Origin of the sequence: Acinetobacter sp. Root1280, assembly GCF_001425285.1 — a bacterium.
In the GTDB taxonomy this organism is placed as follows: domain Bacteria; phylum Pseudomonadota; class Gammaproteobacteria; order Pseudomonadales; family Moraxellaceae; genus Acinetobacter; species Acinetobacter guillouiae.
In genome coordinates this window covers 173,014-288,356 of record NZ_LMED01000025.1, presented here as the reverse complement: position 1 = coordinate 288,356, position 115,343 = coordinate 173,014, and the positions used below count along the sequence as shown (strand labels likewise).

Here is a 115,343-nt window from a genome sequence, read left to right as displayed (position 1 = left end):
GTCAGCGAGTAGTTAACTGTGATAAATCACAGAACTTAATAAGCTATCTGCTTACTAAGTTCTGTAATCACTTAGTCTTTAATTAGTGGTGGAGACTAACGGAGTCGAACCGTTGACCTCCTGCGTGCAAAGCAGGCGCTCTACCAACTAAGCTAAGTCCCCAGCTTAAGATCTTAATATATCTGCTCTTCTGTGTTCAGTAGACTTGGTGGGTCTGACAAGACTTGAACTTGTGACCCCACGCTTATCAAGCGTGTGCTCTAACCAACTGAGCTACAGACCCTCAGATACATCAATGAAGAACAACTTGTTGTGGATTCTTACCAATCGTCAATCTTTCGTTAAGGAGGTGATCCAGCCGCAGGTTCCCCTACGGCTACCTTGTTACGACTTCACCCCAGTCATCGGCCACACCGTGGTAAGCGTCCTCCTTACGGTTAGACTACCTACTTCTGGTGCAACAAACTCCCATGGTGTGACGGGCGGTGTGTACAAGGCCCGGGAACGTATTCACCGCGGCATTCTGATCCGCGATTACTAGCGATTCCGACTTCATGGAGTCGAGTTGCAGACTCCAATCCGGACTACGATCGGCTTTTTGAGATTAGCATCCTATCGCTAGGTAGCAACCCTTTGTACCGACCATTGTAGCACGTGTGTAGCCCTGGTCGTAAGGGCCATGATGACTTGACGTCGTCCCCGCCTTCCTCCAGTTTGTCACTGGCAGTATCCTTAAAGTTCCCACCCGAAGTGCTGGCAAATAAGGAAAAGGGTTGCGCTCGTTGCGGGACTTAACCCAACATCTCACGACACGAGCTGACGACAGCCATGCAGCACCTGTATGTAAGTTCCCGAAGGCACCAATCCATCTCTGGAAAGTTCTTACTATGTCAAGACCAGGTAAGGTTCTTCGCGTTGCATCGAATTAAACCACATGCTCCACCGCTTGTGCGGGCCCCCGTCAATTCATTTGAGTTTTAGTCTTGCGACCGTACTCCCCAGGCGGTCTACTTATCGCGTTAGCTGCGCCACTAAAGCCTCAAAGGCCCCAACGGCTAGTAGACATCGTTTACGGCATGGACTACCAGGGTATCTAATCCTGTTTGCTCCCCATGCTTTCGTACCTCAGCGTCAGTATTAGGCCAGATGGCTGCCTTCGCCATCGGTATTCCTCCAGATCTCTACGCATTTCACCGCTACACCTGGAATTCTACCATCCTCTCCCATACTCTAGCTTCCCAGTATCGAATGCAATTCCCAAGTTAAGCTCGGGGATTTCACATCCGACTTAAAAAGCCGCCTACGCACGCTTTACGCCCAGTAAATCCGATTAACGCTCGCACCCTCTGTATTACCGCGGCTGCTGGCACAGAGTTAGCCGGTGCTTATTCTGCGAGTAACGTCCACTCACTGTAGGTATTAACTACAGGAGCCTCCTCCTCGCTTAAAGTGCTTTACAACCATAAGGCCTTCTTCACACACGCGGCATGGCTGGATCAGGGTTCCCCCCATTGTCCAATATTCCCCACTGCTGCCTCCCGTAGGAGTCTGGGCCGTGTCTCAGTCCCAGTGTGGCGGATCATCCTCTCAGACCCGCTACAGATCGTCGCCTTGGTAGGCCTTTACCCCACCAACTAGCTAATCCGACTTAGGCTCATCTATTAACGCAAGGTCACAAGTGATCCCCTGCTTTCCCCCGTAGGGCGTATGCGGTATTAGCATCCCTTTCGAGATGTTGTCCCCCATTAATAGGCAGATTCCTAAGTATTACTCACCCGTCCGCCGCTAGGTCARTYACCGAAGYAAYCTCCCCCGCTCGACTTGCATGTGTTAAGCCTGCCGCCAGCGTTCAATCTGAGCCATGATCAAACTCTTCAGTTAAAAATCATTAGTGACTTAAGGTCACAATTCTGGCTCATCAATGTACTGACAAATTCTCTCAAATAAACTTCGAGTAATTTAAACCAATCAATCAATGATAATATTTCGATTCTGATTTATCAGAAGTTTTATTTAACACCACCGCCGATGGATGTGCATTCTACAGCATTCCCAATCCAACACAACCCCTTTTTTTAATTATTTTTCATTTTATCTATCACTTGCTTATTTATTCTTCTAAATTGACCTTATTTCTGTTTTTTGGTCTATTTTTTAAGCATGATCAGCACAGGACTGCTCGATTTATTTGATAATTTATTGTCTTTATCTATTTCCTGCCATTTTAAAGGGCGACAATCTATATATTCACAGTAACCACCCTCACCTTGATAATATTCATCATTGAGATGTAGTTGATAAACAAAACTTCCAACATAACCTGCTGCTAAACCAAATTTATAATCACCACGGCTTTGTGCTTGAATATCAATTTTGGTATTTTCATCTTGATATTGCCATTCAAACTCGCGTGGTAAATACATCTCCTGATGATTTACTGTTGTGACTTTAGGGAACACCCGATGAATATTGAAACAGACCTGTCGATCAAGCATTTTTGTTTCATTGTTTTGAATATCTCGAATATAGATACGTGAATGTAAAATATTATTCATCTGATCACGACTATGCATAAAAATAATCTGTAGATCATCATTCACTTGAATCAATTGATATGTATACAGCGCATAAGGCAGATAAGGGAAATTCACTGTTTTCATATATTCAAAAACAGCATTTTGTTCAATTTCGTAATTTTGATCCTTGTATTGAATAGTCCCTTTACAATGTGCAACCAAAGACCAGTGCTGTGCAAATCCAAATTTCAAATGAATAAAATGAGAAATTAAAGGCATTGTTGTAATGCTTAAATTCACACTCAATTCGTCATCTTGTCTTTGAATAATAAAATCAGGAATTTTTCCAAACACTTTTTCTTTTTGACCAAATGTATAGATCACATTGCTATTTTCATCAAGGTGAAATTGACATTCATGCTGAATTGAATATGAGTTTAATTGTCCCACCATATGGGGGCTGGAGCTGACCAGTAAGGTTGCTGTATCTAAAGCAGTTGTTGAGATTTCATTGTTATTGCAAAAAACAGGACTATTGGGCTGTCCAATCAAACTAAAAAAATTGAGGTAATGCAACGGCGCGGGTAAATTGGCAAGCACTAATTTTTGATGAATAATTTTATATCTGTCTTGTGGGGGATGACAGCAAAGTTCTATAGGCTTTTGAGCTTGATTCAGCTGTTTAGACTGATCTAAGAAATCTTGAAACAACCGCATATCAAGCCCCCTTACCTTTTTATCTTTTTACATTTTATTCAACAGTATTCTTTCTCGCTAAGAATGTTGTCACAAAACCAGAAATCGCATAGATAATCGAAATGACTAAAATCCCTACAGGAATATTATAAGTGATTGCTGCAAGGATAAAAACTGCTATAGGCAATACAAAGAATGGAACACGTTTACGGTCTACCGTTTTAAAAGAATAATATTTGATATTTGAAATCATCAACAAACCCACTGCAATGATAACAAATGCATTGGTCGCTTGAATCGCAACATCTTTTAAATCAAAAATATAGGTAAAATCTTGTCCAACCCATACCCATGCAATAATAATAATCGCTGCCAATGGGCTTGCCACACCGATGAAATAACGCTTATCAACCACACCAATTTGTACATTAAAGCGGGCTAAACGAAATGCAGCACACGCGGTATAAACAAAACAAGCAGCCAAGCCAATCCGCCCTAGATCATGCAAACTCCAGCTATACATCAAAATTGCTGGCGCAACACCAAATGCCAAGAGATCAGACAGTGAATCGAATTGTTCACCAAAAGCACTTTGTGCACCAATTGCACGAGCAACACGACCATCTAAACCATCAAATAGTGCTGCAAGGAAAATCGCATAAACGGCTTGAGTGAAGTCACCATTCATACTGGCAATGATCGAGTAAAAGCCAGATAACAATGCAGATGTTGTAATCAGGTTAGGCCACAAATAGATTCCGCGACGTTTGACCTTCTGCCCTTCATGGGTATGCTCTTCTTCTTCCACTTCAAAAGTAATGCCATCAAATCCATGGTCTTGATTAGAAGAGTTTGGGCTTTCTGGTTTATTTATATTTGTCATTTTTTGAATCCTATCTATGGCTCTTATGGAGCTGTTGATATCTCACTTAAATATTTTATCACATTCATTTTTAAGTGAAATTGATGTGAATTACTCAATGTATTTCGTCTTAATTTGTAATTCACACCATCGTTCATGTTTCTGTTGATATCCAATCGAATGGATTATTCACCCACTAACCAGCGAACAGCAGCATGTCCACCATTTTCACTCATACGTAAATGTGGGAACAACCATTGTAATGCCTCATCAGCATCGTTAGAGAATTTCCAAGGTGGGTTAATCACCAACAAACCACAACCATTCAAGCCGACTGGTGTGTCATCTGGCCAAACACAAACTTCACAAACCAACTGACGGCGAATCCCTGTTTTCATCATTTTCTTTTCAAAACGATCAATCATGGCACGGTCTTTAATTGGATACCAAATGGCAAATACACCTGTTGGCCATTTTTTATGTGCGGTGGCAATCAACTCGACCAATTGCGGAAAGTCTTTACGTTCTAATTCATAAGGTGGATCGATCATCACCAAACCACGTTTTTCTTTTGGTGGAATAACCCCCAAAAGACCTTCATAAGCATCACGCTCATGTAAACCCGCACGTTTATCGCGAATATTAAAATACAATTGTTGAAACACATCACGCTGCATTTCAAAAATAGTCGCTTTATCAATATCACGCATGCCTTCAAGTGCAAACCACGGTGAACCTGGATAAGCGCCTTTACCTGAACCTGCACGCATATCTTCAACAACTTTAAGATATTGTTTTACACCTTCAGGCGCATTACGTTTAATCGACTCATCAAGCTTAACCAGACGATGAATACCGGTTAAGAATTCACCTGATTTTTGTGCTTCAGAAGTAGATAAATCATATTTACCTGCACCACCATGTGTATCTATATAGCGATATGGTTTGTCTTTAGTATTTAGACGTGTCAAAAGTTGCAGCAATAACACATGTTTCATGACATCGGCAAAGTTGCCTGCATGGAAATGGTGACGGTAATTCATGTTTCGATTAATTCCTGAGTTCAATAATCATTTTAACACGAAAAAATATTTCTTCACTGTCCATCGTTTGTTCTAATATAACAACATATCTTTATTGCACTATTTTTTGGTAATTTATGGAAGCGCTGCTACCCCCAAAGTCATGGAATGTTGATCAAATTCTTGATGATTTAGATCAACATGGATTTACCATTATTGATCATGCTTACTCCGCTGAATACGGACTTCAACTGGTTGCAGAATGTACTTCAAATTTAAATCGCTTTCGTGAAGCAGCAATTCAAAATGGTGTGATCAGCAATATTCGCAGCGACCATATCTTGTGGATCAATGAAGAGCTCACGATCGCACAACAACATATTGATGCACTCAAACAGCTCTCGCAAATTTTAAACTACTCATTTTATTTAGGCATTCAGGATGTAGAAGCACATTTTGCCTGCTATAACGCAGGTGAATTCTATGCACTTCATCGCGATAATCCACAAGGTAAAAATGGTCGTATGATTTCTACGGTGTATTATCTACACCAAGAATGGCAGGATGACTGGGGCGGAAAATTACACTTACAGGATAAAAATAATGTTTGGCATGTTATAGAACCCCAGCCTAATCGTATTGCCATGTTCCAAAGTGATTTATTACATGAAGTGCTAGAAGCCAAACATCAGCGACTATCAATTACCGCATGGCTAAGAAGCGACAATACTGTGTTGTAATATACTCAGTTTTCAAATTTGCAACGCTGTATCTCTATAGGCCAAGCTTTAAATTATTGAAATAGACCTCATAATACTCTTCATAAATTCAGAGGATTCAGCACATGTTTGATAATACAAAACAAATCATCTCGCGTATTGGGGAAACAGATCAATTGTATTTGTCAGGCAATACACCTGAACTTGCACTTGAACGTGGGGACTTACGCTTACAACTGGTCACTCAAAGTCATTCAAAGCAGGAACAAATTCATTTCTTGCAAGAAGCCATTGTTTTACTTGAAACTGCACGATTTGAATATGAAGAAATGCCAATGTCAGTCTATATTCAGCTTTCTTTGCATTTGGCCAAAGCTTATATGATTTACTTTGAATTGACCAAAGAATCACGTTATGCCTTGATTATGCAGCAGATTTTAAAACCATTGGCACAACATCATCATGCTGATATTTACTTTATGTTGGCTTATGCATCTGTGAGTAAAAATGAATTTGCATTGACTCGTCACTGGCTGAGTAAATATATCAAGACAACTGATTTTGATTTAACCTTACTGCAACAACACACTGCCTTTAGACCTGTTCGCAATGAAGCTTGGTTTAGTCAAATGATTCAGTCTAAATTACATTGATCAGCGCTATGCCCATTCAAAATAACTCAATTTGTTATTCGTTTTGATCAAAGCTAATTTGATCAATACTAAATAGAAAAGATGGCCATAACGGCCATCTTTTTTGTTGCTCTGGGGGAAACTAAATCATTAGGCTGTTAGCTTATACGCATCTAGATGTAATTGTTGGTTTAACTCATCAATCCAAATTGCCCAATCATCATCTTGTACCAAATGACTGATTAATAAGTCACGTTGAGATTTATTCCAAAACGGCGCTTCATGTAATGAAAGATTTGCTGGCAATTGATGAGTGCGTACATATAGCTCAATTGCTGCGGGACTATTTGCCAAACCAAGTTGAGAAAATAGTAATTCTAAGGATGGTGTGTTCGTCCTGAGCATATTGCCTCCTTATATAAATTTATTTGTCATCTTTTATTCAATTAACTTATAAGAAAATAATTTTAAAAGATAGTCTAGATTTTAATTTTCTTGTTTCAATTTGTGATTAAAAAACAAACAAATGTTGGCTTAATATAAATTATCTATTCTCAAGATGTTTGATTTGAAGCATAAAAAAAGCACTCTAAATAGAGTGCTTTTTCAAAATTAATCTTTAACAGATTAAATTTTAATTATTTAAGCATATCAGCAATAGCTGCGCGCTCTTCTTCAAGTTCTTGAAGAGTTTTGTCCATACGTTCACGGCTGAATGCATCAATTTCTAAGCCTTCAACACGAGTGTATTCGCCATTTTCACAAATTACAGGAACACCGTACATCACACCTTCAGGAATTCCATAAGAACCGTCAGAAGGAATACCCATTGTTACCCATTCGCCATTGGTGCCAAGCGCCCAATCACGCATATGATCGATCGCAGCATTTGCAGCAGAAGCAGCAGAAGAAAGACCACGCGCTTCAATGATTGCAGCACCACGTTTACCAACAGTTGGAAGGAATACGTTTGCGTTCCAATCAGCATCGTTGATTTTGTCTTTTAAGCTTACGCCATTTGCAGTTGCAAAACGGTAGTCCGCATACATTGTTGGAGAGTGGTTACCCCAAACTGTAAGGTTTTTGATATCCGCTACAGCAACACCCGCTTTTTGAGCAATTTGAGTCAACGCACGGTTGTGGTCAAGACGTAACATTGCTGTAAAGTTCTTCGCTGGAAGATCTGGAGCAGATTTCATTGCGATATAAGCATTTGTATTTGCAGGGTTACCTACAACAAGTACTTTAACGTCACGGCTCGCAACTTCGTTAAGTGCTTGGCCTTGACCAATGAAGATTTCACCGTTCACTTTCAACAAGTCAGCACGTTCCATACCAGGACCGCGTGGACGTGAACCAACCAATAACGCGTAGTCAGCATCTTTAAATGCAACTTTTGGATCATCAGTACCGATCATGCCAGCCAATAATGGGAAAGCACAGTCATCTAATTCCATCATTACGCCTTTAAGCGCAGCTTGAGCTTTCTCAAATGGAACTTCTAACAATTGCAAAATAACGGGTTGGTCTTTACCAAGCATTTCACCGCTAGCGATACGGAATAATAAGCTGTAACCGATTTGACCAGCTGCGCCAGTAACGGCAACGCGAACAGGTTGCTTCATGTAATTATCTCCAATGAGGATCGTTAATGTGATTAAACGGTTAAATCCGTTTTAATCGAATTATCATAAACGGCAAAGATTGTACTCCAATCCTTTAACAGTTGCATGTAAAAGAGAATGCTTTTCAACAAAAGTATGATAGGAAATATAAATAAAATTCCTCAGAAGAACTAATAAGTCCCTTTGATCGAGAATGTATTTGGGCAGTTTGAAACAATGTGATTTGAACATTGTTTATACTGACCATTGACCCGATAACACACTTGAACCTCGGTTAACACTGGGTTTGACGATGAACTTTGACAAGTAAAACGGATACTGTCGTTATTCATTCCCGGGTTTAATCTAACAAATTGAGTTTTTAACGCATTATGTTGCACATTTTTGTTTTCAGAGCTGGTTAAATCTGCAGGAATTTTCAAACGATCTGCTAAATTAATCACAGTTCTAAAATATTGACTCGCGTTCATTGGAACACAGCCACCCACGCTACGCCACAACTGAATACGTGCATTTTCCTCAGGCATTACCCGTGCAACCACCTTAGCTTGTAAAGGGGTCAAACTTGCAGATGTATTGGTGGTGCAATTCCGCTCTGTCGTTTCAGGCAACAGACCTGTGATTGTCAATGAATAACCTTCGAGACATTTGCGTTGCTTTTGTTTTGAAGAATCAAGTGCACAGACAGCAGGTGTCAACTGGACTTGCATGACATAGCCTTGTAATTGCGGTGCAGCATGTAACTGCACATTGAGCCCAAACAATCCCGCAAAGCATAAGCTCCATGCTAAGCAAGATTGTTTCAATTTACGCAAAATTTTGAAAATCATTGATTTACCAACAAAGTTTCATCCAAGTCCAAATAGTTTTATTGTGAAACACGGGTTGGAATAACAGGCATACGACTTTCAATCGCTTGAGGCCCTTGTCCCAACAAGATTCCATAATGTGCTGCATTGGTCATCACATTTTTTACATAGTCACGTGTTTCATTCAGAGGAATAGATTCTGTATATTGATCTGCTGAAAGATTTTGATAATCTGGCTGCCAACGTTTCGCGCGATTTGGCCCAGCATTATACCCTGCGGTTGCCAAGACAGGATTACTGCTTAATTGACCATGAATCATCGACAGATAGAAAGTACCATAGCGAATATTGGTATTGGCATCACTGAGCGCAGCAGGATTATAAGTTTCACCCATTTGTTTTGCCACCAACTTTGCAGTGCCTGGCATGATTTGCATCAAACCACCTGCACCAACATGTGAGCGAGCAGCAGTTACAAAACGGCTTTCTTGGCGCATTAAACCATAGGCCCAAGCAGGATCAATACCCGCATTACGGCTATGACTCACCACCAACGACTGATGAGGTGTTGCATAACGATAAACATAGTTATGTTTTTTCTCAGTACGTTCTGCCGCATAAATTGCACGATCATACCAGCCCATATCAGTTGCACGTTTTGCCGCAGCAAGCAGCAACCCATCATCATGTTTTAAGTATGCCTGACGTACCGCCCAGTTCCATTCCCTATTGGTATAAGTTGCAGGCGCATTAATATTTCGTAAAGTAAATGCACGACGGAAATGAATATCGCTATTTAAGCGTTGTTGGTCATCAGTTGAAGGCTGTTCTCTGGCAGGGCTATCATTATACTTTTGCCCCAAATGATCTTTGGCAAGCAGATTATGATAATCATCACCCGACATTGCCAATCGTTGATAGATATCTTTAGCGGTTCTTTTAGATTGTGCATCATTGCGTTGTTCTGAAGCACGCGCCAACCAATATTGCCAACGGTCTTCTTGCTTTTGTGTCACGCTCATACTGTCTATTGCACGAATCACACTTTCCCAAGCCCCAAATCGAATGGCTTGTCGTGCATAAACTTCTGCTTCTTCTGCACTGAAAGGCACACCATAGCTTGCATCAAAATTTTGCAGTACTTCACGATTAAAATTATTTTTCATAACGGTCGTTCCGCCGATATAACCGACAGTACGATAAATATATTTTTGCACATCCGCTGGTACACCCTGAACCAACTTTGGTACTGACTGCAAAGCGCTGGTTAAATCTGTATCTGCTGCACGACCCAGTGCATAAACCAAATAAGCATAATCTTCTACATTGTTTTTGGGTGCAGACCATAAATAATTTAATGGATTGGCTTGGATTTGGTTCAATTGGGTTAACGATAAATTAACGCCAATCGTTTGTGCGGTAGCGATGGCTAGACCAGACTGCCCGGCTCTCAGTTGTGCATATAATCGTTGTTGGCGATCTTGTGCGGTCATGAGTGGGCTACTAAGCATCATGCGGCCTAAACCATTGCATGATTCAGGTTGAGAGTTGGTTGCCAACCAAACATCTTTAAATTCAGCATAGACCAAAACGTCACCAGTTTTCGCACGAACTTGAGCAACAGCACAACGTTCTGCTTGATCTGGATTAGAGACATATTGCAATACAGGTTGCGCGCTGGCGTAATCTGCTTGTTTAACCTTCTCTTCGACATAATCCGCAGCCAACTTTTCCGCCATCGCCGATTGAGGATAACGTTGCGCAAAGCTAATAATATTTGCAGCAGGTTGAAAGGCGAGATTTGAATTCAATGACCAATACTCAGGATAATAGCCCAAAGCATCATTTTGCATTGAAGAACGATATTGTTCTAAAGCACTTGGATTATTTGCATTGCGTAAAGCATCATTAAACTGCTCTTCAGCAGCATGAGCCACTTGCAGGCTTGTACATGCAACTGTTCCTAAAAGGTAAAGTTTTAATTTATTTTGCTTAAGTTGCTGCTTTAACACCGTTTTTCTCTCAACCTGCATGATGTGCCTTTAACATACTGATGCACTTATTTGTGCCTAGTTTAATTATTCTAATCCATTTCTACTGTTGTGTTATGTAACCTTATGATTCATCATTAATATTGTTCTCTATTTTTTCTTCATAATTTTCATTTTCAATGCCCTACAATCCAATAAATGGCAATAGCCGCTAAATATTTTCCTGAGTTCACTCTAAATGCTATAAAATGGCGCGCCTTTTATGAGTCTGTTAAAATAGCAGGCTTAGTACACATTCAAAATTCCCTTTATTCATAGGAAAGACGCCTCCATGACGGTTCAAACCTTCATTCCCAATGGTGCCAAAGCTGCCTCAGAAAACACTGTAACCCAGCCACAGCACACCCCAGCCGACGGTGCAGTAAAAAAACTGTATATCGAAACGCAAGGGTGTCAGATGAATGAGTATGACAGTCATCGTATGGCAGATCTTTTAGGCGACTCACACGGTTATATTTTAACCAAAGATCCAAGTGACGCAGATATCCTGTTAATGAATACCTGCTCAATTCGAGAAAAAGCCCAAGAAAAAGTATTTTCTGAGTTGGGTCGCTGGCGCAAATTAAAAGAAAAAAATCCTGATCTCGTCATCGGTGTTGGTGGATGTGTTGCTTCTCAAGAAGGCGACAACATTCAAAAACGTGCACCATATGTCGATATGGTTTTTGGCCCTCAAACCTTGCACCGTTTACCGCAAATGCTGGATCAGCATGTTGAGCAAATCGAAAAACCGAAAAAAGACAAAATTAAACTCGTAGATATTTCATTCCCTGACATTGAAAAATTCGACTTTTTACCTGAACCGCGTGTTGAAGGTTACAAAGCGTTTGTTTCAATCATGGAAGGTTGTTCAAAGTACTGTTCTTTCTGTGTGGTTCCCTATACTCGTGGTGAAGAAGTTTCTCGTCCTTTGGATGATGTCTTGGCAGAAATTGCCGGTTTGGCTGAAAAAGGCGTTCGTGAAATTAGCCTTTTAGGACAAAATGTAAACGGTTACCGTGGTGAAACTTTTGAAGGTGAAATTTGTACCTTTGCAGATTTATTACGTTTGGTTGCAGAAATTCCAGGAATCGGTCGTTTACGTTATACGACTTCACATCCGCTCGAATTTAATGAAGATTTGATTCAATGCTACCGTGACCTACCACAAATGGTTTCACATCTGCATTTACCTGTACAAAGCGGCTCAAATGATGTGTTACAAGCGATGAAGCGTAACCACACCATTGATGTCTATATCGAAAAAATTGCCAAACTGCGTAAAGCTCGTCCAGATATGCATTTATCTTCAGATTTCATCATCGGCTTCCCTGGTGAAACTGATGCACATTTTGAAGAAACCTATCAGTTTATCCAAGATTTAGACTTTGATCATTCTTATAGTTTTGTTTATTCAAAACGTCCTGGCACACCAGCGTCTGAATTACCTGATGACACTTCTGATGCAGTCAAGAAAGAACGTTTAGCCAAAGTTCAACACTGGATTAAGCAATCAAGTATTCGTAAAACCGATGCGATGTTAGGGACCATTCAACGTGTACTGGTTGAAAATGTTTCTAATAAAGATCCAAATTTATTGGTCGGTACAGCTGACAATACACGTTTAGTAACATTTGTAGGTGACGCCTCTTGGGTCGGACGCTTTGCAGAGATTGAGGTTACAGAGATTAAGACCCTAAATTTAGTTTATGGAGAACTCTTGAATCTTGAGCCTGACGTGGCGTAATGTAAGGGTATAGACTTTACTTTAAAAAAGGATATCTCTTGACTGCAGCGATTCGACGTACAGTAGCTTTTCCAGGTATTTCAGTTGAACGTTTAAAAAGCATGTTAGGTGCTTATAACGGTCATCTGAAACAAATCGAACAACGTTTAAATGTCAACATTTCTCATCGCAACGATAACTTCTATATCGATGGTGATTTAGAAGCAGTTGAAAGAGCTGAAGGTTTATTGCAGCGTTTGCATGCAGAAGCTGAACTCTCTCAGCAAATCAGTGCTGATACGATTCATTTGATGATTCAAGGCAGCCAAACTGACCGTGAGTTACAAGACGACCTTTCAGACAATGAGCATACCGGTTTAGATGATGTCTGGTTGCAAACGCGTAAAGGTCGAATCAACCCTCGTGGTGCCAATCAAAAACGTTATGTACAACGTATTCTACAAAGCGATATTTCTTTCGGAATCGGCCCTGCAGGTACAGGTAAAACCTATCTTGCAGTCGCTGCTGCGGTAGATATGTTAGAACGTAATGAAATTCAACGTATCCTTTTGGTTCGCCCTGCTGTTGAAGCTGGAGAAAAACTTGGTTTCTTGCCGGGTGATTTAAGCCAAAAGATCGACCCATATCTACGCCCGCTTTATGATGCGTTGTATGAAATGCTTGGTTTTGAAAAAGTTGCAAAACTGATTGAGCGCCAAGTGATTGAAGTTGCACCGCTTGCTTATATGCGTGGTCGTACATTAAATCATTCCTTTGTGATTCTCGATGAAGCACAAAACACCACCCCTGAACAGATGAAGATGTTTTTGACCCGTTTAGGTTTTGGTTCTCGTGCAGTGATCACTGGGGATATTACACAGGTCGATTTACCACGCGGGCAACAGTCTGGTCTTGCTCACGCATTGCGTATTATCGAAAAGATCAAAGAAATTCACATCACTCGCTTCCATTCCCGTGATGTCGTTCGTCACCAGCTGGTACAAAAAATTGTAGAGGCTTATGAAGGATGGGACAGTGAACAATACCGTTTAAGTGCTGAAGCACGTGCAGAACGTAAAGCACGTCAAGAAGCCTTAATTTCTGAAAATGATTCTGCCGCAGATGCTCAACATGAGGAACATACTGCTGCAAATCAGGAAAATGTTTAAGGACTGTTTTTGAAACTTAGCTTATCGTTACAACAAGCGTTTGAAGCACCAGAATTGGTGCTCAAACGTGTCTATGTAAAAAAAGTCATTGAAACAACACTACGTCATATTGATGTAGACCAAGATTGTGAAATCGGAATTGCGTGTGTTGATGAAGATGAAAGTCACAAATTAAATTTTGAATATCGTGAAAAAGACAAACCCACCAATGTATTGTCTTTTCCAAGTGAAATTCCTGAAGAAGTTTTATCCATGCTCGATGCATTACCCATCGGTGATTTAGTCATTTGCATCCCCGTGGTTTTACAAGAGTCGATTGAACAACAAAAGACACCGATTGAGCATTTCACTCATATGCTGGTTCATGGCACCTTACATTTAATGGGTTATGACCATGAAACTTCTGATGATGATGCTGAAGAAATGGAAGCACTCGAAATTGAAATCTTGAAAAAACTAGGCTTTGAAAACCCTTATACTGTTAAAGAAAGTTGATTTTATAATCAACCCCAAATCCCTCTGCTCTAGAGGGATTTTTTGTTTCATTCAAATGAGATGCCTTTCAAAAACAGATCTCATTCGAAAATCTAAGTATTTGAATACATCATCACGGTGTATTATCGGAAACTCTCCCAAATCCCTACTTGCCCTTCTTTGACGCGTGGAATATTGCCTAATTTAATCCAAGGCATATTATCACCATGAAAATCACTCCCCACAGAGACTTTTAAACCATATTCAGCAATCATTCGATCAACCATTTGTCGTGTTGAAGCGGGTTCCATTGCGGGTGGAAGCTCAACAGCATCACCACCATATTGTGCAAAGATTTCAATTAAATAACGGGTATTTGTTGCTGATAGATCATAACGTGTTGGGTGTGCCAATACTGCAAAACCTTGACTTTCATGAATCACCTGAATGGTTTCTGCCAAACCTAAACCATCAAATTTTACATAGGCTTTTTTACCTTCCTTAATGTATTTATCAAATGCCTGCTGTGCGCGCTGAACAAAACCCTTTTCTACAAGCGTCTTGGCAATATGCGTCCGAGTAATCCGATCAGGTTCACCATCCACCTTTGCCACAACTTCTGCATAAATATCCTGATGAATCAAAGGAATTAGCAGATCACAGATTTGCTTGGCTCGCTCAGCACGAATTTTCTTCTGTTGCGTTAAAAGCTGTTGTAATGGTTCAGGATTTTGCATATTGAGCGCAACAATATGCACACCATAACTTTTTTTAGTCTCAGGTCTGGACCATTGACTAGAGATTTCTACACCTGAAATGATTTGAATTGGTTGATTTTTTGCAAATTGTTCAGCTTGTATTAAGCCATCCATGCTATCGTGGTCAGTCAATGCAAGTGTATGTATGCTTTTCTCGATGGCAGCTTGAACCAATAACTCTGGCGTCAGAGTCCCATCAGAAATATTACTGTGAGTATGTAAATCTATGCCTTGCATCTTTTATACTATCCCATCAACCTGAACAGACTAGATACTTTAACATGAAAGCACTTTTAGACTTTGTGCCCCTCATTATTTTTTACTATTTACTTAAAACGGTTGATCCTAAAGATAGTCATCACCCGCTATTACAATTAATAGATTATACGGGTGGAACAAATAACAATGACATATTAGTTGCAACTACTGGTTTAGTTCTATCTATGATCATTATTTATGGTGGGTTGTTTATCCATCAAAAATTTAAACTTGAAAAACAACAGTGGATTATCTTATTAATAACAATCGTGATGGGAGGCATTACGCTTGCATTAAGAGATGCAACTTATATTAAATTAAAAGCAATTCTTATTAATTTTGTATTTGCGACAATTTTGATCGGTTCACCATATTTTGCCAAAGATAAAAAGCCTCTCATTCAACGTTTATTAGATCCAATATTAGATCTAACACCAAATGGATGGCTAAAACTCAATTTTGCTTGGGCAGGCTTATTTATCACAACAGCTTTATTACATATTTTCTTTGCATTTATTTTTATGGATGGAAAATATTGGGGGGAATTTACAGTATTTGGTGACATGATACTGATGATTTCCTTTATGATAGCCCAATTTGTTATATTACGAAAACACCTTAGATCCACTGACGAATAAAGTGTTTTAGAAAATCGAGAAATATCATGCCATTATTTGTAATTACGTGTACAGATCAAGCAGGTACAGTAGAAAAACGTCTTGCTGTACGCCCACAACATTTAGCTCGACTCGAGAAGTTAGATGCTGAAGGCCGTGTCATCGTGGCTGGGGCGATGCCGATTGATCGTGAAAATCCACAAGCAGGTTTTTATGGCAGTACTTTAATTCTCGATTTTGACAGCCGTGAAGCTTTGGATGAATGGTTAAAAGATGAACCTTTCTTAAAAGAAGGGATTTACAGTCATATTGATGTTAAACCATTCAATAAAGCATTGCCTAAGGGATAACATAATGCGCGTTGTCGTCCAAAGCTTACTTAGCCTGACTTTAAGTTCTTTTGTACTTTTATCACCTGTTGTATCGGCTGAGCCTACTCAATCTTCAGCGACTCAAGCAACGACGGCAGCGCCTACTCAGGCGACCCAACCTGTTGCACCGCCAAAACCGAGTATTATTCCTGCTGTAGCAGGTGCAAATTCCAGCACCCAAACACAGGCGCAAGCACAAGAAAATAAACCTTTAACGGCTGAACAAATTAGCAAAGAAAAAGCGTCTCAAGATGCCAAAGCTAAAGCTTTGGTTAAAGACCAAGCAACACGTTTACAGCAACTTGAAAAGGCCAATTTAGAAGCCCTTTCACAGAACCAAGAATTACAACTCAAAAATGACAATCTGGGTGTACAAGTTCAAGTTCTACAAAGTGAACAAAGTGCGCAAATGTTCTTATATGGTGCTGCGACCATTGCTGTTGGTGTTTTACTTGGCTTTTTAATCGCAAGTTATATCTATACCAAACGTCGTCGTCAGTGGTAAGCCCACTGCTTTGACTTTGCACTTAGAAAGTTTCACGCTATAACCTGATACTGCGAAATGTCAGGTTTTTTCATTTTAATTATCAAAAGGTAATCTGCTTTGTCAAATGCCATTCAAACTGCCGATTTAGACTGGCAATGTATTGATGGAATTGAAGTTCCAATTTCCAAACAATTTGGTGATGTCTATTTTTCTAAAGACAACGGGTTACTTGAAACCCGACACGTATTTTTGAATGGTAATGATCTTTCAACACGACTTGCAGATTTAGATGATTTTGAATATTTCTGTGTTGGTGAAACTGGCTTTGGTACAGGATTAAATATTTTGGCATTGTGGCAACTTTGGCACAATGTTCGTCCAGATAATCACAGCCACCTACATGTGATCAGTGTAGAGAAGTTCCCCTTGTCTAAACAGGATTTAACCCGTGCGTTGAAGGTCTGGACTGAACTTCAACAATTTTCTGATCAGTTGATTCAACACTATCCATTACCCATCGCTGGTTGTCACCGTTTAAGCTTTCCAGAAGCCCGTTTTTCAATTGATCTGTGGTTAGGTGATGCACATGATGTATTTCCAGCAATGGTAAAAGCCCAACAAGTTAATGCATGGTTTTTAGATGGATTTGCACCCTCTTGTAATCCAGATATGTGGGAAGATAAAGTTTTAAACAATATTGTCAGACTGTCAGATTTTGGAACAACTTTTGCCTCATTCAGCGTGGCAGGCGTGCTTAAACGGGGTCTAAAACAACATGGAATCACTATTTCACGTCCGCGTGGTTTTGGTCATAAACGTGAAATGCTAAAAGCCATTTGGAATCCATCTGAGCAAACAGCCGAAGAAAATCAATCTCAGTCAATGGACCTTACAGCGCAAAACATTCAAAAAAAAATACGGAAAAATCAAAATAATTTCAATCAACGCCACATTGCCATCATTGGTGCTGGAATTGCAGGTTTAAGCTGCGCATGGGGATTTGCCCAAAGAGGACATCAAGTTACGATTTACGACCAATCAGCGCCTTTAGCAGGTGCTTCTGGTAATCCTCTGGCCTTATTAAATCCGAAACTATGCCCTATCGAGCAAAGTTCGGAACATTTAATGACCTTGGCTTGGCAACATGCCTTACAGCACTATCCAAAATTTCAGGCTTTTCGTGCTATTGCGGTTCAACAATTAGCACAAAAAAATGCTGAACATTTACTGGATTTACCAGCGCAATATCCTCAAGATTTACTCAAAACTCAAACAGCAGATGATTTAGAGCTACAAACCACGCTAGAGAGCTTACAGCTCACTCAAGCGGGTTCAATTTATCCCCAGCAACTCAAAGACCAAATTCTTGAACATCCGCTGATTCAATTTAAACATGCTCACATTCATAGTATTGTTCAATCGAATCATCATCAATTAACACTACAAGATAGCCAGCACACAGATCTTGGTGATTTTAATCATGTGATTGTATGTTGTGCCAAAGAAAGCCATGCTTTTTTTAAGCAGTTCCCGATACTCAAACCGATCCGTGGACAAGTTAGTTGGCTCAACAATGTTAAACACCGATTAGATCCACAATACGCCTACAGTTATGGTGGCTACTGCATGCAGCTTGATGAACAACATTTGATTTTAGGTGCTTCTTTTTATCCCAATCGTGATGACACTGAAGTTTTGCTTGAAGACCATGTGCATAACTATGAACTTATCCACAGTGTGTTTCCACAATACGCAGAATCACTCTGCAAAGTAGATGAATGGCACGGGCGTGCTTCTGTACGAGCCCAAAGTCTGGACTATTTTCCATTACTGGGAAAAGTTGAAGCTGAGAAAGAGATTTATACATTTTCTGGGCTTGGCTCTAAAGGTTTTTTATTTGCGCCCTTGTGTAGTGAAATCTTGGTGGCTTTGGTCCTTAATCAAGCTTGCCCGATTCCCCAAAATTTATTGCAAAAATTAAGTCCAAACCGCTTTCAAAAGAAAGTAAAAGCCAAAAAACCTTATTTTAAACCGATTCAATCATGATTCTTTTTTATTGATTATCGTAATAAAAAAGCGCCTTTCGGCGCTTTTTTATGAACCCTGTTCTAATGGGAGACCTGCATCACGTGCTGCACGTGTTCCCCCCATAAGTACAACGTAATCACGAGAATCATCTAAACTCTCTAATTTTTCAGCAGCTCGAGGCGCTTTACTTCCACCACCACATAAAATGTAAATGGACTGATCCGAATTCACTTGAGTCAAGCTCTCAGCACTTAAACCATCTATAGGCTGATTTACAGCCCCTTTTACATGGCCTTCGGCAAAGGCTTTTGCATCACGAACATCCCAGATAACTGCATTTTCTGGGAACTCAAATGTTGTAATTTCTAATTTACGGATCATTGTGCACTCCTTTGATGTAAACAACACTTGGCAAATGAAGAAAACATCCCTAGCATCTCAGATATTCTTTCCATTTGTAAAGGTCTAAACTATGCCATCTTTCGATATTGTTTCAGAATTAGAGATTTTTGAAGTAAATCATGCTGTTCAAAACACACAAAAAGAAATTGCAACACGCTTTGACTTCCGTGGTCAGGACGTTTCAATCGAAATTAATGAAAAAGCCAAAGAAATTAAAATTTCAACTGAAAGTGATTTCCAGTGTGAACAAGTCTATAGCATGCTTGAAAATCATTTCTTTAAACGTAAAATCGATATTCAAGCCCTTGATCCACAAAAAATGACGGCTTCAGGTAAAAATATTGTGCAAGTGATCAAGCTTAAAGATGGACTTGACTCAGATACCGCAAAAAAAATTAATAAAGCCATTAAAGAAAGTGGCGTCAAAGTGCAATCTTCTATCCAAGGTGACAAGATACGTGTAACTGATAAAAAGCGCGATACATTACAGCAAGTTATGGCATTTTTAAAAGAACAACAATTCGGTGTACCTTTACAATTTAATAACTTCAAAGACTAAGGTCTTTAGCAACACTATAGGTTAAGACATGACTCAGACCAACCGTTTATCTAAACTTGTGAAAGCGACTTCTAAATTCCCTAAAGGCATTCGTAGTACGCTCTGGAGTAAGGCGTTTGGTCGAGTTGTGCCTATGGTGGGCACAGCCAATATTAAGTACCTAGAAGTCAGCCATTCAAAAGTTGTGGTGGAAATTAAAAACCACCGTGCCATGCAAAACCATATTGGACAATTACACGCTGTTGCAATGGCGTTGATTGCTGAAACAGCAACAGGCTTTGTCACAGGTATGAATGTTCCTGATAGTTCAATTGTCTTGATCAAAAGCATGCATATTGAATATAAACGACCATCTAAAGGTGATATGACAGCAACAGCGACATTGAGCAAAGAACAAATTTTAGAAATGCAAAGCTCTGAAAAAGGTGAAACGCTGGTTCCAGTCACCATTATGGATGAGTCTGGAAAAGAGCCTGTAGAATGCCAAATGGTGTGGGCTTGGGTGTCAAAAGAACGCCTAAAAAAGAAATAAATACAAATCTGCAAATGTAAATAAAACTTACTGCTCAGTAAGTATAAAATTTACCAAAGTACAAATAATGAGTGACGATTATTCACTATATTCATGCTTATTTACTCATCAAGATGGTGTTATTTCCACCACCATCTTGAACTATTGAGATTTGAACTATAGAGAATAACCATGCGATCAGCTACGCCAAGAAAAATTATTGTACTCAGCCTCATTCTAAGCCCTATTTTGTTTCTCACTGCATGTGCCCAAAATCCAAATCACGTTGCTACTACTGCAACGGGCAACACATTAGCAGCGAATTCAACCACCCAACAAGCGCAACAAAATAAAGCCATTGTGACTGATTTTTATGAAGGTGTATTTCAAAAGCATCAAGTTAAAGCATATGCAGATCGTTATATTGGTGACCAATATATTCAGCACAACCCGCGTGTTCCAGATGGTAAAGCGCCCTTTGTAAATCACTTTACCCAGTATTTCCAAAAAAATCCTGAAGCAAAAAGTGTAATCAAACGTGCTGTCGCAGAAGGAAATTTAGTATTTTTACACGTTCATTCAGCTCAAAATCCACAAGATCGTGGTGTTGCAATTGTCGATATCTTTAGAGTCGAAAATGGAAAAATTATTGAACACTGGGATGTACAGCAAGCTGTTCCAGAATCAAGCGCCAACAGCAATACCATGTTTTAACACAGTATTTAAATCAAACGATCTAAGCACCTATTCCATAAAAAATCCCAAACAATGTTGGGATTTTTTATCTTGAGCATTTAAGCACTTTGTGACGCTAAATACTTCTGCTTTACATCTTCAGGAATTTGGCGTTTATTTCCCGCAACATCTACAGCAACAAAAGTAAATACACCTGCAGTCACACGTTTGGCAGCACGAGAACTGTCATGACTATCCCAAACTTCGATCTGCATTTGAATCGATGTATTACCGACCTTTAAAAGCTTGGTATAACAACTGATCACATCCCCCACTTTTACGGGAACAAGAAAAGTCATCTGATTAATCGAAATCGTTGCACAACGCCCTTTACTAAAGCGTTCTGCATGAATTGCACCAGCCAAATCCATTTGTGAAACAATCCAACCACCAAAAACATCACCACTCCAGTTTGTATCTGCTGGCATTGCGATGGTTTGTAAAGACAGTGTACCTTCAGGTTTTACATGAGAATCTGACACAATAACTCCGAGCCCGTGAATTACTTATGGGCATTCAATTGTTGATCTAACCATTCTTGTAATTGGTTAGCACGTAACGCACCACTTATTCTAGCAACTTCCGTGGTTTTATTCATTAAAACCAAGGTTGGGATACTGCGAATATTAAATGCACTACTTAACCGTGGATTCGCTTCAGTATCAATTTTAGCAAAAACCACATGGGGGTTATTTTTTGCAACTTCAGCAAAATGCGGTGCCATCATTTTGCATGGGCCACACCACTCTGCCCATAAATCAATCATAATTGGCAAATCACTATGACTGACAAAGTTACTGAAATTTTGTTCATTTAACTCAATAGGAGCAAGTGCAATCAAATTTTGATGACATTGACCACAAGTGGGTTGAGCATTTAGTTTATCTTCGGGAACTCGGTTTTTTGCGCCACATGATGGGCATACAATAATCATCTAGCTCACTCCAATATGTTGATGTAAAAACTCTAATTGGGTCAAAATTGATTTTTCCAACCATTTCCCATGATAAATATCAAAATGTGCCATATCCCATTCATGATATTGCACAAAAGGTGCAATATTTGTTGCCGTTTCTCGGCTAGATTCAATGGGGATAAAACTGTCTTTTTTAGCCGCAATAAATAGCACAGGAATATTAATACTTCTGACAGTCTGAATTGGTCTAAAACGGATTAAATTAAAAAATACCCGTGCCGGAACTTCACCACTCCAAAAGTAGTCTGGATTTACAATCGACATATAGCCGTTATAACTATCTTTGGTCGGAATAAAACATAAATCAAAGGGATGTACCACAGGTAAGGTTCGTGGAAGCATACCAACTTTTGCCCCCATATAATCTTGACTGGATATTTTTAATGCCTTGGGTAACTGTTGAATTGGAAACAATTTTGCAGTTTCTGCCCCATCCACATAAGGCACTTGCACCATAATAGCTTGGACACTCTTTAGCTCACTTGCAAGACTAAGTACATAGCCTCCACTCAAAGAGGTCCCCCAAAGCGCTATTTTTTTTGGATTAATTTTCTTTTGTGTTGCGACATAACTGACCACGGTTTTCCAATCATCCAACTGATTCTGCAATGAAATCAGTTCACGAGGAAAGCCTGTACTTCCTCCCCAAAAACGATAATCAAACAGCACAACCGCATAGCCTGCCTGTGCAATTTTTTGCGCATAGTTCACCAACTTAAATTGTCTTAAACATGCAAATCCATGAGCCATAATAATAACAGCAGGTTTTTTTAGATTTTTAGGTCGATAAAAATCTGCCGCTATGACTTCTTGTCCAATGGGGATATATAGTGGTTCAACTGTATATGCGTACATACACACTCCATTGCGTTATCTTTTATAGATATTTCTTTTATAAATCTTTTATCGTTCAAACTCAGTTCTGAGCTTAATGCTATTATATATAGCATATTGGATTTTAAATCATATAGGAGTGACGAAATGAGTGAAAATGTTGGTTTTGCTGGTCAAATTGGTCCAGAACATATTGCTCAAGTGGCAGAAAAAGGCTTTAAGTCTATAATGAATAATCGTCCTGATATGGAAGGCGGAACAGAACAGCCTACAAGTGCTCAAATTGAAGAAGCTGCACGTGCTGCAGGTTTGGACTATGTATTTCTACCTGTCGTTGCTGGTCAAATCACAGAAGTTGATGTCAGAAGCTTTGCCAACCGCTTTAACGAGCTTCCAAAACCAGTACTCATGTTTTGTCGTACAGGTAATCGTTCAAATAACCTCTATCAAATTGCAAAACAAATGGATTTATTAGATGACGAATAAATTCTCATGAATATAGAAGGCATTCTATTGAATGTCTTTTGGTTCACCTTAAATGGAAAAGCTTAAGTTTTTACAGCAATTCGAATAGATTGCACTTTTAAAATTTTGCAACAATTTAAACAGATCTGTTTAGTGAATCAAACAGGTATTGTACCTATGCTTAAATGGTTATATGACAAACTAAGCAAGTTCACGATATGATCTTTAGCATCGTTTCGTCTTTTCCATAATTTAAAAATAAAGGGATCTTCACATGCAACAGGCTCTATTTGGTGGTGGCTGCTTTTGGTGTACCGAAGCCGTATTTTTACAGCTCAAAGGTGTCAATCACGTAGTCAGTGGTTATGCTGGCGGGCATACTCCCAATCCAACTTATGAAGCAATTTGTAATGGGGATACCAATCATGCTGAAGTGATTTTGATTGAATTTGATGAACAGCAAATCAATTATCAACAATTACTCACGGTTTTTTTTGCAATTCATGATCCAACTACATTAAACCGCCAAGGCAATGATATTGGAACACAATATCGTTCGGTGATTTATTACTTCAATGAACAGCAAAAACTTGAATCTGAACAATTTATTGAGCAGCTTAAAGCAGATGGTTTAAATATTGTGACTGAACTCAGTCCAGCACCCACCTTCCATCCTGCCGAAGAATATCATCAAAACTTCTTTGCCCGTAATCCTGCGCAAGGTTATTGTAATTTTGCCATTCCGCCAAAATTACTCAAACTCCATAGCCAATTTCAAGATCTTTTAAAAGACTAAGATCACTGAAAATACTTCACTTTATACAACAAAAGTGAACTAACCCAATAGCCAAAATATCAACATAAAAAAACCTCCATAAAAGGAGGTTTTAAAATATTTGTAATTATTTAAATTAATTATCACTCATAAAGGCAAGATCATTTAATCCTGCTTCACTTGCACGAGACATCACTTGTGCAACGGTATCATAGCGAGATTCTTTATCCGCTCTCAACTGTACAGCTGGTTTTACTGGCTTTTGACCTTCTTCATCAAATCGTTTAGCCAATTCATCTAAAGTAATGACTTTATCATTCCAAGCCACATCGCCATTCTGATTGATACTGATGGTAATTGCTTCAGGTGGAGGCGCGATTACTTCAGCAGTAGTCTTTGGTAAAGTTAATGGTATCGATGGGTTAGCAACGGTGGCTGTCACCAAGAAGATGATCATCAATACCAACATAATATCGATCAGCGGAATGAGATTCATCTCATTCATGCCAGAATCGTTGTCTTCTCCCAATTGAAAAGCCATTAAGCTTGACCTCCAACTAAACCTTTACTGGTAGATTCAGATTCAACTTTTTGCGTTGAAGAATCTTGTTGTAACATCGTATCAATTAACAAACCATGTGCTTGATCTTGCAACTCATTTGACAATGTACGGTTAAAACGTACGCAAATGTTATATGCCAATACCGCTGGAATCGCTACAGCAAGACCTAGACCAGTCATGATCAGTGCCTCACCAACTGGCGTTGCAACTTGAGCTAAACCTGCTTGACCACTTTTACCTACAGCAACAAGTGCGTGGAAGATTCCCCATACCGTACCAAATAAACCAACAAATGGTGCAAGTGAAGCAATCGTTCCTAAAACTGAAACACCTTTTTCAGCATTGGCCTTTTCTGCTGAGATTTGACGTAGTAACGCTTGTTCTGCAACTGCTTTACGTTGGTCAAAGCTTAATGGCGCAAGCTTGGCTTTTAATGCTTTTAAAGCCTGAGCAAGGTGATCCTGAGCAACCTGCTTGAGTTGACGCGTGCCTAGAATACGCAAAATGAACACAGTCCACGTTGCAATAGACATTGCCAATAACACGAAATACAGTGTCTTACTGACCGCATCAGCATGTTGCCAATAAACTGAAAAGTTCATATGCACATTTCCTAATTCTTAAAAAAATTATTTACTTTTTAGAGACCGACAATGCAAAATCTTGCCTAATTTTAAATGGTACACCCGCACCATTTTCTCTATAAGCTTTAAATTTTGCAGATTGAGTCTGCTTAACAACATAACTATCTAAACTTGAATTACCACTAGATTGAAGAATACGAACATTGGTAATATTTCCGCCCGCATCCGCAGTAATTTCTAGATTCACAACTTTTGTTCCATCTTCTGGAGACATCAGTTTAAGTAATTGCTCTTTTGCGATACGTGGACTACGACTCCAAGACACCTGACCTTCATTTACATTACGCGGCGTGTTTCTTTGCTCTTGATCACGACGTTGACGATCGCGCTCATCTTGCTCACGTTTTTGACGATCACGTTCATCTTGTTCACGTTTCTGCTGTTCCGCACGCTTCTGATCATCTTGACGTTTTTGCTCATCTTGACGTGCCTTATCCTGCTTCTGTTGCTCTTCTAAACGCTTTTGTTCTTCAAGCTTTCTTGCCCGATCATCATTTTCTACAGGTTTTTTCTGCTCAATGATTTTTGGCTTAACCACAGGTTTAGGCTCAACTTTCTTCTCTATAGGTTTCGGTTGAACTTTAGGTTTGATGGGTTCAGATGGAGGTGGCGGCGGCGGTGGAACATCTTCTTTTAACTTTAAAAATTTGATTTTTAAAGGTTCTTTCTTTATTTGAGGCAGTTCAAATGGTTTCATATGACTTACCCCCCACAACACACCTACGTGCCCGACAACAACTGCTAACACTGCAGCAAGGACTTTTTTCTTCATCGGTGGTGGCGTTTGAAGTGGTGCAATGGAAGACTGACTCATAAGAATCTAAATACCTAAAATTGAGCAAACTACAAAAAATTATTCAGTTTGTAGATTAAGCTCATCGGATAGAACAATTAAAGTGCAACAATGATAAATGAGAAGTGTTTTCATTTGCAACTGGTTTTTCAATGTTTTTAATCGATTTTACAAATTAAAAATAAAAAAAGGATGCATAAAGCATCCTTTTTTACGACTCATATTAAATGAATATTCACATGTTATTGAAAAACAACAGTCTTATTACCATCGACAATAATACGGTCTTCTAGATGCCATTTGACCGCTCTAGCAAGTACGTTACGTTCAACATCTTGGCCTAATTCACGCAGTTGATCCACAGTAAAATCGTGGTTTACTCGTTCTACATCTTGCTCAATGATTGGGCCTTGATCCAGATCAGCCGTCACATAATGCGCTGTTGCCCCAATCAATTTAACGCCTTTTTCATAAGCCTGTTTATATGGATTTGCCCCCACAAAAGCAGGTAAAAATGAGTGATGAATATTGATCACTTTCATTTCCCACTTTTGTACAAACTCTTCATCGAGAATTTGCATATAACGCGCGAGAACCAATAAATCATTCCCTTGCATTAACTCATCGATCTTTGTATAGGCTTCACGTTTATTTTCTTTGTTGACAGGAACCACATAGAAAGGGATACCAAAGTTTTCTACTGATTCGCGTAAGTCTTCATGGTTTGAAACCACTTGGGTAATTTCACAAGGTAAGCCACCACGCGAATGACGCCACAACAACTCAAGCAAAGCATGGTCAACTTTAGACACCAAGATACCGACTTTTTTAATGTCGCTCACCAAAGCCAAACGCCAATGCATACTATAACGTTCAGCCACATTGGTTGCGAAAGTTTGAATGAGACTCTCACGACGGGATTGCAAATGATCAAGTTCAAACTCAACACGCATAAAATAACGCCCGCCCTGAGCTTCAGTTGCGTATTGATCAAGCGCAGTAATGTTCGCGCCCTGATGATACAAAAAGCTCGATACAGCTTGCACGATTCCTGGCTTGTCTTCACAAGTAATCAGTAGACGTGCTGTGTTGGCAGTAGTCATGTTCATGTTGATGGATATCACTTATAAGTTAATTTAAAAAACAGCCGAATATTTTAACGCTTTTTCATCAGCTTTCAATCTTGATTCAGCATCAATCGCGTTTTACCGCAGATAAACTGGCAAATAATTCCGAAGAACCGAAGCTTTCTAGCAAACGTTCATAGGTTTCACGACTTTCACCACGTAAATAAGGACCTTCTAAAAACACCATCTGGCGCAATGCTTGCCAAATCCATTTTTCATCTAAATGGTTGGAATCACTTAAATGCCCAGACATATATAGGAAGTTGGTCCAGTTGGTCAGGACAATCCAAATATTGATGATGAGTGCTTCAATTTCAGAAGGTGTCATCTGCATCAGCCCTGCTTCAACAAAGGCATGATAAATTTTTTGCCCTTGTTGCATCACCTTGCCAGCAAAGCGAGGATAAATTTTTCTAAAGTCGTCATTATTTTCAATTAAATGATAAACATCACGATGTAGAAAGCGATATTCCCATAGCTGACTGCTTAAAACTTGGAAATAACGGATTTTATCATTCGCATTGACTCCACGGTCATCGGGTAATGACAGCATATCTAAAGTTTCTTTTTGGTATTGTTCCATCAATTCTTTGATGATTTCTTGTTTGTTTCGAAAATGATAATACAAATTTCCAGGACTGATCCCAAGCTCTGCTGCAATATGATTCGTTGTAACTGCACGTTCGCCGCGCTCATTAAAAAGTTGCAGACTAATCTGCAAAATTCGGTCTTTCGTTTTCAAAGTTTTGGAGCTCGACATCCTATTACCATTTTTAACCGTTAGCACAAGCTAACATAAAGTGACTTGACTATTTAGAGTATTTACTCTAAAAATTATATTATATTAACCTATTCGTAAATGGTGTTTGTCATGAACAGTCATACAAAAACAAATTCAATGACTTCTTACTCACCTGAAGTTCAACGTATGCATGACATTCTTGAACAACAGAAAGTCGCTTATCAACGCTACCCTGTTCCTACAGCAAAGGAACGTATTGAACGTTTAGCTCGCTTAAAGAAAGTTCTGGTAAAATACCAAGATCAATTTGCAGAAGCAATCAATCAAGACTACGGCAATCGTTCAATCAGCGAAACTAAAATTGGTGAACTACTCACATGTTTAGAACAAATTAAATATTATAGCAAGCATTTAACAGCATGGATGAAACCATCTAAGCGCCATGTGTCTATCTTACACCAACCAGCCAAAGCTTGGGTGCAATATCAGCCTTTAGGTGTGATTGGAATTATTGCACCATGGAACTATCCATTATTGCTTTCTGTTGGCCCACTGATTTGTGCACTGGCTGCTGGAAATCACGCAATACTCAAAATTTCAAGTTCATCTTCTAATTTTGGCTTCGTACTTGAAAATGCACTCTCAGAAGCATTTCCACAAGAATTGGTTGCCGTGGTCAATGGCGGTGGTCAAATTTCCGATGCATTTTCACATTTAGCATTCGATAAAATCATTTTTACTGGCTCTACCAATGTCGGTAAAACCGTGATGTCCGCTGCTGCCGAAAATCTAGTGCCTGTTATTCTTGAGCTTGGTGGTAAATCACCTGTAATCGTACACCCTTCAAGCGATCTCAATCTGGTCGCTGAACGTATTGCTTTTGGTAAATTGTGGAACTCTGGTCAAACCTGTGTAGCACCAGACTATATGTTCCTACCTAGAGGAAAAACTGCCGAGTTTATTGAAAGCTTTAAACAAGCTGCAACAACAATGTACCCGACGATTCGTGATAATCAAGATTACACCAGCATCATCAACGATAAGCAATACAACCGTGTTCAAGGTTATTTAGAGGATGCACGTCAACAAGGCGCTGAGTTGATTGAAATCAATCCTCAAAATGAAGAATTAGCGAGTGTACGTAAAATTGCCCCAACATTCTTAACAGGTGTTCTACCGACAATGGACATTATGAAGAATGAAATCTTTGGTCCAGTGCTTCCAATTATGGAATATGATCAAATTGACGATGTAATTGACTTTATTAATGGCAGACCGCGTCCACTTGCTTTATACTATTTCGACTTTGACAATGCCCGCGCAGAATACGTTTCTCAACGTACCCATTCTGGGCATTTCGGTCAAAATGCCGTAGTTACCCATGTTGCACAAGACGATTTACCATTTGGTGGCGTTGGTGCATCTGGCATGGGCAAATATCATGGCCCAGAAGGTTTCTTTGGTTTATCACATGAGCGTTCAGTAATGTCTATTCCTAAGCTATTTAGCTTAAAATTCATATTAGCGCCTTATGACAAAGCCCTAAATAAGATTTTAGAGAAAACTTTCTTACGCTAACTGATCAAGGCATGATCTATCAAATTAGATCATGTTGCGTTTTGACGAATTCCGCTTGTCTTTTAAGCGGAATTTTGGTATAAAACGCCCCTTGAATGAATTCAATCCGTTTTATTTTGACTGGCCATACAGATTTGCTGTTGGCTAAATCAATGGAGTTACACCATGTCTAAGGTTTGCCAAGTTACCGGCAAGCGTCCAGTCGTTGGTAACAACGTCTCACACGCCAACAACAAAACTAAACGCCGGTTCGAGCCGAACCTGCATCACCACCGTTTCTGGTTAGAAAGCGAAAAACGTTTTGTACGTCTTCGTCTAACCACTAAAGGTATGCGTATTATCGACAAATTGGGCATTGAAAAGGTTGTTGCTGACCTTCGTGCTCAAGGTCAAAAGATCTAAGGAGTCTGAACCATGCGTGATAAAATTCGCTTAGTTTCTACTGCTGGTACAGGTTATTTCTATACCACTACTAAGAACAAACGTACTATGCCGGAAAAAATGGAAATCAAAAAATTTGATCCAAAAATCCGTCAACACGTAATCTTCAAAGAAGCTAAAATTAAATAATTTTAGTTTTCTTAAAAAATACGATCCATTTGGGTCGTTTTTTTTGCCTTTTTTTTCTTCGACTTGTTAAACTCTTTAGCGAATTTGGCACTGATTGTGCATTTTATATGGCTTTATACAAAGTCATTACCTTAAGAAATGATTTTTTGAATGATTTCTCCTGAAGATTTAAGGAGTATTTAGTGCCTCATGATGTAGATCTGATTATTTTACTTGCAGTTGGTTTTGGTATAGCCCTGATCTTTGGCTATATCGCTGCACGATTACGCCTGCCACCTTTGATTGGTTATTTAATTGCGGGAATTATCATCAGCCCCAATACCCCAGGTGTTGTTGCAGACATCGCGCTGGCCAATCAGCTTGCTGAATTAGGCGTCATGTTCTTGATGTTCGGTGTCGGAATGCATTTTTCCCTCAACGATTTAATGCAAGTCCGAAAAATTGCCCTCCCTGGTGCAATTTTACAAATCGCGGTTGCGACCTTACTGGGTATGGCAGTTTCCATCTTTTGGGGCTGGAGCTTTGGTTCTGCACTGGTCTTTGGCTTAAGTTTATCCTGTGCAAGTACGGTGGTTTTACTCAAAGCATTAGGTGATAAAGGGCTACTTAACTCGGTGAATGGTAAGATTGCCGTTGGCTGGTTGCTGGTCGAAGATCTGGTCATGGTTTTAGTCTTGGTTCTACTGCCTGCAACAGCTGTACTTTTAGGCGGACATCCTATTGCAGGACATGAATCTGATCAAAACATTTGGTTAACACTCGGCATCACCCTATTAAAAGTAACTGGTTTTATCGCCTTTATGCTCATCATTGGCAAACGCCTTGTGCCAATGATTATGCAATATGTGGCACGTTTAGGCTCTAGAGAGCTTTTTACTTTAACCGTAGTCGCAGCAGCAGTTTCAATCGCTTATGGCTCATACGCAATCTTCGGCGTTTCTATGGCACTTGGAGCGTTCTTTGCCGGAATGGTGGTTAAAGAATCAGATTTTAGTCATCGTGCAGAAGAAGAAACCTTACCTTTACGCGAAATTTTCTCGATTTTGTTCTTCGTTTCTGTCGGGATGTTATTTGATCCACGTATTATTGTGGAACAGCCTCTGCATATTTTAGCAGTCATTGCCATTATTATGATTGGTAAGACGCTGGCAGCGATGGCATTGGTGTTATTTTTCCGTTATCCCATCAATACAGCATTAACAGTGGGCGCCAGCTTGGCACAAATTGGAGAGTTCTCCTTTATTCTGGCAACCTTAGGCTTGTCACTGGGATTACTTAGCCCTGAAGCGCAAAACTTAATCTTAGCGGGTGCTTTATTTTCTATTACTCTCAATTCGTTTCTATTTTCTGCGATCGAACCTGTACAAAACTGGATCCGTGAGCGTTCGCATTTGGCGCGCTTACTTGAGCGTAGCGGTGACCCATTGGCAATGCTTCCAGATGAAGTTGATCAAGCGTATTTACGTGATCAAGTGGTGATTGTTGGTCATGGTGAAGTCGGACGTCGTATTACCAAAACGTTGATGGATGATGGCATCAAAGTGGTCATCGCTGAAGAGAACCGCGAAATTGTAGAGAATTTGCGTGAAAAAGGCATCGCTGCGGTTTCTGGCCGAGCAACAGAACCCAGTGTTTTGATTCAAGCCCATATCCAACATGCACGACTATTGGTGATTTCACCGATGGATATTGTAGATATTCATAAAATTGTCGATACTGCTAAGCTGCTTAATCCTGAGATTCAAGTGTTAGTTTGTGCTGAAAATAAAGAAGAGGCTGAAGTGATCCGTAAAGATAATGTTGGTGAAGTCTATTATGCAAAAGAAGAAATGGCGAAAAACATGAGTAATCATATTTTAAACCAGATCCAAATTGCTCATCATCATGAACCAACACATTGAATTAGGATAATCTTTAAAACGTAGATCTTTAAAACGCAGCTAAAACCACACGACTGTTCTTTGTGGACCTTGGAAAGTCGTGGTGCTTCCATTATGTAATGGTATCGATAACCATGTTGGATGGGGGGATCGCCACCCCATCTAAGCAGAGATTTAAAACTTCTAGAATTTGATGCCATTTGCGTATATCAGGTTATTTGCATACAAAGAAAAACGCACTCGAAAGTGCGTTTATTGTATTTATTCTAGAATAAATGAAATCACTAGCTCATAAATTTTGGTTGTTCATCAACAACTTCAGCGTGCCATTCATCTGCCTGTTTTTCAAGTAACGCAAATAATGCAGCTTGAATCATCTGTTGTGCAATCGCTGGCGTTTGATCACCCAGTAGTGCCTTCACTTCTTCATTAAATTGAATAGTGACCAAGGGCTCTTTTTCAGAACCTGCATTACGCAGTGCCAGCTCCCCACTTTCGAGCTGTACCAACTCCAAAATAGCTTCCTGATTTCCAAATAACTCTTTTAACTGTTCGATAGACATAAATCCTCCATGCTCAACATGGGGCAAGGTGCTGAATGCACTTTGCATCTTGTAGATATTTTATATAGTCATTTAAAACAAAATTTCAAGTATATCTGATCAAAAAGATCAGAATTCAACCATTTCATTACGAAAACCATCAATAAGTTGCGATAAATCTCGGTGCCACTCTCTTAAAATCTTTGTATCAGGCAACCAAGCTTGTGGTGTTTGCGTCACTTTGATAATTAAGTTTGATGATGTTTCATCCTCTGGTTCTGGCGCACTTGGTTCAGGTGCATATTGACAAAGTCGATACGCTCTTTTGAGTTCAGCAATAAATCCTTCTTTGGCTAATTTTTGCATCACTAAAACTTCTGGTGAGACTTGTCCTTTAGCCGCCATATTTTCTTCGATTGACTTTAAGGTTGGGGAAAAATCATTTAAACGGTAATAACGTACCAACTCTTGCAGAAATGCTAAAACCGCGCCATGTAAATGAAATACTGCTGCTTCACGATGTGCTTGAGCTTGTTGAACATTTTCAGTTTGTTCTCCCTGCATACATGCAAGACGAGCAAAATAAAGTTTTTGATTGGTACGGTCTGCATGAAAGCGAGCTACACGTGACATGGAAGTTCCCTAAGATTTTGGCATTCTTTACAGTCTTAGCTTAATCTTTATTGAACAAAAATCACAATGAATTTTATCCATGTTGTATGTCAATAAAATAGATAGCGCTCGTTTTTGCAAGAATATCAATTTAAGTTTTTATTTTTATCATGGTTTGACGAGATTATTTAAATACTAAAATAAAAAAAAGGAGCAATAAATGCTCCTTAGACTATCTGCCAATTATGCTTCTGGCTTATCTTCCGCTGCTTTTACACGAATTCCATGACCATGTAAGCGCAAGGTATTTAAACCTTTAATCGCTTTAACTGCTTCTCTACCATGTGGCATTTCAACAAAAGCAAAACCTTTCGATTTACCTGTTGCCGCATCAAGTACTAGAGTACAAGTATCTACTGTACCGTATTGCTTAAATAACTCTAACAATTCAGCTTCAGTTACAGTACGTTCTAAATTACGAACTAAAATTTTCATCTCACAACCTTAAAATATAAACGAGGCAAAAAACATCAAAAAGCACTCGCCTACCTACTTTTTGAATGAAAAACGATTGCTATAGTTTAATCTAGATCTATACCAAAATCTAAATTAATCGCCCGACGCTCGATTAAGGCACTTTTTACAGTTTGCTCTCGCTGTCTATAGTGAGTTTCTGTGCTACATAAATTTCGAGTTAAATCATTGAGAAAATAACTTTCAATCTTACGCCCTTGTTCATCTGTTTGCGTATGTGCCCAAAAACTTAAATTTTGTTTGGTTAGAATAAGTTCATTTTGTGCGCGTGTTAAAGCCACATAAAGTACACGGCGCTCTTCTTCAACTTCATCGAAATTGCCTTGTGCACGTGCATTTGGGTATTGCCCCGCAGAGACATTTGCCACATAGCAAACCTTTTGTTCTGTCCCTTTAGCAGAATGGATGGTAATTAAAGTCACCACATCATCTTGCGACTGACGCTCAATTTCACTGATTGAAACAGGGTCAAGTACATATTCTTCTAAGAACTCGCTCAGTTGGGTATGTTTAGACGCCAGTTGCTTGACCAGATCAAAATCACCCACTCGTTTATGCCAATCTTTTTTGGCATAGTTTTCTTCAAGTTGGTTGAGAATAGCCTCTACACCGAGTTTTACACAGGCTTCAACTTCGGTTTTTAATACACTCATTTGCTTCATGATCAGCAATGTATTGTCAGGAATGCGCCCAAACTTCTCTAATTTTTCTGTAATTTTCTCAATATCTGCATCCAGTAAGAGCTGTTGCGCCAGCTTACTCGCACCGACGTCGCCCACGCCATTCCATAAGGTTAAAAACCGCATCCACGCAATATCATCCAATGGGTTAGCAATAACACGCAATAAACTCAATAAGTCTTTGACATGCGCTGTTTCAAGCAACTTCATCCCTCCAATAAATCGGTAGGGAACATTGGCTTGGATAAAAGCAGCCTCAATATGTCTTGCCGCAAAGGCTGAGCGCACCAACACCATATGGTCATGCCAAGCTGAACCTTCCAATAAATGCCGCTCTTTGATGTCGATCGCGATCCATTTTGCTTCATCAAACTCATTTGGAAAAACATGCATTCGCGGTTTAATGCCATCACCACGATAAGCTTCAAGTTTTTTATCGTAATGAATCGAACTTTGATCGAGTAACCAGTTGGAAAAATCTAAAATTTCTTGAGTAGAGCGATAATTTTTTTCTAATTTGAAAATCTCTGCATCTGGCACACGCTCTTTAAAATGGTGGATATTTTCAAAATCCGCACCACGAAAACCATAAATCGACTGTGCATCGTCTCCCACGCAAAACAGTGATGTTTTATCTTTTAATGGTTCAAGAATTGCCCACTGCAAAGGATTGGTATCTTGCATTTCATCAACCAGCATGTACTGACATAAGCCCGCAACATAATCCGCTAAACCATCGGACTGTGCCAAAGCAGAAGCAACCACGGCGAGAATATCATCGTAATCTAGAAAACTACGTGCCCGCTTACGGGTTTCGTACTCTTTCATGATTTCTGCGATTTGCTCTTTATCGTCTAAAAACTCAGGCAGTTGCTTTTCTAAAGCTAAACTTAGTTTTTGCCGAGTATTGCGTGCAAAGGAATATAAATCACAAAGCTGTTGTGGTTTAGGCAAGGCGTTGGGATTCTTTTTATCATCCTTTCCACGAATCAAACGGAACAACATCAATTGATCATCACGATCTATGATCGAAAATTGATCCAATCCAAAAGCTTTTGGCACGCGTCTAAGTAAATACATGCAAAAGGTATGAAATGTAGATGCGCGTAACCCTTTGGCCTGATCACCTAAAGCAAGCTCTACCCGCGCCACAATCTCGCTGGCAGAACGGCGCGTAAATGTCAAAATTTGGATTTGATTGGCAGGAATGCCTTGATCAATGAGATATGCAGCTCGTGCCACAATGGTTTTGGTTTTGCCACAACCTGCCCCAGCAAGAACTAGACTATGTTTTGTTTCAGTCGTAGCAGCTTGTTTTTGTTGAGGGTTTAATTCATTAATCAGGTTGGCTAAACTCATTTTCACTCATCATTTTATGGATGGCTGCTAGTTTAGCAGAGCTATAGTGAAATTATGCATTTTAACCCAAGAATCAAGTCGTGAATTGACGCTTAAATCAGGACATACCAATGAAGAAAAATTCAAGACAATAAAATTTATTGTCCCTAGCAGAGATTAAAGGAGGACTTTTACAATAAAAACCGCCTTATAGTCTTAACAACCGTGCCACACTCTCACAACAGCGTTCTAAATTTTGCTCACCATGCTTTAATGCTGTTGCTAAATCACATGCACCATCAACAATACCAAAAATTGCACTAAAGCCTTCTGCATAAAGCTCCTCGACGCCTTCACCGATATGCCCTGCAAAAACAATCACAGGTTTATTCAACTGCTTGGCAACTTGCGCTACCCCAAAAGGTGTTTTGCCAAACTTGGTTTGAAAATCAATACCACCCTCGCCAGTAAACACATAATCTGCTTGGGCAATTTTTTCCTCAAGTCGGGTTTCTTTAATCACGATTTCCACACCAGAGCGTATTTTTGCACCCGTAAAAGCCATAAGTCCGAAACCCAAACCGCCTGCAGCACCAGCACCCTGTAGATTTGCAACATCAACATTCAACTGTTGTTTCACCAACGCAGCAAAATGATCAAGGTTTTGATCTAAGATCCCAACCATCTCAGCAGTTGCTCCTTTCTGTGGCGCAAAAATAAAAGAAGCACCATTTGGACCACATAACGGATTGTTTACATCACTGGCAATAATAATCTCAGTCGCTTTTAAACGCGCATCGAGTTGTGAAAGATCAATGCTTTTGATCTGCTGAAGCTGCCCACCACCCACGTCTACAGAATGGTTATTCTCATCTAAAAATTTTGCCCCTAAAGCCTGTGCCATCCCGGCACCAGCATCATTGGTGACACTACCACCCAGGCCAATAATGATTTTACCAACACCCAAATCCAAAGCGGCTTTGATCATTTCGCCTGTACCCAGAGTTGACGTCACTAAAGGATTGCGTTGAGACTTTTCGATCAGGTGAATACCATTTGCCAGCGCCATTTCTATAACAGCCGTCTGACCACCATCAATTAATCCCCAATAGGTCGATATTCGTTGCTGAGCCAATGGACCAGTGACCTCAACATATACTTTACGACCACTTCGTGCAGCGACCAAAGCATCGACTGTTCCCTCACCACCATCTGCCATAGGTACATGAATAAACTGTGCATCAGCAATGACTTTTTCAATACCACGTTGCATTGCAAAACAAGCTTGTTCGGCTGTCATACTTTCTTTAAATGAGTCAGGCGCAAGAACAAAAACTTTAGACATGAGCAAATGCATTTCGATGAGATTCAAAAAATAACATAACGATTTTTCGAGTATAGATAAACTAATAAATTCATAATTAAGACTAAAGAAATGACAACTATGCAACGTGTAAACCTTGGTAAGACCGCCCCAGAACTATATAAAACGGTCATCGAACTTGAAAATTTATCTATGCAAAAAGTTCAGCAAGCTGGGCTTGATGTTGGATTCTCTCATTTACTCAAATTAAGAGCCTCGCAAATTAACCAATGTGCTTTCTGTGTTCGTATGCATACCCAAGATGCAATTAAAGCGGGTGAATCAACTGATCGTATTGCGTTGATTAGTGCTTGGCGTGAAAGTGAATACTTTACTGAAAAAGAACGTGCGGCTTTAATTTTAATTGAAGAGATTACTTTAATTGCCAATCAACATTTTCCAGATAGCGCTTATGAACAAGCTGCACAGCATTTATCCAGCGATGAAATCACGGCGATTGAATGGGTTGCGATTGTGATCAACACATGGAACCGTATCGCCATTTCCAGCCAGTATAAAGTCGCGAAATAAGCTAAGTTTCAACACTTAAATCATTTATCTAGGTAACACCTCGCTTTTCAGAAATGTTAATTGAGATAAGATTTAACTGAATACTGCTCTAGTTGCATAAATATTTACGCCAAAATGCAAAACGCCTGATGTCATTGATCAGGCGTTTTGTTAAATGCACATATGATTTCAAACATTAAGTAAAACCTTAATGGCTCGCGGGTGGGATTTGTTTAATTGCTGCAGCAAAGGTGAGATAGTTGACCCCTTGGAATAAAATATCCACACCTAAAAATAATCCGAGTACCCAAAAAGGGGAATCTGGTGATGCCAGAATAATTGCACCTGTTGCCAAGGTTAAAAGCCCTGAAAATAATGTCCACCCCCATCCAGACATTGGTTTCAACATAAATGCATTAAAAATACGAATAAAACCGCCAATCAATAAAGCAATTGCCAATAAATTGGTTAATACCACTGCAGTGGTAATCGGAGATTTAAATGCATAATAACCCGCTGCGATATACAACACACCAAACAACGCCCAAAGCCAGCGGAAGCCACCATCAAAAATTTTAAATGCTGCAATTAGGTGTAAAACCCCACCGATCATCATTAAAGCACCAAACAATGCAACAACCGTCAATGTTGCCATACCCAGTGAAGCCAATAGCACTAATCCAAAGATCACCAATAAAGCTCCAAGCAGAAGATACCATTTACGGTTTTCATGGAGTTGATGACGAACTAAATCATTTCCTACAGTACGCATAATTCTTCTCTTGGTTGTTATTCATTCATTTTATTGTTGATCTAATTCAGGTGTTTGTCTGTATAAAATCTGCATCTATACCAGAATAAAGCTTTGTTTGAGCAGAATCTAAGCGATAAACAGCACAGCTCTATACACTACTTCACCCAACCCATTTCTTGTGCAGTGAGTCGACTGATCATGGTATCTTCTAGATCTTCAGGTGTCTTGCTTTTACTTTCAGAAAGCGCAATATAGCCGCCCATAATTTCTGCACGCTGTTGTGGATAACGTGGTTGTTGTTCAGGATTGGCATAGCCTGTCGGATAGAGAGGCTGCCCTGTTGTAAAATCATATTTATCTTTTGCACCAAAGGTATGCAGTAACTCATGTACAAGAACAACTTTATTACTCGAACTTTGCTTCGGCGATGCAAATAGATTCACAGAACCAATACGCCCACGTTCCAATGCTGTAGAGTGTTTTAATATTTTCTGCAACTTGGGATCATAATAATTTAAATACAGGGTCACCGATGGTGAGCCATCTTCGCCTTGATGCTGTTTCCATGCATAAAATCTAAATTTTAAACTCCACAAAACTGTATCCAAGATACGGCCTGATTCTGGAAACTTAGGTGGCAAGGTATTTAACTCACGTCCAAGCTGAAAATGAAACGAAATCGGTTGCCCACGAAATGCTTGAGACTGCAAACCTAAATAATGTTCAATTTCCTCAAGATCATCTGTTGAGATTTGCTGAATATAGGCTGCTGTGGAGCGTTGACCATCTGCATTGATTGGATGTAATAAAACAACGATTGGCTTGCTCCAATCTTGATTCATATCACGCCATGCGTTCACTGCAACAATCAGCAGAATGACCAGTAAAATACCAACTCGAATCTTTTTCCACATTGAATATATTCTCAATTTTTAATCGCAATAAAAATGCTGACCTAGGCCAGCATTTTTAAATATTTATGGATTAAGCTTCTACCCATTTCCCATCTTGGTAGACCAAAGACCATTTGGTTTGTTTACCTTCTGGGGTTTCTGAACCAATATATTGCGCTTGGTTTTTACGGCTAAACTTAACCAATGTTGGATTACCATCTGGATCTTGATCAGGTGCTTGCAAGATAAACTGATACTTAGGATCAAGTTGATCTGCAACTGAACGTAACTCCGCAACCTTCGGTGCACGTGTTTCGCGTACTTTAGGGAATTTGCTTGCCGCCAAGAATAAACCCGCTGCTCCATCACGTAGAACAAAGTAATCATCATGTTTGACTGAACGTAAATGTTCCATTTTGATTGGGTCGACACGAGGTGGCGCTGGCTGACCATTTTTCAAAACTTTACGGGTATTGTCACAACTCATACAAGCGAAATATGGACCAAAACGACCCGTTTTCAACTGCATCTCGCCATCACATTTATCACATGGAATGGTTGGACCATCATAACCCTTGATTTTGAACTCGCCTTCTTCCAGCTCGTAACCATCACAATCCGGGTTATTTCCACAAATATGTAACTTGCGACCACCATCAATCACATAGCTGTCCATTGCAGTACCACATACTGGACAACGTTTTTTCGACATTAAGTCAGCAGTTTCAGCACTGTCATCATCAGAAAGTATAGCCAACGACTCAACTGGTGTTAAATTCAATGTCCCTTTACAGCGTTCTTTTGGTGGCAAGTTATAACCAGAACAACCAAGGAATACACCCGTCGTCCCTGTACGAATCTGCATCGGGCGTTCACATTCTTTACAGTGAACAGCTTCAACTTCTACAGGTTGATTACGACGCATGCCGTTTTCGCCCTGTGCTGTGGTTAAACGCTTTTTAAAATCACCGTAGAAACTATCTAACAGCTCTTTCCAATTACGTTCACCATCTGCAACTTTATCCAATTGACCTTCCAAATCTGCAGTAAATGCATAATTCATCAGGTTATTAAAATTCTCGTCTAGACGATCGGTAACAATTTCACCCATCTTCTCTGCAAAAAGACGGCGATTGTCGAGTTTGACATAACCACGATCTTGAATCGTCGAAATAATCGCAGCATAAGTCGATGGACGACCGATTCCACGTTTTTCCAATTCTTTTACTAAAGATGCTTCAGTAAAACGTGCAGGTGGTTTAGTAAAGTGTTGAGAAGGATCAAGTTTCTCAAGTTTGAGAATTTCACCCACTTTGACTGCAGGTAATAAAACATCATCATCAGACTTGTTCTGACCACGCACTTTGGTAAAACCATCAAAAACTAAAGTACGACCTTTGGCTTTGAGTTCTACACCATTCGCATCAACCAAAATCGTTGAGGATAAATACTCTGCTGGAGTCATTTGACATGCAACAAATTGACGCCAGATCAAATCATATAAACGTTGTGCATCACGCTCAACCCCCGCCAAACTATCGCCTTTTAAGGCAACATTGGAAGGACGAATCGCTTCATGGGCTTCTTGCGCATTGGCTTTATTCCCATAACGATTTGCTTTAGCAGGTAAGTACTTCGCACCAAATTCAGTTTCAATATGATTACGCACCATACTGACAGCATCATCACTCAAGAATGTTGAGTCAGTACGCATATAAGTAATAAAGCCAGCTTCATATAAACGCTGTGCAAGCATCATGGTTTTCTTTACAGAGAAACCTAAACGAGTACTTGCAGCTTGTTGCAAGGTTGAAGTGATATAAGGCGCACTTGGATTGACCTTCGTTGGCTTATCTTCACGTGTTGCAACTTTATATTCAGCATCTTTTAAAATGTTCAATAAAGCATCTGTTTGCGCTTTATTTTGTAATTTTAATGTTTTGCCGCCTTGTTTGACTGCTTCTAAACGAATTTCATCTTTTGCAGAATGAGTGTCTGCAAAAACTTGCCAGTATTCTTCAGGAATAAAGGCACGAATCTCACGCTCACGCTCGACCACCAATTTTACTGCAACCGACTGTACACGCCCTGCAGAGAGGCCACGCGCAATCTTTTCCCACAGCAGTGGTGAAACCATGAAGCCCACCACGCGGTCGAGAAAACGACGAGCCTGTTGCGCATTCACACGGTTTAAATCTAGACGTGTAGGTTGTTTAAATGCTTCTTGAATGGCATTTTTGGTAATCTCGTTAAAGACCACACGATGGTAACGGCTATCATCACCACCAATCACTTCTCTTAAATGCCAAGCAATCGCTTCTCCCTCTCTATCCAAATCCGTTGCGAGATAGATTTCATCTGCATCTTTGGCTAGTTTTTTGAGTTCAGCGACCACATGTTCTTTGCCTGGAAGCACTTCATATTTGGCTTTCCAACCATGCTCAGGATCGACACCCATACGATTGACTAAAGCGGATTGTGCTTTTTCAGCCTTCTGTTCATCCGTCAATTTGGTACGCGTTGCAGGCTTTTTTTCTGTCGATTTACTTGAACCACCTGTAGGTAAATCACGAACATGACCTACCGAAGACTTCACAATGTAATTTGAGCCTAAATATTTATTAATCGTTTTCGCTTTTGCAGGCGACTCCACAATCACTAATGCACGTTTTTTCCCAGCATCAGGAGAATTTGCTGTTGTGCTTTTGGATGTGGACCGAGGAGCGTTCGCCATAATAAACCACTGTTCCTATTATTAAGTTAAATTTCAGCCAATTTAAGTAAATATGCCTTCATATCATCAAGCTGTGTTGCTCTGAGGTCAGATTCTTCATCCCAATAAAGCCCTACACAGTTGGCCTGCATATCAATAGCATAAATCCCTTTTAATGCAATGGGAAAATCTTTAAATTTCTCATCACCGAGGACCACTTGAAGCTTTTGCTCTTCTACACGGGCGCGCATCAAAGCTAAGCGTGCATCTGGAATCAGTACACTATAATAAGCCACCATACTCGCACGAGACTCTGTTGCCATCGGGATTTTCGTCCACTCTGGTGCAGCCACTAAACGTGGGTGTAAGCCCATCTTGCGTGCTTTCTCTCGCATTAAACCTAATGCTTTTTCTCTAGGGCTTACGCGTAAGCCAAAAATTGAGCCCAATACAAAAACAATAATAACGAGCGCAACCCAAAGACCAGTGTGTTCCATAGTTCACCTTTTAATTCCTATATTAGAGTTGCATAAGCTGAATATAAAACGCAAGTTTAAAATTAAAATTACCGCCAATTACTGATTTTGAGGTCAGTTTAATTTCTTATTTTTCATTCATATTTTTTTCATAAAGCTCCATCCAGCTTCCCAATGACTGAATAGCGCTTTGCAGCGTTTGTCCTAATTCGGTAATTTGATATTCCACTCTAGGTGGTACTTCTGGGTAAATCTGCTTGGTTATAAGTTGGTGTTGCTCCAGCAGTTTTAAATGTTTCGACAACTCTTTTTGTGGGATTGGCGCTAAAGCCTTCTGTAATTGGCTAAATCGAACAGGATGTTTTGCTTCAATAAGATGATAGACAATTGGCAATACCCATTTTCCCGAAAATAATCCAACAAATCGCATAATCGAACAATTTTGCTCATATTGCAGTGTCGTCATTTTTCTACCTTACATAAAGCTACATTTTATAGCCTTTGAGTTTAGTCTATTTCAAACCAAACAACGACTAAGTCACCAATTGGTAAGTACTTACTTTGACAAATAAATTTTCACAATATAAGAGTTTGTAGACATTTTAGTGAAAAACATGCGATTAAAGAATAAAACGGTTTTAATTACTGGCGCAACCAGTGGAATCGGTCTTGCAGCAGCACAACGTGCAATACAAGAAGGTGCTTTTGTTGTGTTTACTGGCCGAAATCCAGATCAAATTGTACTGACACAAGAACAATTCGGCACCCAAAGTTTGGGCATCCAATGTGATCACTCAAGCTTAGTATCACAAGATCATTTTATTGAGAAAATGCAAGAATTATCCATTAAATTCGATGTGATTTATATCAATGCAGGCAATGTTAGCCATGAAGCATTTGGACAATGGACCGTTGAACAATTCGATGCGATTTTCGACACCAATGTAAAAGGTCCATTTTTTCTGATACAAAGCTTACTTCCAATGATCAAGCCCCATGCTTCAGTGATTTTATGTGGTTCGACCAGTATTCATATTGCCTTAGAGAAAAGTAGCGTTTATGCTGCCTCAAAAATCGCCTTGCGTTCTTTGGTTAAGACCTTATCTAGAGAACTTTTAGCCCAGCAAATACGATTTAACTTACTTTCACCGGGACCAACCTTAACCCCTGCCCTCAACAAAGTTGCGAGTACACCCGCTGAAGTTGAACAGCTCAAAGCCAGTATTGAAAATCTTGTGCCAATTCAAAGGTTGGCGGATCCAGTCGAAATTGCCAATGCCTTTATTTATCTTGCTTCTGATGAAGCTAGATTTATTGTCGGTAGCGAACTCTTGGTCGATGGTGGCGTAGCAAATTTATAAGCATAAGCAAAGCTATAAAAATACAATGTATGGCTTAATAAAAAAGCGCTAAATATTCAAATCTAAGCGCTTTTTTATATTGCTCTGGGCAGCTTAAAAATCGCCCTAATTTAAATACATTTCATGACTATAAACAACTTCATGACCATTCCAATAAATATAGCCTTTTTCAATCAACTCTTTAAGCAATAAACGGATATCTGATTTTGGAAACATTTGCTCCAATAAATCACGCAACTCATAAATATCTTTAGGTTTATCGGTTTTTAAATTATTCAATTTATGAATAACTTCAATTTGCACTGGATCTATTTTTGCAAAGTTTTTAAACAAAACCTGATGTACTGCACCCACAGAGTCTTGCTGATCCATTTCCTGTAACACCTGATCTGAATCGATACGTAATTTTTCTAAAATTTGATCAATTTTTTCAAGTTTGATACTGGATTGTGCTGCGGATTCAGTCTCAGTTGGAAGTGCTAAAACAGGTTTATCGATATCGAGACTTGTCCATTGTTTCAAGACTTTTTTACGATAAGCCACCTGATCATCAAAACGTTTGACAATTTTTAAATTGATTAACATGCCAACCAGATGCTGAGCTTTTTCTGGCACAACTTGCAAAATATTCACAATAGAATTCTTTAATTTTTCAATGGTATTCGGTTTGCCTGTCATCTCTCCCAAGGCATCGCAATACTTTTTAACCATTTGCAAATACGGTTTATTTTGAATGGTTTGTAGACTAGGTATCGAGTACTTGTTGCGTTGACGTTCCAACGTGGATTGGACTTGAATAAAACTACACGCTAGATCAGCGCTACGCATCAGATCTAACAATAAGGAACAACTTGGCATCGCAGAAATGACTTCAATCTGCATCTCTGGCTCTAATAATGCCAATAATTGCCCTACCACAACTGCATATTCATATTCTTTTTCAGATGCATTCGGTACTTCTAAAATCACCACCTGACCACTGCTCACCCAGCCTGAAAATTCAGTTAAATCTTCCAGTGAGTACTGGAATTGTCCCGTACAATTGAAAAGATAGAGTGTTGGGTAATGTTCAATAATCTCCCGCAGCATTTTGGCTGTAGGCATATTATTTTCAAGATCGAGAAGAACAGCTTTATTCGGCATGGTCAAAAAGTTTGCAACTGAACAGTGGCAAGCATTACAACCAGCTTTCAACAAAAGGTCAAATAAAATTGGAAATTTAATCCTAAATTCCCAATTCCATCTGACTTAAATGTATAAGCTTTAGATTTTAAAGATAAATATTATTGGATGGTTGCAATCACTTGATCAGCCTGACACGTGCTCCCGACTTCTTTCAGCAATTCAATTTGACCACTTTGATGTGCCAAAACTTGAACTTCCATTTTCATAGCTTCCATAATTGCCACAACTTGCCCTGCACTCACTTGCTCTCCGGTTTGGACTTTCCATGCAATAATGGCCCCATTAATAGGCGCTTGTAAGTGCTCAGGTTGAAGTGCGAACTCTGTGCTTTGCGCTGGTTGTTGCTCCACCTGAACTGCACCTTGAGCAAACATTCCTGCAGGTAGGCCTAGACGGTGTAATTTCCCATCAATTTCGATATAGCTTAAAACCATCGCTTGTTGATGCTGAGGAATCGCGCGTCGAGTTGATTTTAAGTCTTGTTTAAAATCATTTTCAATCCAACGCGTATGTACTTTAAATTCGTCGGTAAAATCAGGCTCATTCAGCACGGCACGATGAAAATCTAAAACTGAAGCCACCCCCTCAATTTTAAACTGCTTTAAAGCGCGTTTTGCGCGACGTATTGCGATTTCACGCGTTTCCCCCGTCACAATCAGCTTTGCCATTAAAGAATCGAAATGGCTGGAAACCAGAGAGCCTGTACGCACGCCAGTATCGACACGCACACCATGACCAAAAGGTGCTTCAAATAAACTTAGTGTACCAAATGCTGGAATAAAACCACGGCTAGGGTCTTCTGCATTGATACGAAACTCAATGGCATGGCCTTGTGCTTTAGGGGTTTCTTTGATCGATAATTCTTCGCCCAAAGCCACCTGAATTTGCTCAACCACCAAATCAACTCGCGCTGTTTCTTCGGTCACGGGATGTTCAACTTGCAACCGCGTATTGACTTCTAAAAATGATAGCGTCCCGTTTTGGCTCAATAAATACTCGACTGTCCCTGCTCCAACATACTGAGCAGCCTGACAAATATTTTTTGCTGAAGTTAAAATCTCTTGGTAAATCTCATCACTGATAAATGGTGCTGGAGATTCCTCAACTAATTTTTGATTGCGGCGCTGTAAAGAACAATCGCGCGTACCTAAGACCACCACATTCCCATGCAGGTCGGCAATCACTTGCGCTTCCACATGACGAGGATTGTCTAAGTACTGCTCAACAAAGCATTCGCCACGACCAAAGGCCGCTTTTGCTTCACGGACAGCAGAGTCATAGAGTTCTTTCACTTCTTCAAGCTTCCAAACCACTTTTAAACCACGACCACCACCACCAAATGCCGCTTTAATTGCAATAGGCAAGCCATATTGTTTTGCAAAGGCTAAAGCCTCATCCGCATTATTCAATGGGTCTTGTGTGCCTTGTACCAAAGGTGCACCCACTGAAGCGGCGATTTTACGTGCTTCAATTTTATCACCCAACTTGGTAATTGCTTCAGGAGATGGGCCTACCCACTTCAAGCCTGCATCAATCACAGCTTGTGCAAATTCAGCCCGTTCCGATAAAAAACCATAACCAGGATGTACCATGGTGGCTTTTGATTTTTTAGCAATATCAATAATGGCATCAATATTTAAATAGGTTTCTTTTGCGGTTGCGCCAACCAAACCCCATGCTTCATCTGCAAGTTCGACATGTAAACTGCCGATATCGTCATCTGCATACATTGCCACGGAAGCAATGCCCATATCACGACAAGCATGGATAATACGCACAGCAATTTCACCACGATTGGCAATCAATAATTTTTCATTTACATATTTTTGCTGGTTCATCTTAGTTCTCGATATCTACAAATTCGGCGATTTTTCTAAATTTGATATGGCAATCCGCAGGTATTTGTGCCACCAAATCCCAATGATGCTTGGCAACCGAAGCAATCACAGGATAACCACCAGTTAATGGGTGATCATTCATAAACAATACAGGTTGACCATTGGGTGGAATCTGCAAAGCACCAATACATGTACCTTCACTTTCCAATTCATGATGAATATTACGTGTTAAGGGCGCTTTCCCAGATAAACGTAATCCCACTCGATTACTTTCATTGGTGACTAACCATGCTTGATTGCACAGTTTTTCAATACTGCTTTGCTCAAACCAATCCGTTCGAGGTCCCATCACAATATCAAGTTCAATCGTATCGCCAAGGGACGGGAGATTGGATTTTGGCACTTCGTTGATGCTGATATTGGATGGGACGACTTGACCTTGGTAAATGACATCACCCGTTTTTAAAGGGGCTGGACCAAGAATGGCTAAACTGTCAAAAGAACAGCTATTTAAAACGGGTTGAATATCCAAACCACCACGAACCGCAAGGTAATTGCGTAACCCTGCGCTCGGCGTTTGAATTTGAAATTCATCTCCCTCATCCAGTGCAATCGCCTGATAGCTGTCAAAATCTGCTTTTTGACCATCTGCAAATTTCACATGGATATTGGAAATTGCACCTGCCACGCTAATGACAGCTGAATTTTGCATGACTGCTTTTAAACCACCATTTAGCACCTCAATCACAGGCGTATCCGTTGGATTTCCCACGATTCGATTGGCACAATGCATCGAAGCGACATCCATCGCCCCTGCTGTACCCACACCGATATTGCTGTGCTGAAAACGGCCTTCATCTTGAATCGAAACTTGCAAGCCAGATGCCGTGATTTTGAATAGGGACTGTTTTAAAGTTAAATCTTGTCGTGGCGTGATTTGCTTGGGTACATCCACAGATACAGGATGATGGGTTATATCCTCAAAATGCACCCGCATTCCTGGTCGTAAAAGCGCAGGATTTTGACGCTCCAAATCCCACATTTTTTCTGACGTTGTTCCAATCAATTGCCAGCCACCCGGACTATCTTTTGGGTAGATACCCGAGTATTGCCCAGCAAGCCCAAGTGAACCTGATGGAATTTTTTTACGTGGTGTTTTTAGACGAGGAATATCTGTAAAGGGCTGATCAAGGCTACTCATATAAGCAAAACCTGGAGCAAAGCCAATAAACGCAACGTCCCAAGTGCTTTGATGATGTTTTAATATCAGATCGGCTATAGAGAGGCCTTGAAGTTCCGCCACTTGTGCTAAATCTTCACCATCGTAACGAATCGGAATAATCACTTCCTGCGTATTTCGATCAAAGCCTGAATCAAGGTTTAAAGTACCAATCAAAACACTCAAGGTTTTAAAGTCAGTCTTGATTTCGTTAAAACAAATCAAAATTGTTTTTGCAGCAGGAATTAAATCTTTGATTCCATTCAAGTGTAAATTTTGCAATTTACTGTATAACGCCAAAGTTTCTTCTAAACTAGAAAGTTCAATCAAGAAACTGTCGGAATTTACCGATAAAAATCGCATTTACTGATCCTTTCTTGTCTTAACGCATCCACGCACGATCAGGTATGTCTGTAATCAACATATGTCCTGGTGCATGGCTAATGGCAAATGGGATTTTCGAGTTCATGATTGCAGCTTGAGGCGTTACACCACATGCCCAAAATACTGGAATTTCACCCTGTTCAATACGTGAGGCATCACCAAAATCTGGCTGATTGATGTCGCGTATGCCCAAACTTTCAGGATGACCAATATGTACGGGAGCACCATGAACACTCGGCATACGTGCCGTAATTTTTACAGCCTCAGCTATTTGATGGGCAGGAATGGGGCGCATAGAAACCACCATATTTCCTGAAATACGTCCAGCAGAAAGGCATTCGATATTACTCAAATACATCGGTACATTGGTCTTGTCATGGATATGACGCACTTCAATCCCCGCTTCTTGCAAAGCTGTTTCAAAGGAGAAACTACAGCCAATTAAAAAGGTCACTAAATCAGGATGCGCGTTATAAAGCTCACTCGCATCAGTGAGCTCATCGACCATTTCACCGTTTTTCCAAACACGATATCGTGGAAAGTCAGTGCGAATGTCTGAGTCAGTAGCCAATCGAGAGTGGTATACCCCTTCTTCCAAAACATCTAATACAGGACAGCTTTGCGGATTACGCTGTGCGTACAACAAGAAATCATATGCCCAGTCTTTAGGTACAGAAATCATATTCACTTGCGTCATCCCAGCAGCCATTCCTGCTGTAGGTTGATCAAAACCTGCACGAATTTGTTGTCGCGCATCCAATGCAGCTTTTAGCTGAGCTGGATCGACTTTAATCTCTTTAAACATGTGTCTTGTCCTTATTGTTTTATGCACAAAATGAACGAACTTGAATGTCGTTTGTTAGCAGCTCAGCTTTAATCGCTGCGGACATTTCTAGTGCACCTGCGGTATCACCATGCAAACAAATCGTATCGGCTTGAATTGGGGTAAATACGCCATCAATTGACTCAACCCCACCATTTTTCAACATCGCAACCACACGTTTTGCCACAAACTCAGCATCATGCAAAACAGCACCTTCCAAACGGCGTGAAACCAGTGAGCCATCGCGGTTATAAGCACGATCAGCAAAGGCTTCTGAAACCACTTTTAGACCTGCCTGACGTGCTTGTGCAACCAAATTTGACCCAGCCAAAGCAACCAGTACCAATGCAGGGTTATACATTTTAATAGCTTCAATCACGGCTTCGGCTTGTACAGAATCTTTGGCAATGGTGTTATACAACGCCCCATGCGGCTTGACATATTGCACTTTTGAACCAGCAACTTTTGCCAAACCGTCAAGCGCCGAAATTTGATAGAGCACATCTGCAATCAGCTCGTCTTGAGACAAATCCATATTACGGCGACCAAAACCAACCAAATCTGGGTAAGAAACATGCGCACCAATCGTGACATCTAATTTCACTGCTTGTTGAAGCGTTTTCAATATTCCCAACGGGTCACCTGCATGAAAGCCACAGGCAATATTGGCGCTACTGACAACAGGTAAAATTTGCTCATCATTGCCCATTTTCCACGAGCCAAAACTTTCACCCAAGTCACTATTTAAATCGACATACATTGTGATCATTCCTTTTCAATTGAGTGTGAAGTTGATTAGAGCTTGGTGAGGTAATTAAATACCGTCGTGAATGACATATAACCCATCCACCATGTGAGTAAGCAGGTTAATACACCCAAAACCAGCAACCATTTTGGATAATTATAATTGCCCATCATGTCTTTACGACATGCCGCAACATAGACAAAAATCGTTAAACCAATTGGTAATACCAAACCATTAAAACCACCCACAAAGATCAGTAAGCCCGCAGGTGTTGCACCTAGAATCACGTAAAGCAACAGGGCTAAAGAAATAAAGCTAATGGTGAGGTAGTTGGTATGTTTAGTGGTTAAGTTCTGTTTAAATGCGGACATAAATGAAACAGAGGTATAGGCTGCACCAATTGTGCTACTGATTCCCGCTGCCCAAAAAATCAAACCAAACAGTTTAAAACCAAATGTACCCGCAGCATATTGGAATGCTTGCGCAGCTGGGTTGGCATCGTGACTTGCTAAATCAATATTTGCACCACTGACCACAACCCCTAAGAATGCCAAGAACAATACATAACGCATGATCCCGACCACCACAATACCTTTGGTTGCGGCTCTGGCCACTTCATCAATATTCTCTGGTCCAACCGCACCTTTGTCCAATAAACGATGTGCGCCCGCATAGCAGATATAACCACCTACGGTACCGCCAACAATAGTTGTAATGATGGCGAAATCAATTTGATCAGGTGCAAAAGTTTGTTGAACGGCTTGCCCCACTGGTGGCATGACAATGAATGCAACGATCACGATCAAAACGATTTTGAGCAACCCCAAAATAATCATGCTCTTGTCCATCGCCAGAGTGGCTTTTCTGGAAGCAAAAATCAGAATTGCCAAAGCACCACTCAGCACGCCGCCGACCTTGGTATCCAACCCAAAGAGTGCATTTAAGCCCAGTGCAGCACCCGCAATGTTACCGATACTAAAGAAAAACCCGCCTAAAATGACCAGAAATGCGAGTAAGTAACCACTCCCCGGTAAGGCTTTATTGGCAATATCAGAAGCGCGCATTTGCGTTAAGGTGACCACACGCCAAATGTTTTGCTGAACAACATAATCAATAATGATCGAAACTAGGATTGCAAAGCCAAATGCAGCACCTAATTTCACTGTAAATACAGCGGTTTGAGTTAGAAAACCTGGCCCCATCGCAGACGTTGCCATCATAAAGATAGATGCAACAATTGCCCATTGACGGTCAGACAAAAAAGAAGATTTCAATAAAGACATGTAGGCGTTCCTCATCCATTTGAGCTTAATCAACGCTATTTCAAGTGAAACAAAGAACATCTATTTTTCTAAAATACGAGATTCTTTAATCCTTTAAACTTTTAAGATTTTCTGGTTATGCTGAACCAAATCTGTATTTCAAATAAAAGCATAGGCGAAGGTCAGTCACAATAAGACTTTATCCAAAATTCATTAAACACAACATATTGAATTTACGTGTTTTTATTATTTTAAAAATCATTTAATAATGAATATTTATCACTTTCTATAAGTTCTCATTATCAATATTTCATATTTTTGCAATTTTTAAATCAAAACCAAAGCTGCATAAAATGCCGTTTTATTGTTCATTATCTAATTTTATTATTCAGCTTTTTCATGGCATTTTCCGAAGTTAAAACCGCTAAATCCGTCAACTTTTCTTTTAATGCGGTGTTATTGCCTTGTGTATAGATTGCGGTAAAGTGGAATGTCTTTAATTGGATTGGCGTATCCAAAATTTCCAATCGCCCATCTAAAATTTCTTTGATTGCCGTTAGTTTAGGTACCACTGCAATCCCTAAACCTTGTTCAGCTAAACGTAATAATGTGACCAACGAATAACTTGTGATGGATAGCGGTTCATCAATCTTCTGTTCTTTCATTTTGGCTTTGAGCTCTTTATAAGGATAGGTAATTCTTGGATAGGTTAAAATGGTATGCGACATCAATGTCCGCAATGACATCTGCCCGATTCCACCTTTAAATGAAGGTGATGCCAGAAAGCTTAATTCAAAATCACACAATGAACGTTCTATACATTCAAAAGGCAAAGTTGGCCCCAGTAAAAACGCCATATCCAAATCACCGATGCGTACACCTTCTTGTAAATCTGGAGTTAAATTCACCACGATTTCGATGGAAACTTTGGGAAACTCTTGCTGGACTTGCTCCATATACTCCACTAGCCAAGTATGGACAATCGTTTCGGAAACCCCTAAACGAATCGTTCCTGTTAAATACTGACTTTCTGTGAGTTCAGCCACCAAGTCTGTTTCCAGTCGCATAAACTTTTCAGCATATTTAAATAAGGTCATGCCCTTATGCGTGGCTTTGATTTGACGAGAACTGCGATCAAGCACTTTAAAACCGAGATCATTTTCAATCGCAGTAATTTTTTGAGAAATTGCAGGCTGTGTCGTGTGAAGCTTTGTTGCGGCTTTATTAAAACTGTTTAAGGTCACCACCCAATAAAATGCTTCGAGGTTTTTTAAGTTCATAATCCATTTTAACCCACAAATTTAGCGCTTGCGTTATGCAAATCCTTTGCCAATATCACTGCTATGTGTGAATTTACACCTGATTCAGCACACCTCAGCCACTCATATTTCACATCCGTTGCATCAATAATGCGGAGGACGATTGGTCATTGGGTCAAATGCTGCAATACCTTCTGACAAATCAGCAGATTCTATACGTTGGTAGATTAACTGCATTTGTTTTTTTAAATCAGCGATTTCCAAGCTTTGTTGCGCCACTTGATCATTTAATTGTTCGACTAAATCATCTAAAAATGCAATTCGGACTTGCAAATCTTCTATGGGTGCGGAAAATGACGCCTGATCATCAATATTTTTATGTTTAGTCATTTTTAGTCCTCAGTGTGGGATGTTTAGGAAACCGTATGGCCTATATTACTATAAGGGATGTCCAACTTGCGTTTGGTGGACCTGCCCTGCTCGATGGCGCAAACTTCAATTTAGAACGAGGCGAACGAGTCTGTCTGATTGGTCGTAACGGTGAAGGTAAGTCTACTTTACTCAAACTGATTGAGGGAAGTTTATTGCCTGATCAAGGTGAAATTGCATTACAAAATGGTATTACAATTTCTATGCTTGCTCAGGATGTACCGATGGATTCGGGCAAAGTTGCCGATATTGTTGCCGAAGGTGCAGGAGAAGCTGCGCTCGTCCTAAAAGAATACCATGAAGCCAGCGATGCTTGTGTATTAGGTGATATGGAAGCTTGTGATCGTATGGGCAACCTACAACATAAGCTCGATTTGCTCGATGGTTGGGCATTAGAAACCAAAGTAAATTCTATCTTGAGCAAAATGGGCTTAGATCCTGAAGCAGATTTAGCAGATCTATCAGGCGGGCGTAAACGCCGTGTACTTTTAGCACGTGCATTGTTGACGCAACCTGACGTTTTATTACTTGACGAACCAACTAACCATTTGGACGTAGAAAGTATTGAATGGTTAGAGAAATTCTTACTCGATCAAAACAATCTCACCCTGTTATTTATTTCCCATGACCGTGCTTTTGTTGACAGTATTGCGACACGTATTGTGGAGTTGGATCGTGGTGTTTTACGTAGTTATGAAGGTAACTACTCACGCTATCTCGACTTAAAAGCACAGCAAATGGAAGCTGAAGAAAAGCAGAATGCGCTGTTTGATAAACGCTTGGCTGAAGAGGAAACTTGGATTCGTCAAGGGATCAAAGCACGTCGTACCCGTAACGAAGGTCGTGTACGTGCATTAAAAGATTTACGTGAACAATCTAAAGCACGTCGCTCACAACAAGGTAAAGTGAGCATGGCGACTCAAGAGGCGAATCGTTCAGGTAAATTGGTCTTTGATATTGAACACTTAAGTGTGGCTTTTGGTGATAATGCACCGATTATTAAAGATTTCTCTGCGTTAGTACTGCGTGGCGACCGTATTGGTTTAGTCGGTGATAATGGTGTAGGTAAAACCACCTTGATTAAAGCCATTTTAGGTGAACTTGAACATGGCGGTTCGGTGAAAACAGGTACACAGCTTGAAGTGGCTTATTTTGACCAATTACGTAATGCGCTAGATCTTGAAAAATCAGTAATGGCCAACGTGTCTGAAGGCTCAGACTTTGTCGATGTTAATGGTGGTCGCCGTCATATCTACAGCTACTTACAAGACTTTTTATTCTCGCCTGAACGCGCACGTACTCCAGTAAAAGCACTTTCAGGTGGTGAGCGTAACCGTATCCTTTTGGCAAAGTTATTGCTTAAACCGTCTAACCTTATTGTGATGGATGAGCCAACCAATGACTTAGACATGGTGACTTTAGAATTACTCGAAGAGATGTTGAGTGATTATAAAGGGACTTTGTTATTGATCTCCCATGACCGTGCATTTATGGACAATGTTGTGACATCAACTTGGGTATTTGATGGTAAAGGCAATATCGATGAATACATTGGTGGCTATCAAGACTATCTAGAACAACGTCCAGATCAACGTGTTGTCGATCAGAAAAGTGATGTAAAAAAAGCCATTGCGAAAGCAGAAGCTGCTGCGACGCCTGCTGAACCAGCCGTTAAAAAAGTGAAGTTGAGTTATAAAGATCAACGCGCTTTAGAACAGTTACCTGCAGAAATTGAAGCTTTGGAAAAAGAACAAGCTGAACTGACTGCAAAACTTGCAGATGGTTCTTGGTTTGTGACTGATGCAGATGCAGCCACCAAAGCGTCGCAACGACTTGGTGAGATTGATGAACTGCTGCTTGAAAAAATGGAGCGTTGGGATGCATTAGAAGAAATGACCAAAGGTTAATTCTTCTAAAATCTTTAAATAAAAACTCCGCAAATATGCGGAGTTTTTATTGAGCCTGCCGACATTGAAACCAACAACATAGATCAATCATCTTATAGATATACAATACATATTTTCAGCTTTATGTATTAACCAGATTCAAAGACATTGAAACATAACGCAACCCATGATTTTCAATGGTTTCATCTTTCACCACAAAGCCAAATTTTAAATCATACTTACGGAAAACAGTTGTCGCCCACTGCCATTAATTGCAAACTCATCAATAAAAGGCGCAATCAATTGGGTAATTGCAATTAAGTCCTTTATGGTTGCTCTTCTGATTGTCTTATTCATGTGGGGGACATTTCAATAGTGGAGTAGCAGTAAAAGATCAAAATGCTAAATTTAAGTCTGTAATCAGAGTTTCATCATCTAGCTAATACTTTAAATGATACATAACAGAATCTTTCATTTTTAAAAATAAACGCACTTATTTAAATGGCTTAGTTCAAGTTAAAATGACGGCAATACTTTACTGATTAAAATTAAATAAAACTTAAAAAATCAAAGCACTTACCATTCCCCACTCATCTTACCCATGATCATTTCATTTATACTGAATTTCGCTACAAGCACTTCATGATGTTTCCATACAAATCCACCAAGATATGATTATCGAATCTAGTTCAGATCTCGAATTATTTAGTGAGAATATGATCATGAAAAAAGTTACATCATTACTTGTTGCAGCATTCACCACAGCAATTTTCGCAGGTTCTGCAATGGCAGCAACTCCAGCACAGCATTCGACTCAAGCGGTTAAAACCCATCAAATGCAAAAACAACATAAAGCTGGTCATAGCCAAAAACACCATGCCGCTGCACAAAAATCAGCAACAGCAAAAAAAGTAGAGGGTAAAGCAGCAACCAAATAATCCACTTTAAAACGTTGTTTTAAAACTGTCGCTTTATAAAATTATGATCCTCATGCTTAAAAGCTACACCAACAGTGTAGCTTTTAAATTTTCAGCGAATGCTCTGGATCGCTTCAAATCCATTCGCTACTTTAAACCGAATTTTTCAACAGGTTTGATTAACCATAAAGATAATTTTCTTAATAAAATATCAAAAAATTGCTGTTGTAACATCCAGCAAGTCAATACAGATAAACCAATACAAATCCCAATTTCCACAAAAATATGAAAATCCAGTTGCCAATAACGTGCAATCAACATCACCACAAAACCATGTAGCAAATACACCGCCAAGGTGTTTTTTCCAAGTTGCACACAGCCAATATTTAATAATTTTGTCCATGCAAACATCGCGAAAATGCCCAAACTCGACATCAATAAACAGCCTATTCTGATCCACGTACCATCCCACATACTTACCTTAAGTTGCTGATAACTTAAACTGCCATATAACCAAAATGGGTTGATTTGGGTGAAATATACCAAGCTTGCAATACCCACCACGATGAATCCAGCTAAAATTTGAGTGAATTTAAATTGCTGAATTTTCTCGACAATGGTTTTGCCATAAAGTGCACCCACAATAAAAAATGGAAAAAAGCTAAAAATTCTTCCGATAGAGTATTGGTAATTGTTCCATGGGCTTAAGCCGACACATAAAGCAAGAATCAGTGCAATCAGCAGTGCAAATTTTGTTTTTATCAAAAAATGGGTAAGCGTTGTCCATACCATCATGCCCAACAGATACCATAAGATCCAATAAGGTCGTTCAAACACATTCCAATTGAGCTGAAATTTACCTGACCAGATCACATCAAATGCAGGAAATAGAATTTGAAAGGGTAAATAGAGCGCGACAAAAAATAAAATATTTTTAAACCATTTACTGTCTTTAAACAACATGCCCGAAATAAAGATAAAAGCAGGCATATGTACAAAATAAATCGTACCTAATAAGACATGATCAATCGGATCTTTCCAACCGATCATGCGTTCTAGAAAATGCCCGAGAACCACTAGAAATATCAGTGTTGCCTTACAACTGTCTAAGTAGGTATCTCTCATCGTAAGGTTGTCTAAAATAGTCGGTGAATAACTGCGATTATATACCTAAAACATGCACTTGCTTTTGATCAATCTCAGCAAGATGCTGGCGATAGATTTTAAAATTTTCCAAATCAAAACACACGAAACTGACTTCCTCTAAGTTGTTCGTCTGGGTTAAAAACTTAGTCACGCTGTTTATGGCGATAAATGCTGCTTCTGATTTGGGAAAACGATAAATCCCTGTTGAAATATTCGGAAATGCCAGTGTTTTTAGCTGATATTGTTCAGCGAGTCTTAAGCTATTGAGATAGGCTTTCTCAAGAAGTTCATTTTCAGCATGCTGTCCATCTTGCCAAGTGGGGCCCACTGTATGAATCACATAATTACAGGGCAACAACCCCGCTGTGGTAATCACTGCTTCACCAATTGCGCAACCACCCTGTCTGGCTCGGATCTTTTGACAATCCTCCAAAACAGCAGAACCACCTTTACGATGAATTGCACCATCCACACCACCACCGCCAAGTAACGAGGTATTGGCAGCATTCACAATTGCATCCACCTTTTGAACTGTAATATCACCTTGAATTAACCGAATTATTTTCACGTCATGCTTCCTTGCTTATCCTCGATGAGAGTGAATGACATCTTGAATTTTCTTCTTTAAACCGCTTCATGCTACACTCCTTTCAGTTTTAACTTCCCCAAAATTTACAAAACTGCTATGAGTAAAAAGCATCAATACGAGCCTGGAAAATTTTATTGGGCATTTTTACATCCGAAATATTGGGGAATCTGGATTGCGATTGTATTTTTGATGATGCTCGCAATTTTGCCTTGGGCAATTCAGTATCGCTTAGCAACATTGTTGGGCAATATTGCCTTTGACCGACTAAAATCGCGTCGTGAAACAACAACGCGTAATTTAGAAGTCTGCTTTCCAGAATGGTCGCCTGAACAAGTCATCGACAACTCAAGACAAGTCTTTGTTGATCAAATGGTCGGGGTCTTTGAAACATTAAATGCATGGTATTCACCACAATGGTTTAAAAACCGTGTCAGCATTCAAGGGCTAGAGCATATCCAACAGGCCAAACAAAATGGTCAAGGCATACTGCTACTCGGCACCCATAGCACCATGCTTGATGCTGGTGGTTATTTATGCGCACAATTTTTTGAACCCGATGTCGTGTATCGCCCACAGAATAATCCTTTACTCGATATGCTGATTTATCGTTGTCGTGCAACGATTTATAAAGCGCAGATTGATCATGATGATATGCGTGGATTGATTCGTCATCTTAAAGAGGGTGATGCAATTTGGTATAGTCCAGATCAGGATTTTGGATTAAAACAAGGGGTGATGGCGCCCTTTTTTGGTACGCCCGCTGCAACAGTCACGGCGCATCGACGTTTATTGAAAATATCAAAAGCAGTCGCAATCCCACTGTATTTTTATCGTGATGGTGATATCAAAGATCCAAAATATCATGTGCTTATTGAACCTGCTGTTGATCCATTACCCAGTGAAGATGAAATGGATGATGCGATTCGTGTCAATAAAATCATTGAAAATCAACTGCGGATCGCACCGACACAATATATGTGGTTTCATCGTCGCTTTAAAACACGTCCAAAAGGCTACGAGAAAATCTATTAAGTTTAAGTATTTTTGTTTTAACGATCAGGAGATAAAAAATATCTCCTTTTTTATTTTGGTCATCTAGCGTCTAAATACCATCGTTCATGGCGAACTGCGTCTAGTTACACATGCCCACTTTCTTGATTAAACAAAGCGAATTAAGATTTATCAATAATAAGCGGAATATATTCAAATTTAAGGAAAATAAAACAATGAATATCACCAATAAAGTTCTTTTTTCATGTTTGATCAGTTCCAGTTTGATGTTTATCGCATGTTCAGAGCAAAAAGCAGATACAGCCCAAAACAAAACATCAGAAACTACGTCTACTGCAACAACTCAAGGCAATTGGAAAAGCAAAGCGACTGAACTAAGTACAGCCAACGCAACAGAGATTACAACAGACTTGGCTCAACTTAATCAGATCGTCAATCACGCAAATACGCAAGCACTTCAATTAAGAGCGGAGCTTCAATCAGCTGCGCTCCAACCTGAAAAGCGCCAGCATATTTTACTCAAAGCCAATGATATACAAGTGAAAACTCAACAACAAATCATGGCATTAAATTTAAAAAGCAGTGAAGTACAAAGTCTACGCACACAAATGATTGATAATTTAATCACCAGTCAGAAAATGTATACGCTTTCAACAGCCCCAGATTTTGATGCAAATGCACCCAGCGATGAATTTGAGCAACTTGGTAAACGTTCAATGGCGCTTCAACAAAAAATTTCTGCTGAAATGGACGCCTTAAATCAACATTATGGAAAATAAAAATAATTTGGATCATAAGCGGGTTAAGTAGAAAAACTAACCTTTCCATACCCGAAAACGTGCCATAGCCCAAATCACATAAGGCCAAAAAATCATATTGACTATGCTATGGATACTTTCCCAAATACGCCAATAGCCTCTACCAAAAATATCTGCGCGTGCATTAAAGATTTCAATTACAAAGGCAAGCACCACTGTGGCGATAATCGCAAAATTTGATTTAAGTTGTCTTTTATGAATTGCAGCAACAATAAAATAGATGATTAAACCTGCATAGATAAATAAAGCATCACTACTTAAACCAGTAAAATGTTTAAGACTTGAAGCGAATTCTTGAACTTTTGCGAGAAACATAGCCACTCTTTTTTATTTTCAATCTTGTCTATTCTAAATTATATACCATAAATAAAGCATAACCCGAGTTCTGCATCCTGCAAAACTCGGGTTCATGAGGTTGTGCTTTCACATCTTATTCTTATTTTCTTGGTTATCCATTCCAACATCAAATCCTTGATGATTGCTCCATCGACTTCGTCTTCCTTAGTGAGATTTTCCGTTCTCATTCCCTGTGTCGATAAGTAAAGATTAAAACGAATATGCTTTGCATGCTATCCGCTTAGGGCCTAAATCCATGTAAGTAATTGCTTACAAAAATCAGCCATTTTTTAATTTTATTGTCAGACAATCAGGTTCCAGCTTTATAACTTTGTGCAATTTCATCAGTCACCAACTTCTCCTCTTTCTCTGCTTTTTCAATCCCTTCCTGAATTGCCTCTTGCGCTTCCCTTTCATCTGCATCGGTTTGCTCTAACTCTTCTTGAGTTTGCTCAAAAATACGCCCTGTTTGTAATACCACATAAATCGGAAAATGATCTGAACCCACATGAGGCAGCCGCTGCATATGTACTAAAGCAAAATCTGTACTATGAAATAAATGATCCAAAGACCATCTTAAAAATTTATAGTCAGCATGGAAGGTGTTGATATATCTGCGCCCCACACGTGGATCAAGCAAACCACTGATACGCTGAAATAAACGCGTTGTGCGTGACCAAGCAACATCGTTTAAATCCCCCATAACAATACAGCTCTCATCCAAGTCTTTGATCTGATCCCCCACAATAAGCAATTCAGCATCACGTAAAGTCGAGTCTTTGGCTTCTGTTGGACTTGGTGGTTTGGGATGTAAACAATACAGTTGCACCGCTTGCCCAGATGGTAAAATCACCGTGGTATGAATAGACGGAATTTCATCACTGAGAATGAATTTAACCTCTGTATCGACCAACTTGAGTTTGCTATACAAATGCATCCCATAGAGATTGTCTAAAGGTATAGCCACACGATAAGGATAATCTTTTTCAACTTGAGCCAATTCATTTTGCCAAGTTTGATCAGTTTCAAGTGTCAAAACAATATCTGGCTGGTGCTGTTCAATTTGCTCAAGCAATAAGTGATACTGATCGTTCGGTGTCAGCACATTCGACACAATCACTGAAATTTGCTGATCAGGATTAAGCTGATCTTTGGTCACCTGTTTGACTTGTTTCTTCCAAATGAAGGTATAAGGCAAAACCATCTTTAATTGAAAAGCTACGGCAGCTATCAATAAAAATAAAATCACTTCACGAGCCAAGTCCCACGGCGCTGTCCAAAACAACATCAAGACCAAGGCAATCAGACCAACAAATAATATCTGCAAGCGTGGAAAATCAGCACCTCTAAACCACCATTCATCACGGGGAATCAGTGACCAGAAACTTAGCCAAATCACAATCAAAGCAAGTACTTCTATCCAGATCATATTTTGTCACTCTTATATTCTTAATTTTTGAATGATTCATAAATTAATATCAATTTTGCATGTATCATAAACAAGATATATTGCACAATATAGTTGTGTTTTCATTGTGTATGCTATTGCAGTTACACACTCTTTTGATACACTCAAACCCCCTTTTATTTTTTAACGCACCGAGGCAAAGTGACATGAAAGTAGGTCTGGTCGGTTGGCGCGGGATGGTTGGTTCTGTCCTTATGCAACGTATGGTTGAAGAGAATGATTTTGCTCATTTTGAGCCATTCTATTTCTCTACCAGTAACGCAGGTGGTGAATCGCCTGCTTTTGGTGGTAAAACTGCTCCAGCACTTATGGAAGCGACGGACATTACCAGTCTGAAGCAAATGGATGTCATTATTACCTGTCAAGGTGGCGACTATACATCAGAAGTCTTTCCTCAGCTAAAAGCTGAAGGTTGGAAAGGCTATTGGATCGATGCAGCTTCTACATTACGTATGGATGATGAAGCAATTATTGTACTCGACCCAGTCAACTTAAATGTTATCAAAGACGGTTTGGTCAATGGTATTAAAACATTTGTTGGTGGTAACTGTACGGTTTCTTTGATGTTGATGGGCATGGGTTCACTGTTCCAACACAATTTGGTGGAATGGATGACGGCGATGACTTATCAAGCCGCTTCGGGCGCTGGCGCGCAAAACATGCGTGAGCTGATCACAGGTATGGGGTATTTATATAACAATACTCAAGACTTGTTAGATGATCCACGTTCTGCGATTTTAGACATCGACAGCCGAATTGCCGAATTACAACGTGGCGAAGCTTTCCCGAAAGCAAACTTCGGTGTGCCTTTAGCGGGCTCGTTGATCCCTTATATTGATAAGCAACTTGAAAGCGGTCAATCTAAAGAAGAGTGGAAAGGTCAAGTTGAAACCAACAAGATCTTAGGTAATGCTCAGATTGTTCCAATTGATGGTCACTGTGTACGTATTGGTGCAATGCGTTGTCATTCTCAAGCCTTAACATTGAAATTGAAAAAAGATGTTCCGCTTGATGAGATTGAGGACATGATTCGTCAGTCTAACCAATGGGCAAAAGTGGTTCCAAATACACGCGATGCGTCAATGACGGATCTTACTCCAGTCGCTGTAACAGGAACTCTATCTGTGCCAGTAGGTCGTTTACGTAAATTAAATATGGGTAAAGAATATTTAGGCGCATTCACTGTAGGTGACCAATTACTTTGGGGTGCTGCTGAGCCTTTACGTCGTATGTTACGTATCTTAATCGACTATAAAAATGCTTAAAGTCACAAAAAACTCATAAACAATGAAAAAGCCGATCTATCTTGATCGGCTTTTTTATGTAACTATGTTTATGTAACTCTAATGTTAATATTTTACATATAGACTACAGCTAATATTGTATTATGGGGATGCCTTGAACTTTGTCAGAGCAATGGATAGAGATGACTGTATATAACAAATTAAAAATTGCCATTTTAGCCATCATGACGTCGCAAGCGGTGAGTGCGATTACAATAGACCCGATCCAAGTTCAGTCAGGGTCTGGTGATCTGCTTTATGCTGAAATGAAGTTTAGTAATGCAAATCCAAATGAAAAAATAGAAGTCGGATTAGCCGATGCAGATGATATTCAAAATATTGGTATTTCCGCGCAAGCACCTGGGCATTTAAATTTTTATACTCGTCGTTCAGGAGATGGCACTGGGGTGATTGTGATTACCTCTTCTCGTCCGATTGTTGAATCTGAATTAAATATATTATTAAAAGTCAAAGAAGGGAGTGCGACCCATATTCAGCAAGTCAAAGCCCCATTGACTCGTGGGCGTAGCAACGTCCCTGCTCCAATGAGCAATGCCTTAGTCAAAGAAAAGCCTCTGACACCTCAAATCATCGTCAGCGAAAAAGATATTGCATTAAATTTACCAACCAGCACGCAATACCACGTGACAACGCCAGAAGTCGTAACTCCACCAGCTATGGCGACCAAAGCAACGACGACAACTGATTCAGCTGGTACTTTAGCAATTAATGTGATTGCACCACCAGCACTCAAAACAGAACAAAAAACAACTACAGTTGCGACAACCACACCACCTGCAGCTACAACCAATACTCCTAACCATCTTCAAAGCAATCATCAAAGCAGTGCTCAGAATACGCCACAAACAACGGCGGTAACTGTACAACAAGTGCCTCAGCCACCAGCCGAAAAAGCACCAGTGCAATCTGCAAAAGCTCAGACCCCACCCGCTAAATTAGACGAGCAAAAAGCAGAATCACAAAAGCCAAAAGATTCCAAAGCTGAGACCAAGCAAGCAAAATCGAATGAGTCTCGTGTAGAGAAATCGAAAGCAGAGTCACAAAAAGTGCTTAAACAGCAAAAAGCCAATAAAGCATTAGATAAACAACCTAAACATATTGTTCAGGCCAATGAATCACTGTGGAAAATTGCATCTCGGATTGCAGCAGAAACCAATCAAAGCGTTCCAGAAGTGATGCGACAAATTAAAGCAAATAATGCCAATGCGTTTATTCAAGGTGATGTAAACCGTATTCGTCGTGGTGCTGCACTCAATCTAGCAGCCAGCTATCGTCAAATACCACAAAGCAAAAATAAAGTTGCAACGGCTGCACCTGAAATTGCCAAAAAGCAATCGGGTTCTGCCAAATATCGCTTAGATCAAGCAGAAATGAGTTTAGTCGCAGACAATGAACAACCCGCTGCTCAGAGTCAAGGAAAGCAAAATACACAGTTGAATCAGACCACTACTGAATTATCTACAAAAGTTATGACATCTCGTGAAAAAACGGTTAAATTACAGAAGAATGTGAACCAACTTGCAGCAGGTTTACAACAAAAGAATCAGCGAATTCAATTATTAAATGCTCAGCTCGCTCAATTGCAACAGCAATTACAACAGCAGAATGCAAAAAAACCAAATAGTTAGGATATTCAAAATATTGATTCATTGTGCTCAATGAAGGGGAAATAAAATGTTGTTGTATGTGATTCCATTTGTTCTACTCTTGGTCGTGGCGATCGTGCTCAAAAAACGAGAGGATGCCAATAAAGAGAGTGCCAGTACCAATAACAAAAAAAGTAACAATAAAAAGACTTCAAAGAAAAATGTTGCACGTACTGCGCGTACCTCAAAAAAACAACAGACCACTGTTGTTGAAGATGAAGTTATTGTTAAACAAGCAACAAAACCATTAAGCCCTGAATTAAAAAGCAATATTGAAAAGCTGATTGCTGAGAAAAACTATTTTTCTGCTGAAGCAAAAATCAATCAAGTTTTAAACCAAGACAATGCTCAACATGAACTTTATCTTTATCTTTTAGATGTGCATCTGGCACAAAAAGATGAATTTGCAGTGAATCAGTTGATTAATCATATTCGTTCATTGGGCTTAGACGAAATCGTCATTCAAGCCGAAGAACGACGAAAAGCCAATCAAGCTGATCACCCAGTTGAATCGATTGCTTTTGAGCCATCAAGCCCTGTCGTGCCAGAAAGCAAAAATACAGCTGCCTTTGATGCCTTGATTGGAAATACAGAAACAATTTCACAACCCGCTGTATCTAAAACCGAAACGCAAAATCTGGCACAAGTCGATGCGCTAGAATTCGATCATGCAACGCTTGTTGAGCAGAAAGTTGAGACACCGCAACAACCTGTTCAGCCGTTAGAATTTAATTTAGATCCTGCACCTGAAAAAGCGCCAACAACAACACCTGAGCTTTCTTTTGAAGTAGTTCCTCCTGCCCCAGAAATTAAAACTGAAACTGTTAAGCCGTTAGAATTCACGTTTACAGCAAATGAACCTACAGCAGTTCCAGTTGAAAAAGCAGCAGAGGTTGAAATCGCACCAGAATTCAAACTTGATTTTGCTGAACCGATTACACCAGTAGCTACTGAAGAAAGCACACCAGTACGTGATTTTGAATTTAAACTCACGCCTACTGAACCAGAGACACAGCCCACTTTTAGTTTTGATCTAGATCCAAAACCTGAAACAGTTGAGCAAGTGCATAGCACAGTAACACTTGGCCTTGAAACGCCTAGTGAAGCTGAAACCAGTCTGGCCATAGATGCAAATGACCCATTACTCCATTCATTCCCTGAGCTGGCTCAAGTAAATGAAATTCAATTAAATTTAGACCTTGCTCAACAATATCTAAATTTGGGTGCATATGCTTCCGTTCGTGAGCTACTCTCACAAAATGAAGCAGCGTATACCGCTGAACAACGCCAACAATCACAAAATTTACTCAATCAAATAGCTTCTTAAATCTATTCGTCTTAAGATAAAGCAGTCATGAATGGCTGCTTTTTTATTATGAACAAAAAAATTGCTTTAATTTACATGGGTGGAACTTTTGGCTGTATTGGCGAGCCTTTAGCGCCGATGCCTGATGCTGAGTTTATTCCACAACTCAAAAAGGTCTTAGCACCTCAGTTTAAAATTGAGTGCTTTAAGGCGCCCAGTATCAAAGACAGTAGTGCATGTACAGCCATTGACTGGCTTATGCTGATTCAACAAATACAAAGCCTACAACTCCAAAATTTCCAACACTTTGTCATTATTCATGGTACAGATACGCTCAGTTATGCTGCGGCGACCTTATCACGCTTTTTAGCTGAGTCCTGTCATGTCGTCCTTACTGGAAGCCAATATCCACTGCTCAATATTCAAGGGGACAATACTCGAGAATTCACCGATGCGCTGGATAATTTAAATACCGCACTCGATGCCGTCACTCGACTTCCTGTAGGCGTGTATTTGGCTTTCTACCATCAAGTGATTCATGCAAGAACCACATTAAAAGCTCATAGCACTGCTTTAGATGCGTTTAAAGGACTCAAAGCCGAACAACAAATAGCGGTAGATCATTCCGTCATTCAGGTACAACTTTCACATATCGAAAAAGCCAAATCGCTCAATATCGTCAATTGGATGATGGTGCCGACTGAAATATTACAGTTTGAACATAATCTGGAAATTTTCTCCAAACATGCTCCGCATTTCTTGATCATTCAAGCTTATGGGGTAGGTAATTTAGCCGTAAATGCGGGCATTATCCAAAAAATTAAAAGCTTGCAGGAAAATGGCTGCCAAATCATTTTATCGACTCAAGTGCCTCTAGGCGGCATGGATCAACGCTATGCGATTAGCCAATGGATCAAAGATTCAAAAATTTTGGTCAGTGATGCACTGAGCCAAGCAGATCTTTATGCCAAAATTGTTAAAATTTATTTACAATACCCCTCTTCGGAACAATGGCATGACCATTGGTATGATCATCCTGAATAGAGGTATTTATGCAACGTTTTGCAATTGGTATTGAGTTTTGTGGCATGCGATATAAAGGTTGGCAAACTCAACAGCCTGGCGTACGTAGTATTCAGGAAACCATGGAAAAGGTGCTCAGTAAAATTGCCGACGAGCCTATTATTTTACATGGTGCGGGTCGTACTGACGCGGGTGTCCATGCGACCAATATGGTGGCCCACTTCGACACCAATGCGATTCGCCCTATACGTGGTTGGTTAATGGGTTCAAATAGTCAATTACCCAAAGACATTTCAATCCAATGGATTAAAGAAATGGATAACGATTTCCATGCACGCTTTAAGGCAAAAGCTCGTCGTTATCGTTATGTGGTCTATCAATCAGCAAACCGCCCTGCCTTGTTACATAAACAAGTAACACATGCCTATTATCCACTCGATGTGGATAAAATGATTGAAGCGGCGCAAAAATTTCAAGGCACGCATAATTTTGAAAGCTTCCGCGCTGCTGCATGTCAGTCCAATCAGCCTGTACGTCATGTCAAACATTGTCGCTTAATTCGTCATGGCAACTATCTAGTTCTCGATATTCAGGCAGATGGCTTCTTACACCACATGGTACGTAACATCATGGGCTGCTTACTTGAGATTGGCCAAGGTCTATATGAAGTGGATCATATTGATGAAATTTTTGCGGCACAAGATCGTAAAGCGGCAGGAATCACTGCACCACCAGATGGGCTTTATTTTATTCATGCAGATTACCCAGAACAATTTGAATTGCCTCAACCACCGTTAGGGCCACATTGGTTAAATATGCCTGAATAATTTTTGCGGCTACATATAAAAAATCCTTCTCAATAGAAGGATTTTTTCACTTACCAGAATTTCCACCACGCTTTTCGAGGCTGAGTCTCTGCTTGAGTGAATTGTTGCTGAGGAGTTTCTTGTTGATTTTGCTTCAATTCAGAATTATTTTGCTGGTTTTTACCCGTATTTTCTTGATGAATTTTTTCTGCAATTTCTTCAAGAGATTGATCCAACCATAATTCATACCAATCTAAAAAAGGTATTCTATCCGTATTACCGAACTCATGCGATGGATAAATCCCACCATCATTGGCTCGATCATCTGTCCAAATATGACCATATTCTGCACCATTCACAACGAGATTTAGACTCACCCCACAACCATAATTACAAATTGCGAGTACACCATTCATTTGATGTTGATGAAATTCAGAATATTGCCGTTCGTATTCTTCCTCATCCTCCTCATCACATGTAGGCTCAAAAAATTCATTCCAAGGCTGTGTATGTGGAAATGCTAAATTGGGATGAAGCAAATTATCTTTATTTGGATAATCCAAATCTTTAAAAAGCACCTTTTCAAAAGACTCTATTCCATAATATGGTCCAGCACCACCATTTCCAAGCTGAGTCAAAAAAGCAACATAATCTTTGGGTAATTGAATTTGATGGCTACGTTCAAATTGTTCAATCACATCTAATGATAAACGGGGATTTAAACGATATTGATGGCGATTTGCACCAAATAAAGTGCAATGTATATCTAGCGCTTTCAACTTCTCTAATTTTTGCTGAATTCTTTGTAATTGTTCATTCATTGGCTTTCTCTATTTATGATTGGATTTTTAATATATTAATCATACAACGTAATAAAAAACTTCGAATTTTACAATTCGAAGTTTTTAGTCTTATTATCTAAATTTAACCACTAACGCTGTTTACGCTTTCTATATTCCACAGGCGTTTCATTGGTCCAACGTTTAAATGCGCGGTAAAAAGTACTTGGCTCAGAGAATCCAGTCAAATAAACAATACGCTCAACACTTTCGGTGGTATTGGCCAACAGTTTCTTGGCTAAGCGACAACGATAATCAGAAAGAATTTGCTGAAAACTGGTATTGGCTTCCGAAAGCTGTGTACGTAAACGACGTGGGGTAATGCTGAGTTGTGCAGCAACAGTTTCAAGGGTTGTTTCACCACTTTCCAAAGTGGAGCCTATGGCACGGCGTACTTCACCCACCAAATCATAACGTGCAAGCTCTTGCAGTTTTTCAATTGCAAGTTGTTCATGCAATTGCAATAACTCGGGCTCCGCTTGCCACAATGGATATTCTAAAATGGAAGGATCAAAATAAAGACGTGTCTCTTTTTGCCCTAAACTGACAGGACAACCATAAACACGATAATACTCACCATCAGAAGCGCCATTGGCAAAATTAAAATCGATGTAAATCGGTTCAAATCGTCCTTCAGTGATAAATTTAAAGAAGCGTAAAATCCCTGAAATAGCACATTCTGAAAAATGACGATTGACGATGTTCTCACCCCAAGGCTGTTCACCATTGGTTAAATAACAACGCCCGTCATCATCAATGATCAATTTGGCATGAAATGCATCGCTAATTAAACGCTGATAAGCCAAAGCACGCTTTAAGCCTTCGCCAAAATTTTCACTTGAAATAAACAGGTGTTCGATGACTTGCCCACGATACAGCGGCAAGTGCTCTCCGAGATGTAAACCAATATCTGGATCATTACTGACTTCCTCCGCAGCGACCCAAAATGCAAATTGTGCATTCAACGGTGTTCGAGCATTTTGGTCAACCTGACCCAATGCTACCCCAGCCTTTGATAATATTTCTTCTGTCGGCAATCCTGCACGACGGATCGCTTGATAGCCTAATCGTAAAACAACCGAAGCATCAGTTAGCTGACTCACGCAGTGCCCTTCCTTGTATGTTATTCATTTATACTTAAAACATTTAATTTAGATTACAGTCGATTGACCAAACTGACAATATTTATCCGCTTTTTTTTGTAGAAATTGTTTAACAATATGTTCGCTTATTTTCAAGTCATCTACCGCCTTGTAATACCGAATATTCTTGTCTTTCTGCAAAAAATTGCCTATAATTTGCGCCTTTCCAATTTGATCATCAGGTAGGCTATGGCCAATAAAGAGGAACTTATCGAGTTCGAAGGCGTTGTCACCGAAACGCTTCCTAATACTATGTTCCGTGTGCGTTTAGAAAACGGTCACGAAGTGATTGCTCACATTTCTGGTAAAATGCGTAAACACTATATTCGTATTTTAACAGGCGATAATGTAAAAGTTGAAATGACACCATATGACTTAACAAAAGGTCGTATTACATATCGTGCACGCTAAGTTTTAGTGTAAGCAAAAGCCACTTTTAGGTGGCTTTTTCATTATCCACAAGATTTACCTTCCTGCTTACGATCTTTTATCGTCTGGCAACTATACATCTGACACATTAAAATCTGTTTCATATACCTATTTATCACTTGTAATCCATTTACTTCAAAGTTGATAGCACTAATTTGTTCTAAATTTTAATACAACTGATCTTTTCACAGCTTCACCAGTTCTGTCTGTTTGACTCTTTTTAGTAAAATCTATACCACTTGGTTTGCCCTGCAACCGATCTAGATACATATGTGTGTATATTTATTATACTAAACAGAGATCATTTCTAAACTAAGTTAACTAAGGATCAGGTGAAGCTTATGAAAATACATGTATGTATGTTTTTATTGGCATCTATTGCACTTGTTGGATGTAAAAGCTTAAACACCCGACCAGCAAATTTAGATCAATATTTACAGCAATTCATTAGTAAAACCAGTACTGAAATTCAAAGCAATTTAAATTTTAAGGCAATGGGGTATCAGGTAAGCGATAAAATCCAAACCAGTAATAGCACCTTAAGCTATACCATCCTTAGACCAATCAATATCCCCATGGCAGGAGGCAATGCGACTGTAGGCCCTAATGCAATGGGTCTGCCAGTGATTCGTTATGATACGACAGGCACGCCAAGCTATGACATTAATTTTAATTGTAAAGTCACTTTTCAATTAAAAGATGGTGTTGCTGAATCTGTTGAGTATTTAGATCGAGCCTGTTAGCTGTTTTAAAGTGAATCTAATACCCATCGGTATAATGACGAGAATATGGATAGACTTTTATCAAAACTTATCAGAAGCTAAAATTTAACAATAAAAAACACAGCTTAAGCTGTGTTTTTTATGAGTAAGTATCTAAAACAAGTGCTTATGCAATCGCCGCAACGACAGCCTCGCCCATTTCAGCCGTACCAACTTTACGCATACCATCAGACATAATATCGCCAGTACGCAAGCCTTGGTCTAAAACTTGCCCTACAGCATCCTCAATGGCTTTTGCAGCCACTTCTTCACGGAAGGTGTAGCGTAGCATCATTGCCACAGAAAGAATGGTGGCAAGTGGATTAGCAACGTTTTGGCCAGCAATGTCAGGGGCAGAACCATGACAAGGTTCATACATACCTTTGCCATTCTCATCTAAAGAAGCAGATGGAAGCATACCAATAGAGCCAGTTAGCATTGCTGCTTCATCGGAAAGAATGTCACCAAACAAGTTCCCTGTCACAATCACATCAAACTGTTTTGGCGCACGAACCAATTGCATTGCTGCATTATCGACATACATATGTGAAAGTTGAATATTTGGATATTGTTGTTCTTTAAGTGCAGTCACTGTCTGCTTCCAAAGCTCAGTCACTTCAAGCACGTTGGCTTTATCCACTGAACAAACTTTACCACCGCGTAAGTTTGCCATTTCAAAAGCAACTTTTGCGATACGTTTAATTTCAGACTCTGAATAAACGTCAGTGTTATAACCTTGCTTCTCACCATTTTCGAGTTCACGAATACCGCGTGGTTGACCAAAGTAGATGCCACCCGTCAGTTCACGAACAATAAGGATATCTAACCCCGAAACAATCTCTGGTTTAAGACTAGACGCATCCGCCAATTGCGGATAAAGGATTGCAGGGCGTAAGTTAGCAAATAGATTTAATTCACTACGAATTTTCAATAAACCACGTTCTGGGCGAATTGAACGTTCAATGTTATCCCATTTTGGACCGCCTACAGCACCCAGTAAAATTGCATCCGCTTTTTTCGCTTGTTCTGCTGTCACAGCAGGGTAAGGTTCGCCATGTGCATCAATTGCTGCCCCCCCTAACAAACCCTGTTCCCATGTTAAACCTAAATTAAATTTATCATTGACACGTGTCAGTACTTTTTCAGCAGCAGCAACGATCTCAGGACCGATACCATCACCTGCCAAAATCAAAATTTGTTTAGACATTTGTAGTTCCATTTATTTTTCAGTATCTATACTGATGTGAGATTAAATCTTCTGTTCAACAAATTCGCTCACGCCAGTCACCGCATTATGCGGGCGACAAAAACGGCGAATTGTCCGTTTTTCTTGAATCATATCGACACATAGCGGTGTCGGTGAAGAAACATTCAGTAAACTTCCTGAACCCTGTGACCTTAAGCGATACATCTTAAATGTGTATTTTTGATTTGGTTTAAAATCATGAATAACATGGAAAACTTCAGCATGCTGTTTAGTGATTGGATAGAATCGAATCACCATCTCATATTGCTGAGGTGGAATCGTTAAATAAACACCATTTTGATCTAAAGGCTCACCCGTTAATTTGAGATAACCCTTTTGAATGGCGCTACGATTGGCACGTTGTGCACGTTCATCCATGATAATCACATCATTTAAGCGCGCAAATTCACAATGCTCTGCACCTGAACAATAGACAGAAACCGAATTTTGGCTGACATGTTTATTTTCAGCTTGCTTGATACGCATTAAATCAACCATTTGAGTGGATTGACATGCACTAAGCATAAAGCTTGTTAAACCGATTAAAACACTGCAACTCAAAAACTTAGTCATTGCTCAACCCCAACCCTCACTTCACTGAGTCAACATTCATTTTGTTATACTCGCATGTTAGCAAGAGTTAGGCATTCACGCTATGTGTAAAATGTTCGCTGAAAATTAACCTTGAATTTCAGCAAATACCCAAGGGCGTGATTGTTTGGTTTTTTCTTCATAAGCACGAATTTCATCCGCAGCCTGTAAAGTCAAACCAATATCATCCAAGCCATTCAATAAACAGTGTTTACGAAATGGATCGACTTCAAATTTAAAAGCTTCACCACTTGGTGTACGCACTTCTTGAGCTTCTAAATCAATGGTTAATTGATAGCCTTCCTGAGCAGCACATTCTTTAAATAGTTGATCCACAACAGATTCAGGCAAAATCACTGGCAACATGCCATTTTTAAAACTGTTATTGAAAAAGATATCTGCGTAGCTTGGTGCAATCACAGTACGAAAACCATACTCTTCCAATGCCCAAGGCGCATGTTCACGACTCGAACCGCAACCAAAATTGGCACGAGAAATTAATACAGATGCCGCTTGGTAACGTGGCTGATTCAAAATAAAATCAGGATTCTTCGGACGTTTAGAATTGTCTTGCCCCGGATAACCTTCATCTAAATAACGTAATTCATCAAATAAGTTATCACCAAAACCGGTGCGTTTAATTGATTTTAAAAACTGTTTTGGAATGATTAAGTCGGTATCTACATTGGCACGGTCTAAGGGTGCAACAATACCCTGTTCAACGGTATAAGCTTTCATGTCTTTGCTCCTTAAGCCTGATTAGAATGAACGTACATCAACAAAGTGACCTGCAATTGCTGCCGCAGCTGCCATTGCTGGACTGACAAGGTGAGTACGTCCACCATTGCCCTGACGACCCTCAAAGTTACGATTTGAAGTCGATGCACAATGTTCACCCGGTTGTAACTTATCAGCATTCATCGCCAAACACATTGAACAACCTGGCTCACGCCACTCAAAACCAGCTTCGATCAAGATTTTATCTAAACCTTCCGCTTCTGCTTGTTGTTTCACCAAACCAGAGCCTGGAACAACCATGGCCTGTTTAATACTAGACGCTACTTTTTTACCTTTTGCCACTTCTGCAGCAGCACGAATATCTTCAATACGTGAGTTGGTGCAAGAACCAATGAATACACGGTCTAATTGAATATCAGCCAATGCCTGACCTGCATTTAAACCCATATATTGATACGCACGGGTCCAGTCATTACGCTGCACATCATCTTTGGCCTGTTCCAAAGTTGGAACTGCTTGAGAAACAGGAATCACCATCTCAGGAGAAGTGCCCCAAGACACTTGTGGTTCAATTTCTTCACCATTTAAAACCACGATCGTATCAAAATGTGCATCTTCATCAGAATGTAAAGTATTCCAATACGCGACTGCCGCATCCCACTGTTGACCTGTTGGTGCGTAAGGACGATCTTTAACATATTCAATTGTTTTGTCATCGACAGCAACCATACCAACACGCGCACCGCCTTCGATTGCCATATTGCACACGGTCATACGCCCTTCAATCGACATATCACGGAATACCTGACCACCAAATTCAATCGCATGCCCAGTACCGCCAGCCGTTCCTATTTTACCAATAATGGCCAAAACCACATCTTTTGGGGTAACGCCTTGACCTAATGTTCCGTCAACACGCACCAACATGTTTTTCATTTTCTTCTGTACTAAGCATTGTGTTGCCAATACATGTTCAACTTCTGACGTTCCGATCCCGTGTGCCAAACAGCCGAATGCGCCATGTGTCGCTGTATGCGAGTCACCACATACCACCGTCATACCCGGTAAAGTTAAACCTTGTTCTGGTCCAACGACATGTGCAATACCTTGACGCACATCGTTAATGTCAAACTGCACCACATTAAAGGTTTTACAGTTATCATCTAAGGTCTGAACTTGGATACGAGAAGTATCATCTTCAATCCCAGCAATTCCTTCTGAACGCTCTTTGGTTGATGTGGGAACATTATGGTCAGGTGTTGCAACGTTAGCACTTAAACGCCAAGGTTTACGCCCAGCAAGTTGTAAGCCTTCGAATGCTTGTGGAGAAGTCACTTCATGCAATAAATGACGGTCGATATAAAGTAATGCTGAGCCATCATCACGTTGTGTTACAAGATGGTCATCCCACAATTTGTCATACAAAGTTTTTACTGATTCTGTTTTTGCTTTTTGGTTTTCGCCTGCCATGTCGAAATGCTCCACTGGACTGGGTAATTCTTTCATTCACTCAATTATAACCACGTTTTTACATAAATCTAATTTATCATTTTTATTAATTTAAAAACTTTTTGGAATTGATTTTATCCAAATAAATGCTCCTAAAATCACCTTTATACAGTATTTAAATCAATGACATATTTTCAATGACTTTAAAAGCACTTGGCTTAATCATCAATAAAAAATATAGCTTAGACAAATAAATGTACGTCCTAAACCATAAATTAAGCAAATCCGTTATTTAAAAAGAAGTCAATAAATTCTATATCAACAATCATGATGCAAGGTATAAAGAATAAAATATCGCTTTATCCAATCAACTTTAATCAAAAAAACCTTTTTACATTACAATTGATAATGATTATTATTTAACTATTGAATTAAATAAGTGGTGATTCTCATGGCGAGTATCCAAAATTTCCTACAAAGCAATCAACGTGTTTTCAAAAAAACCTTAAGCTATTACATCATGCATATCACAGTGGCAATGCTGGTTGCTTATGCGGTGACTGGTAATTTTTGGATGGCCGTGACATTAAGTTTACTTGAACCGACTGTACAAGCATTTGCATTCTTTTTCCATGAAAAGGCTTGGAATAAACGAGACCAAAAGGCAGCACAAAGCACTGAAATTAAAGTCTAAATCATATGTATTTTCTGTGGCTGGAGGTGTTAATCACCACCGCCTCCTCCACAGCTGCTACAACTACTACAAGAGGAAGATGAATCAGCACTTGTACTATGTGAATGGCTCGAATCACTGGATGAACTTGATCCTGAGCATGAGCTAGAAGAACATGACGATGTTGCAGAAGCCTGTGGAAAATCTGAAGTTGAACTCATCATTTGGCTATACATTGTCATCATAAATGGTAAGCTAAAAATTAAACCCCGCTCCCATCGAACATGGGCATCAACCTGAAAAATTCGCGGTAAGACCTGCGTGTTTTGTGGATTCAATCCATGTAAAGCACATGCCCCCTGCCAAGTATTGAGCAATTGCTGTCTTTGAGCAGCTCGCTGTGATTCAGTTGCTTGTAAATCATGTGGTTTATGAATCAATTCATAGCCTAAAAAACGTTGGCTCATGGACTGATAAAAGTCATCAAATTCTTCAATCAATATATGCCATAGCGCGTCCACTGAGTGTGAAGGCATTGCATAAGCTCCCCTACGCCACAAATGAAGTGCTAAATAGTCTTTAAAACCTTCTTCAATCAATGGATAAGAAGATTGTCGAATGTTTGGATGTCTTTGTTTAAAAGCAAGCCAAATACGATTTGGAAATTTAAAACTCTCCAAATCTTGCATTTTTCTTAGGCGATTTAACCGAAGCTTCAACCAAATTATACTGAGAATAGCGATGATAATGCTGGGGAAATAGATATTAAAAAAATATAAAAAGATTAAACCTAAAGCAGAAAATATCAATATTGTGGTAAAAAATCGAAGCCAAGTTTTAGAGAAGGTATTTCTAGTATGTTGTTGAAAATAGTGAATAGTGGTGTCTGTTGATTGATTCAAATAGCTTTCCTTTTGTTGTTTTTATGCGCTGACTATAAATGAGCTTTGCTTAAATTGTATAGTAAAAAGTTGTATTAAAATTTTTCCAAAGCACGAATAGAACCAATCACTTTGCTAAAAATAAAAAAATTTGAAAATTACTTTGATTAATTCTTAAATTTTCTAAATAATGAATTACGCATAAAAATTCTTTATGGATGGAAATATTATGAATCTCGCTGCTTTTGAAGCCTTTGTCAAAGTTATGGAAACAGGTTCGATTTCTATGGCAGCAGAACATCTGTTTATTACTCAGCCAGCTGTCACCAAACGCATACATAGCTTAGAAGAATATTTCGGCGTCAAACTTTTTGAGTCCGCAGGTCGTGGTGTTCAAGCCACACATGCAGCGCATTCATTATTACCTAAAGTAAAAAACTGGTTAAATGAATTGGGAGATATTCACCATACCCTGAGTCATGAGCAAGGTGAAGTTCGAGGAAAACTCAAGATTGGCACCAGTCACCATATTGGCTTACACCATTTACCACAGCATTTAAAAAAATATGTACAGCACTTTCCTGAAGTCAAACTAGATGTACATTTTGTGGACTCTGAACAAGCGCATGAACAAGTGCTTGCTGGGGATTTAGAACTGGCATTTTTAACTCTTCCGCCACAAGGTGATGAGCGTTTGCGTTATATCACGATTTGGAATGATCCTTTGGTATTCGTGGTTGCACCCTTTCATCCTTTGGCACAAAAAAAGAACCTTAAACTTGAAGATCTGATCGAATACCCAAGCTTATTACCAGCAGCACAGACTTATACCAGTCAAATTACCTTGGCAGAATTTGAAAAGAAGGGTTTAAAGCCAAAAATTACCATGAGCAATAATCCGCTTGAATCTATTCGTATGTTGGTTTCCATTGGTTTAGGCTGGTCTGTTCTACCTAAAACTTTGTTAAATCAAGACTTACAACAACTTGATATTCGTTTTGAAATGAATCGCCAATTGGGTATGGTCTGGCATCCTGGACGTACACAGTCTAGAGCTGTACAGGAATTGATTGAGATGATGAAATAATCTCTGCAATAAAAACCCCTTATTTTGTTACTCAAGATAAGGGGTTTTTATATTACACAGGAATGATCGTAGTTATCTTTCCCCTCATTCCCTTATAAAATCTTCATTGCACAATTTTTTACTTTACCGAGTCTTCATGTAGAGACTCGTTTAACTGATCAACCACTAATGCCCATTCACCATCAGATTTAATTTTTTCAGCAAGAAACTGACGTTGTCCCTCACTCCAATAAGATGCGTCTGTAATTAGAGTATCTGCATCCAACTGGTGATTTTCAATAAAACTTTGAATTGCTTCTTCGCTAGAATCCAAGCCGAGTTGTTCAAATAAATTGGTCATTCTTGGACGTGTCTGGCTCATTATATAATCTCCGTCAGTTTTAAAAGTGCTCAAATCAACATAGCATTTTTACACTATAAATGAAGTACAAAATCTTCATTTATAAAAATATTTACAAAACTTCTCATTTTTTGACAGAACAATCAAGCCATAAAAAGCAGTGATCAACACTGCTTTAAATCACAATAATCAGCCCAGCTCAAATCGACCAATCTTGGATATCCCAACCCTGTTCTTTTGCGAGATGCTCAAGACGATCATCAGGATTTACCGCAATCGCATGGTCAGCATATTCCAATAAAAAACGGTCATTAATAGAATCTGAATAAGCCCATGATTCAGTGACAGTACGACCATCAAGCCATTGATCCAAACGTGCCAATTTACCTTTTTGGTAACATGGAATATTGGTCACTTTGCCCGTGTACTTCCCATCTTTTGTTTCAGCATTGGTGGCAATAATTTCGCTGATACCAAATTCACGGAAAATAGGTGCAGTAATAAAATCCGAGGTTGCAGTAATACCAACCAACGCATGGCCTAAATCTTTATGTTTTTGAATCGCGGCAAAACCAGCTGGACGCATTTGTGGACGGATCACTTTTTGCATAAATAACTGATGTAACTCAGTTAAATAATCATTATCGTGTTGAGTAAGAAACTCAAAGACAAATTCATTATAAGCAATTGGATCAAGCTTGCCTGCTTTATAGTCTTCATAAAACTGATCATTCATCGCACGATGTCGCACTGGATCGACCAAGCCTTCATTGACTAAGAACTCTCCCCAAGAATGGTCAGAATCTGTATTTAATAAGGTGTGATCTAAGTCAAACAGCGCCAATTCCATGAAAATACTCATTTAAACTGAAATTTAAGAAAAAAATTGTAAATCTATCACCGCTAGTCGATAGAAATTCGTTAAGATCATAGCAATTTTAAAACATTATTACTTTGACTTTATCGAGTTGGACAAAAGAGTGTATGTCCCCATATATAAAGTCAAATGAAATTAACAAATTTTAGGTAGCCAAATGATCGACTCAGAAGGTTTCCGACCCAACGTCGGGATCATTTTGGCAAACGATATTGGACAAGTTTTATGGGCAAAACGCATTGGACACAATGCTTGGCAATTTCCTCAAGGAGGCATCCAGTTTGGAGAGACTCCTGAGCAAGCTCTATTTAGAGAACTACGAGAAGAAGTTGGGCTCCTACCCGAACATGTCCAAATTATTGCCCAGACAGATGACTGGTTGCATTATCGTTTGCCGCTTCGATACATTCGCTCGGATTCCGATCCGATTTGTATTGGACAAAAGCAAAAATGGTTTTTACTGAAACTCACAGCTTCAACGAAACATATTCAGTTGAATCTCTCTGACCCGCCGGAGTTTGATCAATGGCAATGGGTTAGTTACTGGTACCCGCTTGGACAAGTGGTGAATTTTAAACGAGATGTTTATCGTAAAGCGATGATGGAGTTATGTATGCGAATGCCGCAATATACAGCTGAAATTTCTTCAAAATATGAATGATTTTTCAAGGTAGTACTGTTATAAATAATACTGATGAAGTCGCTTTAAAACATAGCTTAAATTAGGAGCATACATCCATGTCGAACATGCAACTGGACACATTAAGACGTATTGTACAAGAGATCAATGCGTCAGTCAGTTTGCATGATTCTTTGGAAATCATGGTCAATCAAGTTTCCGAAGCCATGCATGTTGATGTTTGCTCTATTTACCTTTTAGATGAACGTAACCAACGTTATGTACTTATGGCAACCAAAGGCTTAAACCAAGAATCTGTAGGGACAGTTTCCTTACAACTTGGCGAGGGTTTGGTTGGTTTAGTGGGGCAACGTGAAGAGATTGTCAACTTAGACAATGCGTTTAAACATGAACGGTTTGCCTACTTCCCCGAGACAGGGGAAGAGATCTATAACTCGTTCCTTGGTGTTCCAGTCATGTATCGCCGCAAAGTGATGGGCGTGATGGTGGTTCAGAACACCGAACCTCAAGATTTTAGCGAGGCAGCAGAATCATTTCTGGTGACCTTGTGTGCACAACTCTCTGGGGTAATTGCTCATGCACATGCAGTGGGTAATATTGATGTTTTCCGTAAACCCAGCAATTCATCTAACTACAAGACCTTCCAAGGTTCATCTGGTGCAGGCGGTATTGCACTTGGTCGTGCCATCATCCTTTACCCTCCAGCAGATTTAGCTTCAGTCCCAGACCGTGATGCGGATGATATCAGTGAAGAACTTAAGCTTTTAGACCAAGCTATTGCATCTGTACGCAATGAAATTCAATCGCTTGATGACAAAATGCAAGATTCGCTCATGGCGGAGGAACGTGCTTTATTTAGCGTGTTCTTACGTATGTTGGATGAAAATGCGCTACCTGCTGAAATTAAAGAAATTATTCGAGATGGAAGCTGGGCGCAAGGTGCAGTTAAAAATGTGATTGAACGCCATGTTGCACTTTTTGCACAAATGGAAGATGACTATTTACGTGAACGTGTATCTGATTTAAAAGACTTAGGACGCCGGATCCTCGCAGCATTACAAGAAGGCGATACTAGCCATAAAGAGATCACCTCTGAAAGTATTTTAATTGGAGATGAGATCAGCACTGCTGCTTTGGTTGAGCTTCCTGTAGATAAAATCGCCGCGATTGTAACCTCTGAAGGGGCTGCCAACTCCCACATGGTGATTGTCGCCCGCGCACTCGGTATTCCAACTGTCGTGGGTGTTACTGAACTGCCAGTAAATACACTTGATGATGTTGAAATGATTGTCGATGCTTATCAAGGTCGGGTTTTTGTCAATCCACCACGTCGTTTACGTACACGTTATAAAGAGATCCAAAAAGAAGAAGAACAAATTGCCAAAGATTTAAAGCAATACGAAACCAAAGATGCCATTACCCCTGATGGTGTTGCAGTAAAGCTGTATGTCAATACCGGTCTAATGATTGATGTGGTACGTGGAGTTCAACGTGGTGCAAAAGGTGTAGGACTTTATCGTTCTGAAATTCCATTTATGCTGCGTGAACGTTTCCCGGGCGAAGAAGAACAGCGTGCGATTTATCGTCAACAGCTTAGTCACTTTGCCAACAAACCTGTGGTGATGCGTACACTTGATATTGGTGCGGATAAAGACCTGCCATATTTCCAAATTGAAGAAGAAAATTCAGCTTTAGGATGGCGCGGCATTCGTTTTACCCTCGATCACCCTGAAATCTTTTCTTCACAAATCAGAGCAATGTTAAAAGCCAGTATCGGCTTAAACAATCTGCATATTTTATTGCCAATGGTCACCAGTGTCAGTGAAGTAGAAGAAGCACTTTACTTACTGGAACGTGACTGGATTGCGGTTCAAGAAGAAGAGCAAGTTAACTTCGCCAAACCGAAAATCGGGATTATGGTTGAAGTACCAAGTGTACTTTTACAAATTGGTGAATTTGCTGAATTGGTCGATTTCTTCTCAGTCGGTTCAAATGACTTGATTCAATATTTATTGGCAGTTGATCGTAATAATCCACGTGTATCCAGTGTTTATTCACACTTCCACCCTTCTGTACTTCGCGCTTTAACGCGTTTGGTTCAAGAATGTCATAAGTATGAAAAACCGATCAGTATTTGTGGAGAAATGGCAGGCGACCCACTCTCAGCTATCTTACTTATGGCAATGGGATTCAATACATTATCGATGAGTTCAAGTAATATTCTGCGAGTGCGTAAAGCAATTTGTCATGTATCAATGACAGATGCACAAAAGCTATTAGAAGAAGTGATTGCGATGAATAACCCACTCATGGTCAAGAGCTGGATGGAGTATTACTTTAAACATCATGGTTTGGCTGATATGGTGAAATCGAATCGTCTAGTCAATATTTAATTATTTATTTTTATTAGATTTTTATAATTATTCAAGCAAAAATTGCAGTCCACAAAAAAGGCCGATAATCATCAGAATATCGACCTTTTTTGTGTTTATCATAACCACGTTTTGCATTCTTTTTACGATCTACAAACACTTGGCTTTTGTTGACTTCATGCATGTGTTTGGCCACAAAGTTGTGAATCACAACCTCTGGCATTGCTTTTTTCTTTGCCATTTTCTTTACCTATTTTGCTGTATACCACCTGATCAGTGGGAATCTGATATTACGCTTTTTTGTGTAGAATACAAGTATTTGTATTGATCAAGTTTGTCACTATTTCCTATTGCACTCTTTTTACCTATTGCATCAAGGCAAATTTTCAGATTTATCTCAAATTGATTTTAATCATCAGAAGATCATCTTTAATTTAATTAAAATTTTACAAATCAGATTGAAAACTTCATGTAATTCATGAGTATTGTTATCTATAGTATTTAAAGAAATTTGAATATAAATATGCTCAATAAAATATAGGGTAATGAGTTAGAACTGGAGGATCATGTGTTCAATCAAAGGAAATTATCGAGTTTTCTACTATTATTGGTTATTCCTACACTTGGTTTAATCGCATGTAGTAAACCAGAGAAAGCGGAAGTCATAACAACTGAATCAAGTGCGAGTTCTGTACCATCTAAAACTGTGAAAACTGAATCTACAGAGAACACTTTTGATCTCTCCAAGATTCCAATTTCAAATATTACACTCGGTCAGTTTCCATATATTTCTTTGCCAAATGGCTATCAGTTTCACGAAGCAACAAGCGTAAATTTTGAGAAAATACCATTTTGGACAGGTCAACATATCGAAAATGTTGAAGGTCAATTGTATAGTGCAGCCATTCAACAAAATGAAAATTATAAAGAAGGAAGTTTTTTAGAATTGCAACGTAATTTGGAAAATGTAATCCAACAATTGGGTGGCAAACAAATTACACAGAGTAAAATTCCTCAACAAGAATTAGAAAAGATCCCACAAAAATTCCAAGTCGATTATGTTGCAGGATTGGGAGATGTTTTTAATAACCCGACACAGACCTTTGTGATACGTCAAGCCAATAAAAATATTTGGTTCCAATTGACGCAGACAGGGAATGGACATGCTGGCCTATTCGTCGCAGAAACTAAACCTGTTGAAATTACAGCTAAAGCATTAAGTCAAAACCAACTCAAAACAACTTTGGATAAGGACAATAAAGTCAATATTGAGGTTAACTTTGCCACGGATCAAGCGAATATTTTGCCTGACTCTCACCCCCAAATTGAACAAGTCATTCAACTGCTAAAAAACAACCCTGAACTCAAATTGAGTATTAATGGTCATACAGATAATTCAGGTGATATCAAACATAATCAAACGCTTTCAGAACAACGTGCAAATGCTGTTGTTAAGGCTTTAACCAATAATACTGGAATTCAAAAAAGCCGTTTAACAGCCAAAGGCTTGGGAGATACACACCCTATTGCGGATAATTCAACTGAAGACGGTAAAGCTTTAAATCGTAGAGTTGAGCTGATTAAATCTAATTAATTCTGTGAAATGCTGAGTTCAATGAACAAAGAAAACCCATTATAAATAAATGGGTTTTCTTTTAAAAATAGCTTATTCACTACATACACGATGTACTCAGTAAAACTCTATCTAGCAATCGTTTTACATCCACAGCTTGCACATATAACATTCCAGCCACTCGTCCATAAAACACACTATAAGATGTTTTAATAAAAACATCCGCAACAAAATCAGGTGCATGTTATTTCAGTAAAATAATCTCTGCCAAGATGACCTAGTGACGGACTAAGCGACGTACCATAAATTGCAATGCATCCGCTTGTAATCTACTGTTGATTCTTCCATTCACAAACAAATTTTTATTAAAAGATAAAAACTGCGATAACAACAACTTATTTGCTGAAATAAAAGTTCAATTACAACAACTCTCAATAAACCACAAAAATATTAAATATTTTCAACAATATAAATTTGCCGAATTTTAAAAATGCATATATATTGTATATACATTTTTGATTATCACCTTTGGGGATAAATACGTCATGGCTGAATTACCCAAAAAGACAAAGGTGAATAAAAAAGATGGGCAACTCTTAATTCGCATTAACAGTGCTGAGCGTGACCAGTTTTTACAACTCTGTGAAACGATGGATACCAGTGCAGCACGTGAGTTAAGAAAATTTATCCGTAGTTTTATCAAAAAACATCAGCCAACGGATACTCAAACTAAGGAGTAACATGATGTCTAAGCAAGTTAAATCTTTAAAGCAGAAAATCAAAGCACGTTTGGAAAAAATCTCCAAACACGAAGGTAAATTGAAAAAGCTCAAAAAAAAGCTTAAAAAACAAAAGTAATTTCGATTACACATCCCAAGCTTGAACTTTGATAAAAGTAGCTTAAAAAAAGCGGCATTATTTATATAATGCCGCTTTTTACGTTTTCGAAGGGATTAAGCTAAAGCTCTATCTAACAAGCGTTTTACATCTACAGCTTGCGCATCTAACATTCCGACCACGCGTCCATAAAACGCACTATAACGTGTTGCAATAAAATCATCTGCAACAAAATCTGGTGCATGTTGTTTCAGCAAAATAGCTTGTGCCAAGATGACCAAGCGACTGACTAAGCTACGTGCCATAAATTGCAATTCATCTGCTTGTAAGCCACTAAATAATTTAAATAAAGCTTGTAATTCATCTTGTAAAATTGAATCTTGAGCTGCAACTTGTGCAAATGATTTAAATAAGACTTCAATTGATTCACGGTCACGTTGGATTGCACGTAATACATCTAAACACATCACATTACCAGAACCTTCCCAAATAGTATTTACAGGGGCTTCTTTAAAAATACGTGCCATGATTCCTGTATCGACATAACCATTGCCACCGAAGACTTCCATCATCTCACCCGTCAACTCCACAGTACGCTTACACACCCAGAACTTTGCTGCTGGTGTCATGATTCGTCTCCATGCCAGAGATAATTCATCATCACTCTCATAGCAATGCGCAAGATGAAAACTCAATTGCATGGCTGCTTCTGTTTCCAAGGCTAAATCCGCCAATACCGCTTGCATCAACGGTTGTTCCGCCAAATGTTTACCAAAGGCCTTACGCTGACGGGTATAGGCAATACATTGCACCAAAGCCTGACGTAACATCGCACTTGAACCGACTGAACAGGTCAAACGTGTATAGTTTGCCATTTCAATAATCGTGGGAATCCCGCGCCCAGCTTCACCGATCATAATGCCCCAAGCATTTTTAAATTCAACTTCTGAGCTTGAATTACTGCGATTACCCACTTTATCTTTGAGTCGTTGTACTTGAACCGGATTTTTTGTCCCATCTTCTAGCCAACGTGGTACAAAAAAGCAGGCCAATCCATCTTGTTCAGTTTTTGCCACGACTAAATGCGCATCACACATTGGTGCGGAAAAGAACCATTTATGTCCTGTCAGTAAATATGCTTGCCCACGTCCCGAATCAGCCACAGGAACAGCCCGTGTTTCATTGGCACGTACATCTGACCCACCCTGCTTTTCTGTCATCCCCATTCCCAGCCAAATTGATTTTTTCTGAGAAATCGGAATGTCGCGCTCATCATATTCAGTCGATAATAGCTTTTCACCAACTTTTGCCCACAATTCAGGTTCATTTTGAATTAAGGGAATACTGCCTAGCGTCATAGAATTAGGGCATAGATTGCCACACTCGACTTGTCCACTCAGGAAAAATCGTGCCGCCCAATCGACCCATTTTGAACTTGATTGTGGATGATTAAATGGATGTGCATGCGTATCAAATTGTCGATTTAGCTGCATCCATTTATGCCATGCAGGGTGAAACTCTAGAAAATCTTTACGGCGACCACGGGCATCAAAACTATGTAATTCAGGAGTATGTCGATTGGCCAAATCGGCATATTCATAATATTCAGTAGAACCCGCAATCTGTGAAAATTCAGTTAGGCGTTGCTGATCCTGACTGCCATAACGTTGCAAAATTTCTTGTAAAACTTGATCTGTAGTCAATAAATTATAATTTTGCAGTTCGTCAAACTGATTGCTGATTTCATGTGTTTGCCAATTCTCTGCTGTGTTCATCCTGAATTCCTGTCTTGTTGTTTTTACCAATTGCATTCAGTATAGAAGAAAATACCTTCAAGGATGTTCGGATTATTTTTATGGCTTTACCTGCAATCAATGTGCGTCGTAAACCACGCCAATCAAGGGCACGTATCACCCAAGAAGCGTTGATGGAAAGCTTTGTTCGGCTTTTACATGAACATCCTGCCAATAAAATTACTATTCGTGAAATTACCGATCTTGCTGGTGTGGGTTTAGGGACGTTTTATGAGTATTTTTCTAAAAAGGAAGATTTGATTGCTTTAACCATTCACCAACATGTAAAAAGCAATGCAGAAGTCTTAAAAAGTTATGCACAAAGCGTGTATGACTTATCCACAAAATCAGATTTTCAAAGCTATTTACAGCAAATCATTCATTTTCAACTTGAGCAAATTCAAGCACAACAATTTTTATGGGCCCAGTCTTTCTTGTTAGAACGACAGGTTTCCAGTATTGAAACATATCAAAAAAGTTATGCCATGATGGTAGAGATGTGGCAAAACATGCTGAAACCTTTTATTCAGGATGATGAACAACTCAAACAGATGAGTCTAAATGTACAACGAATTTGCTATGGTTTTGTCTCGCAGACATTGTTGATCGAGCCTGAGTTTAAGGATTGGAAAGTTTTGGAGGCGGATATGGTTCAAATCATAAACAGCGTTATATGTATTAAAAAACAGATTTTCTAAAATTGAATACTATCAATTTTCGTTTAGCAAAATATTTTCAAATGGGTGAAGACAAGCTGAATGTTTCCAAGTCCATTTTCACTAAAAAACACTATCTATTGATTTTTATTTATTTTGTATTTTAAACCATCATTGTTATCGTAAATAAAAGCTGAATTAATGTTTTCCTATCAGTACACAGAGCTCTGCCCTATTAATCGTCAAAACAAATCAATAATAATATTTTTATCAATTTCACAAATATAAAAAATCACTCTAAAGTAAAGTTATCGCTTTAAAACATTGCTTGCTCTTCCTTGATCAACAATATTTTTAAAGCAGATAAAGACCGGTAAGTTGTTTCTAAAAATAAATGACAAATCATTTATTTTTAGATCAATTAGATTTAACAATTGTTCACTATATTGGTTTTTCAATTACGGTTAATGTCATGTAATAGCGAATATTCTTTATCTATTCCATCTATTCAAAAATGAATACATGATTAATTAAAAATGGAGAAATAGAATGAGCCAAGACTCAAAAAAATGTCCTGTAACCCATCTGACAACGGCTTTTGGTGCACCTGTTGTAGACAACCAAAATAGTTTAACGGCAGGCGCACGTGGTCCTCTACTGGCACAAGATTTATGGTTAAACGAGAAACTGGCCAACTTTGTACGCGAAGTTATTCCTGAGCGCAGAATGCATGCAAAAGGTTCAGGTGCTTTTGGTACATTTACCGTAACTCACGATATTACTCAGTACACACGCGCTAAAATATTCTCACAAATTGGCAAACAAACAGAAATGTTTGCACGCTTCACTACTGTAGCTGGTGAACGTGGTGCAGCAGATGCAGAACGTGATATTCGTGGTTTTGCACTCAAGTTCTATACCGAAGAAGGTAACTGGGATCTCGTTGGCAATAACACACCCGTCTTTTTCATGCGTGATCCACGTAAATTCCCAGATTTAAATAAAGCCGTAAAACGCGACCCTAAAACCAATCTACGTAGTGCAACCAACAACTGGGATTTTTGGACATTATTACCTGAAGCTTTGCATCAGGTGACGATTGTAATGTCTGATCGTGGTATTCCAAAAAGCTTCCGCCATATGCATGGTTTTGGTAGTCATACGTACAGCTTTATCAATGCAAACAATGAACGTTTTTGGGTCAAATTTCATTTCCGCACCCAACAAGGCATTGAAAATTTAACCGATGCTGAAGCAGAAGCGGTTGTTGCTAAAGATCGCGAAAGTAATCAACGTGATTTATTTGATTCGATTGAAAATGGTAACTTCCCAAAATGGAAGCTCCAAATTCAAGTGATGCCTGAAACAGATGCAGAGAAAGTCCCTTATCATCCATTTGACCTGACCAAAGTTTGGCCTCATGCAGATTATCCACTGATTGATGTGGGTGAGTTTGAGCTAAATAAAAATCCTGAAAACTTCTTCCTTGATGTAGAGCAATCGGCTTTCGCACCAAGTAACTTAGTTCCAGGTATCAGTGTTTCACCTGACCGTATGTTGCAAGCGCGATTATTTAACTATGCCGATGCTCAACGCTACCGTTTGGGTGTGAATTATCAACAAATTCCTGTCAATGCTGCACGTTGCCCTGTTCATTCTAATCACCGTGATGGTCAAGGCCGTGTCGATGCAAACTATGGCGGTTTACCACACTATGAACCGAATAGTTTTAGCCAATGGCAGGAACAAGCTCAGTTTAAAGAACCACCATTAAAAATCAGTGGTGATGCAGATCATTGGGATTTCCGCCAAGATGATTCGGATTATTTCAGCCAACCACGCGCTTTATTCAATTTAATGAATGATACGCAAAAACAAGCACTGTTTGATAATACGGCGGGTGCGATGGGTGATGCACTTGATTTTATTAAGTATCGTCATATCCGTAACTGTTATGCATGTGACCCAGCCTATGGTGAAGGCGTGGCAAAAGCCTTGGGCTTAACTGTTGTAGATGCACAAGCTGCACGCGATAGCGATCCTGGCAAAGGTCATCCTGGTTTTCAATAAGCCTAGCTCAATAAAAGTCATTCAATAGAAACCGCCTTCGGGCGGTTTTTTATTTTGTTTAAATGCACTATATTGAAGAAACTCCCAATCGCGAGTAAAGCCATGCAACAGAAAATTGAAGCGATAATTCAACAACATGACATCATTTTATTTGATGAAATCTGTGTGTTATGTAATGGCTGGGCAAAGTTTTTAATCAAATATGATACACAGGCACAATTTAAATTAACTTCAGTACAATCATCTTTAGGGCAAGACATCTTAAGACATTACCAAATGCCCACTGAGCAATTTGAGAGCATGTTGGTGATTAAAAATGGGCAAGCCTATAGTGAATCCACTGCATTTTTAAAAGTGATTGAAAGCTTAGGACGACCCTTTTCATATTTAAAAATGGGTTATGGGATACCCAAATTTATCCGAGATTTTCTATACCGCCGAGTTGCTTTAAATCGCTATCGTTTATTTGGTACAACTGAGCAGTGTTTACTGCCTTCATCTGAAAATAAAAGACATTTCTTGGAACATAGCATTGATGCAAAATTCTAAAGCACTTCAAAATGCCCTATTGACCATTCATATTTCACTGGCTGTCTTATGGTTCTATCAGGGGCTCATCCCTAAAATCATATATAAGGTCATCGAAGAGCAACAATTTTGGCAATTTACAGGGATTCAATTGTTGCCCATTCCTAGACTTATTGAACTCTCAGGATTTGGAGAAATAATATTTGGTGGATTATTTCTTATTTTTAGACAATCAAAGCTTCTGCATTATTTCAATATCATCGCGATGCTGTTGTTTTTACTGGTTGTAGCGATTGTTTATCCACACTATTTTGCGCAGGGTTTTAATCCTTTCATCATGAATACAGCAATGGCTGCACTGTCTATTGTCGCAATTCAACTTCTCAATACTCAAAAAGCTGAATAAACTTACATTCGCACATTTGTACCAAACTGCTCTTTCCATCCTTTGGTTTCAGTGGCAATTTGCTTGGCAAGTTTGCTTTTCACTTCTTGAATTAAGCGCGCCCGTTCCTGTCCATGCACAAATCGACCTTTATAATCACTTTGCATGGTTTGAATATATTCATTCAGTGCACGTTGTTGTTGCTTGGTTTTTGGAGCGGTATGCAAAAATTGAAGGTATTCCTCATCTGGGTTTGTGCTAAGTGGATCACCCAAAATATCTTCAACATACAGTACGGCACTGACTAATTTCACCTTACCCTTTGCATCTACAGTATAGGTTTGTTTGCGCACACCATAAGGATAAGTCCAGAGCCCCTGCCGATCACCCGAAGCCCAATAACTATAAAAAATAATCTTGTTATCTTTGACCTCATAATCACCCAATTCAATCTGAAGAATACTGCAGTCACCCGTGGTTGAATAAATTGTATGCGTGAGCAGCTTTTGATTATTTCGATATAATTCAATATCTTTACGTAAAGAATCAGCTTCTTCTTCATTCATCACTGTTTTCAACTCAAAATTATTTTGATTAATTTGTATATTTTGAGTCTCAGCAAAAGCTGTACTGGATAATGCCAGTAACATCAATAAAGTTTGGATTATTTTCATTATTCATCTCCCTTGATTTTTCAATCAGGAATCAACACTATTTTTAGTTTGGGTAAATACCCCCTAATCCTGACACAGCTTTTCCAAAACTGGAAGTATTTCACCGGCCTGACTAAAAGGTTGTGTTTGACGATAATGCTCGATCTTTTTAACCAGTTTATAGTTTTTATCGTCCTGACTTTTAAACTGCTCAAGTCGTGTAAATGTCCGATCCTTACACAATACTTGATAATAATTAATCGTGTATTGTCTTTTTGGGTTCACACTTTTAACCCAAGCTTGAATAAGTTGATTACCATCAGATATTGTGGTGATACTTTCAAAAAATTGATTATTTGAATTTTGATGAATTAATTTCCATTCATCACCCGTTTCCAAATCATATTTTTCATTGAGAGGTTTAATACTCTCTGTATCATCTGCTGCTGGACTATCTTCGGCTGTTGCCATAGTCATCTGATCTCCATCAGCACAAGGCGCATCTGAAACACAATCCGCCTTAGCCGCTTGAGTTAGGTCTATAGATTTTGCAGCGACTGAAGTCATCACCAAGCAAAACAACAAAGTACTGGATAAGATTTTTATCATTTTTAGTGCGCTCAATTTTTATGGCTCAATAAGGGCCCACTACACCACCAATTTACGACCTTCACGAATACAGTAGAATGGATTAATCATTTTTGATGAATTCTTCATAGCCTTTTGTAAATCCTGCTCAGGCTGTTCCCGCGCTTCATCCGTCAATTGGAAAGTACGGTAATGAATTGCCAAAGAACGCTTGGCTTGTAAATCTAAATGCGCCTGAAAAGCATCTTGTGGATTCATGTGCATATATTTCATTAGCGCTCTTGGTTCATACGCACCGATTGGCAATAACGCAATTCGCGGTGAACCTAAACGTTTTTGAATTTCTTTAAAATGCGGTGAATACCCCGTATCGCCAGCAAAGAAGAAATGACCATGTTGCGATACCACAGAAAAACCGCCCCACAATGCAATATTCTGATCACGTAAACCACGACCCGAACCATGCTGTGCTGGGGTATAAATAATTTTTAAGTTTTTAAACAATGCAGATTGCCACCAGTCCATCTCAATCACATGGAACTCTTTAGGCAAGTAACAGGCATTGCCCAAACCTGTATAGATTGGCATGGCAAATTTGTTGTGTAGCCATCTTAAAGAGGCTAAATCCATATGGTCATAGTGATTATGACTGAGTAAAACTGCATGAATCTCTGGCAATTGCTCTAAAGCAATTCCAGCAGGAATCACACGTTTTGGTCCACGCCCATGTTTTGGACTGACATAGTCGGCCCAAACAGGATCGGTTAAAAAGTTATAGGGACCAATTTGAACCAGTACAGTCGCATGGCTCACAAACCAGATTTGCCAATCATGCTCATCAGCATCTGGTCGATTCTGAGGTAATACACGTTTTGCCGCATAGAATTCTGATGATTCTTTTTGAGTATCCACATTCCAAGTATATGATTTTCGGGTACCCAGCCATTTCATCAAATCCCAACGGCTACGCCCTTGTGGTTTACGTACTTCATTAAAGAATCGTTCACCATTGTGTTGATTTGAACCAATCACACTAAATACAGGTTTATACCATGTATGTGACAGACAATTTTCAGTATCAATTCGATAATGCAATTGTTGAACTTGCTGAGATGGAACAGTCTTATTTTGCATTGTGTTGTCTTGTACCGTTGTATCTTCAAGACGGACCATTGGCTCTTGTTTCGACATGATTACTCTAAACGCCCTTTCATTCTTTCAAGCCATACTTGCTGTGTTTGTGGCTTCACGAATAATGCCACGATTTCGGGATGAATACTTTTAATCTTTGCTTCAATTCTGTTCACACAGGCTTCGATATCATCTGAAGTTAAACTATCTTTAAACTCTAAGCTTAAAGAAGCAATCACTTGGTGTGCACCCATTTGTTCAGTCAGTACGCCATTTGCTGAATACACGGCAGGATCTTCCTGAGCAATTTTCAATACATTATGACGCAGTTTTGGATCTGCTGTTTCACCCATCAACAACCCTTTGGTTTCCCTTGCCAAAAGCAGGGCTGAGATGGCTAAGACAACACCAATCAGTACCGAAGCCACACCATCTAAAACGGGTAAATTAAACTGCTGAGCACAAAATATTCCCAGCAATGCAATGATTAAGCCAATTAAAGCTGCAGAGTCTTCAAATAAAACTGTAAAGGTTGTCGGATCTTTACTGCGACGAAAAGCTTCAAAATATCCCATTTGACCTTTAGTCTTTTTAAATGTTTTCAACGCAATAAACCATGAAATGCCTTCACAAAGCAGCGCAAACCCGAGTACCACATAATTGACCAATGGGGATTGTATAACTTCTGGATGACGAATATGTTGAATACCCTGATAAATTGAAACCACAGCACCTAAAGCAAAAACCAACAATGCGACAATAAAGGCCCAGAAATATAACTCTCGCCCATAACCAAAGGGGTGATGATAATTTGCAGGCTGTTGTGATTTTTTTAAACCATACAGCAATAAGATTTCATTTAAAGTGTCTACGACAGAATGGACTGCCTCACTAAGCATCGCCGAACTATTTGTAATATAAGCGGCAACAAACTTAACCAGAGCAATGGCTAAATTGCCCAAAAGTGCTGCATATACAACAATTTTGTTGGAATCTGACATTTATTGTCCTGTTTTTTATCATCAAATACATCAATTTGATTTTTATATCTGTCCTGCTTCATATTAGCGAAACTATCTGTGATTTTTCTTTATTTTTTGTTGCTTTTCACAATTGAGTGAATCTTTTATGGAACCCAATTTAACCAATATTCTAAATACTCCGTCGCAGTCTCATCCACAATTATTAAAAATTTGGGAAGCTTCTGTACGTGCGACTCATGACTTTTTAAACGAACAGCATATCTTACAAATTAAAACGCTCATCATTCAGCATCATTATTTTGATCATGTGCGGTTGTTTCATGTGGAACGTGAAGGTCAAATCGCTGGGTTTATGGGACTGGCTTATCAAAAGATTGAAATGTTATTTATTGACCCTAATTTTTTTGATCAAGGCATCGGTTCCTTGCTCATTCAAAAAGCTTTTGAGTTAGGTGCACATGAAGTAGATGTCAACGAACAAAATATTCGTGCTTTGGAGTTTTATAAGAAACATAACTTCCAACAAATTGCACGTTCGGAACTTGATGCTGAAGGTAACCCATTTCCAATTTTGCATTTGAAACTAAAGAAGCCTTCCGTCTAAGTGTTTTGAGATAGAGCGAGATCAAAAACATCATCATAAACACCCTCATCAACTCTAGAATCCATAAATACCAAACCGACTTTACCCTATCTCCAAGTCGGTTTTTGTAATTCTCAGCATGATCATGTCTATCAGACAGATAGCAACAACTTAAACCAGTGCAATCAACCACTTTTCAAATGTTCCTTCATATAAATCTGGTTCTCTATAGATTGATGACGAGATACATCAATTAAAACATCGATATCAATTTTTCCATTCCTGAAAGTACGCTTATGACAAGTAAGGGCCGTAGATAAATTGATGCAACTTTGTACAGATGACCGCTTCTAGGCTAGAGCTTAGAGAAATATTTTTTGTTTTAATTAAGATATTTTACCAATTATTCACCATGTTATTTTCTATATTAAAATAACAATGATTTTGAAAAGTTCATTTATTTTCTAAATACTATAATCGTCTTCACCTGACAGTTGTTTATAGATTATACTCTTTGAAAATCTTAGTAAGACATTTTTTGGATTATTCTTTGGACGCGTTATATGGAATTACGACATCTGAGATACTTCATTACTGTGGCTGAAGAACTCAACTTTAGCAAAGCAGCATTGAGACTTTATACAGCACAACCCTCACTCAGCCAGCAGATCAAAGATCTTGAAGAAGATGTCGGTGTTCGGCTGTTAAATCGGACCAAGCGTAAAGTTGAACTTACTGAAGAAGGTGCTGTTTTTCTGGAGCAAGCACGCTTAACTTTAGCACAAGCCGATAAGGCTGTTGCTATGGCAAGACAGGTCTCCAAAGCCAGACAGCTATTGTTAAGGATTGGGTTTGTACCCGTGGCTGAAATAAAGATTTTCCCTTATGTCTTACCAAATTTAAGGGTACAAAATCCTGAGCTAAAAATTGAGTTATTAAGTTTAAACAACCTTGAACAAATGCGTGCATTGAAAAAGGGTGAGCTGGATATCAGCTTTAGCAGGCACAATTTTCATAATGATGAAATCGAAAGTAAATTTGTGCTCCGTGAACCGTTAATTTTTGTTTTACCCAAAGATCATCCTTTAGCCAAGTATGAACGTATCCCTGTTAAAGCGCTCAATGGGATCGATTTTATTATTCCTGCTGAAGAACAATCCACGACTTTGCACAACACCATTTTAGAGTTTGCCAAACATAATCATATTGAATTGAATATCGTCCAAAAAGCTGACAATATTTCATTGAATATTAATTCAGTTGGGGCGGGCTTAGGCTGTACAATTTTGCCAAGCTATATTGCGCCATTAATCAACAGTAACACCGTCATTCGACCTTTAGATATTGAGCTTCCCTATCTAGACTTGTATGTAAGTTATCGAAAAAGTGCTGGCTCTGTTGCGATACAAAAATTCATTGAACTATTAACCAAAGTATTTTATCTGGATATCAATCGTTTAGAGCAAAAATAAGACCGCTGCGACAAGACATAGAGCGTAGGCTTATTTTTTAATATGACGACTTAAACCAATAGAACTTAATGCTCATTTTCTTTGCTCAAATATCCATCAATCTTTAACTCAGGCGGTGTTCATCATGTTAGGACGTGCATTTCACCAACTTCGATCAGGCATTCAGTCTCGCCCATATTTCTTTATTAGTTTTCTCCTCACAGCAGTTGTGTATATGGGGATGTCTTTGAGCACAGACTGGCAGTGGTCAACCAATTTGTTATTCAGCTGGAATATTGCCACCCTAGTCTATTTAATCCTGACCATGAAAATGCTTTGGGCAACCAATCAAGCGCATATTTTAAAGCGTGCTCAGCAGCAGGATGCCAGCAAATGGATCATTTTGCTGTTGGTTGTGCTCTCACTCATCATGTGTTTTATTGCCATTATTATTGAATTGGCACATTTGCCCGATGTGACTGGAGTTAAAGCCGGACATATCGCCTTAGCAATTTTTACCATCATTTTTGCATGGTTATTTATGCATACCATTTTTGCTATTCACTATGCACATGACTTTTACTTGGCAGTGGAGAATCATCAGGATGGTGGATTGGACTTTCCAAAAACACCTAAACCAACCTACCCTGAGTTTTTGTATTTTAGTTATGTCATTGGTACTTCTGCACAAACAGCAGATGTATCGATTACATCTCGTTCGATGCGCGTTTTAAATATTCTCCATATCCTTTTGGCGTATGGATTTAACACCACGATTTTGGCGATCTGTATTAATGTTGCCGCAGGTTTTATTTAACTGAAGTAAAAATAGAGGGATTAAAACCAATCTCCAAAGTTTTTTTATAATTTTTTTGCGCTTGAATGTGACTAAAAAACCTCAATGCAAACCCAGCACGAGATCATGCTAAGTTTGCATCGTCTTGATGTTTTAATCGCTAAAAAGCACTTGATTATTTCTTAAGTTTTTTCGGCTTTTGATTGAATTAAGATATTTTTCAATTGCAGGATGGCTTTCAATCTCTGCCATCTTCAATTGCCAAAATAGCATGGAACCAACAAACACATCGGCTACCGTAAATTGCTCACCACATAGATAAGGTTGAGCCTGCTCCAAGCCCTGAATTAAAGCCGTATAGGTATCCTGAAAGTTTCCATAGCCAATATGCATTTTTTGCTCGTCGGTAATCTCGACCTTTAATGCGCGATCCGTAGTGGCTGCATCCCAAGGTCCAGCAGCAAAAAACAACCAACGGAAATACAAGCCACGTTTTGGATCATCCAGCGCTGGTGCAAGTCCTTGATCAAAAAATTTATCTGCCAAATATGCGCAAATTGCTGGCATTTCATAAATCACCACATCACCATCGACTAAGGTGGGTACTTTGCCAAATGGGTTAATCTTTAGATAAGATTCCGACTTCATTTCAGTGTGATAAGCCAACTCAATTTTTTCAAATTCAGCACCCAGTTCAATCAGTAGCCATTCAATAACCAGACCTCTCGACTGCGCGTTGCTATATAGTTTTAAGCCCATTTTTCCATTCCTTTATAGTGGTGTATTGAATATAAAGGGCGGCTGTGTCAGTTTTTGTCAGGAGCTTTTCAGCATGGATTTTTTTTGCAGCTCTTTTTGCCACCATGCCTGAAAAAGATGGCGCTTAAACTCTGGGTAAATGATTTCGGTCACAGTTAATTTTTGAATCCGATCTAAACGAAAATTTCGAAAATCCTCACGTAATTCACACCATGCAGCCAACAACATTTTGTCATTGAAATACCCTAAGACAAAAGGCCAAAGCATACGGCTAGAGATATTTTGTTTTTCATCTAAATAATGCACTTCAATCTTGACCTGATAACGAATTGCTAGACGTACTTGTTCGACAATTTTTTCATCAACCACAAGCCAATGGTTGATAGACCGAAGCATGGTTTCATCAATCAGTTCTTGTTTATTCTTGGGCAATACCGCATTGAGTTTGGCCAAAACTGAATGTGCAGCATTTTTTAATGCTGGATCTGGCACTGACCTTAACCAATGCAATGCCAAGAACACTGCTTCGACTTCCGTTTCATCCAAACTCATCGGAGGCAGTAAAAAGTTTTCTTTCAGCTGAAATCCTAAGCCCGCACTGCCCTCAATATTGACACCTTGGTCACGTAAACTTTCAATATCCCGATAAATACTTCGGACACTAATCTCCAAATGTTCTGCTAAGCATTGCGCGGTAATGGGATAACGCTGTTCACGTAAAAGTTGTAATAAAGTGAGTAATCGAATAGAACGGCTCATGGTCAATTTTCTTATTATATCTCTTTGGTTTTATCTAAGTTTACGCTGAGAGCAATCTGCAAACAGCGTAAAAACAGCATCTAAGCAACTTCACTAGCCTTAAGCTGTTGAGTTAAAAACTGATGTAAATGATCGATGTTATCCGCGATCGTCAGCGGATTAAAACGCTGTAATACATCAATCGCATGTACCCCATAACTCACCCCAACACGTGGCATGGCAATGTTCTGTGCCATTTCTAAGTCATAAGATGTATCACCCACCATAATGGCTTGCTCCGCCGAAATTCCAGTGTAATCTAAAATTTCAGCTAACATCAATGGATCTGGTTTGGATTTGGTTTCGCTCGCTGCACGGGTGATCTCAAATAAATCCTGACTCTGGGTCTGAGCTAAAACACGATCTAAACCACGACGGCTTTTCCCTGTTGCAACTGCCAATTTGATATTTTGATTTTTTAAATCATGCAACATTTCAGAGACACCAGCGAACCACAAATCATCTTTGGAATGCTCAACATAATGATCGCCATAGCATTTCAAAATTTCAGTGTGTAACTCAGGGACTTGTGGAAATAACACTTGAGCAACTTCAGGTAAACCTAAACCAATAATACTTTTCGCAGCATCAGCTGTTAACGGTTGGTCAAAGGTTTTTGCAGCAACCAATAAACTCGCCACAATTTGCCCAACTGAATCAAATAAAGTGCCATCCCAATCAAAAATGATAAGTTCTACAGGTTTTTGCATGAATTATTTCCAATATTTGCTCAGTTTATGCATGACTAATATTTAGATCTTATGCACTTTACATGACAAGCTAACGCATTTTTAAACACAAAGGGAACTTTTCATAAAACAAGTTCCCTTTGTGTAAAAGATAAAGTGAGCAGCAAGATCGAATCAATCTTTCTTTTGTGCTCTTAATTGTGCAACCAAGCTTTGCATATCTTCAGGTAAAGGCGCTTCGATCACAGGATAACCAGGAATTTCAAGTCGCATTGCATGTAGGCTCAATCGACGAGCTTTTGGTCCACGATACTCTGTTTCATGACCATACTTATCGTCGCCCACTAAAGGATGACCAATACTTAAACCATGCACACGAATTTGATGAGTACGGCCTGACAGTGGAGAAGCATAGACCAGTGTCGCATGCATAAAGCGCTCGGCAACTTTCCATTGTGTCTTAGATTCTTTACCTTCTTCTGAGACACGTACACGACGTTCACCATTGGACAGTTCATAGCGCAATAAAGGTTGATTAATCAACTGTTGATCTAAACTCACTTGACCTTTAACAATCGCAGCATAGGTTTTTTTAATTTTATGCTCACGCAACATATCTTGTAGCGCCTTCAATGTGCTGCGTTTTTTACTCACCATCACCAGACCCGAAGTATCGCGGTCAATACGATGAATCAACTCCAAATATTTTTTACCTGTTGCCGCGCGTAAGCCTTCAATTAAGCCATATGCCACACCGCTTCCACCATGTACGGCAATTCCAGACGGCTTGTTGACCACCAATAAACCTTCATCCTCATACACCACACGGCTGAGTAAGCTTTGTGCAACCTTATCGGATACAGGTGCATCAGTTTCGTCTTTTTGCTCAAAGCGAATAGGTGCAACACGGATTTGATCGCCAATCGCTAGCTTAGTTTCTGCTTTTATACGCTTTTTATTGACGCGCACTTGACCTTCACGAATTAAACGATAAATACGGCTTTTCGGCACACCTTTCAGGCGAGTAAATAAGAAATTATCGATGCGCTGGCCTTCTTGATGCTCGTCTACTTCAAACCAAGTTACATTTTGCCATTGTTGCGTAGAATTCATACAGTTAGGTGATCCAATAAAAAACTAAAATTTGATTAAAAACTGATCATTTAGACTATGCTTTTCATACAAAATAAGCATATAGCCCATAGGCAGATGATTCAAGGTTTGCTATAGTCAGCGCACGGATACCACCGTAAGTGAAATTTAGTGCCACCCTTTTTTAAAAATGAAAGCGTGACACAAACGATAAAATTCACGACAGATGCGGAAAGGTCCCAAAAGAATATGCCGACGCCGAAGGCTTTTATTATATCGGCAAAAAGACAAACTGTTGCGTTTAATTGTACTTAAAGTACAGAAATCAGTTTGTTTAAAAATATATGTCGCCAACCCAGACGTTGGTTTTTAAACATAAACTGATACACATCAGGCAAGTCGCTGTAGAGTGTTATTCAGGACATAAGTGTTTGAGGCATTGGAACTGCACAATTTGTAAAGGTACGATGATAATTCCGTATCAAGACGCTCTCACAAAAGTTGAGATGCTCTTCGAGCAATGTGATAGTGAAAGACGAATCAAATCAGTCATCCAATGCACCACTTAAGTGCCAGTGAAGAGCTCAAAACTTTAATCGTGCAAAGATTAAAGAAGTATTGCAGCATCAATACAGGCATCAAACCCAACCTTGCTCAAAACAAGTGGGTAAATTACTCAGATCATATTGGATGTATCCGTGATTTGAGCATTGATCCAATATTTTAGATGTTCGCTTCACTTAAAAAAGATAGCGAGTTGTTGGTGTGAATCACTATTAGGTGTTACACCCATGAAACGTATGTTGATTAATGCAACACATGCCGAAGAAGTTCGCGTTGCACTCATCACTGGTCACCGTCTTTACGATTTCGATTTAGAAAACCGTACACGTGAACAAAAGAAAGCCAATATCTATAAAGGCCATGTCACTCGCGTAGAGCCTTCTTTAGAAGCTGTATTTGTAGAGTATGGTGCGGGTCGTCAAGGTTTCTTGTCGATGCGCGAAATTGCCAATACTTACTACAAGGCAGACCCTCGCCAAACATCAAATATTCGTGAACTCATCACTGAAGGCACTGAACTTTTGGTTCAAGTTGAAAAAGAAGAGCGTGGCAACAAAGGCGCTGCACTTTCAACTTATATTTCGCTCGCTGGTCGCTATTTAGTCTTGATGCCGAACAACCCCAAAGGTGGTGGTATTAGTCGTCAAATTTCGGGTTCAGTTCGTGAAGAACTTAAAGAAATGTTGGCGTCATTAAATACTCCACGTGGTATGAGCGTAATCGTTCGTACAGCAGGGATTGGCCGTTCACAAGAAGAACTGCAACTTGATCTTCAACATTTGTTAGACCTATGGGCACAAATCCAAGGTACAGCAAACTCTGGTCCATCACCAATGCTTGTTCATCAAGAAGCTGGTGTGGTGACGCGTGCTATCCGTGACTATTTACGTGATGATGTTGCAGAAATTTTAATTGACTCAGAGCAAGCCTATAACGAAGCCTATAACTTTGTTAAAGCGGTAATGCCAAATCAATTGGATAAGTTAAAAACCTATACGTTAAATGAACCGTTATTCGCGCATTTTGGTATTGAAAGTCAAATTCAAACAGCTTATGAACGTGAAGTTAAACTTCCTTCAGGCGGTTCAATTGTAATCGACCAAACTGAAGCACTGGTTTCAATCGACATCAACTCGGCGAAATCAACACGCGGACATGATGTAGAAGAAACTGCGCTCAGCACCAACTTAGAAGCAGCTGAAGAAATTGCTCGCCAATTACGTTTACGTGATATTGGTGGTTTGGTGGTGATCGACTTTATTGATATGACCAAAGAACGCAACCAACGTATGGTTGAAGCTAAACTTCGTGAAGCGACGCAAAGTGATCGTGCCCGTATTCAGTTCGGTCAATTGTCACGTTTTGGTTTAATGGAAATGAGCCGTCAACGCTTACGCCCATCTCTTGAAGAAGCTACAGGTTATGTATGCCCTCGCTGTCATGGCACAGGTATGGTACGTGATCTACGTTCTCTTTCTCTTTCAATTATGCGTAAAGTTGAAGAGATTGCATTACGTGAACGTCAAGGTGAAGTTCAAGTTGAAGTGCCTGTTGAGATTGCAGCATTCTTATTGAATGAAAAGCGTCACAGTCTGGTTTACTTAGAACAAACGTCAAATGTGCGTGTTACTGTACTGCCACATCCACATTTAGAAACGCCACATTACGAAATCTCATATAACCCTGAAGGTTTTGCACCAACTAGCTATGAACGTACTGAAGCTACCCGTTCAAGCGAAAAAGAATTGGGCTATGAGTCATCTGAGTGGCATTTAGAAGAAGAGCAAACGCAACACAATGCTGCACCAGCTCAAGCACAAAACAATAAGCAAAACAGAAAGCAACAACCTGCTCAAGCTCAAAAAGCTCAGCAAGCGGTTCAAGCACAAGTTGCTCAACCAGCTTCTAGCCCATGTGCTTGGTTAGAAAATCTGTTTGTACAAAAACAAGCAGCAACTGTTGACCAATCACGTACTGCAAACAATGCCGCTGCAGCCATTGAACAAATGATTAACGGTGGTGCTGTAAGCCGTGGTCAATTTGGCCAAGTAAATAGCAATAGCGCGCCAGCTGCAATTGAAGCTCAAGTTGTTGCTGAAACCAATGCTTATCTTTCACATGCACCTGTTCAAAAACAAGAACCGCGTGAATATGAAAAACAGGGTGAGAAAGAAGAACGAGCTCCGCGTAACAACAACAATAAAAACAAAAATCGCAACAAGCACAAAGAGTCACGTGATCAAAACACTGATCAACATCAAGTGATTGAAGAAGTGGTTCAGGTGCCTCGTCAAGAGCAACGCCAAGAACAGCGTCAGGAACAACGTGATCAACGTCGTCAGCAAAAGCAGCCACGTCAACAGCATGATCAAAATGCTGAAACGAATCATGCTGAACAAGCTGTTCCACGTCGTGATCGTAACCATCAGCAACGTCCAAACCGCCCAAATCGTCATCGCGATAGCAGCGTGTTTAATGATGAGCAACAACAAACGCCAAACAACAATGCGCCTGTAGAGCATAATCAACCTCAAGAGAAACAACCTAAGGTTGAACTCATTGACACCCCGAAGCATGCAGCACTTGAAACAGCTTTAGTGGTTAATCTTGATCAAGCTCAAAGTGAAATTGTGGCATTAAACCCGCAACAAGTTACTGCGCCAGCAAGCAACAAGCCGAAGCGTCATGATCGCAATGAAAAAGCTGAAACTGTTACTAAAGCCCCTCGCACTGTAGACGCTCAACCAGCTACTGCACCGGCTGTAGAAAGTCAGGCTGTAACGACTGAAGCAAAAACACCTGCAGCAGCAGAGGTTCAAGCAGAACAGCCTGTGCAACGTGCCAGCAATGACCCGCGCCAAAAACGCCGTCAACAACGTGACGCTGCTCAAGCAAAAGCGGCAACGCCTAAAATCGCACCATCTCAAGTACCGACATTAAATCAGTACACAGTGGGAACTTTGATTCGTCATGTCTATGGTGATGACTGTGCGGTATTGATTGAACAGTTTGGATTAATTCCAACATTCAATCGTGCTTTGGTTAAGTTTACTGAAGAATATTCAGCGACCTTAACTGTGGTAGAAAAGACCGATGTACAAAGCAAGCAGCCTGTAACACGTGATGTTGCTATCTCTAAAGCAGCACCAGAAGCACAACCTGCTGATGTTTTAGACTTAACGCCACCGAAGCCTGAGAATGATCGCCGTGTAGCGAATGATCCTCGTGAACGTCGTCGTTTAGCAAAACAAGCGGCTGTACAAGCAAAGCAAGAGCATCAAGCTGAACTTGAGCAACAACCAGAAGAAGTGAAAACTGAGATTCAAGCAAGTCCAGTTGAAGCCGCACCTGTGGTTACTCAGGCAGAAGAAGTGCAAGCTGAAACACCTGTAGAAACGGCAGTTGAAACAGCGCCTGCGGAAGTTCAAGTGGTTAAAGCAGCTCCTGCTAAGTCAGTTGAGAAAGCAGTTGTTGCAACTGAAAAGGCGAAAAAGCCACAACAATCGCTTGCTTTAGATACGACTGCTGAAGCTGGTGTAGATGAAGATGCACAAAAGGCAGACAATGTGGCAACAGATGAAAAACCTGCCCGCCCTCGTCGCCCTCGTGGCCGCCCGCCAAAAAAAGCGACACCGCCAGCGGATGAGTAATTTTTAAAAATTTGCTTAAAATGTAGCGATTAAAGAGAACCTAGTCATTTCGATGGCTAGGTTTTTTTGCTATTTTGAAGAGATTATCAGGACATTTGTCAGATTAGGTTGATTGCACTAGTCTTATACGATTAAAAAGACAAATGTAATGTGAGTCAATGACACTCTAAAAATTGTATTGGATTACGAAAAATAAATAGGATTGATATGAGTCAAACAACACAGGCCGATCTCATCGGATTTACTGATGTCGCAGAGCGCTTACCACAGCTCATCAATAAGCTTCCCAATATCCTGACTGGACTTAAACAAGCTTATATCAGAACACCCAATACGCCTGCTGGGCTAGGTCTTGCTTTTGAACGTGCTGTAAAACGCAATCCTTATGGTGATGCGTTATTATTTGAAGATCAACGCTATAGTTATAAAGAACTGAATAACTGGGCCAATCAAATTGCACACTTTTATCTTTCTATTGGCATAAAAAAAGGCGATGCGATCACCGTGATGATCGAAAATCGTCCTGAGCTGATTGCGACCGTGATTGCACTGGCAAAAATTGGCGTAACAACAGCTTTAGTCAATACCTCACAAACAGGTAAAGTCCTGACGCATAGTATCAATTTGGTCAATCCTGTTGCGGTGATCGTCGGTGAAGAATGTCGTGTTGCTGTAGATGAGATTCGTCAAGACTTAAACATTGCTCAAGACCGCATCCATTGGTTTGCAGATCAAAATACAACGCAAGACCCGGGTACAGCACCTCAAGGCTTTATCAATCTCGCTGAAAAAATTCAACAATTTCCAAAATTCAATCCTTCGACCACACAAAGTGTCAAAGGGAAAGATGGCTTGTTTTATATATATACCTCTGGCACAACGGGTTTACCTAAAGCTGTGGTCTTTACCAACAGTCGTTGGACCTTGGCATATGGAACATATGGTCATGTCTTAAACTTAGGTGAAGATGATGTGATGTACTGCACTTTACCGCTTTACCATGCAACAGGTATGGTGGTGTGCTGGTGTGGTGCTATTGCAGGTGGTTCAGCCTTGGCAATCCGTCGTAAATTCTCTACCTCTGCATTCTGGTCTGATGTCAAAAAGTTTAATGCGTCCGCAATTGGTTATGTCGGTGAACTTTGCCGCTACCTTATGGATGCACCTGCTTCAGAACTTGATCATACGCACCGTGTCACCAAAATGATCGGTAATGGTATGCGTCCAAATATTTGGGGCAAGTTTAAAGAACGCTTTGGTATCGAAGAAATTTTAGAACTTTATGCCTCTAGTGAAGGAAATGTAGGCTTCAGTAATGTTTTTAATTTTAACAATACTGTTGGCTTCTCACCTACACCTTATGCAATCGTCCAGTTCGATAAAGAAAAAAATGAAGCAATCCGTGACAGTCATGGTGCATGTCAAAAGGTCAAAAAAGGTGAAGTGGGCTTATTGATTGGTAAAATCACCAAGCGTTCCCCTTTTGATGGCTATACAGACCCGGAAAAGAACAAGTCAGTGATCATGAAAGATGTCTTTAAAAAAGGCGATTCTTACTTTATTACTGGCGACTTGGTTCGTGATATTGGTTTCCGACACGCGCAATTTGTCGATCGCCTTGGCGATACTTTCCGCTGGAAAGGTGAAAATGTTTCAACCACAGAAGTTGAAAATATTTGTAGTGAATACCCTAAAATCACAGAAGCAGTGGTTTACGGCGTTGAAATTCCAAATACCAATGGTCGAGCAGGTATGGCTGCCATTACTTTACATGAAGGTGAAGAACTGACTGAACAAGATCTAAGCCAACTTGCAGTCGAGTTTAAAAAGAACTTGCCAGCCTATGCTGTTCCGGTATTTTTACGTATCCAACAAATTGTAGAAACGACGGGTACATTTAAATATCAGAAAAATAAATTAAAGGAACAAGCCTTTAATCCTGAAAAAACCTCTGATCGTTTATTGGTTTTACTGCCAAGTGCCAATGCCTATTGCGATGTCACTGCGGAAGTTTTTGCCAATATTGAAGCTTATAAATACCGCTTCTAAAGCTAAAAGCCCTGATTTCAGGGCTTTTTTAGTCCATTTTGTGTTATTTATAACCGAACGTTGCAAACTTTCTTAATTTTTACTTGCGCTCTATCAATATCTTGCTAAAATACGCTCCATCAAAACAAAGTGGTGTTTAAAAACTTTTTAGTTTTCTTGCACTACACATTCGAGCCTAGCTTGGATGAAGGTTCAGGGTCGTTAGCTCAGCTGGTAGAGCAGCGGACTTTTAATCCGTTGGTCCCGCGTTCGAATCGCGGACGACCCACCACTTAATTGTTTTGACCTGTAAATGGATAGCGATAGAAAATTCTCAATTTTCACAAATATCGAGTAAAGCGTCGCTTTACACATCCTTGCTCAGGGTCGTTAGCTCAGCTGGTAGAGCAGCGGACTTTTAATCCGTTGGTCCCGCGTTCGAATCGCGGACGACCCACCATCTTCATGTTTCAACCTGTAAATAGATACCGATAGAAAATTCTCGATTTTCACTGATATCGGGTAAAGCAACGTGCTTTACACATCTCGCTCAGGGTCGTTAGCTCAGCTGGTAGAGCAGCGGACTTTTAATCCGTTGGTCCCGCGTTCGAATCGCGGACGACCCACCATTCTTTCTTAAGGCTTCTTTCTGTACGGCTAAAGTACTACAATAGAAACGAAACCTGCAAACGTTCCGACCAAGACCAAACATCTTTATTAGATGCTTCGCCATTCTCGAAATTTTGCTTCATCTTTTGTTCTGGTTTAATCATGTTTTAAACAAGTTCAGGGTTGTTAGCTCAGTTGGTAGAGCAGTAGACTCTTAATCTATTGGTCGTGGGTTCGAACCCCACACAACCCACCAGATTTTTAAGTCATTTATCTCCCTTAAAATAAGCTCAGTTGAATTATTTTTCTGATAACTGCACGTTCTAATCAAATGGATTGCTTTATCATTCAATAACAACGAAGCATCAATACTCAAATATCGACTGAGATCTTAGTCAACGGTTTTAACTCAAACAACCAAGCCAACAATCGCAATCAGATGACGCGACTGAACTGAATAACTAAAAAGCTTTTATTCTTCTTATTGAACGAACAAATATCCAATCATCGCTAGCAAGATAATATTCTCCTGCTTGACGAGTTATAGCATCGCCCCATAACAACATAAAACCGCGCCCAATAATCAAAATTGCGCACGGTTTGATAATCAATAGACTACTCAACTAAAACAATCAACGGAAATTTACCCAGTGGATTATTGCTGTTGAAGGATAAAATCTGCGGCACGTTCGCCAATCATAATACATGGCGCATTGGTATTGCCTGAAACAAGATCAGGCATAATGGATGCATCAGCGATACGCAGATTATTAAAACCAACGACCTTAAGCTTTGGATTGACCACACTCATTGCATCAATCCCCATCTTGCATGTTCCCACGGGATGAAATACGGTTGCAGCATATTCACGAACATAAGCTTGATAATCTGCATCGGTTTTAACATCAGGTCCGGGTAAGATTTCTTGACCATTGAACGCCTTAAATACATCTTGTTTTAAAATACGCTGTGCCAGTTTAATTCCTTCGATCAGCACGTGCATATCATGTTCTTTTTCAAGGAAGTTATAATCAATCTCGATCTGCTTTTGGGCATTCACACGTATTTCACCAATGCTCTTTGGTCTTAAAACACAGGTGTGGATTGCATAGCCATGTCCCCATTCAAACAGGCGACCACGATGGCTCCGATACCCAGGAACAAAGTGGAATTGCACATCTGGTAAATCTGTTGCCAGTGATGTTTTTGCAAAGCCTCCTGCTTCTACATAATTGGTGGTCAACCAGCCTTTTCTTTTAAGCGCATATTGGAATGGCGCGGGCAGTATAGATGCCAAAGCCCCAACGGAAAAACCCAGTGTTTTTGAGCTATTTGTTCTAACCGTCACTAAACCATCAATATGCTCTTGCAAGTTTTTACCGACCCCAGGTAAATCAACCCTACATTCAATACCTGCCTGTTCCAGCTCGGATTTCGGACCAATACCAGATTTCATCAATAATAACGGCGAAACAAAAGCACCAGCAGAGAGGATTAACTCTTTATTGATTCCGATATCAAAATTTTGTCCTTGTCGTTGCACATGAATCGAGTGCACTTGACCCTCACTATGATGAATACGCTCAACTTCGCATTCAGTCACCACCGTAAGGTTTGAGCGTGTCAATATCGGCTGAACGAATGCTTTAAAGCTGGATAGACGCTGACCATCACGTTGAGTCACATCATATATCCCCACACCTTCGCTTGATGCAGCATTAAAATCTTGATTCTCTTTTAGATTGAGCAAAGTAGCAGCTTGGATAAAGAGTTTAGATAATGGGTTAGGATCTTTCGGATGATCGACAAACAACTCGCCATCAACACCATGAAAAGCCAAGTCTTGCTGAATGACATTTTTTTCAGAGCGTTTAAAGAAGGGTAAAACCTCTTTCCAGCCCCATCCAGCACAACCTTTCGCTTCCCAATTATCATAATCAGAGGCATTTCCGCGAATATAAATCATACTGTTCATTGAACTTGAACCACCCACCATTTTGCCACGTGGGGCGTGAATTTGACGATTATTCAAACGTTTCTGCGGGGTAGAAAAGAAATTCCAGCTGTATGTTTTACTCTTATATAAGGTGATCGTTCCTGCTGGAATCTGAATGCGTGGCGAATTATCAGCAGCGCCTGCTTCAATCAAACAGACACGGGTATTTGGATTTTCACTTAATCGGTTGGCAATCACACTCCCCGCCGAACCCGCCCCAACAATGACATAATCATAACGATGTTGCTGTAATTCCTGATTGTCTATTTCAGGTAATGTGCGTTTATATAACATCGCTACAACATAATACAGTGGGCTAACCACCAACAAACCAACCGCCCATGAGATATCCACTTCACCCAGTAATTTGGCAAGCGGACCAACATACAGCGGTGTAGATAAAAATGGAATTTGAATCAAAATCCCAATCACATAACAGATTAATGCAGGCCAATTGAAGTAACCATAAATCCCACCATCAGGTTTAAAGAAGGATGGCACATCATATTCAGTATGATGGATAAAGTAATAATCGATGAGGTTGATGGCTGTCCATGGAATCAGCACACACATGAGCAAGAGAATAAAATTGACATAACTGTCGACAAAGCTTTCCGAACTTGAAACAGATAAGAACATCGCCACACTAAATAAGCTTAATGCCACTATGGTTCTGGCAAGCACTCGCGGTGACCAACGGTGAAAAATCGTTTGTAGAATAGTGATGCTCGATAAAGTACCACAGTACAAATTCATTGAGTTTGTGGCAGCAATCCCGAGAGAAAAGACGATAATCAAAGCGGTACTGAATAGACCGGAGCCGGTTAAGTGAATTAAGCCTTGAATAAAGTCACCACTATAGGCACGAGCAACGGTCAAGCCCAAGATCATTGAAATCAGTGAGCCGAGTGAACAGCCCCAATAGCTTGCCCAAAATGCAGTTTTTGCCCCAGTCGCTTTAGGCAAATAGCGGGAATAATCTGATACATAAGGGGCATAAGCCAACTGCCATAATGCGGCAATGGATAATGTTCCCATAAAGCCAATGCTTGAAAATGTTCCCAGCTGAAAGAAATCTTGGGGAAAATATTGCGAACTAAACACACGAATAAAAGCAGCAAGCAGCATTAAACCTGAAAGTACCGCAAGGATTTGGGTATATTTATGAATGAGTTTATAACCAAAAATAACTGCAACCAGACTCCCTATCGCAATAATTGTAATGCCTTGTACCTTAGAAATCGGCTGATAAATTGTATGTAGCGCTTCACCACCAACCACCAGATTGGATGCATAAAAGCCCAAGTACATAATCACTACGACACCAACAACAAGCAAAGCACCATAGAAACCAAATTGCCCGCGTGTTTGAATCATTTGCGGTACTGCAAGTTGTGGACCTTGCGCAGAATGCAGTGCGACAAAAATCGCACCAACAAGATTTCCCAAAACCAATGCCATTAAGGCAGAAAAGAAACTCAAATTAAAAACTGTAACCGCCAATGAACCCGTAAACATGGTCAATAACATAATGTTTGAGCCAAACCAGATCGTAAATAGATCTCGTGCGTTACCGTGACGTTGATTTTCAGGGATTGCCTGAATCGTACTACTTTCCATAGATGTTATAGACATAAGGAATCCATCCCATAAATAAAAAAGTTATAACCAATCTAAGAATCGGCTTAAATTTTTATATTCAGTATCAAGCCTTTAGTTTTTTTAAAGTAAGACTAAAAAGGACTGAATAGCATAGTTACTCCATCGTAAAGAGATCAAAATCATTTGCAAAATCATCTTAAAATTTCAAATTAAGACCATTTAATATGTTGAAAATATTGAGGCCAGAATAATCACCAACAAATTAAAGAAAAATTATCTCAGGCCTGTATTTGTTCGATATTCAATATCGACCTATACATCAGCTTGTGTACCACTTGAATTGAGTAAAAACGATGGGTGAAAAGCAGATCCTTGATCTAGGGTTAAAAAAAAGTAATTTATCGTTCAAAAGAATTTTTTATTAAAAAATAATTACATAAATAATCATTAAAAAAATTTAACTCCATTGGATAAAAGTCATCGTTATACCCAAGCGATTCAGATTTTTTGAGGCATGTGTTCTGAATATTCTATTATCTCTTTATAACATCAGTACTTAAGATAACAAAAACAAAAATGCGTCGTTGATCGACATAAAAAAGGATTTTGGAATAATCCAAATTTTTACGAAAAGGAAATCAATATGATTAAACCAGTAATTTTATCGGTAATGCTAACAACAATGGCAACTCATTCTGCTATGGCCTCAGAAACAGGACATTCATCAGGTCTTAGCTTAAGCGGTTCTGCTGCACTGACAACGGACTACCGTTTCCGTGGTCTATCCCAATCTCGTAATGATCCTGCGGTACAAGGGACCTTTGTATTGTCACATGATTCTGGTTTATACGGCGGAATCTTTGCTGCCAATACTGACTTTGGTGGTTCAACATCACCACATTTTGAGTTTACCTCATATATTGGCTATAACACTAAATTCATTTTTTTTGAACAGATTAAACCAACACTAGATTTAAGCTATAACCGATTTAGCTACCCGGGTTGGTCAGATTGGGCATGGCATGAGTTTTCTGCACGTTTAACCCTTGATAACGTATTTTTGGTTAAAGATAGTCTCCTCACCAATATTAATTATAGTGATGACTATATTGGATTTGCAGGTAATGCATGGAACTTCACCTTAGGCTATTCAGTACCATTGGCTGAAACAGGTTTTGGTCTAACTTCAAGTATTGGTTATTCCATCATCCAAGATAAAGGTGCATTGATTGATCTCGATGCCGATAATTATGTCGATTGGAAGCTTGGGGTGAATTATCAATTCAAAACGCTTGAAGGTTTAACTGCGGAGTTATCTGCGGTCGGTACCAACTTGAATACCGATCAGCTCTCTAAAAGTGAAAAACGTACAGTCGCAAACGGTGCAATTTTTAGTTTAACCAAAGCGTTTTAACATTGCATTTCTAGACGATACACAATGTTTAACTGCTAACTGATTTTCTAAGATTTGTTCAATTTAAAAAATGCTTTTCTGAGATGATCATTCATTTCAAAATTTTAAATGCGTCATTCTGGTGGGTTACACCCTCAAGTCCCACCAGATTGTTTAAATCAACATATGTCTTGATCAAAACAGCGTTCTTATTCAAATGCGCTTATTCGATTGTTTCGCTTTTTAATTATCAAATTTCTTTAACACATAGGCTTTTGTTGGTGCGGTATGGTGTTGACTAAAATAGAGTCGATTTTCTTCAGTGCCATTAACGATTTTATCAATATCCATCACCAAGTCATTTTGTGCATCCACGTTGTAATAGAACTGAATACCTTCAATTCGGTTAATCACGATTTCATGATTTACTTCGTCATAGACCCAAGTATTTTTTTGATAACCACGGTTCGGCTTGATATCATTATTTTCATAGGTCATTTTCCCCATATACACAAAGGTACGATGTGCGGTACCGTCTGGGAGTAAGTTAATAATAAACTCTGCACTACCTTTTTCACACTTGGCAAAAGGATCTTCACAACTCATTTGAACATGATAACGTCCTACAAATGCCTCAGCTTTTGTGGAAACTACGTCGCTTTGCTGGTCTTGCCCTTTCATTTCTGCCATTGCAGGTAAGGTGGCTTGACCCGCAAGATCGGTCAGTTTTTTACCTTCACTTGCATTGGCACGTTGTGGCGTTGGCTGCAAAGCAAGCTCACTGGAGGAATTTTGTGTGTCAGATGCACCTTGTTGTTTATCATTTGATTTTGAGGAATCGCAAGCACTCAGTACTGTACAAATACTGATGCCTAAAATTCGAAAAAAAATTACTTTATGAAAAGTTAAATACATAAATCCAAATAACCCAATTACACCGTGCCAGACACATCAAAAATGAATGTGTATATGTATATCTTATTGTGTTGTACCGTTTCTCGAAATCTTAACGGTGTATTTTTTACAAAAGTATAAAAAACATATTTGTCTCAACCATCTGCTTATAAGTTTGGACACTTTTTACATTATTTTTAATGATTTAAGTGGTGTTGTTACACAGTCTTAACAATTTTAATCGATGATTCACTTGAAGAATCAAACAGAAACGCCACTATTTACTTATATAAATTCATTTTTAATTTTTTAATCATGAATGATGATGAATAACTTTAAGGAGATTTAAATGGCCAATTCTGGTTTATATCGTTCAAGCCGACATAATATGATCGCCGGTGTAATGGGCGGTATTGCTGAACGTTTTGGTTGGAATGTCACATTACTACGCATTATTTTCGTAATTGTTTCATGTTTGAGCGCAGCTTTTCCAGGTATTCTGGTGTATTTAGTGCTTTGGTTAATTATGCCAAAACAAAAATTGCAGCTAAATGAACCGCAAAGCTATGAACGCCCTGTACGAACCATTTATGAAGAGAAAACCCATTAATTGACTTCGATTTAAAGATATGACCCTTTTCAGCTACAACAGTTCCCCCAAACTGCTGTAGCTTTTTTTATACCGCATCATTTTTAAACAGTTTTATTTTTAAACGGTTTTATTTTTAAACAGTATCATTGTGAATTATTGAGTTGTTGCTGTAATGCTGCAATCATATCTGCGCGACTAATGATCCCGACCATTTTTTGATGATCAACCACAGGGATATAATTAAAAGAGCGTTCAACGAAATAAGGCACCAAGTCTTGAATCGGTTGTGTCGGCTGTACAGTGACCACTTGTCGATTCATAATTTGTTTGACCAAATGTTCCCAAGGGGCCCGAGCATCGGCAGCGCGTTTAAACCATTCTACAATTTCATACAATGCCAATGTGCCAACCAATTCCCGATCAGCATTGAGCACGGGCAAACTCATCAAATTCACATGTTTAAACTTATCTAAAGCTTGGTGAATATCATCTTGCTCATCCAAGCTCAGCACATCCTTGCTCATAATATCTTGGCAAAGGTATTGATGTACTGCTCTTGCGTTGGCCTTTGCTTGTGCTTCTAAAATGATTTTTTGTAAATCATATTCACTAATATCTAAAAGCTGTGTCTGTTGTTCTAACACATCTTGAATATCTTGCGGTTGAATCGTGACTTTCTGTGTCGGCGTTGGATCTTTAGAACGTGTATTGAGCTGTGCAACCTGTGGATATTGCTTTCCCAACATACGATTAAAAATGATCGCAATCACTAGCAGCAAGACTGAATTGAGTAATACTGGATAAAAAATAAATTGATAACCCAACTGATGAATAGAAGCGCCACCCAATACGGCAGTAATCGCCACTGCGCCACTTGGCGGATGCAATGAATCTGTACTCATCATCAAAAATATCGACAACGCAACAGCAACACTAAATGCCTCGGTTGGATTGGAAATAAAGATGGCACAGGTCACGCCGACTAAACCTGCGATGGTATTCCCCACCACCATATTCCAAGGTTGTGCTAAAGGACTCGCGGGTACAGCAAAGAGCAATACTGAGGACGCGCCCATCGGTGCGATATACCATGCATTAAATCCACCGAGTACATACCAACTGATCAATGATGACACTGCTAATCCAAGCAGTGCACCAACACCACAGACTAAACGATCTTTTAGCGGTAAAACTTTAAAATTGGGTTTTAAGGTATTTAACCATTCAAGTTGCGTATGAAACACGACAGTCCTGCGCTTTAACACGGTTTAAAGTGTGAATTATACGATGTTGTGGTTATAAGATATATTTATTATCTATCTTAAATGGATAAATTTTTCGCTGATATTTCTCATTTACTGATTTTTCACTGGGCATATTCAGTCAATTGATCAAGTCTTTTCCCATATTCTCGCATTGGGCAAAACGCATACATGGGTGAACCAATATAACTTCCAGCATTTTGGCACTCCTGATCAACATAAGCTTTCCATAAGCGTTGTGATTTCATGATGTCGTTATAACGTTCTGGCTGATGGTTTATCTGACTCTGTTTTTTGATCTGATCGAGAACTTTGACAATTTCCTTTTCATAATATGCTCTGCTTTGGTTACTACATGATTCAACTACAGCATTGTTGATGTTGCCTAAAGCCAGTTGTTCGATGGTTTGTTCAACACATTGGTTATATACATCGGGTGAAGCAGTAGCCTTTTCCGCATAAGCCGATATTGAACAAATAGTTGTAGATAAAACCATCATGATTGTGCATGCTCTTATCATATTTATTCCTTTGTTGTTTTGATCATGGCTCAATATAGCAATAAATCGATTTTAAAGGCTTTGTTTTTAGCACCCAGTCTGAGCTTAATCCTATTGGTCGCGTTTTTTCTTTTTATGAATCATCAATATGATATACAGTCTCTACTCACAATATTTGGTATCAGCTTAATCGTTTATCTGATTTATTGCGTTATAGTCATTCCAATTGCTTATGTCATCTCACTTTGGCTTGCACATCAGTATTGGCTTAATTTTTTCAGTATTTTCGTCGGTTCACTGTTGATGTGGTTAATTGTCAGTATCATTGGCTATCTGGTTTTTACTGGATCATTGCCTACACCGCTATGGAAACTATTGAGCGATTGGTTTTTTTATGCAATTTCTTTATTTGCAGGGTGCTGTTATTGGGGTTTATTAAAAGTATTTTCCAGACCATCATTCACGACTCACGATAATGTAGATAGAACTGATTACTAAAAATCTCCTCTGGATCATATTTTTTCTTCAAACTAAAAAAAGCATCCGTTTGCGGATAGGCTAAACGCATCTTGTCGCGACTTACATGTAAGCGATAAGGCAAATAAAATGTGCCTTGGTTTTTAAGTGTAATATCAACCAATTGCTGAGTCAGTTGTTGCATATCCTGCTCTTGTTGTGGGGTCTTCTTTTGATTAAACAGAAACACCAAGCCAAAAACATCCTCTCGGGCATAATTCATAAATGCATCATGATCATGTTCAACTTCACGAATCGTGATATTGAGTAGATCCACTTTTTTAGTTTTTAAAACGGGCTTGAGATCTTGAATAAACTGAGCCAAGTGCTGCTTTGGAATAAAATATTCATGCAATAGATCGGTTGAATGGATATCTTTATTTTCAATCAAGGCGGCATCTTCACTGAGAATTTCATTGCGACTAAATATCGCATAAGGCGATACTGAATTCAGACTACTTTCTAGATCCCAGCGTAGTCGTTTGCCGTATTCACTATCGACAGATCCACGGAACACAATCCGCTTAGTTTCAGCGTTTTTACTTTGCTGTTGTGACAAGGCTAAAGGTTTTTTATCGATTTTTTCAAAATAGTTTAAGGTTGCCTGCTGTAAAAAATGCTTGTCTGAAATACGTAAACGACCATAAGCAAATTGTACATCTGGATTATTGCTGACAATCTTTTGGTACGCGTTTACATAGTCTTCAGGTAAAACTGAAATTGATTGAAATGTTAAAGCAACATTATCTACAACTTTTAATTTTACATCGAGAATAATGCCAAATAATCCATAGCCACCAATCACTAATTTAAACAATTCAGGATGTTCTGTACGACTACATTTTACAATTTCTCCCTGTGCATTCATCAAGGTAAATGACTCAACACTGGATGAAATTGGGGGTGAATTCTTTTGCCAACCATGTCCATTGACACTGATCGAGCCGCCAATTGAGAAATTACTAAACGCTTGCATCACTGCAATTGATTTACCATAGCGGTCTAGATACCGAAGTGCCTCTTCCCACGTTGCACCCGAGCCAATCGTGAGAATATTGCTCTTCTCATCAAAGCTCATGCGGTTATAGGGCAACATATTCAGTGCAATACCATCAGGGTAAATGGTGTGCCCGCCCATACTGTGCTTAGCCCCCGCAATCGAGACTTTTAGATGATGTT

At 39.4% G+C, this 115,343-nt stretch carries 110 protein-coding genes, 6 tRNA genes, 1 rRNA gene and 2 pseudogenes (1 of these 119 running past the window's edge); 52 read left to right on the top strand and 67 right to left on the bottom strand.

The annotated features are described in order from the left end of the window. Positions 1 to 86 precede the first annotated feature (86 nt). The 6 genes from ASC84_RS17140 to ASC84_RS17115 form a co-directional block, all read right to left on the bottom strand. Positions 87 to 162, bottom strand: a tRNA-Ala gene (locus ASC84_RS17140). Between the two features lie 44 nt (positions 163 to 206). Beyond that, positions 207 to 283: transfer RNA gene (locus tag ASC84_RS17135), tRNA-Ile, on the bottom strand. A gap of 59 nt (positions 284 to 342) precedes the next feature. After that, positions 343 to 1,881 (bottom strand): 16S ribosomal RNA (locus ASC84_RS17130). Positions 1,882 to 2,147: 266 nt separating this feature from the next. Beyond that, positions 2,148 to 3,233: a DUF6670 family protein gene (locus tag ASC84_RS17125; protein WP_056516960.1), complete on the bottom strand. Its 1,086-nt coding sequence runs from the start codon at positions 3,231 to 3,233 to the stop codon at positions 2,148 to 2,150. 34 nt (positions 3,234 to 3,267) lie between these two features. After that, the gene (gene pssA / locus ASC84_RS17120) at positions 3,268 to 4,095 is read right to left on the bottom strand and encodes a CDP-diacylglycerol--serine O-phosphatidyltransferase (RefSeq protein ID WP_004717950.1); all 828 of its coding nucleotides are present in this window, start codon (positions 4,093 to 4,095) and stop codon (positions 3,268 to 3,270) included. Positions 4,096 to 4,259: 164 nt separating this feature from the next. Then, the gene (locus ASC84_RS17115; protein WP_056516958.1) at positions 4,260 to 5,117 is read right to left on the bottom strand and encodes a 23S rRNA (adenine(2030)-N(6))-methyltransferase RlmJ; all 858 of its coding nucleotides are present in this window, start codon (positions 5,115 to 5,117) and stop codon (positions 4,260 to 4,262) included. A gap of 116 nt (positions 5,118 to 5,233) precedes the next feature. On the opposite strand from ASC84_RS17115, the gene ASC84_RS17110 reads away from it, so the two are divergent. Then, positions 5,234 to 5,836 (top strand): 2OG-Fe(II) oxygenase, encoded by a 603-nt coding sequence (locus ASC84_RS17110; protein ID WP_056516955.1) that lies wholly within the window; start codon positions 5,234 to 5,236, stop codon positions 5,834 to 5,836. Positions 5,837 to 5,940: 104 nt separating this feature from the next. Continuing rightward, positions 5,941 to 6,468: a hypothetical protein gene (locus ASC84_RS17105; protein WP_056516951.1), complete on the top strand. Its 528-nt coding sequence runs from the start codon at positions 5,941 to 5,943 to the stop codon at positions 6,466 to 6,468. 129 nt (positions 6,469 to 6,597) lie between these two features. Here ASC84_RS17105 and ASC84_RS17100 read toward each other — a convergent pair whose 3' ends face one another. The 4 genes from ASC84_RS17100 to ASC84_RS17085 all read right to left on the bottom strand — a co-directional run bounded on the left by ASC84_RS17100 (position 6,598) and on the right by ASC84_RS17085 (position 10,914). Then, positions 6,598 to 6,852, bottom strand: a complete 255-nt coding sequence (locus ASC84_RS17100) for a DUF2789 family protein (RefSeq protein WP_004717957.1) — start codon at positions 6,850 to 6,852, stop codon at positions 6,598 to 6,600. Positions 6,853 to 7,085: 233 nt separating this feature from the next. Continuing rightward, entirely contained in the window at positions 7,086 to 8,072 is a 987-nt protein-coding gene (locus ASC84_RS17095) for a malate dehydrogenase (RefSeq protein ID WP_004717959.1), read from the bottom strand. A gap of 170 nt (positions 8,073 to 8,242) precedes the next feature. Further along, positions 8,243 to 8,902: a hypothetical protein gene (locus tag ASC84_RS17090; RefSeq protein ID WP_004717962.1), complete on the bottom strand. Its 660-nt coding sequence runs from the start codon at positions 8,900 to 8,902 to the stop codon at positions 8,243 to 8,245. Positions 8,903 to 8,940: 38 nt separating this feature from the next. Then, positions 8,941 to 10,914, bottom strand: coding sequence for a lytic transglycosylase domain-containing protein (locus tag ASC84_RS17085; RefSeq protein WP_056516950.1), 1,974 nt, complete (start codon positions 10,912 to 10,914; stop codon positions 8,941 to 8,943). A gap of 289 nt (positions 10,915 to 11,203) precedes the next feature. On the opposite strand from ASC84_RS17085, the gene miaB reads away from it, so the two are divergent. From miaB to ybeY, 3 genes are read left to right on the top strand one after another with little or no spacing between them, the layout of a single operon-like run. Beyond that, entirely contained in the window at positions 11,204 to 12,658 is a 1,455-nt protein-coding gene (gene miaB, locus ASC84_RS17080; protein WP_004717965.1) for a tRNA (N6-isopentenyl adenosine(37)-C2)-methylthiotransferase MiaB, read from the top strand. 38 nt (positions 12,659 to 12,696) lie between these two features. Further along, positions 12,697 to 13,806, top strand: coding sequence for a PhoH family protein (locus tag ASC84_RS17075; protein ID WP_004717967.1), 1,110 nt, complete (start codon positions 12,697 to 12,699; stop codon positions 13,804 to 13,806). Between the two features lie 9 nt (positions 13,807 to 13,815). After that, positions 13,816 to 14,301 (top strand): rRNA maturation RNase YbeY, encoded by a 486-nt coding sequence (gene ybeY, locus ASC84_RS17070; protein WP_056516947.1) that lies wholly within the window; start codon positions 13,816 to 13,818, stop codon positions 14,299 to 14,301. A gap of 122 nt (positions 14,302 to 14,423) precedes the next feature. Here ybeY and ASC84_RS17065 read toward each other — a convergent pair whose 3' ends face one another. Next, positions 14,424 to 15,275 (bottom strand): PHP domain-containing protein, encoded by an 852-nt coding sequence (locus ASC84_RS17065; protein WP_004717971.1) that lies wholly within the window; start codon positions 15,273 to 15,275, stop codon positions 14,424 to 14,426. 44 nt (positions 15,276 to 15,319) lie between these two features. Between ASC84_RS17065 and ASC84_RS17060 the strand changes: the two genes are divergently transcribed. The 4 genes from ASC84_RS17060 (at position 15,320) to mnmC (ending at position 18,817) form a co-directional block, all read left to right on the top strand. Further along, positions 15,320 to 15,934: a septation protein IspZ gene (locus tag ASC84_RS17060; RefSeq protein WP_056516945.1), complete on the top strand. Its 615-nt coding sequence runs from the start codon at positions 15,320 to 15,322 to the stop codon at positions 15,932 to 15,934. A 26-nt stretch (positions 15,935 to 15,960) separates the two neighbouring features. Further along, positions 15,961 to 16,263: a YciI family protein gene (locus ASC84_RS17055; protein ID WP_004717974.1), complete on the top strand. Its 303-nt coding sequence runs from the start codon at positions 15,961 to 15,963 to the stop codon at positions 16,261 to 16,263. A gap of 4 nt (positions 16,264 to 16,267) precedes the next feature. Beyond that, the gene (locus tag ASC84_RS17050) at positions 16,268 to 16,789 is read left to right on the top strand and encodes a hypothetical protein (RefSeq protein ID WP_056516941.1); all 522 of its coding nucleotides are present in this window, start codon (positions 16,268 to 16,270) and stop codon (positions 16,787 to 16,789) included. Between the two features lie 99 nt (positions 16,790 to 16,888). Further along, the gene (gene mnmC, locus ASC84_RS17045) at positions 16,889 to 18,817 is read left to right on the top strand and encodes an FAD-dependent 5-carboxymethylaminomethyl-2-thiouridine(34) oxidoreductase MnmC (protein ID WP_056516939.1); all 1,929 of its coding nucleotides are present in this window, start codon (positions 16,889 to 16,891) and stop codon (positions 18,815 to 18,817) included. A gap of 48 nt (positions 18,818 to 18,865) precedes the next feature. Here the strand turns inward: mnmC and ASC84_RS17040 are convergent, their stop codons facing one another. Further along, a complete protein-coding gene (locus ASC84_RS17040; protein WP_004717980.1) occupies positions 18,866 to 19,180 on the bottom strand; it encodes a rhodanese-like domain-containing protein in 315 nt (104 codons plus the stop codon). 91 nt (positions 19,181 to 19,271) lie between these two features. On the opposite strand from ASC84_RS17040, the gene ASC84_RS17035 reads away from it, so the two are divergent. From ASC84_RS17035 to ASC84_RS17025, 3 genes are all read left to right on the top strand, one after another. After that, positions 19,272 to 19,760 carry a YajQ family cyclic di-GMP-binding protein gene (locus tag ASC84_RS17035; protein ID WP_004717983.1) on the top strand — a complete coding sequence of 163 codons (489 nt, stop codon included), beginning with the start codon at positions 19,272 to 19,274 and terminating at the stop codon, positions 19,758 to 19,760. Between the two features lie 28 nt (positions 19,761 to 19,788). Then, entirely contained in the window at positions 19,789 to 20,292 is a 504-nt protein-coding gene (locus tag ASC84_RS17030) for a DUF4442 domain-containing protein (RefSeq protein WP_004717985.1), read from the top strand. Between the two features lie 171 nt (positions 20,293 to 20,463). Further along, positions 20,464 to 20,985, top strand: a complete 522-nt coding sequence (locus ASC84_RS17025) for a nuclear transport factor 2 family protein (protein ID WP_056516936.1) — start codon at positions 20,464 to 20,466, stop codon at positions 20,983 to 20,985. Positions 20,986 to 21,065: 80 nt separating this feature from the next. On the opposite strand, the gene ASC84_RS17020 is transcribed toward ASC84_RS17025, so the two are convergent. The 3 genes from ASC84_RS17020 to ASC84_RS17010 are packed head-to-tail and all read right to left on the bottom strand — an operon-like array spanning position 21,066 to position 22,837. Next, positions 21,066 to 21,488 carry an acyl-CoA thioesterase gene (locus tag ASC84_RS17020; RefSeq protein ID WP_004717987.1) on the bottom strand — a complete coding sequence of 141 codons (423 nt, stop codon included), beginning with the start codon at positions 21,486 to 21,488 and terminating at the stop codon, positions 21,066 to 21,068. Positions 21,489 to 21,508: 20 nt separating this feature from the next. After that, a complete protein-coding gene (gene trxC / locus ASC84_RS17015) occupies positions 21,509 to 21,940 on the bottom strand; it encodes a thioredoxin TrxC (protein ID WP_056516933.1) in 432 nt (143 codons plus the stop codon). Continuing rightward, positions 21,941 to 22,837 carry an alpha/beta hydrolase gene (locus ASC84_RS17010; protein ID WP_056516930.1) on the bottom strand — a complete coding sequence of 299 codons (897 nt, stop codon included), beginning with the start codon at positions 22,835 to 22,837 and terminating at the stop codon, positions 21,941 to 21,943. A 126-nt stretch (positions 22,838 to 22,963) separates the two neighbouring features. Between ASC84_RS17010 and ASC84_RS17005 the strand changes: the two genes are divergently transcribed. Both ASC84_RS17005 and msrA read left to right on the top strand, forming a co-directional pair. Then, positions 22,964 to 23,302, top strand: a complete 339-nt coding sequence (locus ASC84_RS17005) for a TIGR01244 family sulfur transferase (protein WP_056516927.1) — start codon at positions 22,964 to 22,966, stop codon at positions 23,300 to 23,302. A gap of 253 nt (positions 23,303 to 23,555) precedes the next feature. Continuing rightward, the gene (msrA, locus tag ASC84_RS17000) at positions 23,556 to 24,077 is read left to right on the top strand and encodes a peptide-methionine (S)-S-oxide reductase MsrA (protein ID WP_004818830.1); all 522 of its coding nucleotides are present in this window, start codon (positions 23,556 to 23,558) and stop codon (positions 24,075 to 24,077) included. A 115-nt stretch (positions 24,078 to 24,192) separates the two neighbouring features. Here the strand turns inward: msrA and ASC84_RS16995 are convergent, their stop codons facing one another. From ASC84_RS16995 to ASC84_RS16975, 5 genes are all read right to left on the bottom strand, one after another. After that, positions 24,193 to 24,597 carry a biopolymer transporter ExbD gene (locus tag ASC84_RS16995; RefSeq protein WP_004717995.1) on the bottom strand — a complete coding sequence of 135 codons (405 nt, stop codon included), beginning with the start codon at positions 24,595 to 24,597 and terminating at the stop codon, positions 24,193 to 24,195. After that, positions 24,597 to 25,220: a MotA/TolQ/ExbB proton channel family protein gene (locus tag ASC84_RS16990; RefSeq protein WP_004717997.1), complete on the bottom strand. Its 624-nt coding sequence runs from the start codon at positions 25,218 to 25,220 to the stop codon at positions 24,597 to 24,599. The genes ASC84_RS16995 and ASC84_RS16990 overlap by 1 nt, the downstream gene beginning before the upstream one ends. Positions 25,221 to 25,251: 31 nt before the next feature. Continuing rightward, positions 25,252 to 26,076 carry an energy transducer TonB gene (locus ASC84_RS16985; RefSeq protein WP_004818828.1) on the bottom strand — a complete coding sequence of 275 codons (825 nt, stop codon included), beginning with the start codon at positions 26,074 to 26,076 and terminating at the stop codon, positions 25,252 to 25,254. Between the two features lie 221 nt (positions 26,077 to 26,297). Next, the gene (gene purU, locus ASC84_RS16980) at positions 26,298 to 27,164 is read right to left on the bottom strand and encodes a formyltetrahydrofolate deformylase (protein ID WP_016539263.1); all 867 of its coding nucleotides are present in this window, start codon (positions 27,162 to 27,164) and stop codon (positions 26,298 to 26,300) included. A gap of 85 nt (positions 27,165 to 27,249) precedes the next feature. After that, on the bottom strand, positions 27,250 to 27,942 hold the full coding sequence (locus ASC84_RS16975; RefSeq protein WP_034611676.1) for a TetR/AcrR family transcriptional regulator: 693 nt from the start codon (positions 27,940 to 27,942) through the stop codon (positions 27,250 to 27,252). A gap of 111 nt (positions 27,943 to 28,053) precedes the next feature. Here ASC84_RS16975 and ASC84_RS16970 point away from each other — a divergent pair, with 111 nt between their 5' ends. The 4 genes from ASC84_RS16970 (at position 28,054) to ASC84_RS16955 (ending at position 31,973) form a co-directional block, all read left to right on the top strand. Next, the gene (locus tag ASC84_RS16970) at positions 28,054 to 29,502 is read left to right on the top strand and encodes a coniferyl aldehyde dehydrogenase (protein WP_016539261.1); all 1,449 of its coding nucleotides are present in this window, start codon (positions 28,054 to 28,056) and stop codon (positions 29,500 to 29,502) included. A 165-nt stretch (positions 29,503 to 29,667) separates the two neighbouring features. Further along, positions 29,668 to 29,904 (top strand): 50S ribosomal protein L28, encoded by a 237-nt coding sequence (gene rpmB / locus ASC84_RS16965; RefSeq protein ID WP_000048256.1) that lies wholly within the window; start codon positions 29,668 to 29,670, stop codon positions 29,902 to 29,904. Between the two features lie 12 nt (positions 29,905 to 29,916). After that, positions 29,917 to 30,072 carry a 50S ribosomal protein L33 gene (rpmG, locus tag ASC84_RS16960; protein ID WP_003654787.1) on the top strand — a complete coding sequence of 52 codons (156 nt, stop codon included), beginning with the start codon at positions 29,917 to 29,919 and terminating at the stop codon, positions 30,070 to 30,072. Between the two features lie 182 nt (positions 30,073 to 30,254). After that, a complete protein-coding gene (locus tag ASC84_RS16955) occupies positions 30,255 to 31,973 on the top strand; it encodes a cation:proton antiporter (protein ID WP_004718008.1) in 1,719 nt (572 codons plus the stop codon). A 263-nt stretch (positions 31,974 to 32,236) separates the two neighbouring features. Here the strand turns inward: ASC84_RS16955 and ASC84_RS16950 are convergent, their stop codons facing one another. The 5 genes and pseudogenes from ASC84_RS16950 to ASC84_RS16930 all read right to left on the bottom strand — a co-directional run bounded on the left by ASC84_RS16950 (position 32,237) and on the right by ASC84_RS16930 (position 37,003). Further along, entirely contained in the window at positions 32,237 to 32,515 is a 279-nt protein-coding gene (locus ASC84_RS16950; protein WP_004718010.1) for a hypothetical protein, read from the bottom strand. A 108-nt stretch (positions 32,516 to 32,623) separates the two neighbouring features. Continuing rightward, the gene (locus tag ASC84_RS16945; protein ID WP_004718012.1) at positions 32,624 to 33,127 is read right to left on the bottom strand and encodes a DUF6586 family protein; all 504 of its coding nucleotides are present in this window, start codon (positions 33,125 to 33,127) and stop codon (positions 32,624 to 32,626) included. A gap of 222 nt (positions 33,128 to 33,349) precedes the next feature. Next, positions 33,350 to 33,601, bottom strand: a complete 252-nt coding sequence (locus ASC84_RS16940; RefSeq protein ID WP_004718014.1) for an RNA-binding protein — start codon at positions 33,599 to 33,601, stop codon at positions 33,350 to 33,352. A gap of 200 nt (positions 33,602 to 33,801) precedes the next feature. Continuing rightward, a pseudogene (locus tag ASC84_RS16935) lies at positions 33,802 to 35,679 on the bottom strand (ATP-dependent helicase); the annotation flags it as partial. A gap of 187 nt (positions 35,680 to 35,866) precedes the next feature. Continuing rightward, complete coding sequence (locus tag ASC84_RS16930; RefSeq protein ID WP_056516922.1) at positions 35,867 to 37,003, bottom strand: glycerate kinase; 1,137 nt, start codon at positions 37,001 to 37,003, stop codon at positions 35,867 to 35,869. A 99-nt stretch (positions 37,004 to 37,102) separates the two neighbouring features. On the opposite strand from ASC84_RS16930, the gene ASC84_RS16925 reads away from it, so the two are divergent. After that, complete coding sequence (locus ASC84_RS16925) at positions 37,103 to 37,552, top strand: carboxymuconolactone decarboxylase family protein (protein WP_034611667.1); 450 nt, start codon at positions 37,103 to 37,105, stop codon at positions 37,550 to 37,552. A gap of 187 nt (positions 37,553 to 37,739) precedes the next feature. On the opposite strand, the gene ASC84_RS16920 is transcribed toward ASC84_RS16925, so the two are convergent. From ASC84_RS16920 to ASC84_RS16900, 5 genes are all read right to left on the bottom strand, one after another. Next, positions 37,740 to 38,303, bottom strand: coding sequence for an HdeD family acid-resistance protein (locus tag ASC84_RS16920; RefSeq protein WP_004718021.1), 564 nt, complete (start codon positions 38,301 to 38,303; stop codon positions 37,740 to 37,742). A 137-nt stretch (positions 38,304 to 38,440) separates the two neighbouring features. Continuing rightward, positions 38,441 to 39,199 carry a hypothetical protein gene (locus tag ASC84_RS16915; RefSeq protein WP_056516919.1) on the bottom strand — a complete coding sequence of 253 codons (759 nt, stop codon included), beginning with the start codon at positions 39,197 to 39,199 and terminating at the stop codon, positions 38,441 to 38,443. A gap of 70 nt (positions 39,200 to 39,269) precedes the next feature. After that, on the bottom strand, positions 39,270 to 41,912 hold the full coding sequence (topA, locus tag ASC84_RS16910) for a type I DNA topoisomerase (RefSeq protein ID WP_056516916.1): 2,643 nt from the start codon (positions 41,910 to 41,912) through the stop codon (positions 39,270 to 39,272). A 26-nt stretch (positions 41,913 to 41,938) separates the two neighbouring features. Then, a complete protein-coding gene (locus ASC84_RS16905) occupies positions 41,939 to 42,388 on the bottom strand; it encodes an ammonium transporter (protein ID WP_004718027.1) in 450 nt (149 codons plus the stop codon). A 106-nt stretch (positions 42,389 to 42,494) separates the two neighbouring features. Beyond that, on the bottom strand, positions 42,495 to 42,833 hold the full coding sequence (locus ASC84_RS16900) for a helix-turn-helix domain-containing protein (RefSeq protein WP_056516913.1): 339 nt from the start codon (positions 42,831 to 42,833) through the stop codon (positions 42,495 to 42,497). Positions 42,834 to 42,981: 148 nt separating this feature from the next. Between ASC84_RS16900 and ASC84_RS16895 the strand changes: the two genes are divergently transcribed. After that, the gene (locus ASC84_RS16895; RefSeq protein WP_056516909.1) at positions 42,982 to 43,728 is read left to right on the top strand and encodes an SDR family oxidoreductase; all 747 of its coding nucleotides are present in this window, start codon (positions 42,982 to 42,984) and stop codon (positions 43,726 to 43,728) included. Positions 43,729 to 43,833: 105 nt separating this feature from the next. Here ASC84_RS16895 and ASC84_RS16890 read toward each other — a convergent pair whose 3' ends face one another. From ASC84_RS16890 to ASC84_RS16855, 8 genes and pseudogenes are all read right to left on the bottom strand, one after another. Then, positions 43,834 to 44,871: a hypothetical protein gene (locus tag ASC84_RS16890; RefSeq protein WP_056516984.1), complete on the bottom strand. Its 1,038-nt coding sequence runs from the start codon at positions 44,869 to 44,871 to the stop codon at positions 43,834 to 43,836. A gap of 140 nt (positions 44,872 to 45,011) precedes the next feature. Continuing rightward, on the bottom strand, positions 45,012 to 46,751 hold the full coding sequence (locus tag ASC84_RS16885) for a biotin carboxylase N-terminal domain-containing protein (protein ID WP_056516905.1): 1,740 nt from the start codon (positions 46,749 to 46,751) through the stop codon (positions 45,012 to 45,014). A gap of 1 nt (position 46,752) precedes the next feature. Next, positions 46,753 to 48,333: an urea amidolyase family protein gene (locus ASC84_RS16880; protein WP_056516902.1), complete on the bottom strand. Its 1,581-nt coding sequence runs from the start codon at positions 48,331 to 48,333 to the stop codon at positions 46,753 to 46,755. Positions 48,334 to 48,352: 19 nt separating this feature from the next. Next, positions 48,353 to 49,159 (bottom strand): putative hydro-lyase, encoded by an 807-nt coding sequence (locus ASC84_RS16875; RefSeq protein WP_004718035.1) that lies wholly within the window; start codon positions 49,157 to 49,159, stop codon positions 48,353 to 48,355. Between the two features lie 19 nt (positions 49,160 to 49,178). Further along, positions 49,179 to 49,937, bottom strand: coding sequence for a LamB/YcsF family protein (locus ASC84_RS16870; protein ID WP_004718041.1), 759 nt, complete (start codon positions 49,935 to 49,937; stop codon positions 49,179 to 49,181). Positions 49,938 to 49,972: 35 nt separating this feature from the next. Then, positions 49,973 to 51,224 (bottom strand): annotated as a pseudogene (locus tag ASC84_RS16865) (NRAMP family divalent metal transporter). A gap of 331 nt (positions 51,225 to 51,555) precedes the next feature. Continuing rightward, positions 51,556 to 52,464, bottom strand: coding sequence for a LysR family transcriptional regulator MumR (gene mumR / locus ASC84_RS16860; protein ID WP_004718045.1), 909 nt, complete (start codon positions 52,462 to 52,464; stop codon positions 51,556 to 51,558). 123 nt (positions 52,465 to 52,587) lie between these two features. Further along, a complete protein-coding gene (locus tag ASC84_RS16855) occupies positions 52,588 to 52,833 on the bottom strand; it encodes a SlyX family protein (RefSeq protein WP_004718047.1) in 246 nt (81 codons plus the stop codon). Positions 52,834 to 52,868: 35 nt separating this feature from the next. Here ASC84_RS16855 and ASC84_RS16850 point away from each other — a divergent pair, with 35 nt between their 5' ends. After that, positions 52,869 to 54,779: an ATP-binding cassette domain-containing protein gene (locus ASC84_RS16850; protein ID WP_056516899.1), complete on the top strand. Its 1,911-nt coding sequence runs from the start codon at positions 52,869 to 52,871 to the stop codon at positions 54,777 to 54,779. Positions 54,780 to 54,986: 207 nt separating this feature from the next. Here the strand turns inward: ASC84_RS16850 and ASC84_RS23510 are convergent, their stop codons facing one another. Further along, a complete protein-coding gene (locus tag ASC84_RS23510) occupies positions 54,987 to 55,115 on the bottom strand; it encodes a hypothetical protein (RefSeq protein ID WP_016539259.1) in 129 nt (42 codons plus the stop codon). 365 nt (positions 55,116 to 55,480) lie between these two features. On the opposite strand from ASC84_RS23510, the gene ASC84_RS16845 reads away from it, so the two are divergent. Next, positions 55,481 to 55,696 carry a hypothetical protein gene (locus tag ASC84_RS16845; protein WP_224964682.1) on the top strand — a complete coding sequence of 72 codons (216 nt, stop codon included), beginning with the start codon at positions 55,481 to 55,483 and terminating at the stop codon, positions 55,694 to 55,696. Positions 55,697 to 55,822: 126 nt separating this feature from the next. Here the strand turns inward: ASC84_RS16845 and ASC84_RS16840 are convergent, their stop codons facing one another. Together ASC84_RS16840 and ASC84_RS16835 are read right to left on the bottom strand one after the other, a co-directional pair. Next, positions 55,823 to 56,800, bottom strand: coding sequence for an acyltransferase family protein (locus ASC84_RS16840; RefSeq protein WP_056516896.1), 978 nt, complete (start codon positions 56,798 to 56,800; stop codon positions 55,823 to 55,825). Positions 56,801 to 56,837: 37 nt separating this feature from the next. Beyond that, positions 56,838 to 57,389, bottom strand: coding sequence for an O-acetyl-ADP-ribose deacetylase (locus ASC84_RS16835; RefSeq protein ID WP_056516893.1), 552 nt, complete (start codon positions 57,387 to 57,389; stop codon positions 56,838 to 56,840). 117 nt (positions 57,390 to 57,506) lie between these two features. On the opposite strand from ASC84_RS16835, the gene ASC84_RS16830 reads away from it, so the two are divergent. Together ASC84_RS16830 and ASC84_RS16825 are read left to right on the top strand one after the other, a co-directional pair. After that, positions 57,507 to 58,442: a lauroyl acyltransferase gene (locus ASC84_RS16830; RefSeq protein WP_056516890.1), complete on the top strand. Its 936-nt coding sequence runs from the start codon at positions 57,507 to 57,509 to the stop codon at positions 58,440 to 58,442. A 194-nt stretch (positions 58,443 to 58,636) separates the two neighbouring features. Continuing rightward, positions 58,637 to 59,200 carry a hypothetical protein gene (locus tag ASC84_RS16825; protein WP_056516887.1) on the top strand — a complete coding sequence of 188 codons (564 nt, stop codon included), beginning with the start codon at positions 58,637 to 58,639 and terminating at the stop codon, positions 59,198 to 59,200. A gap of 36 nt (positions 59,201 to 59,236) precedes the next feature. Here the strand turns inward: ASC84_RS16825 and ASC84_RS16820 are convergent, their stop codons facing one another. After that, positions 59,237 to 59,554, bottom strand: coding sequence for a hypothetical protein (locus tag ASC84_RS16820; RefSeq protein ID WP_056516884.1), 318 nt, complete (start codon positions 59,552 to 59,554; stop codon positions 59,237 to 59,239). A gap of 331 nt (positions 59,555 to 59,885) precedes the next feature. Beyond that, a complete protein-coding gene (locus tag ASC84_RS16815; protein ID WP_056516881.1) occupies positions 59,886 to 61,004 on the bottom strand; it encodes an endonuclease/exonuclease/phosphatase family protein in 1,119 nt (372 codons plus the stop codon). Positions 61,005 to 61,189: 185 nt separating this feature from the next. Here ASC84_RS16815 and asd point away from each other — a divergent pair, with 185 nt between their 5' ends. From asd to truA, 5 genes are all read left to right on the top strand, one after another. Next, positions 61,190 to 62,308 (top strand): aspartate-semialdehyde dehydrogenase, encoded by a 1,119-nt coding sequence (gene asd / locus ASC84_RS16810; protein ID WP_056516877.1) that lies wholly within the window; start codon positions 61,190 to 61,192, stop codon positions 62,306 to 62,308. A 161-nt stretch (positions 62,309 to 62,469) separates the two neighbouring features. After that, positions 62,470 to 63,975 carry a hypothetical protein gene (locus ASC84_RS16805; RefSeq protein ID WP_056516874.1) on the top strand — a complete coding sequence of 502 codons (1,506 nt, stop codon included), beginning with the start codon at positions 62,470 to 62,472 and terminating at the stop codon, positions 63,973 to 63,975. 46 nt (positions 63,976 to 64,021) lie between these two features. Beyond that, positions 64,022 to 65,320 carry a hypothetical protein gene (locus ASC84_RS16800; RefSeq protein WP_056516871.1) on the top strand — a complete coding sequence of 433 codons (1,299 nt, stop codon included), beginning with the start codon at positions 64,022 to 64,024 and terminating at the stop codon, positions 65,318 to 65,320. A gap of 48 nt (positions 65,321 to 65,368) precedes the next feature. Beyond that, positions 65,369 to 66,343, top strand: a complete 975-nt coding sequence (locus ASC84_RS16795; RefSeq protein WP_034611706.1) for an asparaginase domain-containing protein — start codon at positions 65,369 to 65,371, stop codon at positions 66,341 to 66,343. 8 nt (positions 66,344 to 66,351) lie between these two features. Further along, positions 66,352 to 67,149, top strand: coding sequence for a tRNA pseudouridine(38-40) synthase TruA (truA, locus tag ASC84_RS16790; protein WP_004718082.1), 798 nt, complete (start codon positions 66,352 to 66,354; stop codon positions 67,147 to 67,149). Between the two features lie 50 nt (positions 67,150 to 67,199). On the opposite strand, the gene ASC84_RS16785 is transcribed toward truA, so the two are convergent. Continuing rightward, entirely contained in the window at positions 67,200 to 67,949 is a 750-nt protein-coding gene (locus ASC84_RS16785) for an SMI1/KNR4 family protein (RefSeq protein WP_155860357.1), read from the bottom strand. A gap of 110 nt (positions 67,950 to 68,059) precedes the next feature. Then, positions 68,060 to 69,070: an AraC family transcriptional regulator gene (locus ASC84_RS16780; RefSeq protein WP_004718084.1), complete on the bottom strand. Its 1,011-nt coding sequence runs from the start codon at positions 69,068 to 69,070 to the stop codon at positions 68,060 to 68,062. A 228-nt stretch (positions 69,071 to 69,298) separates the two neighbouring features. On the opposite strand from ASC84_RS16780, the gene infA reads away from it, so the two are divergent. Together infA and ASC84_RS16770 are read left to right on the top strand one after the other, a co-directional pair. Continuing rightward, a complete protein-coding gene (infA, locus tag ASC84_RS16775; RefSeq protein ID WP_004718087.1) occupies positions 69,299 to 69,520 on the top strand; it encodes a translation initiation factor IF-1 in 222 nt (73 codons plus the stop codon). A 359-nt stretch (positions 69,521 to 69,879) separates the two neighbouring features. Next, a complete protein-coding gene (locus tag ASC84_RS16770; RefSeq protein WP_056516869.1) occupies positions 69,880 to 70,281 on the top strand; it encodes a hypothetical protein in 402 nt (133 codons plus the stop codon). A gap of 145 nt (positions 70,282 to 70,426) precedes the next feature. Here ASC84_RS16770 and leuB read toward each other — a convergent pair whose 3' ends face one another. The 4 genes from leuB to leuC form a co-directional block, all read right to left on the bottom strand. Next, positions 70,427 to 71,506 (bottom strand): 3-isopropylmalate dehydrogenase, encoded by a 1,080-nt coding sequence (leuB, locus tag ASC84_RS16765; RefSeq protein WP_004718091.1) that lies wholly within the window; start codon positions 71,504 to 71,506, stop codon positions 70,427 to 70,429. Between the two features lie 42 nt (positions 71,507 to 71,548). Further along, positions 71,549 to 72,118 (bottom strand): hypothetical protein, encoded by a 570-nt coding sequence (locus ASC84_RS16760; RefSeq protein ID WP_056516866.1) that lies wholly within the window; start codon positions 72,116 to 72,118, stop codon positions 71,549 to 71,551. Positions 72,119 to 72,223: 105 nt separating this feature from the next. Beyond that, a complete protein-coding gene (gene leuD, locus ASC84_RS16755) occupies positions 72,224 to 72,874 on the bottom strand; it encodes a 3-isopropylmalate dehydratase small subunit (RefSeq protein WP_004718096.1) in 651 nt (216 codons plus the stop codon). Positions 72,875 to 72,895: 21 nt separating this feature from the next. Beyond that, a complete protein-coding gene (gene leuC / locus ASC84_RS16750) occupies positions 72,896 to 74,344 on the bottom strand; it encodes a 3-isopropylmalate dehydratase large subunit (RefSeq protein WP_004818782.1) in 1,449 nt (482 codons plus the stop codon). 424 nt (positions 74,345 to 74,768) lie between these two features. Here leuC and ASC84_RS16745 point away from each other — a divergent pair, with 424 nt between their 5' ends. Beyond that, complete coding sequence (locus ASC84_RS16745; RefSeq protein ID WP_171252552.1) at positions 74,769 to 75,017, top strand: DUF2061 domain-containing protein; 249 nt, start codon at positions 74,769 to 74,771, stop codon at positions 75,015 to 75,017. A gap of 29 nt (positions 75,018 to 75,046) precedes the next feature. Here the strand turns inward: ASC84_RS16745 and ASC84_RS16740 are convergent, their stop codons facing one another. Then, complete coding sequence (locus ASC84_RS16740; protein WP_056516862.1) at positions 75,047 to 75,685, bottom strand: hypothetical protein; 639 nt, start codon at positions 75,683 to 75,685, stop codon at positions 75,047 to 75,049. A gap of 421 nt (positions 75,686 to 76,106) precedes the next feature. Between ASC84_RS16740 and ASC84_RS16735 the strand changes: the two genes are divergently transcribed. Next, entirely contained in the window at positions 76,107 to 76,964 is an 858-nt protein-coding gene (locus ASC84_RS16735) for a LysR family transcriptional regulator (protein WP_004718104.1), read from the top strand. Positions 76,965 to 77,082: 118 nt separating this feature from the next. Here ASC84_RS16735 and ASC84_RS16730 read toward each other — a convergent pair whose 3' ends face one another. Continuing rightward, positions 77,083 to 77,325 carry a DUF2789 domain-containing protein gene (locus ASC84_RS16730; protein WP_004718105.1) on the bottom strand — a complete coding sequence of 81 codons (243 nt, stop codon included), beginning with the start codon at positions 77,323 to 77,325 and terminating at the stop codon, positions 77,083 to 77,085. 178 nt (positions 77,326 to 77,503) lie between these two features. Beyond that, complete coding sequence (locus ASC84_RS16725; protein ID WP_056516859.1) at positions 77,504 to 78,154, bottom strand: HAD family phosphatase; 651 nt, start codon at positions 78,152 to 78,154, stop codon at positions 77,504 to 77,506. Positions 78,155 to 78,338: 184 nt separating this feature from the next. Between ASC84_RS16725 and ASC84_RS16720 the strand changes: the two genes are divergently transcribed. Together ASC84_RS16720 and ptsP are read left to right on the top strand one after the other, a co-directional pair. Beyond that, positions 78,339 to 78,842: an RNA pyrophosphohydrolase gene (locus tag ASC84_RS16720; RefSeq protein ID WP_004718109.1), complete on the top strand. Its 504-nt coding sequence runs from the start codon at positions 78,339 to 78,341 to the stop codon at positions 78,840 to 78,842. Positions 78,843 to 78,919: 77 nt separating this feature from the next. Next, positions 78,920 to 81,214 carry a phosphoenolpyruvate--protein phosphotransferase gene (ptsP, locus tag ASC84_RS16715; RefSeq protein ID WP_004718112.1) on the top strand — a complete coding sequence of 765 codons (2,295 nt, stop codon included), beginning with the start codon at positions 78,920 to 78,922 and terminating at the stop codon, positions 81,212 to 81,214. A gap of 31 nt (positions 81,215 to 81,245) precedes the next feature. Here ptsP and ASC84_RS16710 read toward each other — a convergent pair whose 3' ends face one another. After that, positions 81,246 to 81,434 (bottom strand): hypothetical protein, encoded by a 189-nt coding sequence (locus ASC84_RS16710; protein ID WP_004718115.1) that lies wholly within the window; start codon positions 81,432 to 81,434, stop codon positions 81,246 to 81,248. Between the two features lie 327 nt (positions 81,435 to 81,761). Between ASC84_RS16710 and ASC84_RS16705 the strand changes: the two genes are divergently transcribed. Both ASC84_RS16705 and ASC84_RS16700 read left to right on the top strand, forming a co-directional pair. Continuing rightward, entirely contained in the window at positions 81,762 to 82,787 is a 1,026-nt protein-coding gene (locus tag ASC84_RS16705; RefSeq protein ID WP_056516856.1) for an OmpA family protein, read from the top strand. Positions 82,788 to 83,311: 524 nt separating this feature from the next. Continuing rightward, a complete protein-coding gene (locus tag ASC84_RS16700; RefSeq protein ID WP_004718119.1) occupies positions 83,312 to 83,506 on the top strand; it encodes a hypothetical protein in 195 nt (64 codons plus the stop codon). A 213-nt stretch (positions 83,507 to 83,719) separates the two neighbouring features. Here ASC84_RS16700 and ASC84_RS16695 read toward each other — a convergent pair whose 3' ends face one another. Further along, complete coding sequence (locus ASC84_RS16695) at positions 83,720 to 85,378, bottom strand: acyl-CoA dehydrogenase family protein (protein WP_056516853.1); 1,659 nt, start codon at positions 85,376 to 85,378, stop codon at positions 83,720 to 83,722. Between the two features lie 80 nt (positions 85,379 to 85,458). Here ASC84_RS16695 and ASC84_RS16690 point away from each other — a divergent pair, with 80 nt between their 5' ends. The 4 genes from ASC84_RS16690 to ASC84_RS16675 all read left to right on the top strand — a co-directional run bounded on the left by ASC84_RS16690 (position 85,459) and on the right by ASC84_RS16675 (position 89,056). After that, complete coding sequence (locus ASC84_RS16690) at positions 85,459 to 86,094, top strand: TetR/AcrR family transcriptional regulator (RefSeq protein WP_034611615.1); 636 nt, start codon at positions 85,459 to 85,461, stop codon at positions 86,092 to 86,094. 507 nt (positions 86,095 to 86,601) lie between these two features. After that, positions 86,602 to 88,122: a catalase gene (locus tag ASC84_RS16685; RefSeq protein WP_056516850.1), complete on the top strand. Its 1,521-nt coding sequence runs from the start codon at positions 86,602 to 86,604 to the stop codon at positions 88,120 to 88,122. A gap of 102 nt (positions 88,123 to 88,224) precedes the next feature. Next, positions 88,225 to 88,671: a thiol-disulfide oxidoreductase DCC family protein gene (locus ASC84_RS16680; protein ID WP_056516847.1), complete on the top strand. Its 447-nt coding sequence runs from the start codon at positions 88,225 to 88,227 to the stop codon at positions 88,669 to 88,671. Then, positions 88,658 to 89,056 carry a DoxX-like family protein gene (locus ASC84_RS16675; RefSeq protein WP_056516845.1) on the top strand — a complete coding sequence of 133 codons (399 nt, stop codon included), beginning with the start codon at positions 88,658 to 88,660 and terminating at the stop codon, positions 89,054 to 89,056. Before ASC84_RS16680 ends, ASC84_RS16675 begins: the two co-directional genes overlap by 14 nt. 2 nt (positions 89,057 to 89,058) lie before the next feature. Here ASC84_RS16675 and ASC84_RS16670 read toward each other — a convergent pair whose 3' ends face one another. The 4 genes from ASC84_RS16670 to ASC84_RS16655 form a co-directional block, all read right to left on the bottom strand. Then, positions 89,059 to 89,709, bottom strand: a complete 651-nt coding sequence (locus ASC84_RS16670; protein WP_056516842.1) for a hypothetical protein — start codon at positions 89,707 to 89,709, stop codon at positions 89,059 to 89,061. Positions 89,710 to 89,772: 63 nt separating this feature from the next. Then, a complete protein-coding gene (locus ASC84_RS16665; protein WP_056516837.1) occupies positions 89,773 to 90,297 on the bottom strand; it encodes a hypothetical protein in 525 nt (174 codons plus the stop codon). A gap of 39 nt (positions 90,298 to 90,336) precedes the next feature. Further along, complete coding sequence (locus ASC84_RS16660; protein WP_081409385.1) at positions 90,337 to 91,467, bottom strand: MBL fold metallo-hydrolase; 1,131 nt, start codon at positions 91,465 to 91,467, stop codon at positions 90,337 to 90,339. A gap of 2 nt (positions 91,468 to 91,469) precedes the next feature. Next, positions 91,470 to 92,408 carry a cation diffusion facilitator family transporter gene (locus ASC84_RS16655; protein ID WP_056516835.1) on the bottom strand — a complete coding sequence of 313 codons (939 nt, stop codon included), beginning with the start codon at positions 92,406 to 92,408 and terminating at the stop codon, positions 91,470 to 91,472. A 127-nt stretch (positions 92,409 to 92,535) separates the two neighbouring features. Between ASC84_RS16655 and ASC84_RS16650 the strand changes: the two genes are divergently transcribed. The 3 genes from ASC84_RS16650 to ASC84_RS16640 all read left to right on the top strand — a co-directional run bounded on the left by ASC84_RS16650 (position 92,536) and on the right by ASC84_RS16640 (position 95,241). Further along, positions 92,536 to 92,994: a GNAT family N-acetyltransferase gene (locus ASC84_RS16650; protein ID WP_056516832.1), complete on the top strand. Its 459-nt coding sequence runs from the start codon at positions 92,536 to 92,538 to the stop codon at positions 92,992 to 92,994. 542 nt (positions 92,995 to 93,536) lie between these two features. Beyond that, a complete protein-coding gene (gene hcaR / locus ASC84_RS16645; RefSeq protein WP_056516828.1) occupies positions 93,537 to 94,445 on the top strand; it encodes a DNA-binding transcriptional regulator HcaR in 909 nt (302 codons plus the stop codon). Between the two features lie 124 nt (positions 94,446 to 94,569). Continuing rightward, complete coding sequence (locus ASC84_RS16640; RefSeq protein WP_056516824.1) at positions 94,570 to 95,241, top strand: DUF1345 domain-containing protein; 672 nt, start codon at positions 94,570 to 94,572, stop codon at positions 95,239 to 95,241. A 132-nt stretch (positions 95,242 to 95,373) separates the two neighbouring features. Here the strand turns inward: ASC84_RS16640 and ASC84_RS16635 are convergent, their stop codons facing one another. The 4 genes from ASC84_RS16635 to ASC84_RS16620 form a co-directional block, all read right to left on the bottom strand. Continuing rightward, positions 95,374 to 95,979 carry a glutathione S-transferase family protein gene (locus tag ASC84_RS16635; protein WP_056516822.1) on the bottom strand — a complete coding sequence of 202 codons (606 nt, stop codon included), beginning with the start codon at positions 95,977 to 95,979 and terminating at the stop codon, positions 95,374 to 95,376. A gap of 57 nt (positions 95,980 to 96,036) precedes the next feature. Then, on the bottom strand, positions 96,037 to 96,738 hold the full coding sequence (locus ASC84_RS16630) for a YafY family protein (RefSeq protein ID WP_056516819.1): 702 nt from the start codon (positions 96,736 to 96,738) through the stop codon (positions 96,037 to 96,039). A gap of 80 nt (positions 96,739 to 96,818) precedes the next feature. Further along, entirely contained in the window at positions 96,819 to 97,487 is a 669-nt protein-coding gene (locus tag ASC84_RS16625; protein ID WP_056516818.1) for an HAD-IA family hydrolase, read from the bottom strand. Between the two features lie 153 nt (positions 97,488 to 97,640). Next, positions 97,641 to 98,579 (bottom strand): RluA family pseudouridine synthase, encoded by a 939-nt coding sequence (locus ASC84_RS16620; protein WP_004718156.1) that lies wholly within the window; start codon positions 98,577 to 98,579, stop codon positions 97,641 to 97,643. 770 nt (positions 98,580 to 99,349) lie between these two features. Here ASC84_RS16620 and ASC84_RS16615 point away from each other — a divergent pair. From ASC84_RS16615 to ASC84_RS16590, 6 genes are all read left to right on the top strand, one after another. Continuing rightward, on the top strand, positions 99,350 to 102,772 hold the full coding sequence (locus ASC84_RS16615; RefSeq protein WP_056516815.1) for an Rne/Rng family ribonuclease: 3,423 nt from the start codon (positions 99,350 to 99,352) through the stop codon (positions 102,770 to 102,772). A gap of 207 nt (positions 102,773 to 102,979) precedes the next feature. Next, complete coding sequence (locus ASC84_RS16610) at positions 102,980 to 104,821, top strand: long-chain-acyl-CoA synthetase (RefSeq protein ID WP_056516812.1); 1,842 nt, start codon at positions 102,980 to 102,982, stop codon at positions 104,819 to 104,821. Between the two features lie 195 nt (positions 104,822 to 105,016). Next, positions 105,017 to 105,092, top strand: a tRNA-Lys gene (locus ASC84_RS16605). A gap of 92 nt (positions 105,093 to 105,184) precedes the next feature. Continuing rightward, positions 105,185 to 105,260: transfer RNA gene (locus ASC84_RS16600), tRNA-Lys, on the top strand. A gap of 93 nt (positions 105,261 to 105,353) precedes the next feature. Beyond that, positions 105,354 to 105,429, top strand: a tRNA-Lys gene (locus tag ASC84_RS16595). 160 nt (positions 105,430 to 105,589) lie between these two features. Beyond that, positions 105,590 to 105,665: transfer RNA gene (locus ASC84_RS16590), tRNA-Lys, on the top strand. A 399-nt stretch (positions 105,666 to 106,064) separates the two neighbouring features. Here ASC84_RS16590 and ASC84_RS23505 read toward each other — a convergent pair. Further along, positions 106,065 to 109,040, bottom strand: coding sequence for a cytosine permease (locus ASC84_RS23505; protein WP_081409384.1), 2,976 nt, complete (start codon positions 109,038 to 109,040; stop codon positions 106,065 to 106,067). Positions 109,041 to 109,650: 610 nt separating this feature from the next. Here ASC84_RS23505 and ASC84_RS16580 point away from each other — a divergent pair. Then, positions 109,651 to 110,421 carry a TorF family putative porin gene (locus ASC84_RS16580; protein WP_056516808.1) on the top strand — a complete coding sequence of 257 codons (771 nt, stop codon included), beginning with the start codon at positions 109,651 to 109,653 and terminating at the stop codon, positions 110,419 to 110,421. A 222-nt stretch (positions 110,422 to 110,643) separates the two neighbouring features. On the opposite strand, the gene ASC84_RS16575 is transcribed toward ASC84_RS16580, so the two are convergent. Then, positions 110,644 to 111,315 (bottom strand): hypothetical protein, encoded by a 672-nt coding sequence (locus tag ASC84_RS16575; RefSeq protein WP_056516804.1) that lies wholly within the window; start codon positions 111,313 to 111,315, stop codon positions 110,644 to 110,646. A 328-nt stretch (positions 111,316 to 111,643) separates the two neighbouring features. Here ASC84_RS16575 and ASC84_RS16570 point away from each other — a divergent pair, with 328 nt between their 5' ends. Beyond that, entirely contained in the window at positions 111,644 to 111,904 is a 261-nt protein-coding gene (locus ASC84_RS16570) for a PspC domain-containing protein (protein WP_004718168.1), read from the top strand. A gap of 125 nt (positions 111,905 to 112,029) precedes the next feature. On the opposite strand, the gene ASC84_RS16565 is transcribed toward ASC84_RS16570, so the two are convergent. The 3 genes from ASC84_RS16565 to ASC84_RS16555 all read right to left on the bottom strand — a co-directional run. Beyond that, positions 112,030 to 113,130 carry an HPP family protein gene (locus ASC84_RS16565; protein ID WP_056516801.1) on the bottom strand — a complete coding sequence of 367 codons (1,101 nt, stop codon included), beginning with the start codon at positions 113,128 to 113,130 and terminating at the stop codon, positions 112,030 to 112,032. A 122-nt stretch (positions 113,131 to 113,252) separates the two neighbouring features. Beyond that, positions 113,253 to 113,669, bottom strand: coding sequence for a lysozyme inhibitor LprI family protein (locus tag ASC84_RS16560; RefSeq protein WP_056516798.1), 417 nt, complete (start codon positions 113,667 to 113,669; stop codon positions 113,253 to 113,255). A 439-nt stretch (positions 113,670 to 114,108) separates the two neighbouring features. Then, a protein-coding gene (locus ASC84_RS16555) for an FAD-binding oxidoreductase (RefSeq protein WP_056516795.1) crosses the window boundary here: on the bottom strand, positions 114,109 to 115,343 show its 3' portion. It continues 250 nt past the right edge of the window; 1,235 of the gene's 1,485 nt are visible here — the last part of the coding sequence; the start codon falls outside the window, past its right edge; its stop codon occupies positions 114,109 to 114,111.

What these genes read in the sequence shown, in the direction of transcription:
- ASC84_RS17125 (WP_056516960.1), bottom strand. Translation starts at nt 3,233, where the DNA reads ATGCGGTTGTTTCAAGATTTCTTAGATCAGTCTAAACAGCTGAATCAA.
- pssA (WP_004717950.1), bottom strand. Translation starts at nt 4,095, where the DNA reads ATGACAAATATAAATAAACCAGAAAGCCCAAACTCTTCTAATCAAGAC.
- ASC84_RS17115 (WP_056516958.1), bottom strand. Translation starts at nt 5,117, where the DNA reads ATGAATTACCGTCACCATTTCCATGCAGGCAACTTTGCCGATGTCATG.
- ASC84_RS17110 (WP_056516955.1), top strand. Translation starts at nt 5,234, where the DNA reads ATGGAAGCGCTGCTACCCCCAAAGTCATGGAATGTTGATCAAATTCTT.
- ASC84_RS17105 (WP_056516951.1), top strand. Translation starts at nt 5,941, where the DNA reads ATGTTTGATAATACAAAACAAATCATCTCGCGTATTGGGGAAACAGAT.
- ASC84_RS17100 (WP_004717957.1), bottom strand. Translation starts at nt 6,852, where the DNA reads ATGCTCAGGACGAACACACCATCCTTAGAATTACTATTTTCTCAACTT.
- ASC84_RS17095 (WP_004717959.1), bottom strand. Translation starts at nt 8,072, where the DNA reads ATGAAGCAACCTGTTCGCGTTGCCGTTACTGGCGCAGCTGGTCAAATC.
- ASC84_RS17090 (WP_004717962.1), bottom strand. Translation starts at nt 8,902, where the DNA reads ATGATTTTCAAAATTTTGCGTAAATTGAAACAATCTTGCTTAGCATGG.
- ASC84_RS17085 (WP_056516950.1), bottom strand. Translation starts at nt 10,914, where the DNA reads ATGCAGGTTGAGAGAAAAACGGTGTTAAAGCAGCAACTTAAGCAAAAT.
- miaB (WP_004717965.1), top strand. Translation starts at nt 11,204, where the DNA reads ATGACGGTTCAAACCTTCATTCCCAATGGTGCCAAAGCTGCCTCAGAA.
- ASC84_RS17065 (WP_004717971.1), bottom strand. Translation starts at nt 15,275, where the DNA reads ATGCAAGGCATAGATTTACATACTCACAGTAATATTTCTGATGGGACT.
- ASC84_RS17060 (WP_056516945.1), top strand. Translation starts at nt 15,320, where the DNA reads ATGAAAGCACTTTTAGACTTTGTGCCCCTCATTATTTTTTACTATTTA.
- ASC84_RS17055 (WP_004717974.1), top strand. Translation starts at nt 15,961, where the DNA reads ATGCCATTATTTGTAATTACGTGTACAGATCAAGCAGGTACAGTAGAA.
- ASC84_RS17050 (WP_056516941.1), top strand. Translation starts at nt 16,268, where the DNA reads ATGCGCGTTGTCGTCCAAAGCTTACTTAGCCTGACTTTAAGTTCTTTT.
- ASC84_RS17040 (WP_004717980.1), bottom strand. Translation starts at nt 19,180, where the DNA reads ATGATCCGTAAATTAGAAATTACAACATTTGAGTTCCCAGAAAATGCA.
- ASC84_RS17035 (WP_004717983.1), top strand. Translation starts at nt 19,272, where the DNA reads ATGCCATCTTTCGATATTGTTTCAGAATTAGAGATTTTTGAAGTAAAT.
- ASC84_RS17030 (WP_004717985.1), top strand. Translation starts at nt 19,789, where the DNA reads ATGACTCAGACCAACCGTTTATCTAAACTTGTGAAAGCGACTTCTAAA.
- ASC84_RS17025 (WP_056516936.1), top strand. Translation starts at nt 20,464, where the DNA reads ATGCGATCAGCTACGCCAAGAAAAATTATTGTACTCAGCCTCATTCTA.
- trxC (WP_056516933.1), bottom strand. Translation starts at nt 21,940, where the DNA reads ATGATTATTGTATGCCCATCATGTGGCGCAAAAAACCGAGTTCCCGAA.
- ASC84_RS17010 (WP_056516930.1), bottom strand. Translation starts at nt 22,837, where the DNA reads ATGTACGCATATACAGTTGAACCACTATATATCCCCATTGGACAAGAA.
- ASC84_RS17005 (WP_056516927.1), top strand. Translation starts at nt 22,964, where the DNA reads ATGAGTGAAAATGTTGGTTTTGCTGGTCAAATTGGTCCAGAACATATT.
- msrA (WP_004818830.1), top strand. Translation starts at nt 23,556, where the DNA reads ATGCAACAGGCTCTATTTGGTGGTGGCTGCTTTTGGTGTACCGAAGCC.
- ASC84_RS16995 (WP_004717995.1), bottom strand. Translation starts at nt 24,597, where the DNA reads ATGGCTTTTCAATTGGGAGAAGACAACGATTCTGGCATGAATGAGATG.
- ASC84_RS16990 (WP_004717997.1), bottom strand. Translation starts at nt 25,220, where the DNA reads ATGAACTTTTCAGTTTATTGGCAACATGCTGATGCGGTCAGTAAGACA.
- ASC84_RS16985 (WP_004818828.1), bottom strand. Translation starts at nt 26,076, where the DNA reads ATGAGTCAGTCTTCCATTGCACCACTTCAAACGCCACCACCGATGAAG.
- purU (WP_016539263.1), bottom strand. Translation starts at nt 27,164, where the DNA reads ATGAACATGACTACTGCCAACACAGCACGTCTACTGATTACTTGTGAA.
- ASC84_RS16975 (WP_034611676.1), bottom strand. Translation starts at nt 27,942, where the DNA reads ATGTCGAGCTCCAAAACTTTGAAAACGAAAGACCGAATTTTGCAGATT.
- ASC84_RS16970 (WP_016539261.1), top strand. Translation starts at nt 28,054, where the DNA reads ATGAACAGTCATACAAAAACAAATTCAATGACTTCTTACTCACCTGAA.
- rpmB (WP_000048256.1), top strand. Translation starts at nt 29,668, where the DNA reads ATGTCTAAGGTTTGCCAAGTTACCGGCAAGCGTCCAGTCGTTGGTAAC.
- rpmG (WP_003654787.1), top strand. Translation starts at nt 29,917, where the DNA reads ATGCGTGATAAAATTCGCTTAGTTTCTACTGCTGGTACAGGTTATTTC.
- ASC84_RS16950 (WP_004718010.1), bottom strand. Translation starts at nt 32,515, where the DNA reads ATGTCTATCGAACAGTTAAAAGAGTTATTTGGAAATCAGGAAGCTATT.
- ASC84_RS16945 (WP_004718012.1), bottom strand. Translation starts at nt 33,127, where the DNA reads ATGTCACGTGTAGCTCGCTTTCATGCAGACCGTACCAATCAAAAACTT.
- ASC84_RS16940 (WP_004718014.1), bottom strand. Translation starts at nt 33,601, where the DNA reads ATGAAAATTTTAGTTCGTAATTTAGAACGTACTGTAACTGAAGCTGAA.
- ASC84_RS16930 (WP_056516922.1), bottom strand. Translation starts at nt 37,003, where the DNA reads ATGTCTAAAGTTTTTGTTCTTGCGCCTGACTCATTTAAAGAAAGTATG.
- ASC84_RS16925 (WP_034611667.1), top strand. Translation starts at nt 37,103, where the DNA reads ATGCAACGTGTAAACCTTGGTAAGACCGCCCCAGAACTATATAAAACG.
- ASC84_RS16920 (WP_004718021.1), bottom strand. Translation starts at nt 38,303, where the DNA reads ATGCGTACTGTAGGAAATGATTTAGTTCGTCATCAACTCCATGAAAAC.
- ASC84_RS16915 (WP_056516919.1), bottom strand. Translation starts at nt 39,199, where the DNA reads ATGTGGAAAAAGATTCGAGTTGGTATTTTACTGGTCATTCTGCTGATT.
- topA (WP_056516916.1), bottom strand. Translation starts at nt 41,912, where the DNA reads ATGGCGAACGCTCCTCGGTCCACATCCAAAAGCACAACAGCAAATTCT.
- ASC84_RS16905 (WP_004718027.1), bottom strand. Translation starts at nt 42,388, where the DNA reads ATGGAACACACTGGTCTTTGGGTTGCGCTCGTTATTATTGTTTTTGTA.
- ASC84_RS16900 (WP_056516913.1), bottom strand. Translation starts at nt 42,833, where the DNA reads ATGACGACACTGCAATATGAGCAAAATTGTTCGATTATGCGATTTGTT.
- ASC84_RS16895 (WP_056516909.1), top strand. Translation starts at nt 42,982, where the DNA reads ATGCGATTAAAGAATAAAACGGTTTTAATTACTGGCGCAACCAGTGGA.
- ASC84_RS16890 (WP_056516984.1), bottom strand. Translation starts at nt 44,871, where the DNA reads ATGCCGAATAAAGCTGTTCTTCTCGATCTTGAAAATAATATGCCTACA.
- ASC84_RS16885 (WP_056516905.1), bottom strand. Translation starts at nt 46,751, where the DNA reads ATGAACCAGCAAAAATATGTAAATGAAAAATTATTGATTGCCAATCGT.
- ASC84_RS16880 (WP_056516902.1), bottom strand. Translation starts at nt 48,333, where the DNA reads ATGCGATTTTTATCGGTAAATTCCGACAGTTTCTTGATTGAACTTTCT.
- ASC84_RS16875 (WP_004718035.1), bottom strand. Translation starts at nt 49,159, where the DNA reads ATGTTTAAAGAGATTAAAGTCGATCCAGCTCAGCTAAAAGCTGCATTG.
- ASC84_RS16870 (WP_004718041.1), bottom strand. Translation starts at nt 49,937, where the DNA reads ATGTATGTCGATTTAAATAGTGACTTGGGTGAAAGTTTTGGCTCGTGG.
- mumR (WP_004718045.1), bottom strand. Translation starts at nt 52,464, where the DNA reads ATGAACTTAAAAAACCTCGAAGCATTTTATTGGGTGGTGACCTTAAAC.
- ASC84_RS16855 (WP_004718047.1), bottom strand. Translation starts at nt 52,833, where the DNA reads ATGACTAAACATAAAAATATTGATGATCAGGCGTCATTTTCCGCACCC.
- ASC84_RS16850 (WP_056516899.1), top strand. Translation starts at nt 52,869, where the DNA reads ATGGCCTATATTACTATAAGGGATGTCCAACTTGCGTTTGGTGGACCT.
- ASC84_RS23510 (WP_016539259.1), bottom strand. Translation starts at nt 55,115, where the DNA reads ATGAATAAGACAATCAGAAGAGCAACCATAAAGGACTTAATTGCAATT.
- ASC84_RS16845 (WP_224964682.1), top strand. Translation starts at nt 55,481, where the DNA reads ATGAAAAAAGTTACATCATTACTTGTTGCAGCATTCACCACAGCAATT.
- ASC84_RS16840 (WP_056516896.1), bottom strand. Translation starts at nt 56,800, where the DNA reads ATGAGAGATACCTACTTAGACAGTTGTAAGGCAACACTGATATTTCTA.
- ASC84_RS16830 (WP_056516890.1), top strand. Translation starts at nt 57,507, where the DNA reads ATGAGTAAAAAGCATCAATACGAGCCTGGAAAATTTTATTGGGCATTT.
- ASC84_RS16825 (WP_056516887.1), top strand. Translation starts at nt 58,637, where the DNA reads ATGAATATCACCAATAAAGTTCTTTTTTCATGTTTGATCAGTTCCAGT.
- ASC84_RS16820 (WP_056516884.1), bottom strand. Translation starts at nt 59,554, where the DNA reads ATGTTTCTCGCAAAAGTTCAAGAATTCGCTTCAAGTCTTAAACATTTT.
- ASC84_RS16815 (WP_056516881.1), bottom strand. Translation starts at nt 61,004, where the DNA reads ATGATCTGGATAGAAGTACTTGCTTTGATTGTGATTTGGCTAAGTTTC.
- asd (WP_056516877.1), top strand. Translation starts at nt 61,190, where the DNA reads ATGAAAGTAGGTCTGGTCGGTTGGCGCGGGATGGTTGGTTCTGTCCTT.
- ASC84_RS16805 (WP_056516874.1), top strand. Translation starts at nt 62,470, where the DNA reads ATGACTGTATATAACAAATTAAAAATTGCCATTTTAGCCATCATGACG.
- ASC84_RS16800 (WP_056516871.1), top strand. Translation starts at nt 64,022, where the DNA reads ATGTTGTTGTATGTGATTCCATTTGTTCTACTCTTGGTCGTGGCGATC.
- ASC84_RS16795 (WP_034611706.1), top strand. Translation starts at nt 65,369, where the DNA reads ATGAACAAAAAAATTGCTTTAATTTACATGGGTGGAACTTTTGGCTGT.
- truA (WP_004718082.1), top strand. Translation starts at nt 66,352, where the DNA reads ATGCAACGTTTTGCAATTGGTATTGAGTTTTGTGGCATGCGATATAAA.
- ASC84_RS16785 (WP_155860357.1), bottom strand. Translation starts at nt 67,949, where the DNA reads ATGAATGAACAATTACAAAGAATTCAGCAAAAATTAGAGAAGTTGAAA.
- infA (WP_004718087.1), top strand. Translation starts at nt 69,299, where the DNA reads ATGGCCAATAAAGAGGAACTTATCGAGTTCGAAGGCGTTGTCACCGAA.
- ASC84_RS16770 (WP_056516869.1), top strand. Translation starts at nt 69,880, where the DNA reads ATGAAAATACATGTATGTATGTTTTTATTGGCATCTATTGCACTTGTT.
- leuB (WP_004718091.1), bottom strand. Translation starts at nt 71,506, where the DNA reads ATGTCTAAACAAATTTTGATTTTGGCAGGTGATGGTATCGGTCCTGAG.
- ASC84_RS16760 (WP_056516866.1), bottom strand. Translation starts at nt 72,118, where the DNA reads ATGACTAAGTTTTTGAGTTGCAGTGTTTTAATCGGTTTAACAAGCTTT.
- leuD (WP_004718096.1), bottom strand. Translation starts at nt 72,874, where the DNA reads ATGAAAGCTTATACCGTTGAACAGGGTATTGTTGCACCCTTAGACCGT.
- leuC (WP_004818782.1), bottom strand. Translation starts at nt 74,344, where the DNA reads ATGGCAGGCGAAAACCAAAAAGCAAAAACAGAATCAGTAAAAACTTTG.
- ASC84_RS16740 (WP_056516862.1), bottom strand. Translation starts at nt 75,685, where the DNA reads ATGCAAGATTTGGAGAGTTTTAAATTTCCAAATCGTATTTGGCTTGCT.
- ASC84_RS16735 (WP_004718104.1), top strand. Translation starts at nt 76,107, where the DNA reads ATGAATCTCGCTGCTTTTGAAGCCTTTGTCAAAGTTATGGAAACAGGT.
- ASC84_RS16730 (WP_004718105.1), bottom strand. Translation starts at nt 77,325, where the DNA reads ATGAGCCAGACACGTCCAAGAATGACCAATTTATTTGAACAACTCGGC.
- ASC84_RS16725 (WP_056516859.1), bottom strand. Translation starts at nt 78,154, where the DNA reads ATGGAATTGGCGCTGTTTGACTTAGATCACACCTTATTAAATACAGAT.
- ASC84_RS16720 (WP_004718109.1), top strand. Translation starts at nt 78,339, where the DNA reads ATGATCGACTCAGAAGGTTTCCGACCCAACGTCGGGATCATTTTGGCA.
- ptsP (WP_004718112.1), top strand. Translation starts at nt 78,920, where the DNA reads ATGTCGAACATGCAACTGGACACATTAAGACGTATTGTACAAGAGATC.
- ASC84_RS16710 (WP_004718115.1), bottom strand. Translation starts at nt 81,434, where the DNA reads ATGGCAAAGAAAAAAGCAATGCCAGAGGTTGTGATTCACAACTTTGTG.
- ASC84_RS16700 (WP_004718119.1), top strand. Translation starts at nt 83,312, where the DNA reads ATGGCTGAATTACCCAAAAAGACAAAGGTGAATAAAAAAGATGGGCAA.
- ASC84_RS16695 (WP_056516853.1), bottom strand. Translation starts at nt 85,378, where the DNA reads ATGAACACAGCAGAGAATTGGCAAACACATGAAATCAGCAATCAGTTT.
- ASC84_RS16690 (WP_034611615.1), top strand. Translation starts at nt 85,459, where the DNA reads ATGGCTTTACCTGCAATCAATGTGCGTCGTAAACCACGCCAATCAAGG.
- ASC84_RS16685 (WP_056516850.1), top strand. Translation starts at nt 86,602, where the DNA reads ATGAGCCAAGACTCAAAAAAATGTCCTGTAACCCATCTGACAACGGCT.
- ASC84_RS16680 (WP_056516847.1), top strand. Translation starts at nt 88,225, where the DNA reads ATGCAACAGAAAATTGAAGCGATAATTCAACAACATGACATCATTTTA.
- ASC84_RS16675 (WP_056516845.1), top strand. Translation starts at nt 88,658, where the DNA reads ATGCAAAATTCTAAAGCACTTCAAAATGCCCTATTGACCATTCATATT.
- ASC84_RS16670 (WP_056516842.1), bottom strand. Translation starts at nt 89,709, where the DNA reads ATGAAAATAATCCAAACTTTATTGATGTTACTGGCATTATCCAGTACA.
- ASC84_RS16665 (WP_056516837.1), bottom strand. Translation starts at nt 90,297, where the DNA reads ATGATAAAAATCTTATCCAGTACTTTGTTGTTTTGCTTGGTGATGACT.
- ASC84_RS16660 (WP_081409385.1), bottom strand. Translation starts at nt 91,467, where the DNA reads ATGTCGAAACAAGAGCCAATGGTCCGTCTTGAAGATACAACGGTACAA.
- ASC84_RS16655 (WP_056516835.1), bottom strand. Translation starts at nt 92,408, where the DNA reads ATGTCAGATTCCAACAAAATTGTTGTATATGCAGCACTTTTGGGCAAT.
- ASC84_RS16650 (WP_056516832.1), top strand. Translation starts at nt 92,536, where the DNA reads ATGGAACCCAATTTAACCAATATTCTAAATACTCCGTCGCAGTCTCAT.
- hcaR (WP_056516828.1), top strand. Translation starts at nt 93,537, where the DNA reads ATGGAATTACGACATCTGAGATACTTCATTACTGTGGCTGAAGAACTC.
- ASC84_RS16640 (WP_056516824.1), top strand. Translation starts at nt 94,570, where the DNA reads ATGTTAGGACGTGCATTTCACCAACTTCGATCAGGCATTCAGTCTCGC.
- ASC84_RS16635 (WP_056516822.1), bottom strand. Translation starts at nt 95,979, where the DNA reads ATGGGCTTAAAACTATATAGCAACGCGCAGTCGAGAGGTCTGGTTATT.
- ASC84_RS16630 (WP_056516819.1), bottom strand. Translation starts at nt 96,738, where the DNA reads ATGAGCCGTTCTATTCGATTACTCACTTTATTACAACTTTTACGTGAA.
- ASC84_RS16625 (WP_056516818.1), bottom strand. Translation starts at nt 97,487, where the DNA reads ATGCAAAAACCTGTAGAACTTATCATTTTTGATTGGGATGGCACTTTA.
- ASC84_RS16620 (WP_004718156.1), bottom strand. Translation starts at nt 98,579, where the DNA reads ATGAATTCTACGCAACAATGGCAAAATGTAACTTGGTTTGAAGTAGAC.
- ASC84_RS16615 (WP_056516815.1), top strand. Translation starts at nt 99,350, where the DNA reads ATGAAACGTATGTTGATTAATGCAACACATGCCGAAGAAGTTCGCGTT.
- ASC84_RS16610 (WP_056516812.1), top strand. Translation starts at nt 102,980, where the DNA reads ATGAGTCAAACAACACAGGCCGATCTCATCGGATTTACTGATGTCGCA.
- ASC84_RS23505 (WP_081409384.1), bottom strand. Translation starts at nt 109,040, where the DNA reads ATGTCTATAACATCTATGGAAAGTAGTACGATTCAGGCAATCCCTGAA.
- ASC84_RS16580 (WP_056516808.1), top strand. Translation starts at nt 109,651, where the DNA reads ATGATTAAACCAGTAATTTTATCGGTAATGCTAACAACAATGGCAACT.
- ASC84_RS16575 (WP_056516804.1), bottom strand. Translation starts at nt 111,315, where the DNA reads ATGTATTTAACTTTTCATAAAGTAATTTTTTTTCGAATTTTAGGCATC.
- ASC84_RS16570 (WP_004718168.1), top strand. Translation starts at nt 111,644, where the DNA reads ATGGCCAATTCTGGTTTATATCGTTCAAGCCGACATAATATGATCGCC.
- ASC84_RS16560 (WP_056516798.1), bottom strand. Translation starts at nt 113,669, where the DNA reads ATGATAAGAGCATGCACAATCATGATGGTTTTATCTACAACTATTTGT.